Source organism: Psychrobacter immobilis (assembly GCF_904846185.1).
Lineage (GTDB): Bacteria > Pseudomonadota > Gammaproteobacteria > Pseudomonadales > Moraxellaceae > Psychrobacter > Psychrobacter immobilis_B.
Window position 1 is genome coordinate 57,672 of the sequence record NZ_CAJGZQ010000004.1, and the last position, 115,343, is coordinate 173,014.

A 115,343-nucleotide genomic window follows, 5' to 3' on the forward strand; every position below is an offset into this window, starting at 1 on the left:
GGGATCGGTGGCGCGCTTATCTCCCAATTGTCCCATAAGTACGGTGGTTTGAGTACTTGGAAAGGGGATATGAATGTGCTTGGCTTGGCTCAGTGGTTTTGGTTCAGGCAGCTCAGTTGCAGGCTGACCTTTCGGTAATTTGCTAGTGATATCTTCCGCAAGTTTTTTTGCTTGCTCTAAGGTTAGATTCCCAGTGATGGCAACAGAGGCATTTGCTGCGACCAAGTAGCGGTTTTTGAAATCTATTAGCTGTTGCTTTTCGATAGTAGGAACGCTTTCAAGCGTACCCGCTGATGGATGGGCGTAAGGATGCTCGCCATACAATGCTTCGCTAAATGCAATGCTAGCAAGGCTGTTGGGATCTTGTTTTTGCTGCTGTAAACCAACCAATAATCGTGCTTTATTACGTGCTAGGATGCTGTCGTCAAAAGCGGGTTCGCTGAGCATCTGAGTCATTAAATCAACGGCTGGAAGTAGATGCTTATCATCAGATAAGCTACGTAGCGACACAATAAACATGTCTTTATAAGCACTACTATTTAGATTGATGCCCAAGGTTTCAACAGCGCGAGTAAATTCATTTTCGTCTAAGCGTTTAGAGCCTTGTGTCAACATAGTGGCAGTCATATTAGCAATACCAAAGCCTGTATTACTAATACTGCCATCACGGGCGCTACCAGCGTTAAAACGCAAGTCGATATCGACAATCGGTAAGGCTGTTGTTTGTACAAAACGTACGGGAACGCCTACCTTGGTTTTGAACTGCTGAATCGTTGGGATGGTAACGGTTAACGGTTTATCATCGTCAAGGCTGGTTAGCTTTGATAATGCGGCAATCGGTGCGCTCGTATCCACGGCCGCAGAGCCACGATATTCTTCAGCACCTGTTGTGTTTGCTTGTGCTGTCAACGTTGTTAGACCTAGCAAGATGCAAAGACTAAGATGCGACAGCTTTTGCATTATGGGGGTTGCTGATGGTATTGAGCTGCACGCTTTTTTTCTATTTTGCAACAAATCACTATTTTGAGTCATGGTTTTCTTCTTATAAATAAGGTCTTTATGATTGGCGCTTGTATCGAATAAAGAGCTAACACGGCACGATTATTTCTCTGTCGCTGCTTGGTTTTTAGGTGGTATGACATGCATCACTGTTAAATTGTCCTTTACTAAATACTTTTTGCTAGCAGCTTGTATGTCAGCAATCGTCACGTTATCGAGTTTGGTGGGCAATTTGGCAAGCAGCGTATCGTCAATACCGATAGACTGTAATGAGCCAATCATCTGCGCCTGACCTTCCATACTGTCTTGCGCATAGACGAGCCCTGTGACCGTATTGGTTTTGGCACGCTCGATTTCATCAGCAGCGATGGGATCGGTTTTGAGCTTTTCTATTTCAGCCATAATGGCTTGTTGTGCTTGCTCTAAGCTGACACCTTCACGTGGAGTCGCTTGTATCAAAAACAGTCCATCGCCACGATCTAGCAAGTCATATGAAGTGCCCACCGTGGTAAGCAGACCTTGTTCGCGTATCAATCGACTCTCAAGGCGGGCAGAGAGACCACCGTCTAATACATCTTGAGCCAGTGAGAGCGCATAAGCTTGTTTTTCATTAGCTGCACCAGCAGTGACGAGACTGGGTACGTTATAACCCATTAACAATACTGGCACTTGTACGGCTTGCTCAGAGTCGACTTTCTGATAGCCACGGAAGCCTTTTTGACTGACGGCAGGACGTTTAGGTAGATCGCTTGGTGTTAGCTCACCAAAGTAACGTTTGACTTGAGCCAACACTTCTTGCGGTTTAACGTCGCCAACGATGACTAACGTTGCATTGTTTGGTGCGTACCATGTTTTATACCAGTCTTTTAAATCTGTGAGGGTAATGGATTCAAGCTCATCCATCGGACCAATAACGGATTCGCCTTTTGGACTATTCGGAAGCGCCAATAAGCGAAATGACTCATAAGCCTTGGCAAGTGGATTATCATCAGTGCGTTGGCGGCGCTCCTCCATGACCACTTGGTGCTCTTTGGTAAATTCCTGCTCATTAAAAAGTAGGTTTTTCATACGATCCGCTTCTAGCTCTAGTGCCAAAGGAAAACGGTTAGCAGGGAATAGCTCGTAATAGCCCGTATAGTCGTAGCTGGTAAACGCATTATTGACGCCGCCAAATTTAGCAATCAAGCGCTCATAGTCGTCGCTCGAAACGTTAGTAGTGCCTTTAAACATCATATGCTCAAGCAAATGCGAGATGCCTCCTTTATCCAGTGGCTCATCTGCTGACCCAACTCGATACCAGATTTGAGTCATTACCACAGGTGCGCGATGGTCTTCTTTTACCACTACCTTTAGACCGTTTTCTAATTGATATTCGTGTCGACCTGACATATCCATGGTCAATGCTGATGAGGGCTGAATGTCTTGACCTGATTTAGCGGTATTTAGCCCATCTTTACCCAAGGTATTTTCAATGACTGGCTTCTGAGCAGTCGACAATGTGTTGGCGTTGATAGTGCTGGTTTGGCAAGCAGCAAGAGTCGTTGCTATTGCTAAGGCACAGGCAAGACGTAGAGAGGCGGCAGGTAAGTGCGACGGTGATAAAGGCAGTGGCATGGTATATTCTACTTATATAAAATGGCAACTTGTAAATTGATCAGTGGTTAGATCACTCTAAATACTAGCGATAGATAGCAGGTTTTATAAAGATTTATGTGCCCCAACCATCACACTGGCTGTTGGCTTAAATTCTTGGGTGGTATTGCAGCCTGTCGCAGATAGCACCAGTGTTGCTACTAATAAAGCTGCGCTGATGCTGATTGCTTTTTTACCGTACGTTTTGTCAGTATTAGACAGTGATGGCATAGATAATTCCTAAAAATGAGGATTGAGTGAGCGATAGTGAAGTAATTGGTAAGTTTTGGAATAAGGCTTGTTCTACAATAAACTCTGGTAGAGTAGGCGAAGTTTAGCATGTGTAAGGTCAGATTTTTGTTGCCAAACCTTAAGCGAAACTTTCTAAAGGGATGGTGTGACTTGCCAGATTTGCAAAAATTGACGATAGGCTATGATGGTAAGGTCTGAGCACAACTCGAATTATGATAAACTAGGCTAAAAATTGACTGTCGTGGGTCGTGGGTCATGATCCATGACAAAAACATGACGATATACCAACCCATTTAAAATAATCAAATAACTGACCGTGATAACTTTTAGGGCAAGCTTATGAATAACTCCAATAATAGCAGTCGTGTAATCATTAATCTCGATGGCAATCTTGATGACTTAGATGACGATGATATTACCTTACCCAGTCTGCCTTCGCAATCTGTGCCCATTATCGATGAGAAGGAAGATGCAGGCTCTATCCAAGCGCCCAAAGATAAAAGCATCGAAGATCAGCAAAAAGACAGCACGATAAACAAAGATGTCTCAAGTGCTGATGCGGCACAAAACATTGCTTTGGGTGCGCCAATTGTGAGGACAGAAGAGCAAAGCACGTCTAAAAACGCCTCTGAAAGCTTTATAAGCGCTTCCTCAACTGATAACAATAAAAATAATAATAAAAATATTGATACTAAGCTTAGCACTATTTCTACTGCCCCAACCATGCCATTACAAGAGCAACTTGGCGATAGCCCAAATGTCAGTCCTGCGAGTAGTGCGGTACAAGCGACCACTCAAGCAGAAATCGAATCTACAGAGCTGCAAGAAAACAAGAAAAAAGGCAGCTGGTTTAACCGCATGAAAACGGGGCTAAGTAAGTCGCGTAAAAATCTTGCCGAAGGTATGGTCAGCATCCTGATCGGTGGCAAAGAGATTGATGATGAGCTATTGGAAGAAGTTGAAGATCAGTTATTGGTGGCCGATATCGGTGTCAACGCGACCAATCGTATTATCAAAAGTCTGACCGAGCAGACAGACCGTGGTGATTTGATTTATGCGCATTCATTATATAAAGCGTTGCAAACTGAATTGGTTGAGATTTTAACGCCAAAAGTCGCACCACTCATTATTGATACCAGCAAAAAACCTTTTGTGATTTTAGTTGTGGGTGTCAACGGTGTCGGTAAAACCACGACGATTGGTAAACTTGCCAAGCGCCTACAAGGCGAAGGTAAATCCGTTATGCTGGCTGCTGGCGATACCTTCCGTGCCGCTGCTACTGAACAGCTGCAAATTTGGGGTGAGCGTAATAACATTCCAGTCGTCGCTCAAGGTCACGGCTCTGATAGTGCCTCTGTTATCTTTGATGCCATGCAGTCTGCCAAAGCAAAAAATATCGATGTATTAATCGCTGATACTGCTGGGCGTTTGCAAAATAAAACCCACCTAATGGCAGAGCTTGAAAAAGTGGTACGCGTCATGCGTAAAGCTGATCCAAGCGCACCGCACGAAGGTATGATTGTCCTCGATGCTGGCACGGGTCAAAATGCGATTAATCAAGTAGAACTCTTTAACAAGGTCGTACCATTAACGGGTATCACCATTACCAAACTAGATGGTACTGCGAAAGGTGGTGTGGTCTTTAATATTGCCGAAACGACGGATGTTCCTATTCGCTATATTGGTGTCGGTGAGTCGATTGATGATTTACGTGCCTTTAGTCCAAAACAATTTGTCGCCGCCTTATTTGAGACCGATGATAAAGAGTAGCGCTCGATAGGTTGTTTTAGTCGATGAACGATTTTTGAAAATATCATCATTTGAAAGGAAGCATCATGATAGCCACCACAGCCGCTTTTGGCGCACACCAGCTAACGTTAATTGCGAGTGTCAATGAGCATAGTAGCCCTAAACTGGTTGAAGTCAACTGGCTGCTAGCAGGTGACTCTTGGCATAGCTCAAAATCTATTCCTAAACTTAAGAAACACTATGGGCTTGTCGATCAGAGCTTTACGTTTATCAATGAGGACAGCCTAAGCGAAAATGAGCCTGCCCAAGCGCTACTCATAGAGACTATAGCGCAATTAAAATCGTATTTTAAAGGTGATCGTCAGGCATTCGATTTGCCATTAGATATCAGCTTAGGAACCAAGTTTCAGCAACGAGTTTGGCAAGCGTTACAAGATATTGGCTATGGTGAAACAATAAGCTATGCGACACTGGCACAAAATGTCGCTAGTCCCAAAGGGTTTCGCGCGGTTGCTAATGCTAATAGTAAAAACCCTTTTAGCATTATTGTTCCGTGTCATCGTGTCATTGCTAGCGATGGCAAGCTTGGTGGCTATACAGGCGGACTAGATAAGAAAACATACTTGCTAGCGCTTGAAGGTGTCACTTGCAAAACCTAGTAGGAGCGAACCGTTCGTCACATATTGCTAAACAAAAAAAGCCAAACGTTTGAAACGTTTGGCTTTTTGATGTGTGAGACATAAAGGGTTGCGGGATAAAACTATTGCTCAAGTTGGGTCATTACGTCAGCAGAAAAGTTCACATTGCTATAAACCTCTTGCACATCATCGATATCTTCTAACATATCAATCATTTTCATGACTTTTAGTGCATCATCGACATTGTCTATTTCAGCACTGGTAGACGGTGCCATGGTCACTTCGGCATTGTCAGAGACCAAACCTGCAGCATTAAGCGCATCTTTGACGTGACCGAAATTTTCCCATTCAGTGATGACGAGCAAGCTGTCACCATCATTCTCGATATCAAGCGCGCCTGCATCTAATGCCACTAGCATGACTTCATCTTCTAGGCTTGTATCATTAAAGATGATTTCACCGCGCTTATTAAATAGATAAGCGACCGAGCCAGTAGTACCCAGATTGCCTTCATTTTTGGTAAAGGCGTGGCGTACTTCACTGACTGTTCGGTTAAGATTGTCAGTCAAGGTTTCGACAAGTACTGCAACGCCGCCGATGCCATAGCCTTCATAGCTTACTTCGTCCATATTGTCATTGTCATCACCGCCTGTACCACGAGCTACTGCACGGTTGATGGTGTCTCGTGTCATGTTGACAGACAGGGCTTTTTCAATGACAGCACGTAGGCGCGGATTCTTGTTAGGGTCAGGATCACCTTGCTTGGCAGCAGAGACAATTTCACGAATAATTTTAGTGAATACTTTACCTTTTACCGCATCCTGACGGGCTTTACGGTGTTTAATATTTGCCCATTTTGAATGGCCTGCCATATCACATCCTTAAGTTTTGCGTATTATTTATTGTGCTTAAAACAAGTGTTTAATAACAATCTTTCACTATGAGTGTGTCATGAATGAGCGTATTTATACATTTTAAGATTTTTCAATCTGCATGATGACACACCTCAGATTACCTGTTTCTATACATAGCTTGGGCTATTTCTTTGAAGTAACAGAGCTACCGACACGTTAACGATTTGTATTTTGTTGAGAGTGCTTTTTTGCTACACTGTGGCAACTTAGTGATTGTATTCACATGTGACCTGTGAGCAATATTATAAACCAATTTTATCTATTTTGACTAACTTGGCCTTATCCAGCGTATTTTAAATCATTGGTTGCCATCAAGCCATTGATTTTATATCGCTACTGACTCGATACTACTGACTATATGAAGCAACCGACGGCTGAAGCCATTACCCACCTGCGCAACCGCATTCATATTATTATTGAAGGCACAGATACCCGCTTGGGTAAACTTTTTGATATTGTATTATTGATTGCGATTTTGACCAGTGTGGCTGTGGTCATGCTTGATAGTGTGCTATACATGCGCCTGCAATATGGCACTATATTCTTCTATGCTGAATGGTTTTTTACCATTTTATTCACGATAGAGTATGCGCTCAGGTTGTTTTCAGCACCCAACCGCGTGCGTTACGTCTTTAGTTTTTTTGGGGTAGTTGATTTATTATCTGTGCTACCAAGTTACCTGAGCCTTATGTTTGTGGGGGTACAGTATCTATTAGTGATACGGGTTTTGCGTATTTTACGTGTGTTTCGCGTACTCAAGCTCAAAGCTTATATGCAACAAGCGGGATTTTTGGCGTCGGCGCTTAAAACCAGTCAGCAAAAAATCACGGTATTCTTTTTGTCGCTGGTATTATTGGTCACGATTTTCGGCTCGATTATTTACGTGGTAGAAGGCCCTGAAAATGGCTTTACCAGTATTCCGCTGTCTATCTACTGGGCAGTCGTCACCATGACCACGGTCGGTTACGGTGATATGTCACCCAAAACACCGCTAGGTCAAGCGATTGCGAGCATGGTCATGATTACGGGTTATTCGATAATTGCAGTGCCAACAGGGATTTTTACTTCTGAGCTGGCACGTAATATGCGTCCGCAACTCAATCCCGTCACCTGTCCTAATTGTGGCAAGTTCGGTCATGCCATTGCAGCAGAATTCTGTGATCGTTGTGGACACGCTTTGCATATTTAGTAGTGTTTGTGCGTTGTCTGCTTTCGTAAATATTTATATTTTATATCGTTACACATCAATGTATTCACTAACGAGCGGTGATAAGTCAATCTCAACACCGAGGTTGACCAAGTTCCAGTATTGTCCTGACACTGTGCGATCTAGCATCATGGTGGTTGCAGAAGGCTGGAATTGACCAAAGTACTTCAACGACGTCCGCATTTGAGCAATGACTTCGTGATGAACCTGACTTTGACCAAAATCAAAAGCGCCTTGTTGATAAGGTTGAATAGACAGGGGCTTTAGCCCAATGGATAGCCATTTCTCATAAAACTCTCCGGGGATATTTTTATCGTCATCACGGCGAATATCAAGAGCGATGAGGTCCTGCTCAAGGGCAGTCACATCTCCTTTAATGGCATGCTTGGCAAAACGGCGGAACAATTGAACTTCGCTGTCACTATAGCTACGAATGCCGCCAAAATCATAAGCCACCACACTGCCATCTTTGCGAAAGGCAAAGTTGCCGGGATGTGGGTCACAGTGCATACGGTATAAGCCAAATAGTTGTCCTGCGGTAAAGTGGAACAGGCGCTTGGCTATGTGTTGTTTGATGTCATTGTCCCAAGTCGCCGCGACGGTTAGGGTTTCTCCCATCTCTTCTGTTAAGGTTAAAATCCGTTTAGAAGAGTGGCTGCTAATGACTTTAGGAATAATAAGACCTTTGTCTTCTGCATGAAATGCGCCAAACACTCGCAAGTTATGCGCTTCTTTAATATAGTCCAATTCATCATGTAAACTTTGGCGAATCTCGTTGAACAGTTGCTCTTGCAACTGTTTGCTCATATTGAGCACACCCGCGATTTTCAGTGCCATGCGTACTTGTTTGAGATCACTATCACAGTTTTCATCGACATCAGGATATTGAACTTTAACCACCACTTTTTGACCAGATGGCAAAACGGCTTTATGCACTTGACCGATGGAAGCCGCCGCAAACGGTGTTTCTTCAAATTCGCTAAATAATTCTGCAACAGGCGCTTTAAGCTCGCGCTCAATTTGTGCACGTATCTGCGCATAGGGCATGGGCGGCGCATCTTTTTGTAGTTTTTCTAACGCTGTCGCTACTTCTGGTGGGAACACGTCTTTATATTGCGAGGCAATTTGCCCGACTTTCATCACCGCGCCTTTCATTTCACCCAACGTTTCGGCTATCTGAATGCCCACATCTTGCATCAGCTCTGAGCGTGCTTGCAAACGTTTTTCTTCGTCACTTGAGAGGTGCTTAAATGAGTTTTTAGCTGCTTTGCCGGCAATGCTTGCTGTCATGCCAGCCAATTTCATAAAGCGCTTTCCAGACGATTTTGCCATTCATATCACCATGTAGTGGGTTGTTTGCTCAGTCATAATTTTAGTATTTTAGTCAAACAATTGCTGTTTAACTCGTGTGCTATTGATAAAGCATAGTTATACAATTCATGATTTTCGGTAATCAGGATTAAGCATTAATCGCTGATTGTGACAGAGTAGAGGCTATCAAGCCAGTAGGACAATGCCATTTGATAACCCAGATGCCCCAGACCACAAATAACACCGACGGCGATATCGCTTAGATAAGAATGATGGCGAAAAGGTTCGCGCGCGTGCACATTGGATAAGTGTACCTCGATAAACGGTTTTTGTGTGGCCAAGAGCGCATCACGTAACGCAACCGAGGTATGAGTAAAGGCGGCGGGGTTAATGATAATGGCATCGACTTGCAGCGCTGTCTCCACTAAAAGTCCATGATATTGGATGTCATCTATCAGTTTACCTTCATGATTGGATTGTATACATATCAATTCAATACCGTGCTGAGCTGCGCGTGCGATCAGACGTTCCTCGATATCTGCTAGTGTCGTATGACCATAAATCTCAGGTTCGCGCTTACCCAATAAATTCAAATTGACCCCATTAACGAGCAACAACTTATGAGTGAGTGTTTTATCGGCATTTTGCTTCGAAGGCGTAACGGTTGGTATAGACTGAGAAGGAGAGGTCATAATGGTCTCTATAACGATGAAACGAGGTTGAGGATTTATTATTTGTTATAAGGTTTAGATACTGTATAAGCATGAAATGGCATAAGCGTAAAATTGCACAGTTTAATCAAACCTTTCTCTTTATGATAACAGCTTGATGACGAGGTTATAAAAAAATTACATGGAAAATAAAGCTAAAGGTAAAAAATCATGTTAAAAGTCTTTATGTTGCTAAAAACCCGTGCTATGATATTTTTTATGCAATAATTATTGCAAGTTTGTTGCTACTGCCGAAGTAGAGCAATCAGTAAGACAGTCGTTATGTTTGTAAATACTCACTGTGTTGGTACATACCGTTATTTGCTATAGATGCGGTATGTAGGTAATAGTAGTGAGGATAGTACTCTTAAGTTTTTGATTTTATCATCTTAGATCCCGTTTATATGCAATGTTGCAAAGGAATTTGGGGCTAAGCGGACTTTTTTAGGAAGCAATATTATGTCAGCTCGTGAGCAAGGTATCGTTAAGTGGTTTAATGACTCAAAAGGCTTTGGCTTCATTCAACGTGACAGCGGAGAAGATATTTTTGTCCATTTCCGCGCGATTCAAGGTGATGGCTATCGTTCTCTAAAAGATGGCGAAAAGGTCGAATTCAGTGTGGTAGAAGGTGATAAAGGCCTTCAAGCTGAAGAAGTCAGAAAAGTAGAAGAGTAATCTATCCAGTCATTAGAGCGGTTTAGCTATAATGTCTGTAGACACTACTGATATACTACTGAGTCAAGCCCGTTTTATCTTACCCATGTTGAGTCAAAATCAGCATGTTTGGTGGGATTAGGCGTTAGGCTTGGCTTTTTTATGCCCGTATCTCAGTCAGCTATATATAGATTTCATATTGTTGCTGCTTAATTTAGATAGCAATATAACGGGTTATCATGAGCCTATTTATCATGAGTCTACTTATTATTAGTAATGAACAAGTGATTAATTTAAAAGGATATTTTTTTGAGTAATTTTACCACGTTTACTGATTTGCCACTTTCAGCACCGACCTTACGTGCCGTAAGCGATCTAGGTTTTACGGCATTAACGCCCATTCAAGCACAAATATTACCGCATACGTTGGCAAATCAAGATGCTATTGGACAGGCGCAGACGGGTACTGGTAAGACGGCAACCTTTCTATTGACTATTATGGAGGCATTACTCAAGCGTCCTTTTACCAATGATGAAGAGCGTTATTTGGGTGAGCCGCGCGCAGTGGTCATGGCACCCACTCGCGAACTTGCTCAGCAAATATTTGATGATTGTATCGCTTTGACCAAATATACTTCACTGCACAGTGTTTGTATCATGGGTGGCACCAATTATGAGACTCAGCAGCATGAGCTTGAGCGTCAATATGTCGATATTTTAGTAGCGACACCTGGTCGTCTAATTGATCTTGCCAATAAAGGCATGGTCTATTTAGATCGAGTGGAAGTACTGGTGTTAGATGAAGCAGATCGCATGCTAGATATGGGTTTTATCCCTGACATCAAGCGTTTGGTCGGTCGGATGCCAGCCAATACAGACCGTCAAAGCTTACTGTTTTCTGCCACCTTTAACCAAGATGTGATGAATCTAGCCTATCGCTGGTTGCATGAGCCGCAGTTTGTTGAAATCGAGCCAGAACATAAAACCAGTGAGTTAGTCGATCAGCACTTTTACTTACTGACAGAAGATCAAAAATTAGAAGCGTTGCAGCGTATCATCAGTGATACGGCAGTGGATAAAGTGATTGTCTTTGCCAATCGTAAAGACCAAGTCAAGCGTCTCTATCATAAGCTGCGTCAAGCGCATAAAATTGTGATGTTGTCAGGCGATGTCATTCAACAAAAACGCGAAAAATATTTACAGCGTTTTAAAGATGGTCATGCTTCTGTCTTGGTGGCAACTGATGTCGCAGGACGCGGTATCCATGTCGATGATGTTAGCCACGTGGTTAATTATACCTTGCCTGATCAGCCAGATGATTACGTGCATCGTATTGGTCGTACGGGTCGTGCTGGACAAACAGGCATCAGCATTAGTTTTGTGAGTGAAGATGATGCTTTTAATATACCCGCGCTAGAGAAGCATTTAGATACTAAGTTTACCCTTGAGCAGTGGCAAGAATAGTGATTTATAAGCCGTCAGTTCTACTATAGTGTATAGCTGTCGGAATCATAAAAGCCCTCAACGTCATGATTGATGTTGAGGGCTTTTTTATATGGCAGATTTTGATGTTAAATGATTTTATATTTTAACAATATCTATTGTCGATGATTCTATTGGGCTTGTTCCATCATTTCAGAATGTTCATCGTGGTTCATGTTGATCGCGCCGTCACTCATATCATGCATACTATGATCCATAACTTGGGGAGTTGTGCTGTTATCAGTTGGCATCATATTATGGCTGCTGTGATCCATATTTGTATCCACCGGCATATCCATCATTTCTGAATCGCTCATTTGCATATGATCGCCTTGCATATTGGACATATCATGTCCACCATGCATGCTAGACATTGCTATAGGGACAAACACAACGGCTAAGCCAGATAATACCATGACAGCGCCATTAAGCTGTCTCAAGCGAAAACGTCCAATCTTGTCACGTAACCAGCCAACGGTTTCGTGCGTGGCGACTAGCATCGGTACGGTTCCTAAGCCAAACACAAACATGAGTGCTGCACCGCTTAGTGGATTGTGAGCGACTACTGCAATCAATAATGCACCATAAACCAATCCGCAAGGCAAAAATCCCCAAAGCAGTCCAGCCGTTAATGCTCGCGGAAAGGTATTGAGTGGAAATACTTTTTGACGAAGTGGGCTGAGATATTGCCAAAATCGCATACCAAAACGCTCAAGATTTTTTAAAAATGGTGCGCCAAGCATGGTCACGCCGACGAATACTAACACCAAGCCTAGCAAGATACGTGGCGTACTGTTACCTTTCATTAAGGGCTCTAGTACAGTGGTGCCAATCAGTCCTGCCATCAAACCCAAAAATGCGTAACTGGTCAAACGACCTAAATGGTAAGTTGCCACAAGAGCACGGCGTTTGGTAGGGCTGACGTCTTTCATCGATAGCCCAAATGCTGTCACCAGACCGCCACACATGCCTAAGCAATGCGGTGAACCAAAAAATCCCATCAGTAGTGCCGCAACAAGTAAAGCGGTGGTCATGGGGCGATTCTCCTAAAAAATGAAAAGCAAACCTACGCATACAATCGGCGTTTAACCAACACTTAACAGTAGGTTGCGCAGATAGTACAAGCCTTGATAAGTGGTTACGGCATCCATCTCGTTCAATGTACTAAGTCGTACTATTTGCGCTCGGTTGCCATATATTACACTTTAAATAGCTTCTACTATAGATAAGGTGGCTCAATGCTAGATTTTTGGCTGTTTATCAAGGTCAGCATGATCAATTGACTCTATATCAGGATGGCTCACCTTATCATCAGCGACTATATCAGTCACTGTGGTATCGTCATTCTGCGAAATAGGCGCTGAGTAATCATGAGCCTGTATGGTTTGCCGTCGCTCTTGGCGATCATCCAATATGATGCGCTGTGATGCATTGTCCAAATCTTCAAACTGATTTGATTTGACCGCATAGCGTACCGCCCAAATGGCAACCACAAACAGCATGAGACTTAATGGAATTAACAAAAATATACTGAGCATGGTAACTCTCTTAAATAGCATTTTCTTTTATTATTATACACTCATCACAAGTATAGTGGATGACCGGTAGTGATTAGGGTAAGTTCTCAAAAGATATTGAACTGGCTACCTGCTGGTATTGAACTTTATTCGTCAGGTTTTTTTGCTGCGTTACCTCTAGGGGTTAACAGCTGCTGTGAGGTCACGTCGTTGGCATGACGACAATTCATTTGAGGACGTATCACATCGCGTAAATAAGCAGCAACCTCATAAACAGCGCGTCGAGAATGACTTAAGTTTTGCGCTGGTTTCATCCAGTCACGGCTCACTGGTAAAGGGGCGCTAAGTGGTGTGCTATTGATACCGTTTAAGGCAAACTGTCTACGAGCACGTGCCATATGGTAGCTGTCAGTAATGAGATACACATGATGCAGTGGAATACGTTTGGCGGTAAAACGCGCATTTTCGCAGGTATTCATACTGGCATTTTCACTTATCAGCCCATCAATACCATGCTCAATGAGCCATTGACCAAGCCACGGCGCTTCAGCACCGCTTAGTACAATAGGTAGGGGTAAGTCGTGATAAGCGCTGGCAGCGGTACGGGCACGGTTGAGGCTGTAGCTATTAAGAATAATCTGATTGTCATGATCGTTGGTTAGTCCGCCGCCTAACACCACATAAGCGGTAGGCGGTGAACTCAAGGCAGCAGAGGGTAAACTGGGCAATGGCAAAAGCGTAAATAGATAAACAATCGCTTGGGAGAACAGCGGCGTGAATAGGCTGATGAGTACTAAAATAACAGTCGTTGAACCAAGTAAAAAGGTAATATTAATAATGCGAAATAGCTTTATCATACGCTCAGCTGAACGCAGGTAATAACGCCATAGTCGCTTAGATAATAGCCGCTTAGACCACATGCTCATCATACCCAATAGAGCCGTCAGTATTTACCCAAACTGGCTCACGCGCTAACTGAATCGCAAATTTTTCATAAACCGTATCGACGATATGTCGTTGGGCATCTGCTACATCATCTTGAGTGGCGTGATAAGGGGCATGATTGGTCAGCACCAAGGCTTGCTGCTGATGGGTGACAATCGGTGCAATACCCCCACCTTTTAAGCCTGTCTGTTCAATCAACCAGCCTGCCGCAACCTTTACCATGGCATCAGGCATAGCGTAGCCGACGATAGCAGGGTAGGTTGATTGTAAAGCAGTAAAGTGTGATTGAGGAATAATGGGGTTTTGAAAAAAGCTACCACAATTTGGCAGTTGCTTGGGATTAGGGAGTTTTTGTTGACGAATATCGATAATCGCTTGCATGATATCCGCAGGCACTGGCTGCGTACGATCGTCTTGCTCGGAATATCGTTGCGCAACGGTTTGCACATCACCATAGCTGGCTAGGATTTTGGTTGCATCGGTATGTAATCTGAATCCAACACAGCTGATTAGCCAGGTATTAGGCGCACGTTTAAAAATGCTGTCACGATAGCCAAACTCGCAGTCGGCGGCTGTGAGATGATGCCAAGTTTGAGTGGGTAAGTGATAGGCTCGTACATACTGTAAGCAGTCTTCTAGTTGGACACCATAAGCACCGATATTTTGTACGGGTGCTGCGCCAGTTAGTCCCGGGATTAGTGCCAGATTTTCTAGCCCATACCAACCTTGACTGACCGTATATACCACCAAGTCATGCCAGTTTTCACCTGCCATTACTGCGATATCGACGTGGCTATCTGTCTGAGCGGTTAGGCTGATACCGCGCATTTGGGGCTGCAATACGATAGCATTCAGATGCGCTGGCAATAACACATTACTACCGCCAGACAACACAAATAATGGCTTGTTTTGTGCTATGTCTTTTGTATAATTTGCCATAAAATCGTCAAGCTGTGCTTCAGCCGTCAGTGTCACGACAGTATCCGCAACACAGGCTAAGGCCATGGTATTACCATGTGACAAATCGACTAATTCACGGGTCAATAAGCCTGCTAGCAAATCAGTGGTCATGGCAAATTGAGTACTAGAATCCAAGCGTGAAACTGAGGTCATAACATAGCCCATGTGGCAGATAGATAATGAATTACACAGTGTTTATTATAAAGGATGAAAGACACAAAGGTGGCAGAAAATTAGCTTTATCGTTAGCAAGCTTTCCAGCTTTCAATCCACGCTTGTGCGCTTGACTCAATACGCTCAATTACCTCTTCAAAGTCGTCACCATCGCCTTTATAAGGATCTGGCACATCGTCGCCGCCATAAGTAGGATCTTCTTCACTAAATAAAGCCAATTTGGCCAAATTGTCTTCTGTCTCTATCAAGCTGTCTTTGATGGCTTGTAAATCAGCTAAATTCTGTGTATCCATCGCTAGAATTAAATCAAAATTACGAAAGTCATCGGCACTGACTTGGCGGGCGACCAGTTTATTGATTTTATAACCATGCGCTTTTGCATGGCGTTGCGAGCGAGTGTCGGGCGCATGACCAATATGCGAGTCACTCGTTCCTGCTGAATCTACTTTGATTGACAATCCAGCAATCGCTGCTTGCTGACGAAAGACTTCTTCAGCCGTTGGTGATCGGCAAATATTTCCCAAACAAACCAATAATACAGAAGACGGAGTACAGGTTTTCATCAGCATAATATGACCTTGTATAACAAAAAAACATGCTATAAGAGACCGGCATGTTAGTGCGGCTTTTATTAGCATGCAATTAATTAAGTGAATCGGCTGTCAGCGTAACGGTTAATGCCTTGAATGGCAAGAGTAGAAGCTAAACAATACGGTCATCTGTTCACGAATTTTCGATGATATTATTTATAATCTAAGGTCGTGCTTTGACCAGCTTACTCTTGTTTGTGCTTAAAGCGTTGAAGGTCACGGCGCTCTTTTTTGTTGGGTTTATTATCAGGCCGTGCAAGATTGGCAAGTTTGCGCTGCTCAGCATGATAAGCGCGGCGCTCTTCGCTTGCTTCAGTCTCTGAATACAAAATTTCAGCAGCGAGTGCATTACCACGTTGCGCCGTTAGTGCTTCAACGACCACGGTCTTTTCAGTCATAGCAGTGGCTGAGCCTTGACGAATCTGTAGTTCATCACCAACCATAATCTCTTTACTGGTCTTTACGCGGCTACCCGCATAATGTACCCGTCCGCTTTCGATGGCTTCTTTGGCGAGATTACGTGTCCGATAAAATCGTGCTGCCCACAACCACTTATCGAGGCGCATACGCACGACATCAGGTTGGCTATGGTTAGGCTGATTGTGGTTTTTGTTGTGTTTACTCATCAAAACCTCATCGATATCCATAAAGTAAGATAATAATAATGGTGCTTTTTTTGCAAATTGAAAGAGCACTGTGCTATCAAAATATTTAAAAATAGATTTTTATGGTGAAGAGCGAAAGTCTCGTCTTAGCCATTATTCTGATTGGCAACTTTCATCGCCATTTCAGCCGCATCATTTGTCTTTAACTGCGCTAAACCATTAATCACACCTGTGATATTTTCTACGGTTTTATTTTGGCTTAATTTAAATTGGGCTTGTATAGAATCGATGGGCAGCTTAAAGCCAATAATCCCTCGGCACATAGCATCGATATAAGTAGCAGGTGTCTCATCTAATGACCAAGGATGGTCGGATAGCACCTCTTGCTGCGCAGTCATGGTTGCTAATATCCATTTCAGTGTATCGGCGTCTTCAAGCAGTTCAATTTTGGATTGAATATGGACGCTTTGATAGTTCCAAGTGGGCACTTCTTTATGGGTTTTCGCTTTGCTAGGATACCAGTTGGGGCTGATATAATGTCCAGAATCTTGAAAAATAATTAACCACGCAGTATCTGGTAAGGTGTTCTGATAAATAGGGTTTTTACGACCGAAATGACCGTAAAGATAGCCGTGCTGAGCATTAGAGTTAACATCAGAACCAACACCAACACCAACACTAGCATCAGGCATAAAGTTATCGTTATGCCAGAAGAGCGGTATATGGCAGGCTTCGATGCCATCTTTGGTTTGAGCAACCAAGGTCGCTAAGGGGTTGGCTGCGATAAATCCAATGATATTTTCTAGGTTTTCTTCGGCAAAAATAGCAGGAATATGCATGCTGTTCTCAGTTTATATTTGATATAAAATCAGCGACACCACTGCTGCTCACATGGGATACCATCATTATTACCATCCATTTTGGTATTCGGGCAGTGTTGTACAAAGTAAGTGGCTTCTGCGCATGACGTCATCTGAGAGCAATGCTTCCTGCCATCACAGGTAAAGCTTGGTGCTGATGCTGACGACGTGAGTACTGGTTTTACTGCCGAGACTGATGTTGACGTTGCATCTGAATCGACGTACGTTGGCGGTATGTCATCCAGATCAGTTGAGGTAAAAGCAGCGTCAACTGGAGTCTCAGTCGCAACGTCAGCGATAGGGTTACTGGTCGTGTTGTTAGGTTGCAGCATCTTATAACCCAAAAGTGCTAAAACCAGTAATAATACAAAGATCAATATTTTTTGAGTCACGGTTTACCACCTCATCATGGTCGCTATGAATTAATGAAAGCTACCAATGCATAACCACTGTTCATTCATCAATGGCGGCTTTTTGGTGATTAACAAACAGCCATTGATGGATTGATAGTCTATTTTTATTTCAAAAATAATTGATAACCAATATTGTCATTGAGCATGGTGCAGTCATAGCCGATATCGAGTAACGCGTCTTGTAATTGGCGAGAGTTACCTTCAGACGCTTGCAAACCGACCAATACGCGACCTTCGGCGGCACCATGATTGCGATAATGAAACAAAGTGATATTAAAGTCATCACCCAGTTTTTCTAAAAACTTCAGCAATGCTCCTGGACGTTCAGGGAAAACCACACTTAATAATTGCTCGTTTGCAACATGCGCATGACCACCAATCAAATGGCGGATATGTGATTTGGCAATATCATCATCGGTCAAATCATGAGCTGTATAGCCATCAGCTGCCAATTGCGTACGAATGGTTTCGCGCTCTTTGTCGCCTTCTTTTAGCGCGATACCGACAAATATTGATGCAGGTTCCATAGAGTCAGGTGATTTTTTACTATCGGCGCGATAATTAAACTCAGTAATATTGCGTCCATGTAAGCTACGACAGAAATTTAAGAAAGCGCCTGTCTGCTCAGGAATCGTCACACCAAAGATGGCTTCTTTTTTCTCACCAATCTCAGTACGCTCAGCGATATAGCGTAGGCGGTCAAAGTTCATATTGGCACCACAAATAATACCGACGCAGTTTTTACCTTGTAAATTATGGGCTTCGATATATTTTTTCATACCAGCAACGGGTAACGCACCCGCAGGCTCAACGATACTGCGATTCTCTTCAAAGATGTCTTTAACCGCCGCGCATACTTCGTCATTGGTACAAGTCACCACTTCAGGCTCGACTAAAGGACCTGACTTATCACTCTTTTGCATACGGACAATTTCAAATGGCAATTCGCCGATTTGAGCAACTGCCACGCCGTCGACGAACAGTCCAACTTGCTCAAGCTTAACGCGCTCATTGGCTTCAAGCGCCGCTTTAAGAGAGGCTGATTGCTCTGCTTCTACCGCAATCACTTTGACATGCGGCGCAACTTCACCTAAGAATGCCGCGACACCTGAGATGAGACCACCACCGCCAACCGCAACAAACACATAATCCATGTTGCGCCATTGCTGGGTGAGCTCAAGACCAATGGTACCTTGTCCGGCAATGACCAATTCATCATCGTAAGGTGGGATAAAGGTCAGACCTTCTGTTTCAGCGCGATTGATTGCATAACGGTTGGCTTCATCGAAGCTATCACCATACAAATCGACATTGCCGCCAAGCGCCTTTACTGCATCTACTTTAATGTCAGGTGTAGTGGTCGGCATCACGATGATATTGTTTAGGGCAAGTTTACGGGCGGAGTAAGCAACCCCTTGGGCATGATTACCTGCTGAGGCGCAAATGACGCCGCGTACTTTTTGCTCATCACTTAACTGACTAATTCGATTATAGGCACCACGCAATTTAAAGGATTTGACCGGTTGCAAGTCTTCACGTTTAAAACGAATGTCATTAGCAAAACGTTGGGTCAGCTTGGGCGCCGCTTCAAGTGGTGTTTGAATTGCCACGTCATAGACGGTGGCTTGCAAGATGGCTCGTACCCAATGTGACAGCATAATGTTCCCTAATAAAAAGTGTGGATGAATAGAAAAATTAAATAGATTAGCCTATGCTGATTTTAACGGTCTTGCAAGACCCTATTGCAGTTTTTGCAGCGATTTCAATTTTTGATGAAAGATAGGGTGGTTTTATCTCAATATTTTTTAAATAAGATATTGAATTATTTCCATATGTCTGTATTATTGGACATATGGAAATAATAAATGCTATCGCAAGCTTTGCTGCGCTCTCTCAAGATACTCGTCTCAAGGCTTTTAGGTTGCTTGTCAGCCAAGAGCCCGTTGGTCTGCCAGCAGGTGAAATTGCTCGTCAACTGTCTGTACCACATAACACAATGTCAGCTCATCTATCGGTGCTGGCTCGTGCAGGGTGGGTGGTGTCTCAACGGCACAGTCGGCAGATAATTTATCGCGCCTCACTGTCACATATGGAGGAGGTTATTCAGTTTTTACTGCAAGATTGTTGTGCGGGACATCCAGAATTGTGTGCGTCTCTTATGGATAGTCTGAGCGGATGTGAGCGTGCTAAACCTGCTAAACCTGCTGATGCAGACAGTCTTTCAAACCATCAGTAAGCCAATAACGGGTTCAATAAACCTCTTTACTGCTAGGGCGTGTCCTCATTTTTAGCTCATTTAGTCAATTTTTTCAAGATTGAGGGCATACCCTAAGCATATTCATAAATATAGGTAAAATTACTATGACATCACTAATTTTTCACAATCCAAAATGCGGTACGTCTCGCAATACATTGGCCATCATGAAAGCATCAGGCGAAAATCCAGAAGTAATTGAATATCTTAAGACCCCACCAAGCCGTGATTATTTAGTTGAGCTATTGGCAAAAATGCAAATTTCACCAAGAGAGCTGTTACGAAGCAAAGAGCCTGTCAATGATGAGTTAGGATTAGACAATCCTGAATTGTTTGACGATCAAATCATTGATGCGATGATTGCCCATCCCATTTTAATCAATCGCCCTATCGTGGTCACCAATAAAGGCGCAGCATTATGCCGACCGTCTGAGCGCGTATTTGAGTTGTTAGAGAATCCCGTGAGTAGTTTTACTAAAGAAGATGGGGAAGTGATTTATCATGGCAAATAAAACAGCAGATTTAGATGTGATCGATTTGTGTGATTTGCCCAATATTGATGCAGACAGTATACAGCCTATCGATATTGAGTCTTTAATTGGAACAAATGACCCGCGCCATGCGCCAAGAATATTGGTGCTATATGGCTCTCTACGCCAGCGCTCATTCTCTAAACTGGCCAGTGAAGAAGCGAGCCGTCTATTGCGTTGGTATGGTTGTGAGGTTCGAACCTTTGATCCGGCGGGGTTGCCATTGCCTGATGCTGCTGATGCAGATCATCCAAAAGTACAAGAGCTGCGAGAGTTGGCGCAGTGGTCAGAAGGTATGCTGTGGGTGAGCCCAGAACGTCATGGCAGTATGACCAGTATTATGAAAGCACAAATTGACTGGATTCCATTGTCATTAGGTGGTGTACGTCCGACTCAAGGCAAAACTTTGGCAGTGATGCAAGTCAGCGGTGGCAGTCAAAGCTTCAATACGGTCAACCAATTGCGCATTCTTGGGCGTTGGATGCGGATGATTACCATACCCAATCAGTCCTCTATTCCTAAAGCCTTTTTGGAATTTAACGACGATGATCGTATGGATAAGTCTCCTTTATACTTGCGTCTCGTGGATGTTTGTGAGGAGTTGGTGAAATTCACTTGGCTGACTCGTGGACGCTCAGCCTATCTGACTGACCGTTACTCTGAACGGGTAGAAAGCGTAGAGGAGCTGTCGCAGCGCGTCAATCAAAAATCACTCTAATGTATGCTCTCATCATTCATTTTCTAATGCTTGCTCTTACATAATTGTTCTTATAATAATCAAGCCTAAAAAGGTTACTCAATGATCGCATTGATTATATTTATCGTGACTTTGGTTTTAGTGATATGGCAGCCCAAAGGACTGGGTATTGGCTGGAGTGCAATGGGCGGTGCGTTGATTGCCTTGGCTTTTGGCGTGGTAAAGCTCTCCGATATTGGCATTGTGTGGGACATCGTTTGGGATGCGACTTTTACCTTTGTAGCGCTTATCATCATCTCGCTTATCTTAGATAAAGCAGGGTTTTTTGGCTGGGCAGCATTGCATGTGGCTAGGCTAGGCAATGGGCAAGGACGTTTGCTGTTTCCTATGATTGTGATTTTAGGCGCGTTTATCTCGGCGTTTTTTGCCAATGATGGGGCAGCATTGCTATTGACCCCGATTGTCATCGCTATCTTGCTGCGACTTAAATTTTCACCACCATCTGCTTTGGCATTTATCATTGCGACTGGCTTCATTGCTGATACCGCAAGTCTGCCGTTAGTCACTTCTAATCTGGTCAATATTGTTAGTGCCAATTATTTTGACATTGGTTTTGGCCGTTATGCAGCAGTGATGATACCGGTCAATATTGTTTCTGTATTGGCGACGCTCGCCGTATTATGGGTGGTCTATGCGCGGCACATTCCAAAACACTACTCCATTGCTGATTTGAGTGCGCCCGAGTCTGCGATTGAAGATCCGCTGGTCTTTAAAGCGGCCTTTCCGTTGCTCGCGTTGCTACTTATTGCCTACTTTACGACTGAGTCATTGGGCATTGCTATCTCTTTGGTGACAGGAGTGGCGGCGTTAATATTAATGGCAATTGCAGGACGTTGGTGGCAAGGGGGGCGTGATGCCGTTGTTTCTGTATTTGATATCCTGCGTCAAGCGCCTTGGCAAATCGTATTATTTTCCATCGGTATGTACTTGGTGGTTTATGGCTTAGGTAATGCAGGGTTAACAGCCTATGGTGCTCAAGTAATGAATTGGTTGGGGCAGCAGGGTACGGTCATCGCAACAGTAGGAACTGGATTCCTCTCTGCTATTGTAGCCTCTGTCATGAATAATATGCCGTCTACTTTAGTAGGTGCACTGGCTATCGATAGTGCGCAAGTACCTGATGCCACTCGAGAGCTCATGATTTATGCCAATGTGATTGGTAATGATTTGGGGCCGAAATTCACACCTATCGGTAGCCTTGCAACTTTATTGTGGCTCCATGTATTGGCAGAAAAAGACTATAAAATCAGTTGGGGGCAGTATATGAAGATTGGACTGCTCATTACCCCGCCCGTACTATTCGTCACGCTACTGGCTTTGGTTGTTTGGTTGCCTTATCTGTCTTCATTTTAAAATTTGAGTGAATGTCTTGCGATTAGCGTGGCTATTACGCTGACATCCATTAAGCTCATCGGGTATAATGGCGGCGCATTTTACCTTTTTACCCTTTACTTTTTTTAAAGCGATACGTTTATTTTGCCAAGGATTTATGATGAGTGATCAGCAAGCACAAAAGCAAGCCGCAGCCAAAGCGGCTCTAAGTTATATCGAAGATGACATGATACTTGGAGTAGGCACAGGCAGTACGGTCAACTGTTTGATTGAATTATTGCCAACTGTAAAGCTTGCTGGCGCGGTGGCTAGCTCACAGGTCACTGAAGACAAACTTCGTGCCCTTGGTATTGAGATAGTTGATTTGAACTTTGCTGGTACGCTTGATATTTATATCGATGGGGCAGATGAGGTCAATGAGCATTTGCAATTGATAAAAGGCGGCGGCGGCGCGCTCACTCGTGAAAAAATTGTGGCAGCGGCTTCTAATAAATTTATATGTATGGTTGATGAGAGCAAAAGCGTTGAGGTGCTAGGTCGCGAGTTTCCTGTTCCGATTGAGGTACTGCCGCAAGCACGTTCTTATGTCGCACGGCAATTAGCCGGTATGGGCGGTGAGCCAGTTTACCGCGAAGATTTTGTGACTGATTATGGTAATGTTATCTTAGATACTTATGATTTGGATGTGAGTAATCCAATAGAGCTTGAAAAAGAGCTGAATAATATTGTGGGTGTGGTGTGTAATGGTATTTTTGCGGCCAATCAAGCTGATGTATTGCTTAAAGCAGGTAGTAATGGTGTGACGACACTTATTCGTTAAAAAATGCTTACTCGTTAAGAATCAGTTAAGCAGTGGCTTATCGTTCATCATAAAATAAAAAGGCAGATCACACTAAATGTGGTCTGCCTTTTTCGTACTTACTCTTCCATAAATAGATTATGGCTACATTTCTTAAAGTTTTATTTTGTCTTTTAGCAAAAATTCCATCAAGGCTTTTTGCGCATGTAAGCGGTTCTCTGCTTCATCCCATACAACTGAGCGTGGATCGTCAAGCATATCATGAGAGATCTCCTCACCACGATGCGCGGGCAGACAGTGCATAAATACCACTTCAGGATCGGCTTTGTCCAATAGCGATGGCGTTACTTGATAAGCGGCAAAACGGCGCGCACGAGTGTTTTGTTCAGACTCTTGTCCCATGCTTGCCCATACATCGGTGACAATTAAGTTTGAATCTTTCGCTGCCTCTTGCACGTTTTCGACAATACTGACGCAATGCGAGAAGCGTTTCATCAGCTCAGGGTCAGGCTCAAACCCATAAGGCGCAGCGACGCGTAGCTCAAAACCAAATTGATGAGCCGCTTGCATATACGATGCGCACATATTATTGCCATCACCAACCCAAGTGACAATTTTATTTTCGATACTACCGCGATGCTCATAATAGGTTTGCATGTCTGCCAGTAGCTGGCAAGGATGAAATTCGTCAGTTAAAGCATTGATAATAGGCACGCTTGAGTATTCAGCAAAGGTCTCAACTTTTTCGTGACCAAAGGTACGAATCATGATGATATCGACCATGCTTGATATGACACGAGCGGAGTCTTCTAGCGGCTCACCACGCCCAAGCTGGGTATCATTTGGCGACAAAAAGATAGCACTACCACCAAACTGACCCATACCTGTCTCAAATGAGATGCGCGTACGGGTTGAGGATTTTTCAAATATCATGCCAAGCGTACGACCAACAAACGGCTGATATATCTCGCCTGCGTGTTGCATCTTGCGCAATTCGCTGGCGCGTTTTATAAGGTTTTCTAATTCTTGTTTGGTTAAATCAGATAAGGTCAAAAAATGGCGCAAACTCATAGTAATCCTAGCAGTCGATCGCAGTCAGTGAAACGTCATCAGTCTTTAATAGCATCGCGTCAGTGCGTATGCTGGGGTGACAACAAACTTTTAGTATAGCGCAATTAGGCTTAATGTAAATGTCCAATTTGCCGTGATTTATAAGTCTGGCAAACAGACATTACATGAATAGTGATGAGGTCAGTATAATTATACTTGTATGCGATTTGGGCGAATGCTTAGGCGGCATAGTAGCTCATAGCTAATCGTACCTGCATGTGCGGCGACTTCATCGACGTGCGGAGCATAACCCCACAGTATTACTTTGCTGTCTAACGCAATGTCTTCTGGCGCGGTACTGACATCAATGACAATCATATCCATTGCCACGCGTCCAATGACTGCGCATCGGTAGCTTTGATCGTTGGCAGTATCTATAACAGTGACATAGGCTTCATCGCTGATGACACGAGGGTAACCATCACCGTAGCCGACACTCACCAGTGCGGTTCTAGTGTCTTTCTGCGCTGTCCAACGACTGCCATAGCCAATAGCATTGTCTGCCTGAACTGTTTGCAGGGCGATAATTTGTGCGCTGAAATCCATCACTGGCTGTAAGTCTAACTCATGCGCGTTTTTATCAATGACAGGGGTGCTACCATATAAAATAATGCCGGGACGTACCCAATCATAATGATGCTCTGGAAAATTGACGATACCAGCTGAATTGCATAATGAGCCTTTAATATCAGCGCTAATGGTCGCTTGTAAGGTATCTAATACCTCCGAAAAACGCTGAATTTGCATTGAGTTTAATGGATGAGTGCTGTCATCGGCATTAGCAAAATGCGTGGTTAGTATCAGCTGATATCCCGCTTCATGCAGACGCTTAGCCGCTGCCATAACACCTTCAGCGTTGAAGCCTAGACGGTTCATACCAGTATTATATTTAAGCCAAACCACTCTGGTCGCACTATTGGCTGGTGGGATATTGTCGAGTGCCCACTGCAACTGCGGCGCATGGTGAATCACGCAGCTAATATCATGCTCAATGGCTTGCTGCCACTCATTATCGGTAAATGCCCCTTCAATCAAACTAATCGTTTTGTCCCAGCCTAACTGCCGAGCTTCTAGCGCCTCAGTCAAGGTTGCAACACCAATACCGTCTGCTTGGTGCAATGCAGGCAATACCGCTGCCACGCCATGTCCGTAAGCGTTGGACTTGACCATGGCTAGGACTTTAGAGTTTGCTGCCATTTTTTTAACTTGGTTTAAGTTGTGAGTAATGGCTTGTGGTTTGATTGTGATAGTACGCATAATTGGCTTCTTTATAAGTAGAATTATGAAATTATAAAGCCAGTACTGCATCAATTGGGCTAATGCAGCACTGGCTATTTTATTAAAAACTATTTGTTCGCTTATGATGAAGCTTTAGTCTTTATCAGGCTTAGCTTTATCAGGCTTAGCTTTATTAGGCTTAAGTTTTATAAGATTGATCATTCGTCGTTCTCGAAACTGACATTTTGATAGTATTCTGGTGTTAGGTTAATAAAGCGGGTAAATTGCCCTTCAAAGCCCAAACGTATAGTGCCGATAGGGCCGTTACGCTGCTTACCAATAATGATTTCAGCCACGCCTTTGTGGTCTGTATTCTCATTATAAACCTCATCACGATAGATGAACATAATCAAATCGGCATCCTGCTCAATCGCACCCGATTCACGCAAATCTGACATGATAGGGCGCTTGTTAGGGCGGTTTTCTAGACTGCGGTTAAGCTGCGACAAAGCGATAACAGGGCATTCAAGCTCACGTGCTAGCGCCTTGAGACTCCGTGAAATCTCAGAGATTTCCCCAACACGGTTGCCATCTAGGTTTGGTACTTTCATCAACTGCAGGTAATCGACGACGATAGCGCCAAGCTTGCCATCATGGTTTTTGGCGATACGGCGGCAGCGTGAACGCATCTCAGAGGGTGGCAAAGCGGTACTATCATCAATATAGAGATGTTTAGATTGCAAGTGCTGAATGGCGTTCATCATTTTTGCCCATTCATCTTCATTCATTTGCCCAGAACGCAAATGCGTCTGATTAATCGCGCCCCATGAGGATAGCAAACGCATGACGATAGACTCAGCAGGCATCTCCATCGAAAACACCACAACAGGCAGATCTTCGTTAAATAAAATACCTTCTGCCAAGTTCATGGCAAAGGTGGTTTTACCCATAGAAGGACGGGCAGCCACAATGATTAAGTCACCTGCCTGCAAGCCTTGGGTTTTATTATTCAACTCAGCAAACGGTGTCTGCAAACCAATCATGCCATCGGGATTGGATTTTAGCTCTTGAATCTTATCAATAACGTTGGTCAAAACAGCAGTAATGCCCACAGGTCCACGCTGTTCAGCGCGTTTATTGTGCTGCTCATTGATGCTAAATATCTTACCCTCAACACTGTCTAAAATATCACTGACGGTCTGGTCTTTAGGATTATAGGCGAGCGTGAGCATCTCATTGCCAGTCGTAATCAGTTGGCGTAGAGTAGATAGTTCACGAACGCGCTGAGCATAGGCGGTCAGGTTAAACAAGGTCGCAGGGCTTTGGCTCAAAATATCTGCCAAGTAGCTATCGCCGCCTGCACTTTTAAGGAGTTTTTGTGCTTCTAGCCAGTCGTGTACCATGACCGTATCATAGGGTTCGTTGACTGCCGCTAAATGAGCAATAGCATCAAAAATATACTGATGTCGCCCTGCATAAAAATCATCTTTGGTAACGATATCAGCAATCTTGTCGTACGCCTCTTCGATACTCATTAAGGACGCGAGCAATGCCTTTTCAATGTCGATATTGTGCGGCGGTGTCTGATTGAGTAAGTCGTCGGTTTTTTCGTTGTCTGCCATGATTGCCTAATGTGTCAAAAGTCGATATAAAAGAGGGTATAAATCGGTATGTGACATCAGGGTTTTATTGGGTGCTGATACAGCAAATAAAACGCCACATGTCACTATAATTGAAGTACCAAAACCTGATCTCGGTGTTGACTGGTAAATGCTATAATCAAAAGCGAAAGTTTAACACATAATAGGCTTTTTTCGGCACCGATAGACAACTATCTATTCTAGATGACGGTTGTAATAAGTAAAAAATCATCTATACAATATAAGTGTCAGTACTTATTTTTCCCATAAAAAATACAATAAAATTCACGACTCAATATAAATATAAAGGCGTAGTTACGATGCAAGATATACAAAAAAAATTGCCATTATTAATCACAACTGGTGAGCCTGCTGGTATTGGGATGGATATCGTGCTGCTATTAGCGGCTGAGGGTAAATTGCAAGATTTTGAACGCCCAATTTGGGTCACCGCTGATAGCACCGCTATGACAAAGCGCGCAGATGAGTTGGTTGCAGCTGATGTATTGAAAAACCCTCCCATCTGGCAAACTATTGATATCGATGCCGATGACTTTAGTTTTAACGTTGTAGAGCAGATGTCGCAGCCAGATACTGACGTGGATAGTTCTTTTATTCTGCTTAATATATCTTGTGCTGAGCCAGTTGTCTGCGGGAAAATTAACACGCGCAATTCGGTAATGGTCGTTAAGCAGTTAGATATTGCCCATCAGTTGGCAACCAACAAAATAGTGGCCGCTATCGTCACTGGACCATTGCAAAAGTCTGCATTGATAGAGGCTGATATTAAGCTATTAGATGGCACGATGTTTAGCGGTCATACAGAGTTTTTTATGCAGCAAAGTGGCTGTGATAAAGTGGTTATGATGCTCGCCAATCAAGCCATGAAAGTCGCGCTTGTCACCACTCATTTACCGCTAAAAGATATCCCTGCTGCAATCACATCTGACAATGTACGCCAAACGGTACAAATTGTCGTCGATGAGATGAAAGCAAAATTTGGCTTAACGCAGCCACGTATTTTAGTCTGTGGTCTGAATCCACATGCAGGCGAGGGCGGGCATTTAGGCGTCGAGGAGATTGAGATTATCAATCCCGTATTGCATGAGTTTATCAAAGCAGGTGTCGATATATCAGAGGCAATGCCAGCGGATACGTTATTTACACCCAGACATCTAGCCAACTGTGATGCGGTGATTGCTATGTATCATGACCAAGGTTTGCCAGTGCTTAAATCACATGGTTTTGGTGATACCGTCAATCTTACCTTAGGACTGCCGTATATCCGTACCTCAGTTGATCATGGGACTGCGCTTGATTTAGCGGGACGCGGCGGCGCAAGTGCGACTAGCTTATACCAAGCACTACTGATGGCTAATGAGATGGCGGATAAATCGCTTATTAATAGACCTCTTGCATAAGTCGGTGTCTTGGCGAGGTTTTTAACTCAGTATTGGCTAACTTTGGTGTGAATGATGGCCATTTATAAGTCGTCAAACATGACCTGATATAAGTGGTTCCATTATGGCATTCTGTTTTAAGTGGTCTGTTAATGGGTTTAAAAGGTGAATTAACTTGTTCCACTGGTGTATGCATTAATAAATGATTTCGAAAAATTATCCTATTTTTACACTTGGTCCATATTTGTATTGCTCATTCATAGCAATCATTTTCTGTACTACTTCGAAATCATCTATTGTAGAAAAAACATATCTTTCAGATTGTGCGACTTGCAAACTATTTAAATGTTTCAGCTTCTCATCTTGTATAAGATATGAGCTACCATCTTCAAAGCTTTCTGCCATTTCTATGCATGAATTTAGATTTTTTACCGCTTGCAAAAACTCAGTCTCAGTTTGCCCCGCATCATCTAGAACCAACTTCTTTTGAGACGCATCCAATGCGTTGAAAAGATCCACTATTACGTTAGGTTTATTTAATATCTTTGCTGATTCTTGAGTCTTCAACTTGGCAACCGAAGGACAAATTAAACCCAATGTAATAGTGGATGACAGTGGAATATAAATCTCTATCCCTTCAAGGGCAATGCCCAAGTTGCCATATACCCCCATATCAATACTGTTGTATAGTGTGACTGGATTATCAGATATGAAAAATGGGTTTTCTTTTGTTGTCTCAAAAAGTATCCAGGATTTTTCTAAAAAAATTGATATTACTTCTTCTTGACTTACTATTCCATTGAGAAAAATATTTTTACGATCGTTTAACCCTTCCGTTCCAAACCCAGTTTCTACTTTCTCACTCGAAGGATGCATTTGTGTGAGACGTATATCAAGAACGCTAGCCATACGCTCTATTAACTGCAAACGTGTATGTGTCCTTGATTGCTGCACAGCTATGAATTCAGCGATTTTGTACTTATCCTCTTCAGATAACCAAGAAATACTTTTTTCTTCAACTATTTTTTTAATTAACGGAGCTGCTTGATCTTCATATACACCAAGAACGGGCTCCAAACTTATTGACGCAGGATCATCTACAAAGTTATAAAATGAATTCATGGTTGTTGCGTTAAATACAGTTTGTTCAAAAACTTTTTCATTCAATTTATCAAAAGTAAACAACCTATTTCTCTTACCACTTGTCTCAAAACTAAACTTATCCAATAAAAATCGGGGTACGGTATGCTGCTTCTTAACATCAGTAGTCATTTTCAAAGTTTTGTTCCTTAGCATATTAAAGTCAAATAATTATTTAGCGTTCCATATCTTTATTAACAAGTATGCTGCATAAGCAACCGATATCGCAAATCTGAGCTGAAATATTTGATATTAAATTCGAGATGCTGACCTTTTGTACACTCAGAAGCATACTGGTACTACAACAGCCAAAGATTCAAGTCCTTACTAGGGAACCTTATATATAACCAACATTATACCAAATGGTTTTAGAACAAAAAAAACACTGCCTCGGTTGCGCTAATGTATGGGTAGTTTAACAATAAAATATCTCAAAAATACAGTGCAATTATGAGCTGTGTTATAATTCATCATTATAAAACTAGCACATTGCTGGCATTGCCTTATCGACCCTCTCTTTTTTATCTATGAAGACTTTTTTATGTCCAAAACATCGTTTGATGCTCAGTCTATTACCAACAGCCTACGCGCTGCCAAACACCAACCGCGTAAGCGCTTTGGTCAAAACTTCTTGCATGATCGCAGTGTCATCCGTGAGATTGTTGAGAGCATTCGCTTAGAGCGCGATGACAATTTGATTGAGATTGGGCCAGGGATGGGCGCACTGACTGAGCCATTATTGGCAGAAGTAGATGCGATGACTGTGGTCGAGCTGGATCGTGATTTGGCAGATAGCCTGCGTATTCGTATCGGTGCCAACAGCCATCCAAACTTTACGATCATCAAAGACAATGCCATGCATGTCGACTATCGCGAGCTGTATAGCGATGAGCGTGGCAAGCTCCGTGTGGTTGGTAATCTGCCGTATAATATTTCTACGCCTATCTTATTTCATTTGCTCAGTTATGCCGATGTGATTCAAGACATGCACTTTATGCTGCAAAAAGAAGTGGTCGAGCGTATTACGGCGGATGTCGGTAGCAAAACTTATGGTCGCCTATCTGTCATTATGCAGTATCATTGCCATACCGATTATCTACTGACCGTACCACGTGGTGCTTTTAATCCGCCACCAAAAGTAACCAGTGCGGTTTTTCGTTTGACGCCGCATATCATTAAGCCAGTCGTCGCGGAGGACGAAGAGTATTTCGCGCTTGTGGTACGTGAAACCTTTAACCATCGTCGTAAGACGCTACGTGCTATCTTTAAAAAATCAACGTTGCTACCGACATTGAGCGAAGAAGATTTTGCAGCGTGTAGCATCGACCCACAAGCACGTCCTGAAGTCTTAAGTGTGAAGGATTTTGTGAATTTGAGTAATCAAGCGCGTAAAGTAGAGGTTTGAATCGAGTTACTGCTGATTGGTCGTCAAAGACATTTATATGGAAATGACGATATAAAATTTTCACATAAAACTATCACGTAAAAACACTGAGGATCTATGAGATTTCGCCATCAGTATGTCATCGGTGACCTGCAAGGTTGCTATGCGGCGTACCTTCATTTACTTGAAATATTGGATTTTGATCCTGCACAAGACAAGCTATGGTTTGCAGGGGACTTGGTGGCACGTGGTGAAGACTCGTTAAATACCTTGCGTCATGTCAAAGCACTTTGCGAGCAAGGCGCAGCCGCGACAGTACTCGGCAATCATGATATCAATTTGATCGCTGTCTGGCGCGGTGCGGCAAAGATTAAAAAAAAGGATCAGACAGCGCCTATTTTTGCTGCCGATGATTGCGATGAACTGCTTGAATGGCTACGTCATCAGCCAGTATTGGCTTTTCCTGATGAGCAGACGGTATTGGTTCATGCTGGCATTCCACCGCATTGGACGGTTGAGGCGGCCGCAAATCACGCGCAGCAGTTAGAGTCACAATTGCAAAGTAGTTTAAAACAGCTGGATCGTTTATTGCCGAATTTATATAGCAAGACTGCTGATGACTGGCATCCAGATATTAATGGCTTTACCAAAATGCGTGCAATTGCCAATTATTTCACTCGTATGCGGCTGTGCAAACAAGACGGCACGTTAGAATTTAGCTTTTCAGCAGGGTTAGAAGCATGTATGCCAGAGGGGTTTTTGCCTTGGTTTGAATGGCAAGTGCCGCGGACTCGCAAGATACTATTTGGGCATTGGGCAGCGCTGAAAGGTGAGGTAGACTTACCGTATGCGCGCGCACTTGACGGCGGCTGTGTTTGGGGTAATGATCTATTGGCTTATCGCTTGAGTGATGGAAAAATTATCAGGTCAAGTGCGCACTGCTTACAGCCAGAAACATAATATTAGGGCATGGGCTCATTTCTATCTCCGTTTTTAAAATGAGGTCACGCCGCAACTATTTTGCTTATTCAAACGATTTATTAAACCACCAAAACCCTCCCATTAGCTGGGTAGGTTTGGTGGTTTTTTGGGTTTAGGTAGTGATGTTTTAGCATCGCCCGTGGCCTTATTTTCAGGGTTGCTGTTATCGCTTTCAGGATGGGCAGTCATCTCATTACCCTCAGTAAAGGCGTTATGCGCCTTATCATATTGAATATCACTACTATAAGGGACGCTATTGAGCTCCTCATCTATCAGCCCATCATCGAGTTCAATGGTTTTTTTGGTACTGATATGATTGGTGGTGCTGTGTGTTTCCCGACTTTTTAGCGCAGCGTCAGTGTCAGCATTTGAGATGTTATTATCGTAATCTATGTCTGTGATAGCCTGTTCATTTTGCATGCTTTTTTGCTTGGATTTAGGTAGAATTTTTACATCAGACAAACGGCGCACGACATAATTATTGGGAATAGTTTGCCCCCCTTTATGAGCGCTGGTATCGTCAAAAATCATATGTCCTTGGCTGTCGATACGAGCATACTTCATTGGCTTATCACGTGGCCAGAAAAAGTCTGAAGGATGGGTAAGCATATGGCTGAAAAGCTGCTTGGTTAAACGACTCCACTCCATGAATTTGACTTCTTTAGAGCGCAGTGCCACAAATAAGGCGAGCGAGAAGCTGACCATGAGGTTCACCATGCCGATAAGGGCAACGCCTAAAATAGAAATAAACACAATCTGCCAATCCCACTGGCTGGCAGATATATTAAACAGTCCATGCGCCAAATTCGCCGAGGCAAACGCAATGTGGCGAATATCAATCGGTAAGCCAAATAAATAGCCAATTGTTGCAGTACTACCTAAGAACACCCCGAACAAGAAATTGCCCATAATGGCGCCAAGGTTGGCTTCTATAAAGCCGCCCAAACGCTGTAACCAAGTTTTTGGTAGTAGGTATTGAAGTAGTTTGTGGCGCTGAATACGGGCACCGATTTGGTTGTAGACCGCCAAGTTATCGTAGTAACCAGCAATAAGACCAGATAAAAATAAATAGACGCCAGCAATGGCCGCGTGGGGCAATGCCAGTGAGTGAAAGGGGTCAAGATCATGCAGTAAGTGTGCAGCCTTATCGGTATTGATCATCGGCGCACCAGTATATTGTAGCCATGAAAAAGAGATAATCAAGGCGACTGGTATCGCTAGCATAATATTACCCATAATTGCCACAAACTGGGTACGTAAAATATCGACCACCAATTCTGATAGTTTATTTAACTGGTGTGACTTTTTGCCAGAACCGTCCGAGATAGTAGAAGCGATTGCTGCCGCCGTCATAGCAGGCTGTTTGGTAGCAACCGTACCATGAACGATATGGATAAAAACAAAACCCAATCCATAAATCATACTATTTACAAAGGCGCGTCCCATCGGTGCGAGGGCTAGGTTATAGGCTAGTATCTTAAGCGTTGCCATAAAAGCAATAATAAAACCACCGATAGAGGCTTTCTTGAACATTTTTTGGTAGCCCGATTTATCGGTACTAATATAATGTTCACCCACGCGGCTGGCATTTTCAGTGACTTTGCGCGACAGCAGCTTGGTATTATTATCAATTAAGTATCCAATACTATAACGGCGGCTCGCAGTGGTAATCAGCGCTTGAATCAACTCAATGAGCGCCTGATCACGCTTATCATAATTATCTGCTACCAGTTCAGTTAAGATACGCATACGCTGCAAGCTTTGGTCTAAACGCAGCATCATATTGGTCAGGCGAATAGAGATTCCCGTTTTATAAATGCGCTTGCGTATGGTGGCAACGATATCTTCGCATTGTTCAATCATGACCAGTAACGGCGCAGGATCTACCGCTTTTTCGGGCGTGATATCCGTTAAAGTATCAAGCTCATGCGCTTCTCGGTACTGATTGACGTACAAGACCGCCTCTTGATTTTGTGCCACAAATGACGCTGAATAATTCAGCATTTGCGGATAAAATTCCATCAAATCTGGATGCAAGCCAATACCGCTGATACGGTATGACAAAATGATAATCGCGTTCAAAATACTGTTTTTTGCTGTCGCAACTAAGTTTAAATGCTGCTCATCGACTTTGAGTAGCTCAACCAGTTCATCCCATTTGTCTTTTTTAATATTGGCAAGCCAGCGCTCATCAGAGCGTTTATCAAATAAATAACCGACCAATTCTACGACAGAATCTTCTTGTGGCAGTAGCGGTAAAAAACGGTGTCCGATAAGGCGACGTAGACTATTAAAAAAGCCCTGATCCGACATGATGCCGGTATCGGTATATAAAGCAATTTGGCGATATTCAATAATCAGTTTTAAGACGAAACTTGACAGTCCATCTGCATATTCTGGATGTTGACGTAAAATGTCAATCAGCTCTTGAATGTTTTGATTGGCTAATGTGGGCTCTTTATCACTCACTCGTAGCTCATCGATTAAGCGCTTGAGTACCGCAGGATCGGGCACATCACTTAAGGCTGTAATCTGTTGTAAAATGTGTTTTATTTCTGACACATTGCATCCCTTGTGGTGGTTATTTCAGTCATTGTTATTATTGAGTATGAGCAAAGATATAGGTGTTTTGAATGACTATATTAGTTATCAATGTCGCGATATCTACCACTATTGATGGTTAGGTTTCTAATTTACAGCTCACTAATTTGGAAATTATTAGCTTTAAGCGTATTGGTTTAGGCGTTAAAGATATTTGTAGCAATCTTAATGTTGTGACTTTGCGTTATTTTAATCGTAACAATGCCTGAGCGGTTAATTATTTTGTTAGCAGTTATTTTGTGGCGCTCATTATATCGATTGTGGAAACCATCACTGTGATGATATTTTTGGCAAAAAAAGGGACAGTAGCGTGACTGTCCCCTTATCGTAGTGCGGTATGGCTTACTTTATTATAAAAGTAAGAAATTAGCTAGCAGGTACATCAAAGTAGCTAAGATCAAAGTTCATCATTGGATCACTACCAGCTTGAACCATTTGTGCATGAGCATCAATGCGTGGCAAAATACGGCCGACGAAATAATCGGCAAGCTTGGCTTTATTGGTATAAAACTCACCTTCTTTACCGTTAGCGGCTTCTACCATCAACGCAAACATGTACGAGTAAGCGAGGTAACCAAAGGCATGCATGTAGTCAACGGCACAGCCATTGACTTCGTTTTTACGCTCGCCAATGTTGCTAAGCACAGTGTTGGTTAGCGCTTCGATAGTATCTGCAGCATCTAGCGTTGCTTGCTTGATACCATGATCCGCTTGCATGTTATTGACGAAATCACGAATTTCACCTAAGAAATGAGTGACGTATTTGCCGTTATTTTTCGCCACTTTACGGCCTAATAAATCAAGTGCTTGAATACCGTTGGTGCCTTCATAAATCTGCGCAATACGGGTATCACGAACGATTTGCTCCATACCCCATTCGCGGATATAGCCATGACCACCAAATACTTGCTGGCAATCAATGGTGGCTTCTAATGCTTTGTCGGTCAAGAATGCTTTAGCCACTGGCGTCAATAGAGCAACACGTGCGGCAGCAGCTTGAGCGGCCTCTGGATCGGTACTAAACTTCTCTTCGTCAAGATTTTTGGCAACGTACATCGCAAAGCAACGCGACGCTTCGGTGTTGGCTTTGGCGTTCAATAGCATACGGCGTACATCCGCATGATGAATGATCGCATCAGCTGGTTTTTCTGGACTTTGCAGTTGGGTATCACTACGACCTTGACCACGGTCGTTGGCATATAACGCCGCATTCTGATAAGCAAGCTCAGATCCACCAAGGCCTTGTAGACCCATAGTCACACGCTCGTAGTTCATCATAATGAACATTGATGACAGCCCCGTGTTTTCGGCACCAACCATCCAGCCTTTAGCGCTGTCAAAGTTCATGACACAAGTGGCTGAGGCTTTGATGCCCATTTTATGCTCGATAGAGCCGACTGCTAGGGTGTTACGCTCGCCTAAGCTGCCATCTGCATTGACCAAAAATTTTGGTACGACAAATAGCGAAATACCTTTTGAGCCTTCTGGCGCGTTAGGGGTTTTTGCCAATACCAAATGAATGATATTGTCAGTCAGGTCATGCTCACCGCCAGTAATAAAGATTTTGGTACCAGAGATATCATAGCTACCGTCATCATTAGGGATAGCTTTGGTTTTGATGATACCTAAGTCAGTACCAGCATGTGGCTCGGTCAAGCACATGGTGCCCGCCCACTCGCCGTTGTACATTTTTTCTAGGTAGGTTTGCTTTTGTTCTTCAGAAGCCGCTGCGTTTAGGCACAGTGTTGCGCCAACGGTTAGGTTAGGGTAGAGGGCAAACGATTGGTTGGCAGTGAATACCATCTCTTCAGTCAGCATGGTCACCATTTTTGGGAAACCTTGACCACCGTATTCAGCGTTACCGCTTAAGCCAACCCAACCTGATTCAGCATACTGCTTATACGCTTCTTTAAATCCAGTAGGAGTCGTGACGACGCCATTACCTTCAAAGGTTGCGCCTTCTTCATCGCCGCTGCGGTTGATTGGCAAAAGAATGTTTTTTGACAGTTTTGCCATTTCTTCCAAAATCATATCGACTGTTTCCATATCGACATGAGCTAAGTTTTCGTTGTTTTGCCAAAATTTAGGCGCGTTAAATACATCATTTAAGATAAAGCGCATGTCATTCAGAGGGGCATTATAAACAGCCATAAACATTCCTTTGGTTCAAATAAATAATAGTAAAGTTGTTAAAGATATCAATTGTTCTTTTGGTCTAACCTTAGCGGTTAATAATCAAAGTTTAGCAAATAAGCTGGCGCACGGGTGTGTTTCTTCGTGAATTGTGCGTACACCAAAAGTATTGATAAAGGATAGCCTTTATAAAAATAAGAATAGATTTTTAGAAAAGGTTAGATTTCTTGAAAGTGTTGACTCTACTCGTTATTAATTTTAATAGCGCTAAGAAAATCGGCAACACACCTGAGTATGTTGCCGATAAAAATACAGTATTAGCAGTATTTAACGTCTAATTAAAAAGCGAACTGATCAACGTCCATGCTCATGTATGGTTCAACACCAGTGCTGATACGCTGTACGTGAGTGGTGGTACGTGGCAATAGCTTAGCAAAGTAGAACTGCGCGGTTTTTACTTTCGCGTCGTAGAAGGCTTGTTCGCTAGTACCGTTAGCAAGTTCAGTTTGTGCTACTAATGCCATGCGTGCCCATAAGTAGGCTAGCGTCACATAACCGCTGAAATACATATAATCAACCGCAGCGCCGCCAACCGCATCTGGGTTTTCAGTGGCTTGCATGCCGATGCGTGCAGTCAAATCACCCCATTCTTTAAGGTGTTTGGCAAGTGGGCGAATAAACTGACCCATCTCATCGTTTTCTTTGTTTTCTTCACAGAATGTCTGGATGATTTTGACAAAGTTTGCAAGCAGTTTACCTTGTGAACCCAATACTTTACGACCTAATAGATCGAGCGCTTGGATTTCAGTAGTACCTTCGTATAAGCAAGCAATACGCGTATCACGCACGTTTTGCTCCATGCCCCATTCGCTGATAAAGCCATGACCACCATAAACCTGTACGCCATGGTTAGCCGCTTCTAGACCCGTTTCAGTCAAGAACGCTTTAGCAATCGGCGTCAATAGTGACAACATTTGATCAGCAAATTTAAGCGCATCGCCTTCGCCTTTTGCAACAGTATCGGCAAAATGTGAGAGGTAATAGACTAAAGCACGACCACCTTCAGCAAAGGCTTTTTCAGTCAAGAGCATGTTACGAACCGCTGGATGTACAATGATAGGGTCAGCAACTTTTTCAGGCGCTTTAACACCAGATAATGAACGCATTGCTAGACGATCTTTGGCATAAGTCAATGAGCCTTGGAACGCATATTCTGCTGCTGTTAAACCTTGCACTGCGGTACCAATACGCGCCACGTTCATAAAGGTAAACATGCACTGTAGACCACGGTTTTCTGGGCCAATTAGATAACCTGTTGCGCCATCAAAGTTCATCACGCAAGTGGCTGAGGCTTTGATACCCATTTTGTGTTCGATAGAGCCACAAACGACGTTGTTGTTTTCACCTAGGCTACCATCTTCGTTGACCGTTACCTTAGGAACGATAAACAGTGAGATGCCTTTTGTGCCAGCAGGCGCGCCTGGTAGACGAGCCAATACAATGTGAATGATATTGTCCGTTAAGTCATGCTCACCCGCTGAAATGAAGATTTTTTGACCAGTGATGCTATAGCTGCCGTCTTCTTTAGGCTCAGCTTTGGTGCGGATAATACCCAGATCAGAACCTGCATGTGCTTCAGTCAAGCACATGGTGCCAGACCATTCGCCGCTGACCATTTTTTCTAAGTAGGTTTGTTTTTGCTCGTCCGTACCGTGATGCTCGATGGTTTGAATGGCACCATGCGATAAACCAGGGTACATAGAGAATGACCAGTTAGCCGTACCAACCATTTCATTAATGACGGTTGATAATGAGAACGGCATATTTTGACCGCCGAAGTCTTCTTCAGCAGACAACGCTGGGAAGCCAAGCTCACAATACGCTTTGTATGCTTCTTTAAAGCCTTTTGGCGTGGTCACTTGACCATTGTTAAACTGGCAGCCTTCAGCGTCACCACTTTGATTCAATGGTGATAGCTCATTTTCAGCAAAGCTTGCCGCCATTTCAAACAGGCTGTCCATTAGCTCGCGATCCGCTTCTTGGAATGCTGGCAGGGTTTTATAATGGCTTTCGCTGTCGAGTAACTCATGCATCACGAATTGAATGTCACGTAAGGGCGCTTTGTATTGCATAACTTCCTGTCCTTTTGAGAATATAACCAATCATCATCAAGGGTAGGCACATGACTGCACTGTTACTTAGTGCACAAGTCCAGCCCATATTAATCTAACGAGCCCAAATAAATGCTAGGCAATAATGCAGATTGACGATGTTGTCGGCTATATAAAATAGTATTGAAAAGAATGGCGATGGTCAGAGTAAGCTTGAAACTTAATAAGCTCTAACAAATTCACTATAAAAGATAGGCTTTCAGAGGGGATTATACAAGTTTGGTGACAGCACTGATAAGTCATGAACCTATCTTGCATCGGTTATACAATCGACGTTAGGCGTTAAGAGGAAATGCGAATAAGCATATGAAAATACTAATGATACTGGATAAATAAGCATCCGTTAAAGGGGGTTTATTTGGCGGCGTACTGCTGAATCAACATCTCAGTCGCAGCCTCTGCTGGCACTGGTTTGCCAAACCAATAGCCTTGACCCTGTTGACAGCCCATTTTTAGCAAGACATCGCGCTGTTGTTCGGTTTCGATGCCTTCGGCGACTACCTGCATATCAAGTGCCATTGCCAAGTCTAAAATAGCTTTTACAATGGCATGTTGGGTACGATCAGTGTCGATGTTGGATATAAAGCTTTTATCAATTTTAATGAAATCAAACGGATATTCTTGTAAGTAACTCAAAGAGGCATAACCGGTGCCAAAGTCATCCAACGCCAGACAAACTCCCAGCTCTTTGAGCAGAGTAAGCTGTTTTTTGACATTTGCATGACGCTGAATTAACGATGATTCGGTGACTTCAATATGTAGCTGATGGGCAGAAATATGGTGTTGCACCAGTAAACTGCTCACCATCTCAGAAAACTCAGGGTGGCTAAATTCGGCGGCATCTGCATTGATACAGATATGCTGACAAAACCCTTGCTGTTGCCAAGTCGATAACTGCTTAGCAATTTGAACCGCCATGTGCGAGAACAACTCAAAGGACAGTTTATGAGTGATAATGGCATTGATAAAATGTATCGGCTTTAGCAGTCCGCGAGTCGGGTGTTGCCAACGTACCAGCGCTTCAAAACCAATAATGATGCCCGTAGCCAGCTCAAACTTTGGTTGATAATAAGGAACAAACTGATTTTCAGTGGTAGCGGCTCTAAGTTCCGCCTCTAACTGCAAGCTACCTGCAGTGGCTTCGTCAATGGCCGTATCATACCAGCAAATGTCATCACCGCCTTGCTGCTTGACATAATGCAGGGCTTTTTCAGCCTTGGTCAACAATCCTGTCATTTCGTCGTCGTTAGTGGGAAAGTAACTGACCCCGACGGAAATATGACAATAAATCTTGGCGTCTGTCGCAGTGTTTTCATCTAAGGAGAAGGGGCGTTCACACATTTGCATCAAGCTGTCTAGCTGATGACGTACCATATTAGCGTCATTGGATTCGAATAATAACGCAAAATCATCGCCGCCAAAATGGGAAAAACACTGTAAATTATCGAGCTTAAGTTTCTTCAGGCGTGTGACAAAGTTCTTTACCAAGGTGTTGATGCCGTCAGGGCCAAGCAAGCTTGCTAGATTGCGATAACGGTCAATATTAAAGCGTACAATTACGACTTCCTGATAGCTGTCCAACAATAGGTCGCTGGTCTGACTCAAGAAAACCTTACGGTTTGGTAACCCAGTCAATTGATCATAATTGAGCAAATGCGCCACTTGCTTTTGATCTTTGACGACCGCGGACATATCACGCACCATACCGATATAGTAAGTTCTATGATTGACACAGATTTTGCGATAAGTCATGTGACAGTCAAGTATTTGTCCATAACGGTTCAGCATCGAAAAGTCGTTTTCATAAAAACCATTGCAGTCTAGATGGTCAGTGATGTCTGCTAAAACGGCCCTTTCTTCATCTGATAAAAACTCTGCCGCATAAACACCAAGTGGTCTGCCAAGCAAAAATGACTCACTGTAGCCAATGATAATCTCATAACTGGCATTGACCGATAGATAGCGTAAATGGGCATCCAAGATGAATATGGCATCATCAAGCTGCTCACATAACTCGGCCAGCAGTTGCTGCTTGTCTGCGATTGAAATAGGGGCGAAAGCAGTCATAGTTGGACTCATCATATCGAAATAGAGCAGCAGTTAGGATTACGCATAGGGTATTTACCCATAATAGCTTAAAGCATGCAGAGTCGCCAACGCCACCACGGGTGCAGTCTCGGTGCGTAAGATTCTTGAGCCAATTTGCCAAGGTTCAAAACCAGCTTTGGCTGCTTGCTGGCATTCATCAACGCTCAGACCACCTTCAGGGCCGATTAGCAGCTCAATATAAGGAGACTGTTGCGTTAAGACTGTTGGTAACGACTTAGGCATTGCTGGTTGTCCTGCAGCTGGTACGCTCAGTTGCAGACGCAAATCTGCTGGTTGTTGTAATATTTGATAATAAGGGGCTTGGCTAAGGGTTGTGACAATAGTACTGGTAGTAGGAGGGCGAACGTCCATTTGCGCATCGGCAGAGTGGGTCGCTGACTTTTGTAACCAGTCATTTATGGACACAGGCGCAATAATAAGCGGTGGACGATTAAGACCGCATTGTTCACACGCGGCAATGGCAACTTGCTGCCAATGTGCCAGTTTTTTTTCTACTTGGGCAGGCTTTAGATTGACCTCGCCATGATGGCTACTTAGCAATTGAATGGCAGTGACACCAAGCTCGGTGGATTTTTGAATCGCATAGTCCATGCGTTCACCGCGGCTCATCACTAGACCGATTTTAGTGAAGACAGCGGCACTTCGGTCAATATCTACATGTGCTAATAATGTCACAGTGGCGTGTTTTTTGCTGATGGCTTGTAGCTGCACCTGATACTCGCCGCCAAAGCCATCGAATAATATGCCTTGATCGCCAATATTGGCACGCAATACACGGCACCAATGATGAACGATACTCTCTGTTAATTCGGCACTATCTCCAATAGCCAAGGTGCTAAGTTGAGGATGGAGTGAGCTTCTTTCATTACTGATGTCATTGCTGGTGTCATAAAAAAAACGTCGCACAGTTGCTTAGTCCTATTGTTTGAATAATATTTTCAAATATCTTAGCAGAATATCGTTTGAGAGGGTAAAGGGATTATCTTTAGTAGAATTTGCATAAGTGCAATTCTTATACCAAAAAGACTGGCGCTCCTAGGAACGCCAGTCTTTAAAAAATACATTTAATAAATACATTTAATAAATACGATGAGCAATTAAGCTAAGCCGAGTGCTTCAACCAAGCGCTTGTTTGGCTCAACCTTATTCATGCTATAAAAATGCATGGCAGGTACGCCCTCAGCAATTAAGCGCTCGCATAAACGATAGACGACATCAAAACCAAATTCACGAATGGCTTTGCGGTCATCGCCAAAGTCAGACAACTGCTTACGTACATAACGCGGAATATCAGCGCCACAGCTATCGGCAAAGCGTACCAAATTACTTGAGTTAGTAATCGGCATGATACCAGCGATTAAAGGCTGAGCAACCGTATCGATACCGCGTTTTTCTAAGGTGTCACGCAAATATAAGTAACTATCAGCGTTATAGAAAAACTGGGTGATTGAAGCATTGGCACCTGCTTGGTATTTATTGACCAAGTTGTCAACATCAAACGCAAAGCTACGCGCTTGTGGATGCATCTCAGGATACGCTGCGACCTCGATATGGAAATGATCGCCTGAATATTCACGGATAAACTTCACCAAGTCTAACGCAAACGGCAGCTCGCCCATACCGACTTGACCTGATGGTAAATCACCACGCAGGGCAACTAAGCGCTTGATGCCCAAACCTTTATACAGATCGAGCAATTCAGCGATTTCCGCCTTATCATCACCGATACAAGATATATGCGGCGCAATGTCAGTCTCACCGCGTGCGCATAGTGCTTGGACGATATCTAAAGTGCGATTTCGGGTTGAACCACCAGCACCGTAGGTCACTGAAAAATACGCAGGTGATAGCTTATTCAGCTCATCATAAGTACTGAGTAGTTTTTCATGACCTAGCTCGGTTTTGGCAGGGAAAAACTCAAAGGAAAAAGCAGGCTTAGTCACAGTCTGGCTCCTTTTAGTATTTGTAAGCGTCAGGCTTAAATGGACCTTCGACGGGCACACCCAAATACTCTGCTTGTTTATCCGTCAGCTTAGTCAATGTACCGTTAAAACCAGCAACCATCGCCGCAGCGACTTCTTCGTCGAGCTTCTTAGGCAGTACTTTTACATATAAGCTGTCAGTACGTGCGTCGGCTGGTAAGTCAGCGAATTTTTCTTCGAACAGATACATTTGTGCCAATACTTGGTTGGCAAATGAGCCATCCATCACGCGTGATGGGTGACCAGTGGCATTACCCAAGTTTACCAAACGACCTTCAGCAAGCAAAATCAAATAATCGTTTTCATCGTCTGAGCGGAAAATTTGATGGACTTGTGGCTTAATCTCAACCCAGCGCCAGTTATCACGCATAAATTGCGTATCGATTTCAGTATCAAAGTGACCGATGTTACAAACAACCGCACCAGATTTCAGGGCTGCTAGCATATGTCTGTCACAAACATGGTAGTTACCAGTAGTAGTAACGATCATGTCAGTGTCTTCAAGCAGACGGGTGTTGATGTTTTCTGCGCCACCAGTGTTATCACCATTGATGTAAGGTGACAATACTTCAAAACCGTCCATACATGCCTGCATCGCACAGATAGGATCGACTTCTGAGACACGGACAATCATGCCTTCTTGACGTAAGCTTTGCGTAGAGCCTTTACCCACATCGCCATAGCCGATAACTAAGGCGCGACGACCAGCAAGGAACATGTCAGTAGCGCGTTTAATCGCATCGTTTAAGCTATGACGGCAGCCGTATTTGTTGTCGTTTTTAGATTTGGTAACTGCATCGTTGACGTTGATAGCAGGTACTTTTAATGTGCCTTTATTTAGCATTTCAACTAAGCGATGGACGCCAGTGGTAGTCTCTTCTGAAATACCATGGATGTTATCAAGAAGCTCGGCATAATCATTATGAATCAATGCGGTCAAATCACCGCCGTCATCTAAGATTAAATTAGCATCCCAAAGCTGACCTGACTCTTCGCCGCCAACGTGGATTTGCTGACGTAAGCACCATTCGTACTCTTCTTCTGTTTCGCCTTTCCAAGCATAAACAGAGATGCCAGCAGCAGCAATCGCAGCAGCAGCATGGTCTTGAGTTGAGAAGATGTTACATGAGGTCCAACGTACTTCAGCACCTAGCGCGACGAGTGTCTCGATAAGAACGGCAGTCTGGATGGTCATGTGGATACAGCCAGCGATTTTTGCGCCTTTAAGCGGTTGATCGGCTTCGTAGCGACGACGCAAACCCATTAGGGCAGGCATTTCAGCTTCGGCAAGGGTGATTTCACGGCGACCGTAGTCAGCAAGGCTGATGTCAGCGACTTTATAGTCAGTAAAAGAGGGATCGATCGTATGGGCAGATGGGGTGTTAGACACTGCGTCCATAATATGCTCCTATCAGTGGTTAAGGTATGATAAAAAGAATAAAAACGCAGGTGCCGTTATTTGCGCTGTCAACAATCAATGAGATGATTGTTTAACAGTTACCGAGCCTAACATAAGGACTGATTAGCAGGGCTTTAAAGCCTAAATGCACTATCAGATATTATGGCGCAACACCTCTCGGAGGTCGTTATTGTAATTGATGAGTCATGAATTGTCACCTCTTGGATAACATAAATAGCTGACGGTATAGGCACGTAAGATGGGAAGCGGTAATATGTAGCAATAAAAAAGGCCATCGATGGATGACCTTTTTTATTCTCATTTCAGACAGTCCAAATAGTACTAAGAGAAAATTAGTACCAGTTATAGGTTAGAGATGTGAAGAAGTTGGTGCCGTCTTGATTGTAACGCGAAGCATATTGACCAAAACTCTCATTAGTTGAGTAATCTACGTTAGTCAAATTGTTAATACGACTTGTCCATGTCAGATTTGGACTCAAGTAATAATTACCACTGATATTGAATAACGTATAGTCCTCTATAAAAGTGCTATTATCTGCAACATTATAGGTTTTACCCACATATTCTGCTTCAGTACGAATATCGAACTCTGCAGCTTGGTAACCTATATATACCAGGCCAGTATTTTCAGGGCGATACACTAATTGTTTGCCTTTGTTAGCTCCTGAGTCCTCTTCAGCATTGGTGCGAGTGTATTGACCACCAAATAAAATATTACTGAGCTGCCAGTCTGAGGTAAAGCTATAACCTGACAAGCTTGCTTCATCAATGTTCAGTGCTTGATATTTGTCAATACTATCATCGTATCTGTTATCAATAAGATTGTCGACATCACTATTAAAACCAGTCAAACGAGTAGTTTGTATCGTATTGGTAGATTCAATAAACACTTCTAGGTTTTTACTCTTCTCGACTTTTAAATCTTCATTTGGAACATAGTAAGCACTCTCGATGTATAAGTCATTGAGAGTAGGCGCTCTATAACCAGTAGCGAAGCTAGTACCTAGGCGTAGGCTAGGCGCTAGCTTTACAGCATAACCAAGACCAAATGTAGTTTCGTGACCAAATTGTGAGTTATCGTCGAAACGAACATTGGCTTGAAAATCGTAAGCATCCTCATTTACTTGATAACCAGCAAAGCCACTCTTAATATCACGGTCATTTATTTTATAGCTGTCTTTACCACCAGCGCTAGGAGTATTGTCCGTAAGCTCTACTTCCTGCTGCAACCATTCGGCACCCGCTTGAAATTGTCCTATAGGTAATTTATAAGTGCTTATCAAATTCGCCTGTTTCTGCTTGGTTTCAAAGGCATCGCCCACTTTGTTATCAATCTTATCCAAGCTCTGACCCGCTGATAGTCGTACTGTCAGCTTATCGTTTTCGTATTGTGAAAATGCTGATACGGCACCATTCTTTTGATCAATCTCTGCATTGGGACCTGGTCCAAAACTAAAGTTATCAAACTCTGTCGTTGACTTAGAGAAAAGTCCAGTTGCGCCAACGCTTATATTTTGAGTAATAGGCATACTAGCATTTAAGGCAAAGTTATTGCTCTCAAAGCCATCGTCATCTTTATCATTGCCTGTTCGGTTGTCAAGCGCGCTGATACCTTTGGTTTGATTCCGACTAGCGGAAAGACTCAGTTTTGCGCCTTGAGCATTTGTAAACTGCGCTGTTGCACCATAAACATAGTGGTCATGTGAGCCAACACCTGCGGTCACAGAAAAATTAGTTTGATCGACGTCACTGCCTTTAGTAAATATTTGAATGACGCCGCCCATAGCATCTGAACCATAAATGCTAGAGCCTGAAGCACCGTATAAAATTTCAATACGATCAATTTGATCGGTCGGTAATAAGGCTAAAGCGGGCTGACCTGTTGACATTGAGCCATAACGAACACCATCTATTAGCACTAATACACGCTTACTATCATAGCCGCGAAGATAGAAATTACTGCTTTGACCCATACCACCATCTTGTTTAATGCTAAATCCTGGCTGCCGTCTAAGTACTTCTAAAACCGTCTGACCTTGAAAGCGTTTTAAATCTTCTTTATCTACAACCCGAGTTTGTGCAATCACATTGCTGGTTTTAGTGGGGGTACGGGTTGCTGTTACGATGATTTCATCAAGCTCAACTTGTGGTAGCCCGCTATCGTTAATAGTAGCAACGTCAGGTGTCACTGCCATTGCTGTGTTAACCGCAAGTAAACCTAATGCGCTTAAGATACTCAAACGAAGGTAGGTACGTGAAGATGAACGTGATAAAGACATAGTCAATTCCAAAATAATCATATTAAAAAATGCAGGAAAAAAAGTAACCATACTGACGTTAATATGGCTAAAAATTACAAAAAACAGTAGACAAGCAAAACTGCGTTCATTATCTACAAAACAGACCGCTTTATAAACCACTTTAACCTAATGTTTATTCACGGTAAGCTGAGTAGTTTTCATGATAGATTGCGGTTTATTCATTTAATGATTGTCACTCTCATTCATAGTAGACATTGAGAAGGAGTGTCGTGAAAGGTAAGAAAAAATTAGCAGTCATAAGCAAAGGTGAGAGCAGATAACTCACATAGATGACCATAAAAACGTGTAATCAAAAGCACTGCTGTTATAAATAATTGCTATTATAGGGAAGTGCTCATTTGTTCTTCGTTGTACCATTCATAATGCTAAGAGGTTTGTTTTGTCTATTAAGTATCGCCTGATTCCTATGATTCCCAGTCCCGAGTTGTCTTCACCATACTCAATCATCAAAATGCCACTAATGGCAATTTTATTTTTGCTTGTGATGCTGTTGAGTGCGTTGTTACCCAATAATGCATTTGCTGCTGAAGCTAGCGCACTGGGAATGGGTGGCAGTACCAGTGAGGAGTCGGCGAGTACGCCGATACCAGATTCATTCGGACGCGATACACCGCGCCATACCGTACAGGGCTTCATCAGTGCGTTAGGTGAAAATGACTATCTGCTGGCGAGTAATTATTTAAACTTATCAAAGTCTGACAATCCAACCACAATCGTTCGTCAGTTTAAGCAAGCGCTGGATGCAGGTGGGCGTTTTCAGCCTGATTTGCAGATTAATAATACGCCTGAGGGCAACCTAACTGATCAGCTACCGCCAAGCCAAGAAAACGTCGGTGCGATTAATGTGGGTGAAAAAAGTGTGCCACTGATACTTGAAAGAGTGGTATCTAAGCAAGGAGAGCAGTACTGGCAGTTTTCTACAGATACGCTCAGCTCAATACCAGAAGTCATAGAAAATACCGAACCAACGTTAGTGTCTCGCTATACTTTTGATTCATTAGAAGGCAAAAAGCTGTTTGGCTATCAAGTGGCGGATTTAGCCGCAGCGTTAATGATGACTGTCGGCAGCTTTGTGTTTACTTATATCATGGTATGGCTGCTGTACCATCTATTACGAATCGTCTATCCTCGTGTGCGCGGCGTACCATTGCCATTACCTGATAAGGTCGTATTGCCACTGGCAGTGGTCATTATGGCGCTGATACTGTCAGAAGTGATGGTATATGCAGGCGTGTCGGTGACGCTACGTGAACCGATCAATCGTTTTACTGAGATTGCATCTTGGCTTGCATTGACTTGGTTGCTGTTACGAGTCATCGATGCCATATTCACTCGTGCGGTAAATTTAAGTTATAAGAAAAATTATACTGAACGTGTCTCTATCTTGGGGCTGCTACGCAAAGTGGTCAAAGCGTTGCTGCTGATCTTTGCCGTGATTGTTATCTTCGGTAATTTGGGTTTTGATTTGACCACGGGTATTGCCGCCTTGGGTGTGGGTGGTTTGGCATTAGCACTGGGTGCGCAAAAAACCATCGAAAACCTTGTTGGTAGTGTCGTGGTCGTGGCGGATTCGCCCGTACGTATTGGTGATTATTGTAAGTTTGGCACTTATGAAGGCACAGTCATTGATATTGGTATTCGCTCATCACGTGTGCGCACCTTGACGCGCACTGTTGTGACTGTACCAAACGGTGATTTTTCATCAATGCAAATTGAAAACTTTACATCCCGCGATATGTTTCGCTTCTTCCATCAGTTATATATCAAACGCACTGCTGATATTGATGTGGTCTTTAAGATGGTCAAGGACTTGGATGAGTTTATAGATGAGCATTATTTGACCAACCAAGAATGGAATCAGGTCAATATTTTAGAGCTACGTCAAGACTGCTATATCATTCAATTACAAGCGTATGTTAATGCTAATGGCGTGACTGAGTTCTATGACAAACAGAACGTTTTGTTTGTTGATTTATTGAACCAAGTGGCGAAATATGATGTCGAGCATGCCTTGCCAACGCAGCAGCTTATTGTCAATCAAACTGAGCTTGAACATCACATAGAAAATGAAATGGAAAATAAGAATAAGGAAGACAACGTCGCCGAAACGACAAAAGACATGTCAAACGATGACCATGCTGATGATGATGCTAGCGACAATAAGGATAACAGCAACGATGATAAGCATGCCGTGGACTTGAGTAAAGATAAAGATAACGTCAAGACAGATGAAAAAGGCAGCCAGCGAACCTCTAAATCAGTCAAGAGCAAAAAAGACAATGCGTTAAAGACATTGAGAAATAAAAGCCGTATGATAAAGAAAATCAAGTTCAAGTACGCAAAAAGAAAATCTGGCTTTTCTATATGGAATCAGCCATAAAATTATGGATTAAAAACGGTATAAGATAAGCACTTGAGGTAAGTATCAAGCGTTCATCTTATACCATTCACAAAAATTAGAGCAGCAAAGAAAACAAATACTAAATTCTAGACTAAGCGAGTTTGATAAGGTGAATCATCACTTGGGTATTTGGCATTATAAAGGGACAGCGGTTTGATTACGTAATAAGCCGTAGTATGACCATAGCAACAGACTGGCAGCGCTGCGATGTGGTGACCAATCTTGAGTTAGATTCTTTAACTGTTTCGGCGTTGGGCGTTCCGTTAAGTCTAATAACGCCATCGCCGCTACTTTAATCGCTAGATCATCGACCGCAAGTACGTCTGCACGTTTCAGAGAGAATAATAAATACATCTCAGCCGTCCAGCGACCAATACCAATAACGGCCGTCAGCACTTCTATTGCTTCTTCATCAGGCATAATTTTTAACGCAGCAAAGTCTATATCATGATCGACTAATGAGCGAATGTAACGGGTTTTTTGTTTAGATAACCCTTGCGCTCTTAAGTCTTCATCTGTTGCTTTGATAATTGCCTGTGGATTCGTTAAGGCGGCATCAACTAGTCTTTGCCAAATACTGGCTGCTGCTGCCACAGACAGCTGTTGACCAACCATTGCTCGCATCAACTGCTCAAACCCACCGACATTATGCCGTAGACTGGGCATACCAACTTGTTCATAGATAGACAAAAATCTTGGCTCGATAACAATCAAAGCCATGATATGTTCATGTAGCTGTTGCGTGTTCTGAATGGTCTGTATGCTCATAAATACTTATCCTGATTTATGTAAATACCGCTATCGCTAGATGTTAAATATAGTGTCTGTAGTAGATAAGAATTAAATAGTGATTTTAAAATGAGCATAACAAAAAGGACTGCCAATAAGCAGTCCTTTTGATTCTTCATACTAACTCTAACACTAAAAATTATTCACCATCAGCTTTAGATTTTTTGAGCAGTACCAATACAGCACCGTTACCACCATCTTTTGGCGGTGCAGAGCAAAATGCCAATACTTCTGGTAGTTGACGCAGCCAACCATTGACGCAGGTTTTTAAAATGGCTTCACTGCCTTTACCATGGACGATTTTTACCATGGTCTCGTTTTTCTGTTTTGCTTGGCTTAAGAGTTGAGTCATTGCCACGCGCGCCTCTTCGATGGTACAACCATGAATATCTACGGCGTCATACCAACGTAGCTTGCCTTTTTTAAGCTGATCAAAGATTTTATTCTGCAAAGTCGGCTGTTTGTAAGATAAATAGGCCTCAGCAGCGACAGGGTTGAGTAGTGCTTGCATATCTGACAAGCCAGCTCCCAAATCACTCGCTTCACTACCTTGCGCAGCAGCACGTTTAGACAAGGTGGTCGCATCAGGTTTGCCCGCTTTGCTAGCATTGGCAGGTGAGCGTACGTTTTTGTCTTCAAGCTGATTGACGCCATGCATTGCTTGCATAAACAGCACTTTGTCATCGTCAATATGCTCGCTAGCCATTTGCTTGACAGTCTTGTTTACTTGCTTTTGCGTGGGCAATGATACAGGCTCAGTAGGCTTTTGGTTTTCATCTTCAGGCGAATTGGTATCGCGACCTTTGCTAAGTTGGCCTTTTAGCTCTTTGAGCTGGTCTTGCATTTCTTTTGAAAATAGAGAGTTTGACATAGAAGTTAACGTATCGTTGGTTGATGAATGATTGATTGATTGATTTAAACTGTTCAATAGACTTAAGCCACTTTACCCGTCTGCTGCGACGCCCGCAAGTAAGGATTGTAACGCTTGTCCAGGATGGTCAGTCTTCATGAACTGTTCACCGATTAAAAAGTGCTGAATGTCATTATCTAACATCAAACGAATATCAGCGCTATTATGAATGCCACTTTCGGTGACGATAAGCGGTTTAAGCGTGCTATCCACATTAGCTGCCAGTGCGTCGATTAAAATATTTTTTAGATCCAGCGTGGTTTGTAAGTCGACATCGAAAGTATTCAAATCACGATTATTAATACCGTAAATATTATGCGCTGAGCGCGGTAGCTGTAGCGCACGTTCAAGTTCGAATTGGGTATGGACTTCTATCAATACATCCATACCCAATTCGATACTTAGCGCATGCAGCTCTTTTACTTGGATGTCGTCAAGGCAGGCCATAATGAGTAAAACACAGTCAGCGCCCATCAGATAAGATTGATAGATCTGGTACACATCTATCATAAAATCTTTACGCAGTATGGGTAAGCTTACCGCATTAGCTGCTTGAATAAGATAGCTATCATCACCTTGGAAATAATCGCGATCAGTCAATACAGACAGACAGCTGGCACCTGCTTGCTCGTATTGCTTGGCAAATAGAGCTGGCGCGAAGTTGTGATTGATAACGCCTTTAGAAGGAGAGGCTTTTTTAATCTCAGCGATGATACCAATACCATGCTCTTTAGTGCTAGCCGCTCGTAGCGCCGCCGCGAAGCCACGACGTGGTTTGTTATCCGCCGCTACTTGTGCTTGTAAATCTTCAAGAGATAATACCTCGCGTGCGGCATTTACTTCTTCCACTTTAGTGGCGACAATGCGTTGCAGTACGGAAGGAATATCTGTCTTAATTTCTGTATGAGTCATGCGGGTATCCGAATATCGTTGAATGTAAATAGACAAAATAGCTAGAGTGCACAGTAATGGTGCTTAGCCGTTAAGCATGAGTCACCAGTTGCTGCGTGTATGTGGCGAGAGACTCGAGCTTGAGTAGGGCATCACCATTCTGAATGACTTTTTGTGCCCGACTCACACCATTAGCATAGTTGCTGGCAAGCCCTGCGGTATATATGGCTGCACCTGCATTTAGTGCAATCATATCACGTGCTTTAAGTACAGCACGGTCTTGAGAGTTTTCTCCTGATAGAGCCGCGCGAATCAGCTCAAGACTTTGCGCTGGAGAATCTACATCGAGACCGATAAGGGTTTGTGACTCAATACCTGCATCTTCTGGCATCATCTCATAAACAGATATCTCACCGTCTTTTAATTCAGCGACAGTGGTTGAGGTAGCGAGACTGATTTCATCCAAACCGTCTTTTGCGCCCACAACCATGACATGACGTGCGCCTAAGTTCTTCATGACTTTAGCGATAGGCTCGCACAGCTGAGCGGTAAAGACACCGATTACCAGATTGGGTGTGCCAGCAGGGTTGGTTAATGGTCCTAAAATATTAAAGATGGTACGCGCTTTGAGCTCGCGGCGTACTGGATTGGCATAACGCATGGCACTGTGATGATTGGGCGCAAACAAAAAGCCGATACCTTGGTTTTCGATACATTCTTTAGATTGCTCAGGGGTAAGCGCCAGACTGATACCTGCTTGCTCAAGCAAATCTGAGCTACCAGAGTTGGTAGAGACGCCGCGGTTACCATGTTTGGCCACTTGCGCACCAGCAGCGGCAGCAACCAAGGCTGATGCAGTAGAAACGTTGAATAAATTGGCACCATCACCGCCAGTTCCGACGATATCGACTAAGTAATCACAGCCCCGTGGTTCGATATTGGCTGCTAACGCACGCATTGCACTGGCAGAGGCAGTAATCTCATCGATGGACTCACCTTTCATACGTAGACCAGTCAAAATAGCACCCATCATGGCGTCGCTGCATCTGCCTTGCATGATAATCAGCATCACCTGATACATCTCATCAAAGGTTAAATCAATGTGCTGAAAAATTCGCCCCAAAGCTGTCGTCAGTAGCGTATGTGTCTCTTCATCAGACAGTTGAGCAATGTTAGTTGGGGTAGGGCTTTCATTTGTTTTTATTGTACTCATTATGATCTCTCTTAATATTTTTATCCGTTAATCTTAAATTATCAATAGAATAGTTTTGATTTTAATTTTGTTATTAACGCCGTTTTTAGAACATACTTTAATAAACTGTTAGCCGACTTGTGGTAGTTCATCTGAGGTTAGGACTGACAAATGATGCGTTTGCAAAAAATTGTTGAGCAGCTGATAACCTGCTTCGCTTAAGATAGACTCAGGATGGAATTGTACCCCTTCTATCGCAAACGTTTTATGACGGATACCCATGATTTCTTCAATACTGCCATCACTGTTTTGTGTCCATGCGGTCAGCTCAAGACAGTCGGGCAGGCTGGCTTTATCAATGACAAGCGAATGATAGCGCGTGACTTGTACGGGATTAGGCAAGCCTTCAAAGACACCTTGGTCAGTATGATAGACGGCGGATAAGCGACCGTGCATGACTTCGCCAGCCTTGACCACTTGTCCACCAAATGCTTGTCCAATTGCCTGATGTCCTAGGCAAATACCTAGTATCGGTATCACGCCCTGAAAAGTCTTGATAGCTTCTAGAGAGATACCAGCCTGATCAGGATCGCAGGGACCGGGACCAATGACGATCGCATCTGGCGCAAGGGTTCTAATATTTTCAATAGTGGTTTGATCGTTACGCCAGACGGTGATGTCCTGCTGTAATTCACCGAAGTACTGTACAATATTGTATGTAAAGCTGTCGTAATTATCGATCATTAGAATCATTAGCGTTCTACTTATTGGGTTCTACTTATGGAGATGGTTATATAACGCCGTTATCTTACCACTATTTTGTAGACTATCAAATGTAGGGTGCAGGCGACCCAAATAAGCGGTGAATAACAATAAATTTTGCTTGTTAGATGACATTCGTTAACATCTCAAACGCACTAAAAAAGTACATAATTTTTATTTATGCACTAAATATGCATTAATTTAGTGCAGTCATGCGTTAGTAATGCCTCTGGGTAAATAATTTGCATGACACTTCTGATGATAAATATACGGCTGTAATATTGTCAAAGGTATTATAAGTTGCTGTAATTATTGTTAATAGCTGTCCTTTTATCATCTATATTTTCAGCATTATAAAAAACTGGCATAGCCTTTGCATTATTACTGTTATGATTATCTTTGGTGATAAAGTGGTTCAATACTTATTATCAGCAAGTGCCTGAAGAGTTCAGCATAATGAGTGATATGTTGTTAGAATAATATCGAACCAAAACACTGGCGGGTCTTATTAAGCGCATAACTCAGATGACTATCTTGATTAATAATATTGACAGTGCTGAGAATAAGCATAATATTAAACAGGATATTTAGCGCTAAACGCAGCACTGACTGTTATTAAACCAGAGATTTTTAACCAACAGATTGTACCTATAATTTTAAATCGCAATAATCTAATCAACACAACGGAGACTATTTATGTCGAACAAACTACTAGATCTTATCCAATCCTCTAATGCTAAATGGGTTGATTTTCGCTTCACTGATACACGTGGTAAAGAGCAACATATCAGCTTTCCAGCGCATAGCGTTGACGAAGAAGTGATGGAAGATGGCAAGATGTTTGATGGCTCATCTATTGCTGGTTGGAAAGGTATCGAAGCGTCAGATATGATCTTGCGTCCTGATCCAGAGACGGCTTTTCTTGACCCGTTCTTTGATTCACTTACCGTAGTTGTTACTTGCGATATTATCGAGCCATCAACGCTACAAGGTTATGATCGTGACCCACGTTCTATTGCGCGCCGCGCCGAAGAGTACTTGAAGTCAACAGGCATTGGCGATACTGCTTATTTTGGTCCTGAGCCTGAGTTTTTTATATTTGATGATGTGAAATGGTCAATTGACATGTCTGGCGTTAGCCACAAGATCACGGCTGAAGAAGCGGCATGGTCGACTAATAATGACTATGAGTGGGGCAACATGGGACATCGTCCACGTGTTAAAGGCGCTTACTTTCCAGTACCGCCAATCGATAGCTCGCAAGACATGCGCTCTGTTATGTGTGAGCGTTTAGAAGAAATCATCGGTGAAGGCTGTGTCGAAGTTCATCATCATGAAGTTGCGCCTTGCCAGTCAGAAATTGGTGTCGCTTTCAATACGTTAGTCAAAAAAGCCGATGAAGTACAGCAGCTAAAGTATGTTGTGCATAATGTTGCGCATCAGTTTGGCAAAACGGCTACCTTTATGCCAAAACCAATCGTTGGTGACAATGGTTCAGGCATGCACGTGCATATGTCAATCTCCAAAGATGGTGTCAATACTTTCTCAGGTGATGAATACGCTGGTTTGTCTGAATCTGCACTGTATTTCATCGGTGGTATTATTAAGCATGCGCGTGCGTTGAATGCGATTACCAACCCATCGACTAATAGCTATAAGCGCCTAGTACCGCATTATGAAGCGCCTATCAAACTTGCGTACTCAGCGTCTAACCGCTCAGCGTCTATCCGTATTCCACATGTTAGCAGCCCAAAAGCGGTACGTGTTGAAGCACGTTTCCCTGATCCAGCGGCCAACCCATACTTAACATTTGCAGCGTTACTAATGGCAGGTCTTGATGGTATTCAAAATAAAATACATCCAGGTGAAGCGGCTGACAAAAACTTGTATGACTTACCACCAGAAGAAGAAGCACTCATCCCAACCGTTGCGGAGAGCTTAGAAGTTGCATTACAAGCCTTGCGTGATGATCATGAGTTTTTGTTAAAAGGTGATGTATTCACTGAAGATATGTTAGAGGCGTTCATCGCTTTGAAAGAAGAAGAAGTGCAACGTGTCAATGTAACCGTGCATCCCGTTGAGTTTGACTTATACTACAGCTGCTAATTTATAGCTAAAACACTCAGTTATTTTGAGTCATAAAAACCAGCTAAGTTATTCTTAGCTGGTTTTTTTACGTCTCAATAATAATTTGCTAAATCAACGGATCTGTCCTCTTTGAAATTATTACTGATTTAACACCCAAAGTATCGCATAATAGATATTCATAATATTAGGTACTCATTAGGTTGACTGACTATGACTTCATTATCAAAACCGGTTTTTTCAAACAGTAAGTTAGGGTTGGCACTGATTGCTGCTACGATGGTTAGTATGGCAACTCTCTATGCCCCTTTGGCAAATGCCGCGCCTATCTATAAAGTTATTGACGAAAAAACAGGTCAAGTCACCTTTACCGATCGCCCGCAAAATTATGAGCAGCAGGCAGGTAAAAAAATCAGCCAAACGGGTGTCACGACGAAAGAAAGTCGCGTCAGCTCAAGTAACAGTGACAACACGAGTAGTCCGCCTTCTTCTAGTAATGTTAATACGACTACGCAAAATACGGCTGCTAAAAATAGCCCTGTCGCCAAACCAGCCGTCAATTATCAGCTTGCTATTACTGAACCAAGCGCAGAACGTGCATATCGTCGCCCAGCCCAAAGCATTGATGTCAATGTGCAAGTGAAGCCGAACTTACAAGCAGGTGATAGCGTTAGTATTTATTTGGATGGTAATGAAGTCGCGCAAGGTCTCAGCGCATCGATTGCAACGGTAGATGTTTTACCAGGATCGCACAAGATAAAAGCCGTGTTAAAAAATGAGAAAGGTCAAACACTCAAACAAGTAGAGCGTACGGTTTATGTGATTCAAAACAATACAACATTGCAAAATAATAAGAAAATCGCGCAACAGCTTTTAGCTTATCAGAATCTACCTTGGTATCAAAAAGTACTGTTAAAAATGCGTCAAGAGGGCAAACAACCGAATATGCAATCATTTACTAAGCCTATAGTGGATAAACCTATGACGCTTGAGCAACCGGTGATAAATTAACTTGTAGTCAATGTGTCAATTATGGATAAGCATAAGAACTCATACAAAGTAGAGTAACTTTATAAGTTAATTTCTTCTATATAAATATAAAGGCAAGCGCTGATGGCAGCACTTGCCTTTATATTTATCAGGATATTTATCAATTCTATGTATTTATAACTTATTTAGTCAATTCAATCGTACCATTAGCAGTCACTGAGATAGTACTATTACCAGATTCAAAACTTTGGCTAGGTACTGATTCGTCTGCTGCGCCTGCTTTCATGCTCATAGCACTATACATCGGACGTGGGTAGTTGCTACCTGTATTTAGATTCACATTGACGACACGATAGCTACGAGCATCCCAAGCGCGTGTTAGGTTTTTCGCTTGTTGCTGAAAAGCACGAGACGCATTGGTCATCAGCTTTTGCTCAAGCGCATCCTTTTTGGTATCTGAGACACCAAAGTTCAGATTGTCCATCACCAGCGTTTCTTGTAGGTCAGCGATAAGTTGGCTGGTTGCTGCAAAGTCGGTGCTCTTTAAATCGATGTTTGCTTGTCCTGTCCAGCCAATGATTTTGTCATTTTTATCATAGCGAGGGTAGGTGCGCTGTTGTCCGGTACTCACGGTGACCGTTGGATAGCGCTTAGCAATTTTCATGGCATTATTAATTGAGGTGTTGAGCGTTGTCGCTAGAGTTTTAGAATCCGTTGCCTGCGCTTTTTTATATAAGCTGGCTCGTACTTCATCATTCTGGATTTCTTCTTTTACTTCTGTCTGAAAAGTAAGCTGATCGTAGCCTGTTGGTTCTGCATGCGCGCTACCCATCATGGCTGTGAGTAAAAATGCAGTACCAGTCGTTAGAGCGGCTTTATTAAGTAAAGTGGTTTTCACAATGATCTCCTGAGTGAGTTATATCAATAGTATTTAGGTGAGCCATACCATAGGTAAGACTCGCCTTATTATGAGAAGCTGTCCATTTTAGTTATTAGTTGATACCGAGTATGCTCAGCTTCCTCAACTAAAATAGCAAAATTTAACAGGCTTGCTGTGAGAATTTTGTCACCTAAGTTACAGGGCGTTTTGAGGTAATAGAAAGAGTTTTACGATAGGGGTTGTAATATTTAAAAATTCTTGTATAATTTGCAACTGGTGGCTCCATTGGTAGCCTCGCAACATTGTTCTATGAACCCCGCCAGGACCGGAAGGTAGCAACGGTAATAGTCACAGTGTGTGCCGAGGATTTGCTTTTGGAGTCGCTTTTTTTTGCCTAAAATTTGATACCTGTTTTGATATTTAATCAAAAATGCTCGTTTGATCTATTAAGCCCTTCATTGTAAAGGGCTTTTTTTCGACCTTTTTTTGTCCGATTTTGACCTTTGATTGATTAATATGGGTTAAAATACAATGTATTAACTTTTATTAACATTCTGGACACTTTAGGGTTTTCTTATGAAGATGTTTGTTTGGTTGTTCATTGCCTTTGTGCTACTAGTGATTGTGTTTGGCGTATCTATATTTAATAAATTGGTACGCGCTCGCAATCAAGCGAAAAATGGTTTTGCTCAAATAGATGTACAACTGAAGCGCCGTCATGATTTGATTCCAAATTTGGTTGAAACTGCTAAACGCTATCTGACGCATGAAGAAGAGACGCTGACCCGTGTGATTAGTGCACGTAATCATGCCCAGAGCTTGCAAGACTCCAATACACATCAGCCAGACTCGCTTGAGCATATGGCGCTATTTGCCAAAGCTGAGAGTATGCTGTCTAAAGCGTTAGGGCAGTTTTCAGCGGTTGTGGAAGCTTACCCTGAGCTAAAGGCGGACAGCATGATTAAAGAGTTGATGGATGAGCTGACCAATACTGAGAACCGCATTGGCTTCGCCCGTCAGCACTATAATGACAGCGTGATGTTCTACAACAATGACCGCGAGGTATTTCCCAACAATCTTATTAGTACGACTTTTGGCTTTCGCCCGTTAAGCCCGCTAGTTTTTGAAGACAGAAAGGTGATCGCTCAAGCACCTGTCGTCAATATGGGCTGATATTGAATTATATTCATATGTTCAGATGCGTTTAGCTATTTTTAAGTCAGGCATATAGATGGATTTTTTTGGTGAACAACGCACCCGTACCCAGCGAAGTCTGTTGCTCTATGGGCTATTTTTTCTTATTGTCTTTGCCCATCTGGCAGTAGCGCTGGGTATCATGGCGCTGCTGCTAACGATATTTACTGGTGGCATTTATCATTGGGTGTTGATACTGGTTGCTATCTGGACAATCGGTAGCTTTGTGATCGGTAGTTTTTTAGAGTACAGACGTTTAGAAGCGGGCGGTCGCGCTATTGCTCAGCGTGTGGGCGGGGTTCGGCTGTTTATCGACCACAGCCAAGATGCGTGGGAGCATAGTCAAGGGGTTGCCCATCAGCATGAGCCTATACCAAAGGTTCGTTTCAGCGCCCACCATATCGCCGTGCGTAATGAGCGAGATTTTCCGCCTGTCTACCGTCGTTATTACGAGATTGCCCAGCAGCTAGCCATTGCTTCAGGTGTACGTATGCCGATTCTCTATATACTGCCTGATGAGCAAGGTATTAACGGCTTCGTTGCTGGTCGTCATAGTCAAGATATGGTGTTGGTCGTCACTCAAGGCGCGATTGATAAGCTGTCCGATGAGGGGCTGTATGGGCTGATAGGGCATGAATATGGTCATATCTTGCATGGTGATGCGACATTTAATTTGCAACTGATGGTGGTGCTGGCAGGCTTGCAATTACTCTATGACTGGAGTGATTCTATTAATAATTTTGGCGCTGGTAATCAACGCAGTCATCAGAATAGCCATCACAATTATTTTGATGATGCGGTCAATCGACGCAATCTCTTGTCACAAAGAGTCGTCGATAGCCATGCGCGTAGCACTGAAGCCCAAACCGCCAACTTTACCACCCATAGTGAATGGGTAAGCTATTGGCAAAGTCAATCACAAAGCCAGCAGTCGTCAGCTAAGAGCCAGTCACGATGGCTACAAAATAATAATAAGTTCGATAGTCAAGCACCGCGCAATATTTGGACGTTGTTAATACATGGATTGAGTTTTTCGAGTATGGCCAGTGCGCAACTGATTAAACACAGCTTTAATCGCCAGCGTGAATTGCTTGCCGATGCGACCAGCGTGCAGCTGACACGCTCGCCGGCTATTATGGAAACCTTACAAACCATTCATCAAGATTCGCTTGGTTCGCGCTTAACCAGTATCGCCGATATCAATGGTCTTAGTCACTTCTTCTTTGCCAGTAGTGGTGCTGATTTGGGTGACGTCTCTTGGTTTGCCACCCATCCGAGCTTGGCTGAGCGAATGAGTGCCATTAATGCCAACGCTTATCATGATTTTGCGGTACAAGTGGCTAAAGAAAAGCGCATAAATCAACAGAAAATAAAAGAGATATATGAGCAGCGGCGATTAGGGGATTGGGGCGTCATAAAAGCAAATAGCCTAAGCAAAAATAAACAAGAAAAAAATAGCCAATCATCAATATTTGAAACTCAATCAGCGTTAAATAACAATAAAAGCCTTACTAATAACAGCAATGATGTTATAGACAAAAAAATTACTGCTTTTCCTGCAAATGAAATAAAGAATGAGTTGGACGAAGATAAGGGGCTAGAGTTTGTTATCGAGAAAGATGTCATTGTTGAAGGACGTTTACAGATTCAAGCGCAAAATACCGGTATTCATCAGTTGCTCAAGCCATGGCAAGCAAAACATGATAGCGATTTGCCATCGGATAGATTGATTGGTATCGACGATAGACAAAAAGTTTCACTGCCGCAGTATATACTCAATCACAGTTATCACCCGCTCGGGGCGCAAGCTTTGATTGAAGCTGTTATGTTATGCCATCAAGGTCGCATATTATCAACGACTGAGAGTTATGACTTGAGTGATATCTGGCTTGAACTTGCTAACGATAAAACGTCTGCTGCTGAAATCGATAATAACGCTAGCGCTAATATTAGCAGCCACCCCCAATTTTTAGCGCATACGATAGATCATAGATTATTAGCGGCAGTGGCACATCTTGATAGGCGTTTAGACAACGCATTGATTGCATTGGCAATAAAGCAATTGAGTCAGCATAACCTGTCAGAAACTGCTATCAATGAATCACGCTTAAGATATGAAGCGAGTCATAGCAATCAAGATCATCAACATTATGTGCAGCAAAAAAAGTGTCGTACAATGCTGATGCGCTATCAACAGGGTATCATTGAGCTATTTGAACACTACCTAACGGCGGATTTAAGTCAACATTTCGCTGATAACATAGCCAGTGAAGATGGTGCTATGGATAAAATTAAGCCAGTATCAACGCACTCAGGAAAAATCGACTCTCGGTTGCCACCGATTTTATCATTATGGCAAGCGCTACAGTTGCAGCAATTATTACCTATATTGTCTACTGTATTGAACGAGGAACACGTGCATGCTCAGCCTCAGCTATTATGGTTATGGCAGCAAACATTGCAAGCGGGTAGAGATGATATTTATGACCAGCTTGACCCTTCAGGACAGGTATTTGATGGTCTCGATGTTGCCGCGAAAGCAATGCTTACTTTATTGGCTTATCGCCTATCAAAAGATGTCAAGGGTCAGGTCGTATCAGCACTAGATAGCTCAGTACACATTTCAGCACCTACTTCAGTACTCGGCTATAATAATGACAGTGTTGCTCACTATCTTGTGGATTTGCGGCGTCATGCACGTTTGATTGATATTGACTTAGCCGCTGTTAGTGACGCAAATTTGCAATGGCTACTATTGACTGTGCAAAATATAAATAGTGTCCAATTATTGGCAGTGATAGAAGTGGTGTCTATTTTTATAGCGCCTGCCAGTCAGTCGCCTGCATCAGAAGCCAAACGTAATGATAATTATAGACAGAGGCAACAGGGCGGCGATCAAATAGATTATAATGCTCATAGACAAGACGGAAATGCAGATAGTGTAGATAAGGCGGGCAATGATAGTCTGCGCCATTCTTATGCTTATCATACTTACCGGCAATGGCTGAGTACATTGCATACGGTGATGTTACACGATACGATAGTCAGTCAAGATGAATATGATTGCTTGTCCATATTAGCCAATCATTGGTTAGGCGTTCGGCAGCTTTTTTGAACAATATCATTGACGGCATTTAAGTATTCTTTTTTAAATTGAATGGACTATATTTTTAATCCTTTTTTTTAACATCGTTCTCTAATATTGTTCCTTGCCATTAAAAGTCAGTAAATCCATTTTAGATAAGTAGGATAGTAAATAAGCATGAGTGATATCCAAGAGCCGCTAGTTGTATTACAGCATCGTATGCAGCAGCGCCAGATTTTAGCGATGATGGGTATCACTCAGTGGGTGCAGCCGAGCTCTGAAACTATGAATATCGCAGATATTTCTGCGCCTACTCTGGCTGATCCGGCTACCACTAACTCGACTATCGTTAATACCAGCACGACCTATATTCCTGCTGCTGCGACCACTGAACAGCCAAGTGTTAAGTATCCCAATGGTGATGATATAAGCGTTGGGATGTCGCATTCAGCATCTGCTGATTCGCTATCAGGTATAGTGGATGATGAGTCTGCTAATCACTATTATGATGCTAATAAGATAGGTTTAAACCATTCTGACCAGCAAAGCCCTGTTACTTATAATTTTGACTCGACTACTCCTGACATCTCTAAGCCCGCCGTGACTTCCCTTGTAAATACTGTCGTTCAGCAAACTGCGATTGGTAATGTAAATAATACTGCAAGCTTTGAAGATGGCAGTTTTAAAGAAGAGGGCTTTCAAGAGGAAAGCTTTAAAAAGGTAGCACCCTTTGATTTACAAGGTGGTCGCTATGGCGATTGGGTGATTTTGGTGGATATCCAAGCCCTTAATCATGACAGCCAAAAACTGTGGCAAAATATTACGCAAGCGTTATCCATCAGTTGTGAGACGACCTCATTTCCTATTTGTGAAGGTATGGATACGGCTGAGCTTGCCAATGCCAGCCTTGCTGGATACGTCTTTAAAATTGGCCGTAGCGAAGAGATACAGGTAGTGACATTGACCGCACTTCCTGAAGGTTTGGAACATCCTAACCTGACGACTGCACCCACGTTGGATGAAATGCTTACTGATAGTAATCTCAAACGTCAGCTTTGGGAGCAGTTATCGAGTCAGAGTTAAAGGCTTGCCACTTACTATGACAGAGATTAAAAAATAACGATAAAACTCACCTTCAACATTTAACCTTTAATAACCACGATGACTTCATCATATTTAGGATATTGATTATGACCACTAAAGCCGCTCCTAACCGCGTACCCAATTTTTCAGCGGGACCTGCTACTATACCGACGGCCGTATTATCACGCGCTCAAGAAGAGTTGCTTGATTGGCAGGGACGTGGCATGTCGGTCATGGAAGTGAGTCACCGTAGTAAAGAATACATCGCGATTACCGAAAAAGCCGAAGCCAAATTGCGCTCGTTGATGGAGATTCCAGATAACTATAAAGTGCTGTTTTTACAAGGTGGCGCTAGCTTACAGTTTTCAGCGATTCCATTAAACTTGCTAAATAGTGGGCGCGCAGACTATCTAACGACGGGTGCATGGTCTGGTAAAGCGGTCAAAGAAGCCCAGCGCTATGCCAAACTAGGTCTTGGTGAAGTTAACGAAGTTGCAACAGGCAAAGGTAGCAGCTTTACTGATGTACCAGCCGAGAGCGAGTGGAATATTAGCAAAGATGCCGCCTATTTTCATTACTGTGCCAACGAAACCATTCATGGTTTGCAAATATTTGAGCCGCCACAAGTCGATGCGCCGATTGTCGTTGATATGTCTTCTTGCATTTTGTCACAGCCTATTGATGTCTCTAAATTTGGCATGATTTACGCGGGCGCGCAAAAAAATATCGGGCCAGCAGGTCTGATTATCGTGATTATCCGTGAAGATTTATTGGGCAAAGCGAGTGAATGGTGCCCACTGCTGATGAACTATGAGCACCAAGCTGAAAAAGAATCCATGTCAAACACACCAGCGACGTATTCTTGGTATTTAGCAGGGCTGGTGTTTGATTGGCTAGAGGAGCAGGGCGGCGTCGCTGCTATCGGCAAAATCAACCAACAAAAAGCCGATTTACTCTATAAAACGATTGATGATAGCAGCTTCTATAGCAATCCAGTTGACCCCAAATATCGCTCTATCATGAATGTGCCTTTTACCTTAGCCGACAGCAGCCTTGATAAAGTATTCTTAGAAGAGTCGGAAGCGGCAGGCTTGATGAATCTAAAAGGTCACCGCGATGTGGGCGGTATGCGTGCCAGCATTTACAATGCAGTGTCATTAGATTGGGTGCAGCAGTTGGTTGACTTTATGATTGCGTTTGAGAAAAAACACGCATAAATTATGTATAGACTTTAAAATAAAAGACGCAGCTTTTACAAGCTGCGTCTTTTTTTATACGCGTTAGTATTCTTTTAAGATAAATGATGCATCATGTAGCAACTCTAACGCTGCAAACCATTAGGTTAAAAAACCTAAGTTTGTTATGATAAAATTCTGCAGCACTCACTCTTTTCAATTATATGGTAGCACTTAAGTAAAATTTCATCATATTCATTGGGCTAGTACAAGGGTTTGTTATAACTTTATTATGATAAAAAACACCATACTAAAAGCCGTCTTGCTTGCCATTACTATTAGCTGGATACCAGTTAGTATGGCGGTGCCAATCACTACTACTGCGCTTGGTCATAATAGTACCACTGAGTATATTGACGTGCCATATATGCCCTATGCCAATCCAAAGGCGCCCAAAGGTGGTACATTATCACTGGATGCACGCGGTACCTTTAATGCGGCCAACAAGTGGATGACCACAGGTGTGGCGATGGTTGGCACCGATTATCTCTATGACACCTTGATGACTGGCTCATTAAATGAAGCCTTTACCATGTATCCGCAGCTGGCAACCAAAGTAACTTATGATCCCGACGATACTAGTTGGATTATTTACCATATTAATCCTGCTGCGCGCTTTTGGGATGGCACGCCGGTCACCAGCAGTGACGTCAAAGCGACTTATGATGCACTGTTAAATAAAGGTCCGATGTATATTCGCAGCTATTTGGGTGATATTAAAAATATTGAAATTATTAATAAGCAACAAGTAAAATTCATCTTTAACTCTGATGACAATAAAGAGATTTTATTAACCGTCGGACAGTTTCCTATTTTTGCTAAGTCCTCTATCGATACGGATTTTGAAAAAATAACGTTGACGCCATTGATGGGCAGTGGACCTTATAAGTTAGGACGTGTCGATGCAGGGCGCTCGGTCAGCTATGTACGTGATCCCAATTATTGGGGTCGTGATTTGATGGTCAATCGCGGTCGTTATAACTTTGATATGATTAAGTTTGTTTATTATCAAAGCGATGAGATTGCCTTTGAAGGTTTTAAGTCTGGTCAATATCGTTTTCGCCCTGAGAATAAAGCGTCGAACTGGGCAACGGGTTATAACTTCCCTGCAGTCAAGGCAGGTCTTATCAATAAAGAAACCATAAGCAGCGAAAACCCAGTACCAATGCAAGGTCTGGTCATGAATATGCGACGTCCCATCTTTCAAGATATTCGCGTTCGCCAAGCACTGAGCAAGGCTTACGACTTTGAGTGGATGAATAAGACCTTGTTTCATGGGCAGTATGAACGCTTACAGAGTTTCTTTCATGGCTCTGAGCTTGCCGCAACAGGGATGCCGTCTGCTGAAGAGATGCAGGTGCTTACGCCTTTATTACCCAAGCTTGAACCGCTGCAACGTCAAGCCGTATTAATGGAGTGGCAATTGCCGACCAGTGACGGTAGTGGCTTTAACCGTAAAGAGTTACTAGAAGCACGGCAGCTGTTGCTAGATGCTGGATTTTATTATAACGATATGAAGCTATATCAGCCCAATGGACAACTTGCTCAGATTGAGGTTTTAATGATGGGCGATACTATGGGTCGGGTGCTGCTGCCATATATTCGAAATCTAAAGCGCTTGGGATTTGATGCCACGTTACGTCAAGTCGACGGACCACAATATTATGAGCGGGTACGCCGTTTTGACTACGACATGATAGTTGATAAATTTGCTCAGAGTTTATCCCCTGGTGCAGAACAAGTTGGCTTTTGGGGTAGCTCAGCGGCTGACCAAGTGGGTAATAGAAATACTATCGGCATCAAAAACCCAGAGATTGACGCGGTGATAGAGCAGCTTGGTAATGCTAAAACTCGCGACGATACTATATTATATACTCAGGTGCTCGATCGCCTACTACGTGCTGGTCATTATTTAGTGCCTTTATACGGCAAATCAGCGACCAATGTCGCCTATTGGGATCAATATCGTCATACTGAAAAACTGCCCTCTAATGCCATCGGTATTGACTACTGGTGGACGGACAAAGAAGCAGAAGCACGTGTTAACCAATACTTGAAGCAATGATTTAGAACAATGAATGAAATAACGCTGCATCTTAAAATTTTATTTCGTTTAAAAAATCAATAAAAGACATCAGCAATAAAGATAACTACTGGTAAGGATTTAATATGACTATCCGCATTCACCCAATCAAAGCGTTCAATGATAATTATATTTGGACATTGATTAATGAAAATAATAAACAGGCGATCGTTATTGATCCTGGTCAAGCTGAGCCTGTCATGAGTTATTTGGAAGAAAATAAATTAGAGCTGACGTCTATCTGGACGACTCATCATCATCATGACCATATCGGCGGTGTCGCAGAACTGCAAGAGTCTTATCCGATGACGCATCTGGTTGCGCATACTGAGCATAATGTCGATGAAGATCAGACCATCAAAGATGGTAGTACCGTCAGTGCTTGGGGCTGTGCAGCACAAGTATGGGATGTGTCCGGTCATACTGCTAGCCACGTGGCTTATATTTTGGATATTGACGGGCTTAAACATTGCTTTTGTGGCGATACCTTATTTAGTGCTGGATGCGGACGGGTATTTACGGGGACGATTGAGCAATTACACAACAGCTTTAAGCGTTTAAATGGTTTGCCAGCTGAGACGCTGCTATATCCTGCGCATGAATACACTGCCAGTAATCTGCGCTTTGGACTATCTATTGAACCTACTAATGAAGCAATGCAGCAAACTCTGGTTCAAGCAGAAGAAAAAACCGCCCAAGGTATTCCGACGTTGCCAGTCACTCTAGAACATGAGCGCGCAGTCAATGTGTTTTTACGGACGCAAGAGCCGAGTGTGATAGCAGGGGTGAAGTCTAAAGCAACTATCGATGATGATAAATCTTTGGCTGTATTTGCTGCGTTACGTGAGCTTAAAAATAGCTTTTAAACCATAACGGGCGCTTCGACTGACGTTTTGATAGTTATTAGCTGCGTATTCTTTCTGTCGTCATATTTATTATCTTAGGAAGCCACCGTTATGGGTCGTTATATCTTAAAAAGGTTACTGCTGATATTACCGACGCTTTTTTTGATATTGCTCGCAAACTTTGTGATTGTACAAGCAGCGCCTGGTGGTCCTATCGAGCAGCAACTGGCGCTTATTGAGCAAGGTGAAAAAGACAATGCGCTTGGCGGTAATATTGGCGCGGGTAGTGCGGGAAATAACAGTACCTATCAAGGTACGCGTGGCTTATCTGAGGAAATGGTTGCAGCGATTAATGCCCAATACGGCTTTGATAAATCGGCACCTGAGCGCTTTTGGCTCATGTTAAAGAATTACGCTCAGCTAGATTTTGGCGAGTCTTTTTTTAAAGGACAGTCGGTAACAGATTTAATTATCGAGAAATTACCCGTTTCTATCTCGCTTGGACTCTGGAGCACGCTGCTGATTTATATGATAGCGATTCCACTAGGTATCTATAAAGCCATGCATCATGGCTCGGGGATTGATAAAGTTACTGCTATGCTACTGGCTATCGGGCATGCAATACCCGTTTTCGTATTTGCCGTTATATTACTGGTGTTTTTTGCCGGTGGTAGCTACTGGAATATCTTTCCACTGCAAGGCTTGACCTCTGAGAACTTCGATCAATTAAGCGCGCTGGGTAAAATCAAAGATTACTTTTGGCATTTAGCGCTGCCGCTGCTGGCAAGTACGATTGGCGGTTTTGCTGGCTTGACCTACCTGACCAAGTTTAGCTTTTTAGAAGAGCTGGGTAAGCAATATGTGCTCACCGCCCGTGCCAAAGGCTTGGGTGAGCGTCAAGTGTTATACGGGCATGTTTTCCGTAATGCCATGCTGATTATTATCGCGGGTATTCCAGCGGCTATCGTTGGCATTTTCTTTGCCGGAAACTTCTTAATCGAGATTATTTTTAAACTTGATGGTTTGGGGTTGTTAGGTTTTGAAGCCATTCAGCAGCGCGATTATCCGGTGATATTTGGTACATTGTTTATTTTTACCTTGGTCGGACTGTTATTACAGTTAATCAGTGATTTGAGTTATCACTTAATTGATCCTCGTATTGATTTTGAGGGGCGCTAATGTCAAGTTATCCATTACCTTCAACGCCTTCATCTGCATCTCCTGTCTCTATGCCAAAAAAACGTCGCCTAAATCCTATCTGGCAGGCACGCCTAAACCGTTTTCGCCAAAATCGTCTTGGCGTCGTATCATTATTCATTTTTGCGCTGATATTCGTCATTTGTATGGCAGCCAATGTGATTGCCAATGACAAGCCGCTACTGGTGCAGTATCAAGGCGATTATTACTTTCCTGTCCTAAAAGCTTATCCTGAAACGGCTTTTGGTGGGGTGTTTGAGACTGAAGCCAATTATAAAGACCCTGCGGTACAGACGCTGATTGATGAGCAGGGTTTTTACATTATGCCGCCGATTCCATTTGCCGATCAGACACCAAACGTTGAGCTGGGTATTCCATATCCAGCAGCGCCCAATAGCCAGAACTGGCTTGGTACTGATGACTTAGGCCGCGATGTGCTGGCACGGATACTTTATGGCATGCGCGTGTCGTTACTTTTTGGTTTAGCATTGACACTTGCTGGGGCAGTGATTGGTATTATCGTCGGTGCAATACAAGGCTATTACGGTGGTTGGATAGATTTGGCAGGGCAGCGCTTCATGGAAGTATGGGGCGGTATGCCGCAGCTGTTTATGATTATTATTTTGGTCAGCTTATTCAGCCCTAGTATCTTTATGCTATTTGCAATGATGCTGTTATTTGGTTGGATGGGACTGGTTGGTTTGGTACGGGCAGAGTTTTTGCGCGCGCGTAACTTTGACTATGTACGTGCTGCGCGTAATCTTGGGGTATCCGACAGTCAAATCATGCTAAGGCATATCTTGCCCAATGCCCTAGCGTCAAGTTTGTCACAGCTGCCATTTATATTGACAGCTAATATTATCGCTTTAACGGCACTAGATTTCTTGGGTTATGGCTTGCCACCTGGTTCACCATCGCTTGGTGAGCTTATGGTACAAGGTAAAAACAATCTCGATGCGCCTTGGCTTGCACTATCTGGATTTTTTAGTTTGACCTTTATTTTATCATTGCTGATTTTCGTTGGCGAAGCGCTGCGTGATGCGTTTGATCCGAGGCGTTCTTAAGATGACTATGATTGATACGCAAACTGACAGCCTAAACGTAAATCGTAGCAATACACAGCAAAAGCTAATATTGAGTGTCGATAAGCTCAGTATTCTTACCAATACCGGCGTAACGTTAGTTGATAATCTGTCTTATACGCTTAGGCAAGGACGAACCCTTGCTATCGTAGGTGAATCAGGCTCTGGCAAATCCATTGCAAGTCTCGCGCTATTAGGCTTATTGCCAGACAGTTTGACCGTTAGCGGTGAGGTGAAGCTAGCAGGGTCAGCAGGGTTGACTGTGCTACCGATAGCCAATGCCAATGCCAATGCCAATGTTAGTGTTAGTGCTAAGGCACGTAACGCTGCGCTGCGCTCTATTCGCGGACAGCGCATCGGCATGGTGTTTCAAGAGCCGATGACGGCGCTCAATCCACTACATACAGTTGCCAAACAAATTGCAGAATCACTACGTCTAGTTGGTGTGCCCAAGAAACAATGGCAAAGTCAAACAATCGATTTACTAAATGATGTCAATATTACCAATCCGATTGATAAGCTGAACCGCTATCCGCATGAGCTATCAGGTGGTCAACGTCAACGGGTCATGATTGCCATGGCATTGGCACAGCAGCCTGATATTTTAATCGCTGATGAGCCGACCACCGCGCTTGATGTGACTCTCCAACATGAGATTCTCACCCTATTAGATGATCTTAAGCGTCAGCATAATATGGCGATGGTGCTTATTAGCCATGACCTCAATCTGGTCAGGCGCTACAGTGATGAAGTAATTGTCATGCGCCAAGGGCAAACGATTGAGCAGGGGCAAACCGCAGCGGTGTTTAACCAGCCCAAAGCCGAATATACCCGCTCGTTAATCAAACAAGACTTTGGCCAAGCACTGAACTTCTCTAATGATGATCAAAGTCATCCACCAACCGTATTGCAAGTCAGCAATTTACAAGTACAGTTTCCCATTGAAAAAAGTCTGTTTGGTGGTACTAAGCGCTGGTTTGATGCGGTGAAAAGCGTTGATATGACGCTACAGAAAGGCTGGGCGTTAGGCATTGTAGGTGAGTCAGGCTCTGGAAAAACCACGATAGCGCTTGCGTTAAGTCAATTACTTAGCAATCAAGCGCGTGTGGGTGGCGAAATAATGGTCAATGGACAAGATATTTCAGTATTGTCCAAGGGTGAGCTACGTCAGTTCCGCTCGCAAATTCAAATGGTATTTCAAGACCCCTTTGCCAGTATTAATTCACGTATGACGGTGATGCAAATCATTGAAGAAGGATTGCTCGTACAAGGCGTTGATAAGGCAGCACGGCGGCAGGCAGTGATGGATAGCCTTACTACCGTGCATCTGCCAGCTGAGTTTGCGCATCGCTATCCACATGAGTTGTCAGGTGGTCAGCGTCAACGGGTAGCACTTGCGCGCGCCCTTATTATGCAGCCGAGTCTATTGATATTGGATGAGCCGACGTCCGCGCTTGATAGTACCACGCAGGTGACCGTCGTTAATTTACTACGTGAAATTCAACAGAAATTGCAAATAAGTTATGTGTTTATTAGCCATGACTTAAAAGTGGTGCGCGCCTTATGTCAGCAAATTATGGTGCTTAAAGATGGCATATGTATTGAGTCTGGACGTACTGAAGATGTTTTTAATAGCCCACAGCATCCCTATGCGCAGCAGTTGCTGCAGGCGAGTATGATTTAGCTTAGCCAAAAAGAGTTAAGCAGATAGAGCCAAATAAGCAGAACATGGCAGTTCATACTAATTGCGATATCCTAAAAATAGCAGTGATACAATAAGTTAAACAGACGTTTACTTTAGTTAGAGGCTTAACTTTGTTTAATTTTTAGTTAAAGAGTAGTTTAAATCGCTGCTTTAAAGGATTGTCATCGCTATTATTACCCTCATTAAAAAGGATTTTTACTCATGAAAAAACAAAACAGTATTGCTAAATTAGTAAATAATAAGTTAGTAAATACCAATGGATTGCAGAATGTCGGTTATTTAGCCGTTGCTAAAACACGCGCTAAAGTCTTAAAAGCGTTCGCTTATGTTGTTCCAATTAGAAGACCAATGCTATTTGTCGGTGAGACCTCTTGTGAAGAGCTATGTGATATGGCCATCAACGAAGGCAGCACCAATGTATTTATCGTCACTGATACCGTGCTTAATAAGCTTGGAATTCCAGCCAAAGTGACTGATTATCTAGATAGCAAAAATATCAGCTATACCGTTTATGACGGCATTACCCCAGACCCTACTTTTAAAGTTGTCGAAGAGGGACTGCGCAAATCTATCGATGCTAAGTGCGATTCGATTATTGCCATCGGTGGTGGTTCGGTCATTGATGCAGCTAAGATGATTGCGATGTCACAAGGTAATGGCTGCAAGCCGCAACAGCTTATCGGCATTCTTAAAGCCAGAAAGCCTTCGGTTCCACTTTATTGTATTCCGACCACTGCTGGTACGGGTTCAGAAGCAACCCTTGGTGCAGTAGTATCAGACGATAAAACGCATCAAAAAGCGCTGTCTATTGACCCAAGAATGGTGCCATTAGCAGCGGCTATTGACCCTGTTATTATGAAAGGCATGCCTGCTCATATCACAGCAGATACGGGTATTGATGTATTGACTCATGCGTTAGAAGCTTGGATGAGTGCTAATGCGAGCGTCGAGACCGATTATTATGCAGCTTCTGCGGTCAAATCTGTGATGCAAAACCTACCGCTGGTTTATAAAGACGGCGGCAATCTTAAAGCCAGAGAAGCAATGGGTATTGCAGCCCATTACGGCGGTATCGCCTTTAATAAAGCGGGTCTCGGTTACGTCCATGCTATCGCCCACCAGTTGGGGGCGTATTATAGTATTCCTCACGGTCGTGCCAATGCCATCGTGCTGCCGTATGTGCTTGATGTCAATCGTCAAGGAAGTAAAAAAAGACTGGCAGAGTTGGCTCGCAAGACTGGTATGGTAAAATCAGGACAAGCTAGTAAGAGTGATGCTGAGATTGCCGACCACCTCATCGCGCAAGTACGCGAACTGATTGCCGCCTTGAATATCGATCCAACGGTGAAAGGCATGCAAAGCAGTGATTTTGATAAAATTGCCAAAGCAGCAGCAAAAGAAGTCAGTGATACTTATGCAGTACCGACTTATCTATCAGCGTCTGAAATCAAGGCTATTTTAACCAAGATTCAGCAAGCCAGTGATGAGCGTTCTGCTGCAAAATAAAAAAGTAACTATGCTACACAAGCTGCCTAAGATATATTGATGTAATATAAAAGAGCACACTACGCTGTCCGTAATGTGCTCTTTTTTTAATTATCATACTTTGTATCAAGCTTATCTTATTAAGAAATTGTGTATAATTCAGGATTATACTGTTTAGTTATATTAAATAATATCTAATAACTATTAAATTTTTATAACAATATAGGTATAGTTTAGTGAGGTCAAAGAGTTATCATGGTTATATTATATTACTTTTAGGAGGTATCGATGAATCATAAATTAAAGACGGGTGCTATTACGATGGCTGTAGCAGCCATCAGTATGGTTTTCGTTGGCTGTGCTGCCACCGAAAATACGCCCGCTGTAAAAAATACTGCCATCGATAATCCTTATGCGCCAACGGATCCAAATCTCGCAGTTGCTACGGTCGCTGGCGGTTGTTTTTGGTGCGTGGAAGCGGGTTATGAAAAAATACCTGGCGTTGTAGAAGTGGTCTCTGGCTATACCGGCGGTCAATCGACCAATCCAACTTATAGCACTGTATCAGCAGGCGGCACAGGGCATACTGAAGCGGCTCAAGTCTATTATGACCGGACGAAAATCACCTATAATGGTCTCGTTCAAGCGTTATGGCGTATCGCCGATCCAACCGATGCTGACGGCCAGTATGTAGATCGTGGAACCCAGTATCGTCCTGCTATTTTTTATAATAATGCACAAGAAAAGCAGATAGCAGAAGCTGCTAAGCAATCACTGCAAGACTCTGGTGTCTATAGTAAACCAGTTGTGATTGAAATTGTTGCTGCTAGCAAGTTTTACCCTGCTGAAGAGTATCACCAAGATTATTATAAGAAAAACCCAATCCGCTATAAAGCTTATACCTTTAATTCTGGGCGCTATCAGTTTATCGAAGGTGTCTATGGTAAAGACTACGAGCTGGATTTTAGCCAGTTTAAACCTACGGCGGCAGATAGCGTACAGGCAACATCAAACAATGCGTCAGCTACTAAAGCTAGCACAGGATTCAATCCAGATACCTTTGTGAAGCCTGCACAGGATGAGCTAAAGCAGTCGCTCAGTGACATTCAATATAAAGTCACTCAAAAAGACGGCACCGAACGCGCTTTTGATAATGAATATTGGGATAATAAAGCGCCTGGGCTGTATGTCGATGTGATATCGGGGGAGCCACTATATTCCTCTCGTGATCAATACAAATCTGGCACTGGCTGGCCAAGCTTTACCCGTCCATTGAGCACAGCTATGGTCGTTGAGAAGGAAGACCGAGGGATATTCGGAAGCCGTACCGAAATTCGTAGCCGCTATGCAGACTCACACGTCGGTCATGTATTTGACGATGGTCCAGCACCGACAGGCAAGCGCTACTGTATGAATTCAGCGGCAATGCGTTTTATTCCACTGGCGCAAATGGAAGCAGAAGGTTATGGCAATTGGATTGCTGAAGTAAGCTAGGTTAGTTAAGCCTCGTTATATTGTAATCAAGGATTGATTGCTAATTATTAATGATAGCTATATTGAAAGGTACGCATTAAAAAAGGATACTTAAGTATCCTTTTTTATTATCTATGGTTATTTGAAGCGTTAGAATGCAGGCTGCCGTCTAGGGATCGCACTCAAAAACTCATTGCGCGCTTGGTTATCATGGACAAATTCACCCAACATCGATGTTGTACGTGTGGTGGAGTGCTGCTTATTTACGCCGCGCATCATCATACACATATGTGCTGCATCCATCACTACTGCTACGCCGCGACAGCCAGTGACATCCATGATAGTTTGTGCCACTTGTTCGCTTAAATTTTCTTGAACTTGCAAGCGACGGGCGAACATGTCGACGATACGGGCAAATTTTGATAAGCCCAGTACTTGACCATTGGGTAAATAGCCTATATGAGCGATACCATGAAAAGGCAGCATATGATGTTCGCACAATGAATAAAATTCAATATTTTGTACCAATACCAGCTCGCGATTGCTCGATGGAAACAGGGCGTCGTTGACGACTTCATCCAAGCTTTGATGATAACCTTGGGTTAAATGTGCAAAAGCTTTTGCGGCACGCATCGGCGTCTCTTCAAGACCGGGACGCTGTAAGTCCTCGCCAGTTGAGAGAATAAGTTGACGATAAGACTCAACGCTTTCTTGGTAATTTGATGCTATTGTTGGGGTGTTACTCATAAGTTTGGCAGCCATCCAAAATGTGGGTGTAGCTTAACGCTAAATCCCTAATTACGAACAGTTACAAATAACTGTTGTAAAGGATTTTTATAAAAATTGTGCAAGCTGGGAAGGGCTGTGATTATACTTGAAATCTCCTTAACTTCATACTGCTGTGGCGAGCAGTTGGGCGTTTAATCGATATTAGACGACATTATAAGGGAATACAGTTTACGACTGTTTACTTAAATTAATTCGTGTATAATGACTTATTTTATAATTTGTACTTTTTACGCTGTGATATTCATCGTATCTAATCACTCTAAATAACCTAATATGATTAAATAATTTTGATCGACCCAAAAGGAAATATTATGCTACTACAAGGACAACGATTTGTCGTGACAGGCATTGCGAGCAAACTGTCTATCGCTTGGGCTATCGCGGAGGCACTGCACCGTGAAGGTGCCTCATTAATTCTCACTTATCCTAATGATAAGATCAAAAAGCGTGTCGATATGGCAGCGGAGAAATTCGAAGCAGATTTGGTACTTGAGTGTGATGTGGCTTCTGATGAGTCTATCGCTGCCTGCTTTGAGCAAGTCACTGCCCATTGGGGTGATGGAATCGATGGTGTGGTACATGCGATTGGCTTTGCGCCGATGGATCAGCTTGATGGCGATTTTGTTAAGGCGACGACCCGTGAAGGCAGTCAAATTGCCCATGATATCTCAAGCTATAGTTTTGTGGCATTAGCCAAAGAAGCTCGTGCTTTATTGGCCATGCGTCATGGTTCGATGCTGACATTGACATATGAAGGTAGTATCTCGGTATTGCCAAACTACAACGTCATGGGTATGGCAAAGGCCAGCCTTGAAGCCAGTGTTCGCTATTTGGCTACTTCGATGGGCGGTGAAGGCATTCGTGTCAATGCGATCTCAGCAGGTCCTATTCGCACGCTTGCTGCCAGTGGCATCAAATCATTCCGTAAAATGCTCGATATCAGCGAAAAAATCGCGCCGTTACAACGTAATATCACACAGACCGAAGTCGGTAATGCGGCGCTTTTCTTGCTATCACCTTGGGCATCTGGTATTACCGGTGAGATTATGTTTGTTGACGCAGGTTTTAATACTGTGGCTATCAGTGAGCAGTTAATGATGCTTGATGAGCCGAAATAATCCACTTCAATAGTCGGTTATAGGGTTTTATAGATCAGGAAGGCAGCCAATAGGTTGCCTTTTTTGGTTATAATAGATGCTTTTTGGTGATAAGCCATTAGGCGGCGAATATGATAACCAAATTACCAAAGTGGATATTGTGGGGCGGGGGAGTACTGGCATTCAGTGCTGGCTGTGTTAACACTGCTGCGTTAATGGGGTTTACCAATCTATCGGTTTCTCATGTCACTGGCAATGTAAGCTTATTTGCAGCGGCTATTGCTTACTTGGATGTGCGTAGTATCTTGTATATCGGTGCGCTGCTATTGTCTTTTTTGGCAGGTGCGATACTGAGCGGTTATGTGATTGGGCAGACATCATTAAAGTTAGGTAGGCGCTATGGTAGTGCGCTATATATCGAGGCGGCACTGCTAATGGCCAGCTACTGGTTGTATCAGCAGCATGATTATTTAGGACAGTTGGCAGCGGCAATGGCATGCGGATTACAGAATGCCATGGTAGCGACTTATAGCGGTGCGGTTATTCGTACCACCCATTTGACAGGTTTGACATCAGATATGGGCGCTGCTATTGGCAACTGGTTGGCGGGCCGATCGATTAGCAAACCGACATTAGGGTTTCAAGCCATTATTTGGTATTGCTTTTGCGGTGGCAGCGCCGTTGGAGCATTTTTATTCGCCAAGGTTGGCTACGAAGCGCTATTTGTACCCATTGCTATCGTCTTGACGGCAGCATTTATATATAACTATGTCTCAGATCGCCTGCCAGAAAAAAGAGAGCCAAAAAATAAAAGGCACTCATCATAACGATCAGTACCTTTTATTTTTTGCTTTGAGGTAATAATAAAGCTGTGATTTAGTTTTTACCTTCTTCCTTATGGTCTTCATGTTCATGCAACCCTTGCATCATATCGAGTGCAGAGTCGTCGGTACGCTGCTGATCTTTTTTAGCCAAACCGTCTTGATTGATATCTCTTGGTGACATTTTAGTGGTTGAGTCTGTTTTATTTGCATCTGTCATAAAGTGCTCCTATTTATTGTTATTCATTTTCCGATATAAATACTAATAAAAAATAGTTGTTAAGCTATTACTGGTATTAGAAATTTATTTTGACTTATTTAGTATGAGATAGCACCATACGCTTGTACATACTAAGTGTACGCTTGTTTAGTGACGATGTGTAACCGCACATCACAAGGCTTGCGACTTGATGAAAAGCGATTACTTAGCTATAGGTTGCTCACTCTGTGTTCGATTTAACAATAATAAGCTGTTGAGTCAAGTTTTTAATTAAAATGTGAACGGGTTTATGAGAAAGATTTATCTCTGTAAAGTACTGTTTTAAGGTGCATTTCGTAAAATGCATCAAAGTAATTTTTTACCTTTGAAATGACAATATTTATTGCAAATCTTATAAGGGCTTTGTTGCATCAGATTTTTGTTATATATCTGTTATTATGACAACGTATTTTTTACGGTTGCTGGTTGAATCAGTGTCAATCGCTAACATACGTTTTTATTTTAGCGTCTTTTTACACTGTCTTTGGGAAAATAAGGACATTTTATGTCAGAGCAAAAATTAGATAGCCATCTTCCTGATGATGGCAACGAGTATTTATTTACCGATACCTTTCCAAAGGGTACCGGTAAAGGGTTGATAGTGGTCGCTATTGCGGCGGTTATTAGTATAATTATCTTTAATGTATTGCCATTCGATATCAATGCCAATAAGGGTCTTGCCTTATTGTTCTTCATCGGCGTATTGTGGCTAACGGAAGCGTTGCATGTCACCATTACGGCACTATTGGTAGTCGTGGTTGGTGCCTTAGTTGGTATACCGGAATTCGATGCCGAAATAGGCTTACAAAGCTTTGCCAATCCAACGATTTATTTGTTTTTTGGTGGTTTTGCTTTAGCTGCAGCCTTGCATGTGCAGCAATTGGATAAAAAAATCGCTTTAAAGATACTGTCTATGTCAGGCGGAAAACTAAGCACGGCGGTATTTTTGATATTTGGCGTGACCGCATTTTTGTCGATGTGGATATCGAATACTGCAACGGCGGCGATGATGTTGCCATTAGCACTGGGTATTTTAACGCAAGTTGACCGTGAAAAAGACCGAGGTACTTTTGTATTTGTACTATTAGGTATCGCTTATTCAGCAAGCCTTGGTGGTTTAGGTACGATCGTTGGTTCGCCACCAAATGCTATCGCTGCAAAAGCGCTCAATATTGCTTTTGTGGACTGGATGAAGTTTGGTGTGCCGATGATGCTGGTATTATTGCCGCTATTGTTAGGCGCGATGTATGTGTTTTTGAAGCCCAACCTGAATCGTAAAATTGTATTGGTTGAAGATGAGCCTATTGTATGGAATAAACCTCGTGTAGTGACGATTATCGTCTTTATTGTCACCGCATTGAGCTGGATTTTTTCCAAAAAGATCGGTGCTGCGCTTGATATTACGGATACTGACGCGGTTATTGCCTTATCAGCTGCTGCCGCTGTGGTCAGCTTAGGCTTGGTATCGTGGAAGCAGGTGTCTGATAATACCGATTGGGGTGTACTCATGCTGTTCGGTGGTGGTATTGCCCTGTCGACGATTCTGAAAGTGTCAGGTGCGTCCTTGGTATTGGGGGAGACGGTCGCTAATGCGTTGTCTTCTGCACCGCTTATTGTGGTGATGATTGCGGTATCAGCATTTATTATTTTCTTAACGGAGTTTGCTTCTAATACCGCCTCTGCCGCACTGCTGGTTCCCGTATTTGCTGCCATTGCAGAGCAGATGGGTTTACCGCACGAAGTGTTGGTATTGGTCATCGGTATTGGTGCATCTTGTGCCTTTATGCTACCCGTTGCGACACCGCCAAATGCGATTGTCTTTGGTACGGGGTTGATTAAACAGAGCGAAATGATCCGTACAGGTGTCATTCTTAATATCATTGCTACCTTTGTCGTCGGATTGTGGGCTTATTTCTTCTTAATATAGTTTATCAATTACATTAATCATAATTTATGAAACCCAATGTCTCAATAATCACGAGCCATTGGGTTTTTTTGTTTCTCTTTTCTGTTCCTTTTTACGGTTAGTCGATGTATAACATAGTGATTTGTTAGGAAAATAAATAAGATGGCGCACTCCAACTCTAATAACAAGCAATTAAATACTATCGCAGCTATTTCCGACATTCATAGTAATGTCTTCGCGCTTGAAGCCGTGCTGACTGATATTAAACAGCGCGATATTGATCAAATTGTTAATCTGGGCGATATTTTATACGGACCGATTGCCCCTAAAGATACCTATGCGCTCTTAATGGCACAGCAGAACGATATCATTACTATTCGAGGTAATCAGGATAGACAGATTTATGAAGCGACAACGGCGGAGATTGGCAACAACGCAACCATGGCTTTTATCATAGAGGACTTGCCTAAAGCAGCGGTTAAGTGGCTGCAGAATTTGCCGTTTGATTGTCATTTGAGTGAGAATATTTATCTGTGCCATGGGTCACCAACCGATGACATGGTATATTTGTTAGAAAATATCGAGACGGGTCAGCCGACCTTACGTGATAATCTAGACATTTTGGCACAGCTTAACGGTATTGGCAGTTCAGTGATCGTATGTGGTCATACTCATATTCCTCGTACAGTCACGCTATCGACAGGGCAGATGGTCGTCAATACAGGTAGCGTTGGTTACCCTGCTTATAAAGATGATTTGCCTATTTTGCATAAGATGCAAACCTATTCGCCCCATGCCAGTTATGCGCTTATCAAATGTGCTGACACTGAACAAGGTAAATGCTGGCAAGTTGAGCATATCAATGTGCCTTATGATTATGAAGCTGCGGCTAAATTGGCTTCAATGAACGGTCGTAAAGACTGGGCGTTTGCACTGAGAACAGGGCGAGTATTGCCTTGATGAGCAATTAAATATATAAGTATCAGGATTTTGCCTATTTTTAGCATGATTTATTAAGTTGCAAGCTATGATATGCATCAATATCTCTATGACCACACCAAACCTCTTTCAATGCGGGTAGCGCTTGAATATCTATTTGCCTAAAAAAACCGTCTACATTAAGCTGTCGATAATTCGCTCCTCGCTCCATTAGTTGATTAGAAAATAAAGAAAAGCTTGCAACTGGCGTCTCAGAATGGCTATAGATATGAATACTAATAACATTAGCTCCCTCTTTGCCGCCTAGACCTTTACGCCAAAAACCATGGCTTTGGCTGTTTATCTCATCGACTATGGCTTGCATTTTTTCAGGCTGATGCTTTGCGTCGTAAGATAGTAGAATAGGGTTTGAATAAGGGTTTTCAATTTCAACTTTGCTGATGTCATGATAAGTAGCTCTTGATGTTGAGCTTGATTCTTTATTTGTACAGGAAGTTAAACACAACACTATCGGTAAAAATATAGTCGCTATAAATGTCAGCTTAATAGCTATCAAAATGCCCATATTGATCCTTTTTATATGATTCATCTAACATCACACATTTTACTCAGAAGTTATTAACGTACAAGGTAATTCTTTATGCCAACACTCTTTATGTTACAGCTTGGTGGTCGCCCCAAAGGTCGTTTGATTGAGCAGCATGATATTTTCTTTGGTGTGGCCAATCAGGTGAGCGAGCTGGTAGACGATATCAATCACCACTGGCCTGAAGTCAAAAACAAATGGCATATTGATTCATACAGAGCGATTACCAAAGTGGGAAACCATACTGTTAAATTGATCGAGTCAAACAATCAAACAGCGAATGATAACGGTTTAAAACTGTTCTTTATTAATTTAGGCGGCTATCAGCAGGGGAGTTTTGAAGAGTTTCATCATAAACTGCTTATCGTCGCTGCTACTCAAGCAGATGCTATTAAACAAGCCAAACAAAGTACATTTTATAAAGAATTTACTTTTAAAGATAAAGACTCACCTTTTAATGCCGCATCGCACATTGATGATAAATTTCAGGTAGATATCGATGATATATACAACGTCAATGACCTTGTCTCAAACATACAGATTTTAATTGAGCCTACGATTCATAATAGTCACGAACTTGCAAATGCTGATGAAGATAAAGAGTATGTTGGTTATCTAAGTATCAAGAATTTAAGGAAGTTACTTTAGGCTTGTTCTCAATTGACGAGACTAGAGTTTAATGGACTAAAAGCTGTTATATCTCCATCATGCTTTGCAAGTTTTTAGATAATATATTTACATTTTCTGCGAAACCTCCTTTGACTGACAAGAATTTATTTCATTTTTAGTCTCATGATTTAATTAAGGACACACCCTAATATGGCTTTAAATATGTACTATAAAAATGGCATGATTCGCAAATCGCGTTGCCAAATCTCAGATGAGCTATTACCCACCCTTTATCAGATTCATGATAATGCTAAGTTTCCACAACTCACTTGGTTGATTGATAATGTGTATGAAAATCCGCAGATTCAACCTGATGTCGCACAAGCATTAGCTGATGAAATGGTAGCGTTTGAGAGGTTAATACTTTCGCTGCATCTGCCTTTTCCTAGGCTGCCATTGCAAAAGTTGCAGAATTTCTTTACGGGGGCTGCTATTCGTCAACAGATTATTTATACAAGTAGCGTTTGAGCTTACAAATAATTTATTCATAAAAATAAAATAGGACTGGCAGGTTTGAAAAATTTTATAAAATGTCACTACTGAACCACGAATTTACGAATCTTTTATGATCTATCAATGCATCACAGAAAAGGGTGATCATTTACGTTTGGATGTGATTAATAGCGATATTGGTTATATGCTCAAGTATTATTTTGCCACCCAAGGTAATCCTTTAAGATTAGAGGTGTAGCAAGCTACTGAGGATACCTATTATACGACTCTTTCTAGTGGTACTAATCTCGTTATGCGGGATCCGAATAATTATTATGAGCTGACACAGTTTGAAGATAGCGATACCTCTTTTTATATTATTAATGCCATTACTGGTCAGGAGATGAATCATTTTTCTTGTGAGGATAACTCAACTGAAAATGATCAGTATGCTTTGATTGCTCAAATGGAGCCAGAGCATTTTAAATTTAAGCCTATGACTAATGATCTTAGAAATATTTTGACTGAGCGTTTTGAAAATAGGTAATAGCCTGCATAGTTGCCAACCAAACACTATAACCACCTTGAATCACGCCCAAATTACCCTCATAATCTAACCACTTCCAAACAATAAATAGCCTAAGTAAATATGCCGACTGAAAACAATACCGATGAGCTTAGATTCGATGAATTAAGTAAATTAGCAAACACAAGTGACGATAATTCAAATATGACAGAAAACAGTAATAAAGCGTCTTCACAACCTGATATGGTTGTTGATTTACCAGTACTCGCTAAAGACAGTTATTATTTAAGCCGTCTAGAACGTGAGCTGGCGCGAGCTGCTGTGGCTAACAATAAAAAAAATTCTGACGATAAAGCCGATGATGGGCTAACTAAAAAACGTGCGCAGTATGAAAAAATCAAGACCCGCTCACAGCAAGCGGTGCAGGCACGTATGGATAGTATTCCAGACAAACTAACAGAAAAACTGAATCTTGATTTGCCCGTCAGTCAACGTGCAGAAGATTTAGTACAGGCAATTATTGATCACCAAGTCATTATTGTTGCAGGGGAGACAGGTTCTGGTAAGACGACGCAATTGCCCAAGCTGGCAATGCTGGCAGGTCGCGGTATCACTGGGCAGATAGGGCATACCCAGCCTCGACGATTGGCCGCGCGCAGTGTGGCAAACCGTATCGCTGAAGAATTAGGCGAGCAGCTCGGTAATACTGTCAGCTTCAAGATTCGCTTTAATGAGCAGGGTACGGCGCAATCTGTTGTTAAGCTGATGACCGATGGTATCTTGCTGGCAGAATTGGGTCACGATAAATTCTTAAGTAAATACGATACCATCATTATTGATGAGGCGCATGAGCGTAGCTTAAACATTGATTTCATTATGGGTTATCTGAAAAAACTGCTGCCCAAACGCCCTGATTTAAAAGTGATTATTACCTCAGCAACACTTGATACCAAACGCTTTAGTGAATATTTTAGCCGCTATGATAATAAGCTAAAACGCAACGTACCTGCGCCTATTTTCAATGTCGAAGGTCGTAGTTTTCCTGTTGAAGTTCGTTACCGTCCGCTGACCGATGAGCCAGTGAACAGCTCGGATGATGACAGCTATGATGACTTTGAAGAAAATCTGCCACGTGCGGTCGTTGCCGCCGTCGAAGAATGCTTTAGCGATGCACAAAATAAAGGTCATGCTGACCAAGCAGACATCTTGATATTTGCCGCCACAGAAGCTGAGATTCGTGAGCTGCAAGAGGTGCTTGAGCGTCATGGACCCAAGCACACCGAAGTGCTGCCACTATTTGCACGGCAGACTTATGAAGAGCAGCAGCGCATCTTTCAACCGTCAGGTCGTGGTCGGCGTATCGTTATTGCGACCAACGTTGCCGAGACCGCGCTGACCGTACCGGGTATCCGCTATGTGATTGACTTGGGTTTTGCGCGGATATCACGCTATTCGTATCGCTCGCGCGTACAGCGTTTACCGATTGAGGCGATCTCGCAAGCGGCTGCCAATCAGCGTAAAGGTCGCTGCGGTCGTGTTGCGCCAGGTGTTTGTATCCGTCTTTATAGTGAAGAGGACTTTACCGGTCGTCCAGAATTTACCGAACCTGAGATTTTACGGACCAATCTTGCATCCGTTATTTTACAGATGGCCAATCTGCGCTTAGGTAGTGTTGATGATTTTGCCTTTATCGAGCCACCCGATAGCCGCTTGGTTACTGATGGGCATAAATTGCTTGATGAGTTAGGCGCGATTACCTCGAAAAGCGAAGCAACTGCTGCTCATCAAACCAATAAGCCAAAACCAAAAAAAGGTCTCGATCATTTAAGCCTGACGCCCACTGGACAAAAAATGGCGCGTATGCCAATCGATCCAAGGCTAGCACGTATGTTGGTTGCCGGCAGTGATTTTGATTGTATCCGTGAGATGCTGATTGTAGTAGCGGCTCTTGCTGTACAGGATCCACGCGAGCGTCCTGCCAATAAACGCCAGCAAGCCGACCAAAAGCATGCGGAATTTCGTCAAGATGATTCTGACTTTTTATTCTATCTGAGTCTGTGGAAAGCGCTATTTGAAAAAGATGAAGATGGCAATAAGCTGTCTGGCAATCAGCGTAAGAATTTTACCAAGAAAAACTATCTGAGCTTCCCGCGTGTACGTGAGTGGAATCAAACCCATCGTCAGTTAGTACAAATGGTCACAGACCTCAAGCTGACGGATGTTAAAGAGGCAAAAGCTTCCGATAAAGGAACTGATAAAAATGCTTCGTTAGAAAACATGACCAGCGACCCTACCGCGATAGAAGATGAAGAACTCAAAGCGGTTAAATATGCCAATTTACACCGCGCATTATTGACAGGTCTATTGTCTACGATTGCGCATAAAACTGAGAATCGTGGTGAATACTTAGCGGCTCGCCAGCAAAAAGCCAAAATCTTCCCAGCCAGTACGGTATTTAAACAAGTACCACCTTGGGTCATGGCTTTTGAAGTGGTCGAAACCTCGCAAGTCTTCATGCGCACTGTTGCCAAAATTGAACCAGAGTGGGTTATCTCAGCGGCAGGTGACTTATTAAAGTATCACTACTTTGAGCCGCATTGGTCGAAGAAGACTGGACGAGTGAAAGCTTACGCGCAGATTAGCTTATTTGGGCTGATTATTATTAGTAAGCAGCTGACCAACTATGAACAAGTCAATCTCAGTGAGTCGCGAGAAATCTTTATCCGCGATGGTTTAGTGACTGGTAGTTTGGGGCGTCAAGCGCCATTTTTACAGCATAATATGGATAAAATCGCTGATATTGAGCGCATTGAAGATAAATTACGTCGTCGTGATTTGTTGGTTGACGAAGAAGCACTGTATCAGTTTTATGATAAAAAAATACCTGAGCATATTGCCAGTCGCAAAGCCTTTGAAGATTGGCGTGCCGAGGTTGAAAAAACTGATACCAAATATCTATTTTTTACCGATGATGACGTGCTCAATAGCCAAGCACCGACCACAGGCGATTTTCCAGAAGTGTGGAAATTGGGTGATCTAAAACTACCGCTACGTTATGTCTTTGATCCGTCCAGTGAGGATGATGGCGTGACCATTCGTGTGCCACTTGCCGCGCTACCGCAGCTTGATGCGATTGAACTATTATGGGGCGTACCCGGTTGGCGTTATGAGCTAGTATTGCAATTGCTTAAGTCACTACCAAAGGATATTCGCCGTCAAATTGTACCGATTCCTGATACAGCCGATAGCTTGTTTGATGAACTGCAACCCGCTAGTGGACAAGGATTGCTTAAACAGCTTTGCCAAGCGCTCAACCGTCGCGGCGTTATGTCAGTGACGCCTGATAGCTTTAATCCCTCTAGCATTGATCGCTATTTGCAGCCGCAAATCTGTGTGGTCGATGACAAAAATCGTATTATCGAAAAGGGTCGCGACCTGCAAACCCTACAGGTTCGCCATGCTCAAGAGACCCGCCAAGCGGTGAATGAGCAGCAAGGTACGCATACTGAATTCCCTGAGCATTTTGCCTTTAGCAAAAATCATCATAGTGCAGGGGTGGTGATGAAGCAGTTTGCTGCTTTGGTTGCAGATGCGTCAGGTGAAGCGGTATCTATCCATCAATATACCGATGTCAATGCCGCGTTACAGGCGCACCGTATCGGCGTTTTGACCCTGATAAAAGGTAAGCTTGGTGCGAAGAAAAAACAGCTGACCAGCCAAATTGATAAGATATTCAAATTGGCATTCGCGCCACTTGGTGATATGGAGAAGCTAAAAACTATCGTCATCGATGCGGCATTGGACGCGTCGCTTGAAGAGCATTATGTGTTATTCGATCACAGTGCTGATTTGCCTGAAAGCGCTGATGATACTGCCGTAGCGCTTGCTGAAGAATTGCCCTTTACGCCAAAGGAGTATGAAAAAACCTTGGAAGTGGTGTCGGGTAACTTTCTATTGACGGGACAAAACGTCATAAAAATTCTTAAAAATGTCTATACCCGCTGGCAACGTATTCGTCAAAGCTTACTCATGCTCGATCGAGAGGTATTTGGTGAGTCTATCGAAGATATCGAAGACCAGTTAGAAGATTTGCACTTAGCTGATTTTGTTTATCGTATGGATTATAACCATTGGCAGCAGTATCCGCGCTATCTAGAGGCGCTTGAAATTCGTATCGAACGGCTTGAGCACAATCTCGAATCTGATCTCGAAGGGGTATACGCGCTTGATGTGCATATGGAGCGGTTGGCAAATCGCGCCAATGATAAAGCCATTAGTGAGTATCGCTGGATGGTCGAGGAGTATCGTATTCAGCTATTCGCGCAACCGATGAAAACCCGCATGGCAGTGTCACCGAAGCGCCTAAGCAAGATGTGGGATAAAATGAGTTAGGATAGCGTTAGATTTTTAAAACTTGCTAATTGACAGCATATGACAATTGTCTTGTATAGCTCTTTGATTTAGTCGATAATATTTGATTAAATGAAAGAGCTATTATTTTTTATACCAACGTTTTTTGGATGTTACCTAATATATTGATGTAAGTTTTTGAGCAGGATAAAGGATAATGATTAAAGGTAAATTGATAATATTAGGATTTGCATCAACTATATTTATGAGTACGGGCTGTGATGAAACACAAGCCAGTAATAATAAAAATGTGAAGGTATTTGCGCCAACAAGCGTAGAAAAAGAAGTGCAGTTACGCGGCAGTTTTAAAAGAAGCTTTGAGATTCATGAGCTCGTTTCTTATAACATTATTTACTATGTGTCAGACCCAAAGCAATTATTAATTAAAGATTCAAAAAGTCTCAATCAAAAAGGCTATTACAAATATTTCGAAACTTGCGTCATTGGTAACATTAGCCCCATCGGTCAATATGGGCCTCTAGGCAAATATCAAAATCAAATAACTATTCGTGAGATTTGCGCGTAGCTTTGATAGCGTAGGTTATCGAATGGATACCCTACTGATTTTAAGTAACCAACCCTCACTCACTATCGATAAAAAGGCTGGGTTAGCAATTGCTAACCCAGCCTTTTTTTTTGAGTGTCACTATTTTTCTGCGATGGATAAATCTTTTATGAAACAAAAAAGCAAAGGTGGCGTCATATGACCTTTGCTCTAAAATTTAGCACCTGAGTAAAATTAGTGGCTGATCTTTTCTGTCAGCACACCCATACTATAAAGCAAGAATGCTATAACGGTCAGTGCTACAATAAATGGCGTGAGTATCCAAATCACCACGTTGATCAATAATGAGGGCAATAATCCATTAAATAATACCGTGTTTGGTGTAAAAAAATCCGTCATGACATCGACTGCACGCTTAGCTACGGGGAATAGCAAGGTGCTTAGTGCCAGCATATAAATATACTTGCTAAAACCAGGGTCGCTCATGACCACCATAAAATAAAACACCAAGAAATAAGTGACACCCAATGCCCAGCATTTGAGAGTATAGCTTAAACGAATCATGTTAGTGCCTCCCGAAATATTCTGACGATCACACGTAGAAAAATTATTATAATAGTTGCTAAATTATGAATATATATTATATGTTATAATATGAATATATAGACCAAGTCAACTGTTTTTTTCTTGGGTAAGATATTTCGTCGTTTGTTTGGCTGGAAAGAGGGAGGGTGTAGGAATCTGTTAAACAGATAATTACATTGTGTACGCAGTTGCTTATGAAGCTGTCAAGACGCAGAGAGATTGCCTTAGTCAGAAAGCATTATAGTAGGGGCATTATGGTGGGGGCCTCATTCTAGATATTTAACTCACTGCTTGGGCTTACTCCAAATAGCCGTTTATATTCACGGCTAAATTGGCTGGGACTTTCATAGCCTACTTGCATGGCGATTTGCGATACTTGTGCCTCGCCGAGTTGAATAAGCTGCCGTGCTTTCATCAATCGTAGGCTTTTTTGATATTGAAGCGGGCTTAGTTGAGTGATTTCTTTAAAATGTTGATGAAATCCCGACACACTCATACCGCATCGACTGGCCAAATCTTCTATGATGACGGGCTCTTCTAAATGCGCTTTTAGCCAATCGGTAGCTTGGGCAATACGGTGGGTGTGACTGCCGTTAACCATCAGTTGCCGAAGCTTATGACCTTGCTGTGCTGAGAGCAGACGATAATAAATCTCTTGCTGAATTAAATATGATAAAAACCCTATATCATTTGGATAATTAAGCAAGTCTATCAGCCGCTCGAATGCAGTTAATATGATGTCTTCTAACGGCCATTTTATACCTTGATGCTCATAATCGGCATTTTTCTGAGGTGGTATTTGTGCCATGACCTCACGAATGAGCGCCAGATTTAATTTCATAGACAATACGATGACAGGCTTCTCTACAGTGGCGTGTTTGATATGCATGCTTATAGGAATATTGACAGGGCAGAACATCAGGTTGCTGTCATCAAATTTCTGGCAATCTGTACCTAAGTAAATTTCACGCGTGCCTTGTAAGACGATACATATACTAGGTTCTTGGATATAGCTGACAGTCTTTCTTGGTCTGTCGGCACAATAAAAAAACAAGCCTGAAATGCCTGATTCGATGGTTTGGTTTTTGGGTAATATACTAAGTAGCTGCTCTACCGTTTTTGTTTTCATGATTTATGCTTACTTTATAATTCGCCTAATGATATAAATATTTATAGTATTAGGCAAGAATTCTGGAGTAATGCTCTACCAGATTAGCGTGCTCACTTCTATAATGATGGCATCAAAACGCAGTAAGATTGATTTGCAGCGTATTGCCCAATACCAATAACATGCCAATCCATAAGGAGTATATGATGAAGATTTTCTATAAAACGCGAGCAACGGCAACTGGTGGTCGTTCTGGTCATACAGGTCTTGACGATGGTTCGCTAGGTTTTGATCTGGTCTCTTTTCAAGAAACAGACAAGGAAGGTGTCAATCCAGAGCAGCTTTTTGCAATGGGTTATGCGGCTTGTTTTGATAGTGCTTTAAATCTGACCGCCCAGCAAATGAAACTGCCAATCACTGCCTCAAAAACCTCGACCCAAGTGGGTATTGGTATGAAAGCCGATGGTAGCTATAACCTAGATATAGATTTGTATGTTGAAGTGTCGGGTATTGATGAGGCTCAAGCGCAAACACTGATAGAAACAGCTCACCAAGTTTGCCCATACTCTAATGCTACTCGCGGTAATGTCGATGCACGTTTGCATGTAACCGTGGTTTAACGGTCCGCCGTAGTTAATACCTAACGACTGATTCAACAGCTGTTCTAATAACTATAAACAAATATAAAAACGACATGACTTTCAACTGCTTGGGTACATAAAGTATTCAGGCAGTTTTTTATTGAATAATTCAATGTTGATCATTAAGATCAAATTATCAGGCATGAAAAGTTAAGCACAAAAAAGAGCCAGTAGTTTGATTACTGGCTCTTTCGTTTTCAATAGATGTGAGTACAAACATGGATTTTATTCAAATAACCACCACGTATTATTTACGCTTGTTTCTAAGATTATTATAGTTGGCAGTTCACTTGGTATTGTTGACCATTGTCTGATTTGATGGTCATGATGCCGTAATCCGCTTTGGTGTGCCAATCGTAAGTGGTTTTAGGGTTAACATTATTGACATAACGAGCGCCAGAACCTGATACTGCTTGCTCCATGGTGATTTTTGCGTTGGTTAAGCCAACTTTAGGCAAGGTCACGTTTAGGTTAGCAGTTTGACCATTGGCAGTGTAAGCAGCAGTGAGTTGACCGTTGTCTTCACAAGTGAATGATTGGACTACTGGCTGAGTATTGGTCTCTGGGGTCGTAGTGGTTGGTGCATTAGTGGCGCAGGCAGACAATAATAGAGCAAAAGGTGCTACGGCTAATAATTTTTTCATAATATGCCTCAAAAGTATCGGTAAAAGTAGGTTGTTACTTCAAGCAACATGATACCGTAGAGAATGTAACTTCATGTTGTGTTTGAGGGCTATGGTAGTAATCTTATCTGTCTTTTTTATCACTAAGCCTCTCAGTCTTTATTGGCTTATTTATTTTAAATAACGAATGAGGATATTTCACGTAGGGGCTTTTTCTCTATTTAAAATAAATACCAATACTGCACCCAAGATAACCGAGCTTGCTATAACGAATGGCAATGTCAATTGCTCAGATAAAAATACCACGCCTAATATCGCAGCCAGTATAGGGACACACAGTTGTACAACTGCTGCTTGGGTGTTTTTTAACAAAGGCATGGCCATATACCAGATGCTGTAGCCCATACCAGATGCCATCGCTCCTGATGCACAGGCCAAAAGTACGCCCTTAATAGTGATGTCACCTAAATTGATGTTTTCCAAGCCTATATTGTCTAGGTAAGTCATGCTTATCACTAACAGTATGGGCACTGCTATCAGACTCCGAATGAAATTAAAACCTGTGGCTCGCAGCGGTGACACGCATGATTTGCCGCGTATGCTATATATGCCCCAAGCGGCACCACTGATTGCCATAAGCACCGCCGCTAGTAACGAAGGCACCGCTGCTGACGGTAGCATCAAATAGACAAACCCTGCTACCGCTACGATAAATGCCAGCCATTGTAAGCCGCTCAATTGCTCTTTCTTATAGATGCCCCAACCAATCATCGTCAGCTGAACCGCTGAAAATAGAATCAGCGCTCCTGTACCAGTATCCAACTCTACATAAGCAATCGAAAAGCATAGCGCATAAATCACTAAGCTCAGACTACTTAACCAGCTACCTTTGTCGTTTAAAATAGCAGCGTGAGCAATACTGTCAGGCTCTCGCACGTGCTGTCGTAACCGATAAGCATGAATGGTCATGATAATACCTAGGCAGACAGCAGCGCTCAGCAGGCGCAAAATGGTAAAGCTCCAAGCATCTATATGACCCTCTGCTAACGCCATACGGCAAAAGAGAGAGTTTGCAGCAAAGGCGATTAATGCAATAACGGTGTACAAGGTGGCTTTCAAAAATAATTCCTACAATAAAGAAGTTGGTTTTTAAATAAAATAGGCAAATTCGACTTTTAGGGATGTTGTTGTAACCGATTTTTTACCAGCAGAAATACTGGCTGAAGTGCGAAAACCCCGTTGCTAGTTGTCAATTGGGAGATTTCTCACAACAGATCATATTTTATTGCACTCGCAGGCAAAAGTATTTTTTAAATTGGACTGATGATAGTTGAATTAACAATAAAGGCTGACTACAAAAGTGATGTGATGTGGGTCAAGCGCATACTCAGAACGATTGCTTAAATGAATTGTCGTAAATTAAATAAAAACAATAGATAGGAAAAAGTAATATGGATTGGGCAAGTATCTTTATTCATGACACCACTTGGGCATTTGCGCTTGAGATATTGGTGCGTGTCAGCGTCATGTTTGTACTGATTATTTCGTTTTTGCGTTTGACGGGCAAACGCGGCGTCCGTCAGCTGTCAATCTTTGAGTTGACCATTATTTTATCATTGGGTTCTATCGCAGGTGACCCTATGTTTAACGAGGATTTGCCGATTATTCAGGCGGTGCTGGTCATGAGCGCCGTTATCCTGCTGTATCGACTGTGCACGTGGATCATGATGGAATTCCAACCTTTTGAAGATCTGTTAGAAGGGAAGTCGCTCTATATTGTAGAGGACGGAATGCTGGTACTCGATAAGATTAAAAAGGGTAAAATGTCTCATGATGAGTTTTTTACTGAGATGCGCCAACAAGGGGTTGAGCATTTGGGTCAAGTGCGTACAGGCTTGTTAGAGACGGACGGTAATTTCAGTATATTGTTATATCCACCTGAAAACACTGGCTATGGTATGCCGCTTTTCCCTAAGCAGTATCAACCCGTCGAAGAGATAGAGTCAGAAACGTATTATGCATGTATGCACTGCGGCTATGTCGATTATATATCTGACCCAAATCAGCTCTGTGAACGCTGTGAGAATGGATGTCGAGACTGGGCGAAGGCCTTGAATAGCGAGATCATTAGATGATAATAAATGAGATGATAGCTATATTGAATTATCTATGAGTAGATCGAGCGGTCTTATGTTGACAGGCTTAATAATAGCCAATTATACCAACGTAAGACAGCCCTAGACTAAACGCTTTTAACATGCCCTATCTGAGTTAGGCAATTTTATACCAATCAATTTTACGGGTCATGACCATCACGCAAGCGAGTAGCACAAAACAGAAGACAGCACCAAGCAATAAATTCATATCTTCGGTGGTTAATATGCCGAAAAACGCCGCATACAATCCTGCCAGTGTGACAGTGAAAATCGCCGCTCGCTTGACGCCGCCCAGTACATAATAAGCATACCAACCAATGAGTCCAACACAGGCGCTGGCAGCAATGGCATACGCCTTCCAAAAGACAATTTGCTCAGCAAGTGGTAATAGTAAGACATAAAACACAAACAGCGCACAACCGACCAACAGATATTGAATAGGGTGAATACGACTGGATTTGATCACTTCAAATAAGAAGAAAGTGCCGAATGATACTAAGATTAATAATAAGGCATATTTCATCGTTCTTTCAGTTTGTAAATATACATCATTAGGCTCAGCAAAACTTACACCAAAGCTGTTCAGGCGCACGTTTCGATAGCTATCAGGTATGGCAGTAGCTTCTGCTGTAACAGCGCCTTCCATTGCCATAAGCGCATCACCAGAAGCCATTGACTGGCTATTATTATCGAGAGTGGCTTGACTGGTGACGACACATCGGTTGTTAGCGCTGCTGATACACTGCGACAAATCTTGATTGTTGGCTATTGTTAAATACTGATTTTGCCAACTGGCTTCAAAACCTTTAGCGGTAAGTTTTTTGGCATTGGGGAGCGCCTTACCAATAAAGTTTGGTGCATGCCAATTACTGCGCATCGTTAAGTTAAAGTTTTGTCCAGTCGGCACAGTGTTTACATTGCTAATACCAGCTAACGGTAAATCAGTGACGATTTCTGTACTGGTTAATGACTCGCTAGCACCGTTCGTAGCAAGGGCGTTATTGCTATTCTGTTGGCTCGTTATATTTTTTACTGAATGCTGTAATATATTTTGCGGAATAGCTACTTCTACATAGGTTAGATTTTTCAGCAGCGCTGTCTGAGGGTAGGTCGCTTTTATCGGTTTTTTATCAATGGTCACCGTTGGTAGCGTCGCCACGCCGCGCAGATCTGATACTGGAATAATCAATTTTGCTGCGTTCCAGTGGATGATGGCTTTTTCGGGCTGGGTGTTGTTTTTATTGGTAGGTGTGTTGATGGAGACTTGTGCGTCACTAGTTTTGCTCGTAGTTTCATATAAGCTGCTGATGGCTTGATCAAAGGTATAGCGCTGGTCAAATGTCAACGTACCATCATAACTGGTCGCATGATAGATGCCACGTTTGTAGGTATCAGTGCTGACTTCAAGGTCTTGTATGGCTTGGGTCTGACTGGCAAAGACAATTTCATTTTTTGAATAGGATGGTGCACACTTACTGGTTGTTTCAGGTGCTGCAACCTGACATTCAGGCGTAATTGTGGTAGGTATGATGATAAATGGGGTGATGACTTCTTGCGGATTGACGTGCTGCTGGGCAATTTCTTTGACCACCGACGCGGCATAATTTTGTCGTTCGTAGATCACTGAGCCAATCATACCGAGACCGATGGCAAAAATAATACAAAGTCCGGCGATGATGGACAATTTAGTCAATAGTGTTTTTTGCATGAAAGCTCCTCATATGAATCTTTAGTCCAAAACTGTGCATATAACAGTCAGTAGGTTCAAAGAAGAGCATAGAGGAGAGGTGAAGAAAAAATATGTAAGAACGATGGAGAGTGTGTGGAAAAATAAGCCTTAGTGTTTTCTGATACTAGTATCTTCTGGCATCAGTGTTTTTTAGTATCACCAACCACTTTATCCATAATAGCAAACAATAAGCCAGACAACACAAAAGTCATATGAATGATGACTTTCCACATGAGTTTGTCCGCTTCACCCTCACTCAATTCATTAGGAATATCCATAAATGATTTTAATAGATCAATCGCAGAAATAGCGACGATGGCACCGATGACTTTTAGTTTTAGACCAGAAAAATCTACTTTTCCCATCCAACTAGGTCGATCAACGTGATCACCAGTGTCAATTTTTGAGACAAATATTTCATAGCCACTAAATATAATAATTAATAATAAACTGGCTACTAAGGAGAGGTCGACCAACACTAATATATTAACAATGACATCTGATACAGAAGCGCTAAATACAGTATTGAACATCATGACTGTTTTTTGAATGAATTTTATAAATAATAAAATAATCCCTAAGACCAGCCCTAAATAAAAAGGCGCTAATATCCAGCGGCTGTTAAAGATGGTTTTTTCTAGGTATCGTTCAATGTTTTTTAGCATGGACATCTCTTAATGCTCTTAAAGGTAAGGTTGTAGGTCATTTACTGATAACGTGGTATAGGATGGGTTTAAGAAAGCCATTCGAGCACTTGTTGTACCCGCTCATCTCTATCACCACCTATGCGATGAAATGGCTTTTGGTGACGGGTCAACTGACTTTCAAAATAAGCACTGATTTCATCACGTTGATGTGGGCTATCTCTTAGGTCATCGGCGACCCACGGGATATCAACTTCGGTTAATAAAATCAAGTCGTAATGATGCGTTAACGCCGCATTGGTGAGCGCTTTAGGGCAATCGCCATAATACCAGTTGGCATAAACCATTAACTCAAACAGACTGGTATCACAAAACAAGTAGCTGCTATCAGAATTTTGCGCGGCTTGTTCAGCGAGTTTATTTTCTAACTCAATTTGACCTTGTGCAATAGGGAGTAAATCCTCCCAAGTGCAAGTGAGGTGTTCCTTATCCCATTTCGCTTGTAGATAGGTGCGCATGTATTCTGGCACCCAAGGGCAGCCAAAATGCGCTGCCAAGTCGCGACATAGCGTGGTCTTACCAGTGCTCTCTGCCCCTAGGATAGCGACATTGATGACCGATTTAGGCGTATGCTGCTTTAGGTTGCAAGCGGTAACGTCGTTGCCATTCATAGTAAGCCCAAATTGCGATAAGAGTGAAGACTACGTATTGTAGCGCAGTAAAAGTGAGACCTTTATAAAAGTATAGCGGGACTGAAATAGCATCGGCGATTATCCAGAGTATCCAATGCTCAATTTTGCGCCGCGCCATCAGCCACATCGCCATCAAAAACAGCGCGGTGGTCAGCATATCGGTGTAATCGACCCACGTAAATAAATGCAAGCCTAATACCGCGCCATCAAAACTAAAGTTATTATTGATGACTGGTCTGAAGTAATACACCAACGCGACAAAGGCAATAGTCGCCGAGGCTAGTAAGGCGAGTATTGGCACATCTTTTTTATCGAGATGTTCTACTTGAATAGCATTCTGGACGTTAGTCGCTAACGACTCATTTTGCTGCTGACCAGTAGGGTTGATATAATCTTGCTGTTTTTTTATGGCTGTGTTTTTCTTACTTTGTGTCCAATTGATCCAGCCATATAGACTCATCACCGTATAGTAGGCATTGATAAACATATCGCCAAATAATTGCCATTTCCATAGTAGATAGACAAATATAGCGGTGCTGACGAGGCCTATCGGAAATACCAAAATATTGGTTCTGCTGGCGAGTAAGACACTTGCTACCCCAAATATGACGGCAATCAATTCCAGAGCAATAAAGACAGTGGGATAGTCAGCGTATTGTCCAAATAACCAGTTAAAAATTTCTACCATGAGTATTCCCAAATATGAGCGGGTTTTATGTCTCGCAGTTTTATGCGCTCGAACTGTGAATGTGTCGCTAGCAAAGTGCGCCAATTATAACGTAGCTGCTCCAAAATGAAGTCAGGACTTTGCTTATTTTTCGCAACAAACAGATTATTTGTAACAAAGTATTAGAAAAATAATTATATTCAGGCATAATAAAGGCTCTGATTTTAAGTTTACAGTTATTCACTGAAATCAAACGACTGTTATTTTTCCACTTTTATGCTTATCCCAAGCCCTATAGTAGTAGACAAGGAAGCTTATCATGACGACTTGTATCACAGGCACCGGCCTGTATATTCCGCCTTATAGCATCAGTAATGAAGAGCTAGTAGATTCATTTAATAAGTATGTTGAGAATTATAATGCAAAGCATGCTGACGAGATAGCAGCAGGAACTTTGACTGCCCTAGAGCCTTCTTCAGCGGCCTTTATCGAAAAAGTATCTGGTATCAAATCACGTTATGTGATGGAAAAGGATGGTATTTTAGATCCTGAAATCATGGCACCAGTGATTCCTTATCGTCATTTAGGTGAAGAGCTGTCTATCATGGCAGAAATGGGTACTGCGGCTTTGAAAGACGCGCTAGCAGATGCAGGTCTTGAGGCGAATGACCTAGATGGTATCATTCTTGCCTGTTCAAACTTTCAGCGTACTTATCCTGCGGTCGCTATCGAGATTCAAAATGCAATCGGTATGATTGGTGGTTTTGCTTATGATATGAACGTCGCTTGTAGTGCCGCGACTTTTGGTCTATCGCAAGCACACGGCTCTATCGTTTCTGGTCTGGCTAAGCGCATCGCTGTGGTCAACGTTGAGATTACCTCAGCGCATCTAAACTGGCGTAACCGTGACAGCCACTTTATCTTTGGCGATGTTGCAACAGCATCTATCATCGAAGAGCTAGACACGCCAAAAGGTTATGAGATTCTTAACTCTAAGCTATTTACCCAGTTTTCGACCAATATCAAAAACGAATACGGCTTTATGGATCGCTCAGAGTTCTTAGCGGCACAGACTGAGATGTATCCAGATATTAAAGAGCCAGTCACCGACAAGCTATTCTTACAAAATGGTCGAAAAGTGTTCCGTGAAGTCTGTCCAAAGGTTTCAGAGGTCATCACTGAGCATTTGCAAGAAAATGATATCGCAACGTCTGACGTTAAAATGATGTGGCTGCACCAAGCCAACGCCAATATGTTGGATTTAATCCTACGTACTGTGATTGGTAAAGAAGCAGATAAAGCGATTGTGCCAAGTGTCATTGCTGAATTTGCTAACACCAGTTCAGCCAGTCCGATGATTGTTTTCCATCGCTATAAAGATGAGCTGGCATCAGGTGATTTGGGTGTTATCTGTTCATTTGGTGCTGGTTACTCTATCGGTTCAGTGTTGGTGCGTAAGGTTTAATTTTTAAAGTAAAATCTGTTACTAGGTCGTGTCCTCAATTCAATCGATTATTGTCTAAATGGGCTAAAAATGGCTAAATTTTGCCAAACGTCGTCAAATAACTAGGTAATATCTTGATATTATCTGCGCTATTTTCCTTGTTTGACTGCAACTTATCTCACTTTTATCACCATTTTTAAACTGAAGACACGCCCTAATAAAAAATAGCTAAGAGCAATCTTAGCTATTTTTTTTGTCTGTTATTTTTGTTATGAGCATTTAATTACATTATTTAAGCAATATATTATTCAGGAATGAGGCGCTATTTGAGAATATAACGGGAAGAATGCTTAGAATATCGACAAGAATGCTTAGAGGTTTTAATTTACCCTGAAAAATTTGCTATAATCACGGTCTTATTCCTCTCATCCAATTAAAAGTCCATTTATGAAAGAATCCTTACGCCTGCGTTTAGACCAGATGGTAGACCGTTATGAAGAGGTCACCGCCTTATTATCAGATCCTAGTATCATCAGCGATAATAATAAATTCCGTGAATTGTCTGTCGAGCACAGCGACTTGATGGATATCACCACTTTATGGCAGAACTATGTGCGTGCAGAAACGGATCAGGCTGATGCAGAGGCTATGCTGGCTGATGCTTCAGATCCTGACATGAAAGAGATGATGATCGATGAGATTGATAACGCCCGCGAGACCATCGTAGAGATGGAAGAGGCGCTCAATGTCATGATGCTACCAAAAGATCCAAATGATAAAGTGCCTGCTTTCTTGGAAATTCGAGCGGGTACAGGTGGTGATGAAGCCGCGATTTTCTCTGGTGACTTGTTTCGAATGTACCAAAAATACGCGCAGACACAAGGCTGGACAGTGGAAGTGCTGTCTGCAAGTGAAGGCGAGCATGGCGGTTATAAAGAAATCATCACTCGCGTATCAGGCAACAGCGTGTATGGGCGCTTAAAGTTTGAATCAGGCGTACACCGTGTGCAGCGTGTGCCTGAAACCGAAAGCCAAGGTCGTGTGCATACCTCAGCTTGTACCGTGGCGGTGATGCCTGAGGTTGAGATTGATGATACAGTAGATCTAAATCCAGCCGATATCCGCTTTGATACCTTCCGTTCAAGTGGTGCGGGTGGTCAGCACGTTAACACCACTGACTCAGCCGTACGTTTGACCCACATTCCAACGGGTACCGTGGTAGAGTGTCAGCAAGAGCGTAGCCAGCACAAAAACCGTGCGCAAGCGATGAAAATGCTGATTTCAAAGATCCAGCAAGTCAAAGTACAGGCGCAAGTTGATGCAGCAGATACCATACGCCGTGATTTGGTGGGTAGTGGCGATCGCTCAGAACGCATTCGCACTTATAATTTCCCACAAGGTCGCATGACCGATCACCGTATCAACCTGACGTTATACAAGCTTGATGCCATTATGGAAGGCGACTTGGATGAGATTCTTGATGCACTGTTGCGTGAGCATCAGGCTGATTTGATGGCCAGTATCGGCGGTGGTGATTAGTAACCATCAGGATATTAATGACTAGAGGCTCAATAGCTGGTCGTGAATCCATTAATTCATAAAAGCGTGACACTGTCTAGATGACAGTGTCTGTTTGTTTATAGCTGTTTTTTTATGGCTATCGACTATGATAATAAGTATAGATTTAATTTTGCAGTTTTCGTTTATTCCATTTAATTATCTAATATATATTGAGAGTGTTATGTCAAAGCACAACAATCAGAACCAAGACCAAACCCCAGTTGTAGAAGACGCTAACGAGCTAATTGCTCAGCTGCAAGCCAAGCTAGACGATATCACTGCTTCAGGCAAACAGCCGTATCCAAATACGTTTAAACGTACTGATTATGCGCAAGATTTGCAAACCGCTTTTGACGGCGTCTCAAAACAAGAAATTGAAGAAAAAGCGGCGAATGGCGAAAAAACACAGGTCAACGTGGCAGGTCGCGTCATGCTGAACCGTGGTGCCTTTATTGTTATTCAAGACATGACGGGTCGCATTCAGTTATATGTTGCACGCAAAGAGTTGGACCCAGAGACGTTAGCGACCATTAAATCACTAGATTTGGGTGATATTGTTGGCGTATCAGGCTATATCGGTCGCTCAGGCAAAGGCGATTTATATGTGCATATCGAAGAGTTTCAGTTATTGACTAAAGCGCTACGTCCGATGCCAAACAAGTTCCATGGTTTAGCTGATGTCGAAGCTCGCTATCGTAATCGTCATCTTGATTTGATGACCAATGAGACGACTCGTGATACCTTTATGATTCGCAGTCAAGTCATTAGCGGCATTCGCAAGTTTATGTTAAATGAGCGCTTCATGGAAGTTGAGACGCCGATGATGCATCCTATCCCAGGTGGTGCGGTGGCACGTCCATTTGTGACGCATCATAACGCTCTAGATATGCCTTTATATCTGCGTATCGCACCTGAGCTTTACTTGAAGCGCTTAGTCGTTGGTGGTTTTGAAAGAGTGTTCGAGATTAACCGCAGCTTCCGTAACGAAGGTGTATCAACTCGCCATAATCCTGAATTTACCATGATTGAGTTTTATCAAGCGTATGCTGATTATCATGACTTGATGGATTTGACCGAACGCTTATTTAATGAATTGGCGATGGATATTTTGGGCACGACTGAGATTACTTATCAAGAAGAAGCCATCAGTCTAAAAGCGCCATTTATACGTTTGTCTATGTCTGATGCAATTGCAAAATATGCCGAAAACTTCGATATGGCACGTATCAATGACCGTGAATATCTGGCAGAGTACGCCTCGACCACCCTTAAACAGCAAGTGAAAGAGGTGTTTGGTGTGGGCAAACTACAGACCATTATCTTTGAAGAAACCGCTGAACACCAATTGCGTCAGCCAACGTTCATCACTGAATATCCAGCGGAAACGTCACCACTGGCACGCCGTAGTGATGACAATCCTGAAATCACCGATCGTTTTGAGCTATTCATCGGGGGTCGTGAACTGGCAAACGGCTTTAGCGAGCTTAATGATCCTGCTGATCAGGCAGAACGCTTCCGTGGACAAGTCGCTGAAAAAGACGCTGGCGATGATGAAGCGATGCATTTTGATGAAGAATACATCGAAGCGCTGTCTTATGGCTTACCACCAACTGCAGGCGAAGGTATCGGCATTGACCGTTTAGTGATGTTGTTTACCGATTCTGCCAGTATTCGTGATGTGATTTTGTTCCCGCATATGCGCCGCAAATTAGAAAGCTAGAACTGGTTTACTTGCCATAAATCCATGCTGGGACTAAACTGAACATAAGAAAGCTCTTTTGCTTTCAATGGAATGGTCCCAGATTCTTTATGAGACCTCATTTATAGGGATATCATGGATACTCAGCACGAGTCACCCTCACTTTGGCAACAAATGATTCAACAAAGTTTCTTATCTTTGTATGAGTTACCAGCAGATAAAACAACCAATCCTAAGCAGTTTCAAGGTTATGATTTCGTTTTTGAGTTTTCTGGCGCTATCATTTATTTGATCGTCAATGATGTGGTGATGCAAGCGAGTAGGCAAAAAGTAGACAGCGCTCAAGTTCGTGAGTGGAGAAAAGAAGTCGTCAACCAACTAATTAAGCGTCACGCTCAGCTTTATCTAAAAAACGATAAGTCGATGGCAGAAAGTAATACCTCGACAGCTGGTAAGGATGTTTATTTCATTGGTTTGACGTCATTGTCTGTTACCCATCAAGATGACAAACTACAAGCATCCTCGCATACGGTTGATTATGAATATGGTAGTCAGTTTTTTGCTGAAGACTGTGTTTTAGATCTGGATGATGAGCAGAGTGTCTTACAGGTATTTAGCCATCAAAACTTTGTCGATATCATCAGCCAATTGGTTACGCCAAGCGATTTGTCCGCATTTTTAGACTTTCATCGCAGCCAGCTGACAGGGTTTGAGTCATTCCAAGACGAGTCGACATTACTTATCCAGTTTTTACAGTCGCCTGACTTTCATCAAAGAGCGATTAGGGTGCAAGAGCAATTGATTGACAATCAGTTGATCGATCAGATTGAGCAACGCTTGCTCAAAGCTACAGAACCAGATCAGGCAGTCTTTGCCAAAGCACTCATGGCTGAGATTCAGAAAAATACTCGGATGTGGTACAAGCTGTTTAATAGTTTGATCAAACATTATTATGAGGCAGGTCAACCCCTACCAAAAAAGCCGGTTGATATTTTGGTCGATGAATCAATGTATACTTACGCTTGTTTGGTTGAAAAAATCTTAGCCTACAAAACGATGGATCAAGACTCTCGCTGGAATGGTTATGTTTGTCATGAGCACTCTTATCACGTGTTTGGACGCCATTATCTGATGGTTTTCTATGCGCAAGATGATAATAGTTCGCTGAGTGCTGATAAGGTGCGCACGTCTCAACAAGACTTGTTGTTGGAGCTCAATGCTCAAATGCAGGATCCAGTGATGGATGATTTGTTTTTGATTGGCGTGGAGTTTAGACCTTGCGATGATAGCGTCAATACAGAGGTGCATTTGGATGCCTTTTATCAAAAAGGCTCAGTGATTGACGCTAATACTCAGCGCTTATACGAACGTTTAGCACAACTTCAAGCGCAGTTATAATCTAAACCTAATATAGCCTACTGGTTTGACACTCCATCTATATCTGTATTATTTACATTGGCATTCATTATGACGCAGCAATATCAAGTTTTAGCGCGCAAATACCGTCCCAAAAACTTTCACGAGTTAATTGGGCAAACGCATGTTTCTCAAGCATTGATTAATGCGATTGATTATAATCGCCTGCATCATGCTTACCTCTTTACGGGCACACGCGGTGTGGGTAAGACCACGATTGCGCGTATCTTATCTAAATGTTTGAACTGCGATATGGGCATCACCAGTACGCCTTGCGGTGTGTGTGATAACTGCGTGGCCATCGATCAAGGGCGATTTATCGATCTTATCGAGATTGATGCGGCATCCCGTACCAAAGTAGAAGACACACGTGAATTGCTGGATAATGTACCGTATGCGCCAAGTCAGGGGCGTTATAAAGTATACCTGATTGATGAAGTACATATGTTGTCCACACACAGTTTTAATGCGCTTCTTAAAACTTTGGAAGAACCCCCTGAGCATGTAAAATTCTTACTTGCCACGACTGATCCGCAAAAATTGCCGATTACCATTATTTCGCGTTGTTTGCAGTTTGTACTACGTCCGCTACCGCAAACTTTACTTAGCGAGCATTTGGCAAATGTTCTTACCCAAGAGCAGGTAGGCTATACGCAACCTGCGCTCTGGCAATTGGCGAGCGCCGCCAAAGGCTCGGTACGTGATGCGTTGTCATTGACCGATCAGGCCATTGCTTTTGGTCAAGGCGCGCTCGATGATGTCACTGTAAACGCTATGCTTGGCTTAATTGATGCGGCTGATCTGGTCAGTTTAATTACTGATATCTATAACCATGACAAATCTGCTGTCGCGGCTCATATAGAACAAATGCGTGCGCAAATGGTTGATGCGACGAGTATGTTTGATGGTCTTACTGAATTACTGCATCAATTAGCGTTGACTCAGCTGTTGCCTGAAGTGGCATTAAATGTAAATGAGTCACAGGCGCAAGATATTAACACGCTTGCGCAGCATATGAGTCCAGATGTTCTGCAACTGTATTATGAGATTGTCGTGCAAGCACGTGAAGGTGTTAAGCTTGCGAGCACACCAATGCAAGCGCTGGAAATGTGCATTTTACGCCTGCTGGCATTTCGTCCGTTGCCAGTCGATGAGATATTAAATCATACTTATGCTGGCTCTGTAGCACATGAAGTACCAGCTATAGAAGATGGGACATTTACACGTTCTACACAGTCATCGAATAGCCAATCGGCTTCTGCACCGCCATTACAGTCTTATGGCGTTGATTATCAAGCACGAGATAATGATGATTTACAAGTCAAAACCTATAACAATTTTGAGCCAAGTTTGGCTCAAAATGATGAGCAAAATCATGATGTATTAGTTACTAGCCCTGAACCAGTTGTTGAGCCTGAACCCGTTATTGAGCCTGAACCCGTTATTGAGCCTGAACCCGTTATTGAGCCTGAACCCGTTATTGAGCCTGAACCAGTTGTTGAGCCTGAACCCGTTATTGAGCCTGAACCCGTTATTGAGCCTGAACCCGTTATTGAGCCTGAACCCGTTATTGAGCCTGAACCCGTTATTGAGCCTGAACCCGTTATTGAGCCTGAACCCGTTATTGAGCCTGATGCAAATAATTCTCAGTTAACAACGCAACTTGATGATCCTCGTACTTTGCTGCGTTGCTTACCGCAAGAACTACTAGGTGAGTGGACACCAGAAAAATGGGATTATTGGCTACAAACGGCTCGTGAAGCGGAGATATTGGCTCAAGACGAATTGGCACTTGCGCGTCAAGGCATGATGATGGGCTTATGTAATGGCAAGGCAATATTTATAACAAGTGTAGATAGTCGGCATTTACAAACCACTTTTCAGCAATTGGCGGCTAAACTGCAACAGCAGTTCACCCAAGCAGAAATTGACTTACAAATCGATGGTAGTGTCATGCAAGCAGAGGATAAGACGCCTGAGCGTCGCCAACAAAAGCGCTTGGTGCAAGCCAAAACGGTTGCAGAAGCAAGACTGCTTGCTACGCCTGTGATGCAGTATTTGAATAAACGCGGTGAAGGAAAAATGGGTAAGGTTCAGTTGTATTAAACAGTCAGAAAAACTGTTGTTAAAATTATTTAAAAGTCTATATAGTTATTAAAGACAACTTTCATATAAAATATCAAGGCGATGTTGTACTATCGCCTTGATATTTTTGTTTTTATTGCAGATTAAATGGGCTTTTTTAAACAAGAGAGAAATATTTAGTAACGATAAGATAAATTAAGATTCGTTATAATGGTTAAGTTATATTAAAAACTGAAATGAAGTTTAGGTGAGAATATGTTGGATAATTTACGCGGTATGGCTGTGTTCGCCAGTGTGGTTGGACATGGCTCTTTTAGTGGCTCTGCTCGTGAGCTTGGCATTACAACCAGTGCAGTCAGTCAGCAAATCCGCTCATTAGAAAATGAGCTGGGCGTCGTGCTATTACACCGCTCAACTCGTAAGCTGAGCTTAACAGAAGCTGGCGAAAGCTTTTATGAAGCCGCAAAGGATGTGGTAAGTGCTGCTGAACAAGGGCGGATTAAGGTCAATCAGTTGCGTGATGAGTTGGCAGGCAGCTTACGAGTGGCGACAACACCAGAGCTTGGTGTTAATCACATCTTGCCAGCACTCTCTACGTGGATGGCGGCACATGATGATCTTAGCATTACCTATCTGGCAGACAACCACTATATTGACATGATTGAGGAGCGGATCGATATTGCGATTCGTATGAGTCCATCGATTAATGACTCGAGCCTCAGCAGTCATCCATTGACCGATGTGCGCCAAATGTTGGTTGCGTCACCGCAGTACCTACGCCAACATACCAAACTGCAGACGCCTAAAGATTTGGCTGACCATCAGCTGATTTGTATTGAAATCATGAAAGATGCCAATCAAATTGATCTCATTCAGACAGAAACGGGTAAAAAAACGCGCACGAAAATGAATTCACGCATTTATACCAATAATGTTTTTATGGCGACCACCTTGGCGAAAGAAGGTCATGGCTTGGTTAGAATGATGGAAATGGACATCAAAAAAGAGCTTGAAAATGGTGATTTGGTCGAAGTGTTGACCGGTTATCAATTACCAAGTTTTGTACTATATGCTGTCACCTTAAACCGTGATCAACAGCCAGCCAAAATCACTCGCTGTTTAGAGGTGTTAAAAAAGTACTTCCATGCCAATTAGGTGACGTTTGAATAACGCACCGTAGAGAGGAGTTTAAAGCCTCCAAAAGCAAAAAGCCTATAGACATATTATCTATAGGCTTTTTTAGTGTTAGCGTTTAGTGTGACCAATCATTTAAAATGATGGTTTTAGCAAGTCAATCAAACGCTCAGCCACTTGTGTGCTCTCATCGCGGCTCATATTAAGCGGCGGTAGCAAGCGCACAACATGCCCACCAGTGACATTGATGATTAGCTTTTGTTCATCACGCGCACGATCAACCAACTGACTACAGTCCATGTCTTCAGGCAAAGCGATACCAATCATCATACCTGCACCACGACTGCTGACGCCATATTGTCCTAGTGTATCGACCAGCGTCTCACGAATAAACAGCCCTTCGGTTACGGCATTGGTCATGATATCACTGTTAGCCAATACGTCATATACGCTATGTACTATACGACTGGCTAGCGGCGTTCCGCCATAAGTAGAGCCATGACTACCAGCACCAAACAGGCCATTAGCGCGGCCACGTACCATACACGCGCCTACTGGAAAACCGTTACCCAAGCCCTTAGCTGTCGTCAATACATCAGGACGCGCATTACTATGTTGATAAGCGAAGTATTTACCCGTACGGCCATTACCTGTTTGCACTTCATCCAGCATAAATAACCAGTTATGGGCTTCACACTCTGCTTGTAGTTCTTCAAGATACGTAAATCCGTTAGCAGCAGTATTTAAACCCCCTTCACCTTGAATAGGCTCTACAAAGATGGCGCAAATTTCATCATGATCTTGCGCGGCTTGCTTAATCGCGGCAATATCGCCAAAGGGTACACGGATAAAGTCATCATCTAATGTGTAAAACCCTTCACGGGCTTTTGGGTTGGCGGTGGCTGACAATGATAATAAGGTACGACCATGGAATGACTGCTCCATAACGATGACTTTTGGGCGTTTAAAACCTTGCTGATAGGCATATAGACGCGCCAATTTGAGCGCCGCCTCGTTTGCTTCAGCACCACTATTGGCAAAGAACACACTGTCCATTTGGGCGGCTGTACATAGCACTTCACCCGCACGCTCTTGCCAGTCGATACCGAATAAGTTACTGGTATGTACTAAAGTCGCTGCTTGCTGCTGAATGGCGTCAGTCACTTGCGGGTGGCAATGCCCTAGACCGCATACGGCAATACCAGTCAGCGCATCTAAATAAGGCGTGTCATCTTTGGTATATAGCCAGCTGCCTGAACCGCGTGTAAAGCTGATTGGCTGACGGTTATAAGTGGGCATCAGATAAGTAGCAGACATATAAAACATCCTTAAGATGATAAATTAGTTAAAAGAGAAGGTGTTGATTATAGCTCGTCAGAAAAAGGCGTGGTTTCTGCAGGCAAGGTATAGTCTTCATTTGCCCATGCACCTAAGTCGATAAGTTTGCATTGACTGCTACAAAACGGCTTGTATTTATTATCTTGCCATGCTGTTTTAGTGCCACAACGTGGGCAAGGATAGGTTTTAGGAGAGGTGTGGGGGGTAGATTCAGTCATGATAAGGGTGGGAGTATCCTCAATTTATTTGTATGATGAACGTCATTAGCGAGCGGCAGTCGGTAATTGTATGTATTTTCATCTCGTATGCGCTTGATAGACTACGATAGCGCGTTACTCGCTGTCGCTATATTACTATTGAAGTGGATTGGCTATATAATAGCATGCGCCCGAATAATGGCAAAAGACAAATACTTTAAGGATAGTAGATGAGCGATAATATTGAGCTTACACATCAGCAACAGCGAGCATTTCAACCAGAAAAGCTTTCAGCACCACGTGATTTTATTATGCCAAATATCATTCATGACAATAAAAGCGCTGTTCCTTTAATATTAGAAATTGGTGCAGGGAAGGGTAAGCATGCGCTTGGTTTCGCCGCAAAAAATACCGATAAGCATCTGATTGCAATTGAACGTACGCGCAATAAGTTTGACGCTTTTGCCAAACTGGCAGTGCTACAAGATTCACCGAATTTAACTGCCATTCATGCTGATGCGATCGCATGGATTGTGCATGCCATTAAACCCAATAGTGTCAGTAAAATCTTCATACTGTACCCCAATCCTGAACAGCATAATCCCAACCAGCAATGGCTAAACATGCCTTTCTTCGAGTTTCTATTGTCACGCTTGCAAGTAGGTGGAGAGGTGGTACTAGTAACCAACATCGAAGCCTATATCAATAATGCAGAGCAGCAAGCAACGGAGATATGGTCGTTGCCTAATAAGCGCTATCAAGTCGCTGATGACAGTCAGCGCACGCATTTTGAAATAAAATATTTAGCCCGTGGAGAGGTATGCTGGGAGCTTAATATGCGTAAGCCGGAGGGTTATAAAACTAGGTTTGATGAGTGGCAGGCTGATACTGTGAATCAGGTTAAATAACCTAAGTAATAAATCGAAATAAATCTTGCCGATAATAAGTGCTAATTTATAATATATAAAATAGCCTAAGCAAATAAAATGCTAAAAAATAAAACCGCCACAAAAAGGCTGTTCAAAAATTACTTGCTATTCAAAAAAAAATTTCTTCAATCAAAACTATAAATAAGGTTTTACTAAAGTATCCGAGTCAGTATAAGCGTCAAGCACCGTCAAAAAGGTATAAGCACCAATAAATTTTCGACTAATAAACATAAATTCTTTTGGTGGCAAGTTAAACTCAAAAGACTGCATCGCTTTTGTGGCTTGTGTTGAGAGACGAGAGTGGAGTTTGCTGTTCGCCCAAATATAACGGTCGTCCTTATCTAGACAATCGCTAGGAATATCAGGATTGGTCGCTGGATCACTAAACGGTTCGGTTGCCAATAAAAATAGTGACGCCATGTCAGAGCGTACTTTATCACTCATACTATCAAAGAAGTCATAACCCGTCATCGCAAGCATCATTGCCTGATGGTCATGGCGGTAACCAGCTTTTAGTAAGCCATGCGCAATGGTCAAAAGGTTGTTATCAAATTGACGAATAGCACCAAAATCTAATAATACTAATTTATCGATATCGCCTTCATTTTCACTGACACGAACCAAATAATTACCAAAGTTGGGGTCTGTCTGCATTTCACCCCACACAAAAATCTCTTGCATCATGATTTCGATGGCTGCCTGACCAATAGCGTTACGACGCTCATGAGGTAATAATTGTAATGCCTCAGAAACTACGGTAATACCTGGCTCATAAGACATGCAGAGTAGGCGCTTTTTGGAATAAGTACGATTAATCTTGGGAATTATGTAACGCGGATCATTACTCAGACGGTCATAAAACCGTTCTGTCGTCGCGGCTTCAGCTTCGTAGTCCACTTCATGATGGAGTAGGTCACGTATCTCTTCGAACCAAGCATCGAGCGAACGGGTCTGCGGAACGATATTACTTACTCTTAATAGTTGCTTAAATAAAGCAAGATCTGAGTTGATTGCATCAGCAACACCTGGATACTGAATTTTTAATACAACTTGCTCACCAGTTGCAATCACGGTGGCTCGATGAACTTGCGCGAGCGACGCAGTACCTATAGGAACCGTATCGACATCTAATTCATGTAGTTTTTCGCCCAATAATTGCTGCAGGGTTTGTTGCATGGTTGGCCATGATAACGTAGCGGTATCGTCATTGAGCGTTTGCAAGGCACGGGTGATTTCTGGTGGTAAAATATGTTCGCCATAAATCGCTAGCATTTGACCAATTTTGACGACCGAACCTTTTAGCTTACCTAGCTCTTCTGCGAGGTAGTTCGCTTGGGCTTCCATAAATACTTGGTTACGTGCTGTACGAGCTTCTTTATTTAAGAACATGCCAGACACACTATTACCCGCCCAGCGGCGACCAATATTTAAGGAAGTTTTGGCAATCGACATTCGTCTATCAAACCCTGAGGTTTTTAAGTTATCGATGGATTGCTTGGTGCTAGAAGGTTTAGACGTATCATTTGCCATAAATATAATCATTCATCCAGTTGGTATTGATTTGTGGGTTCAAAACCTACAATACAAGGGAGATGCGATGTACGGGTACAAAATTGTATCATATAAAGCACATTTGGTTGATGAGCCTAAGCTTGCCAATAGCAGTTACTTTGTAAGCCGCAGTATATATTTGCAGATTATAACTTCGTAAAAAATAATATCAAAAAATAAGACCTAGCATGATGCTAGGTCGAATCATAAAAGCTAAGAGTAATTTGGTGTATCAGACTAAAACTGCGAACAGTTCTCGCCTGAGTAATATTGATTTTTAACTGTTTTCACGAGCAATGGCATGATGACCAATATCACGGCGATACTGTGCACCATCAAAACTAATCGCACCTGTTACCGCAAGTGCGGCTTGCTGAGCATCTGAAATACTATCTGCAAGAGCAGTCACGCATAATACACGTCCGCCATTCGTCACCACTTCTTTTTCACGGTCTATGGCATCACTGTCAGAAAAAGCAGTGCCCGCATGGAAGACTTTGACAGCGTTGTCATTATTGTCATCTAGTTCTGGCAAGCCAGCAATCACATCACCTTTTGATGATGTTTCAGGATAGCCTTTTGAAGCAATGACGATACCGAGGGCAGGGCGGCTATCCCATTGAGCATCACTAGGCAACTGTCCTGCTAGACCTTGTGCCACCAAATCTACCATTGATGATTGTAAACGCATTAAGATAGGCTGAGTTTCTGGATCACCAAAACGGCAGTTAAATTCGATAACATAAGGGTCACCTGCTTCATCAATCATGAGACCTGCATATAAAAATCCCGTATAAGGGTGACCCGCATTATTCATTGCATCAACCACTGGTTGAATGACTTGGGTCATGACTTTTTCATGGACATCTTGAGTGACCACTGGCGCAGGAGAGTATGCTCCCATACCGCCTGTGTTCGGCCCTGTATCGCCTTCAAAAGCCCGTTTATGGTCTTGGCTTGTTGCCATCGGTAAGATGTTTTTACCATCAATCATACAAATAAAACTGGCTTCTTCGCCTTGCAAAAACTGCTCGATCACCACGCGGCTGCCTGCATCACCGAATTTATTGTCGGCAAGCATATCATCGATGGCCTCATGTGCTTGTTCGATAGTTTCCGCAACGATGACTCCTTTACCAGCGGCAAGGCCATCGGCTTTGATAACGATTGGTGCGCCATGTTCATCGATATAAGCTTTGGCAGCCACAGCTTCAGTAAAACCTTTATAGGCTGCTGTAGGGATATTGTTTTGCTCCATAAATTCTTTGGCGAAGGTTTTGGAGCCTTCTAACTGCGCACAGTATGCTGTTGGTCCCCACGCTTTAATACCAGCATCACGGCAGGCATCAACGATACCAGTGACCAAAGGCGCTTCTGGCCCGACGATGACCATATCAATGGCATTGTCTTGGCAAAACGCGATGATTGCACTATGTTCACTAGCATTCTCGTCTGCAGATTCTAAGACGACGTTTTGGCATTTAGGTTCAAGCGCTGTACCAGCATTACCAGGCGCGACGTAGACATTATTGACTTTATCGTCTTTTGCACACTGCCATGCTAGCGCGTGTTCGCGACCACCTGAACCAATCACCAAAATATTCATCATACGTCTTGCCCTTAGCATTAAAGTTAATTATGAGTTAGCCACACACTCTCAAATATACTGGCATATTCTAACAAAAAAGTCATACCGATTGCCATGAGTATCCACTCGCCAGCAATTAATCGTCAAGAAAGAGTAAAACCTGTCTCATGAGTAAATGTTATCGACATGTTGCTGATTCATGAAATGATGTTGTACGCTTTAGCTGGCGCGCTATGTACGTTACACTTCACTAAATTAATGGTATTAAATCCCAATTGCGACATATTCCTAAAAATAAGGATGAAAAAAGGAGAGAAACTTAAAATATCAAGAAAAAACAGAATAAATTGCGTAAATGGATATACTGCTCCGCAGCACCAATAATGTTTCACATATTTATGCGCTGCCATTAGTTAGTACGAATTAATAAACTTAAATAAATGATAAATTAAATCTATAAAAAAGGATGAAGGACATGCCAAACTCCCTCAGTATCGCAAAAGAGCGCATCAGCCAGATAAGCGATATTGCTACCAGTTATGTACAAAAAGACAAATCATTATTTGATCATTTTATTCATAGCTATTATCAGCCATTGCACGCAGAGGCAGCTGAGACTATCAGTAATGCTGACCTAGCGGGCATGGCATTACATCATTTTACGTTGCTCCAAGCCTATGATGGCAGCAAGCCACAACTGAAGGTGCTGAACCCCAAAGCAGAAGAGCAGCATTTTCATAGCTCACATACGGTTATTCAAATTGTTGCCTATGACAGACCGTTTTTAGTCGATACGATTTTGATGAGTCTTGAGTCTGAAGGTATCGATGTTCATCGTACTTATAACATCATTGTCAGTGTTGCACGTGATGATAATGGTCATATTACTCATGTCGAAGGCGCACATGAAAGCGCGACCTCTCATTTGTCTTTGATTCATTGTGAAATTGCCTATCAAGATGATGAAGATCTGGCTGCATTACAGCAAATGTTATTGGCAAAAATTGATACGCTAGATACAGTCGTTGGCGATTGGAAGCAGATGCGTGCGCAGTTGACGGATATTAAAGCTGAGCTATCAAATAAACCACTGCCAGAAGTTTTTTACTCGCAGCAAGAGATACAAGCGTTTTTAGATTGGATATTAGACGATCATTTTATATTCTTGGGTTATCGTGAATATCGTTTGGAAGGCGGGCAGGCTGTCGAAGTGAATGCTGAACCTGCTGATTTAGATTTATTCGCCATTGGTAATAGCGGTCTTGGTCTATTACGCGGTGCTGAAGAAGATAAACTGTCCGAAAGTTTTAGCCAATTGCCAAAAGTATTAAAGCAACTATTGACTGAACCGCGAGTATTGATGTTGTCCAAATCAAGCCGTGTATCGCCTGTGCATCGTCCCGTATATATGGACTTTTTGGGTATTCATAAGTTTGATGACAATGGTAAGCTGGTTGGTGAATATCGATTTATTGGTCTATTGACCTCACAAGCGTATCAACTAACGGTACAGCAAATTCCGCTATTACGTGACAAAGCCAATAAGATTATGGCGATGGCAGAACTGCCTCGTGACGGTCATGCACACCATAAAATGATGCATGTGATTAACACCTTGCCGCGTGATGACCTCTTTCAAGCCAGCGTCGAAGAGCTATATCCTATCGTTTCTGGTATCAGCCAGTTGCAAGATAAAAAGAGCCTGCGCCTATTCAGCCGTGTGGATCATTATCAGCGTTTTGTCTCATGTTTGGTCTATATCCCGCGCGACAAGTTCAACACCGAGCTACGTATCAAAGTACAGAACGTCCTAAAAGAAGCCTACGGTGGCACATCATCAGGGTTTACCACCGAATTCAATGAATCAGCTCACGCACGTGTGCATGTCCACGTGCGTACGGTGCCAGGTCAAGTGAAAGACGTCGATACTGCTGCACTTGAAGCAAAACTATCTGCTTTAATGCAATCATGGAGCGACAGCTATCAAAAGATGCTACTGGATAATGTCGGTGAGCAACAAGCCAATGCTTTAAACCGTCGCTTTTTGAATTATATCCCTGCGGCTTATCAAGAGCGTTTTGATGCCCGTACTGCGGTTGAAGACACCAAGCGTTTGGCTGTATTGACAGCAGAACAGCCGATGATTTGGCATTTATACCAATCAACCGGCGACGCAAGCAATCAATTACACCTAAAACTGTATGGCCGTGAACAGCCTGTTATTTTATCCAAAGTCCTGCCAATCCTTGAAAACTTTGGTGTGTCTGTCATTTCAGCACAAACCTATGAGTTTGATTTGCCAGAGCAGCCGATTTGGATGCAAGAGTATGAACTAACACTGGAGCATGTTGATACTGTCAACATGCAAGTGGTGCGTGGTCAGTTTGAAGACAGTCTCAAACAGATTTGGGCGGGACATGTTGAGAGTGACTCCTTTAACGAGTTGGTATTGACGACCAATTTAGACACTTATGATGTGGTGGTACTACGAGCATTGTCACGTTATATGATGCAAGCGAAAGCACCATTCTCTAGTACGTATATTCAGCAAACGGTAGTAAAAAATAGCGACATTAGTGTGGCGCTAGGTAGTCTGTTTGATGCCCGTATGAACCCTAAATACAGTGAAGATGAACGCACAGAAAGAACCGCGCAGATTCAACAGCAAATCACGGCGGCATTGGCAGGTGTGGATAGCTTGGATGAAGACCGTATCTTACGCTGGTACTTAGATTTAATTAACGCCATGGTACGCACGAATTTCTATCAAACCGATAGCGATGGTCAGCGTAAAGATCGTTTATCGTTTAAGTTTTTGGCAGCAGATATTCCTAATCTACCAAAACCAAAGCCGATGTTTGAGATATTCGTGTATTCGCCGCGTGTTGAAGCGGTGCATTTGCGCGGTGGTAAAGTGGCCCGTGGTGGTCTGCGTTGGTCGGATCGTATGGAAGATTTCCGCACCGAAGTGCTTGGTTTGGTCAAAGCACAAATGGTCAAAAACGCCGTAATCGTTCCTGTTGGTTCAAAAGGCGGTTTTATCGTCAAAACCAAAACCATGGCAGATGGTCGCGACGCATTCCAAGCCGAAGGCATTGCTTGTTATCAAGCATTCCTACGCGGTATGCTCGATGTGACTGATAATATCGTTGATGGAAAAATTGTCCCGCCAGCCAACACCGTGCGTCATGATGAAGATGATCCGTACTTAGTGGTCGCGGCTGATAAAGGAACCGCCAGCTTCTCTGATATTGCCAATGCCTTGTCTGCTGAATACGACTTCTGGCTCGACGATGCCTTTGCTTCAGGCGGCTCGGTTGGTTACGATCACAAAGCCATGGGTATCACTGCACGCGGTGGTTGGGAGTCGGTCAAACGCCACTTCCGTATGCGCGGCATGGACATTCAGAACCGTGATAACTTTACCGTGGTTGGTATTGGCGATATGAGCGGTGACGTATTCGGCAATGGCATGCTGCTCTCAACCCATACCCAGCTGGTCGCCGCATTTAACCATCTACATATCTTTATTGATCCGAATCCAGATGCTGCTGCTTCACATGCAGAACGTGCCCGCTTATTTGACATGCCGCGTTCGACGTGGGATGACTATGAAAAGTCACTTATTAGCCAAGGAGGTGGCGTTTTCTCCCGCCAAGATAAGAGCATCACGCTCAGTGCTGAGATGAAACAGCGTTTTGATATCGCCGAAGATAGAATGGCACCCAATGAGTTAATCAGTGCGTTGTTAAAATCGCCTGTTGACCTTATTTGGAATGGCGGTATCGGTACTTATGTGAAAAGCGCGAATGAGAGCCATGCTGATGTCGGCGACCGTGCCAATGACGCCGTACGGGTCAACGGCAATGAGCTACGTACGGCTATCGTTGGTGAAGGTGGTAACTTAGGCTTTACCCAGCAAGGGCGTATCGAGTATGCACAAACGGGCGGTCGCATTTATACCGACGCTATCGATAACTCAGGCGGCGTTAATTGCTCAGATCATGAAGTCAATATCAAAATTCTACTTGGTAAAGTGGTCGAGCAAGGCGACATGACCTTAAAGCAGCGTAATGAGTTGCTTGAGAGCATGACTGATAGCGTGGCAGAACTGGTATTGCGTCAAAACTACCTTCAGCCACAAGCGATCGAGCTTAGCCACATCCGTGCGGCGGCTAACTTAAGCGATCATCAGCGTTTTATTCAAATGTTAGAAGGTGAAGGGCGTCTTGATCGGGCGATTGAATATCTGCCATCAGATGAAGAAATTGCCAAACGTCAAAAAGCAGATACTGGCTTGACCAACCCTGAGCTGGCAGTTGTCATGGCTTATGGCAAAATGTGGGTGTATGACAAC

At 42.8% G+C, this 115,343-nt stretch carries 93 protein-coding genes, 1 other RNA gene and 1 pseudogene (2 of these 95 cut by a window edge); 47 read left to right on the forward strand and 48 right to left on the reverse strand.

The window, feature by feature from the left end:
- From JMW94_RS03080 to JMW94_RS03090, 3 genes are all read right to left on the reverse strand, one after another.
- Positions 1-1,032: the 5' portion of a M16 family metallopeptidase gene (locus JMW94_RS03080; RefSeq protein ID WP_201601009.1), read on the reverse strand. The gene continues 516 nt to the left of window position 1, outside the view; 1,032 of the gene's 1,548 nt are visible here — the first part of the coding sequence; its start codon is at positions 1,030-1,032; its stop codon lies beyond the left edge, outside the window.
- 69 nt (positions 1,033-1,101) lie between these two features.
- A complete protein-coding gene (locus JMW94_RS03085) occupies positions 1,102-2,613 on the reverse strand; it encodes a M16 family metallopeptidase (protein WP_201601011.1) in 1,512 nt (503 codons plus the stop codon).
- A gap of 84 nt (positions 2,614-2,697) precedes the next feature.
- The gene (locus JMW94_RS03090; protein ID WP_157908393.1) at positions 2,698-2,862 is read right to left on the reverse strand and encodes a hypothetical protein; all 165 of its coding nucleotides are present in this window, start codon (positions 2,860-2,862) and stop codon (positions 2,698-2,700) included.
- A gap of 879 nt (positions 2,863-3,741) precedes the next feature.
- Between JMW94_RS03090 and ftsY the strand changes: the two genes are divergently transcribed.
- Both ftsY and JMW94_RS03100 read left to right on the forward strand, forming a co-directional pair.
- The gene (gene ftsY, locus JMW94_RS14960; protein WP_238033979.1) at positions 3,742-4,653 is read left to right on the forward strand and encodes a signal recognition particle-docking protein FtsY; all 912 of its coding nucleotides are present in this window, start codon (positions 3,742-3,744) and stop codon (positions 4,651-4,653) included.
- Between the two features lie 65 nt (positions 4,654-4,718).
- Entirely contained in the window at positions 4,719-5,291 is a 573-nt protein-coding gene (locus JMW94_RS03100) for a methylated-DNA--[protein]-cysteine S-methyltransferase (protein WP_201601014.1), read from the forward strand.
- A 101-nt stretch (positions 5,292-5,392) separates the two neighbouring features.
- On the opposite strand, the gene JMW94_RS03105 is transcribed toward JMW94_RS03100, so the two are convergent.
- Positions 5,393-6,142, reverse strand: a complete 750-nt coding sequence (locus tag JMW94_RS03105) for a YebC/PmpR family DNA-binding transcriptional regulator (RefSeq protein ID WP_060491175.1) — start codon at positions 6,140-6,142, stop codon at positions 5,393-5,395.
- Positions 6,143-6,542: 400 nt separating this feature from the next.
- Between JMW94_RS03105 and JMW94_RS03110 the strand changes: the two genes are divergently transcribed.
- The gene (locus JMW94_RS03110) at positions 6,543-7,373 is read left to right on the forward strand and encodes an ion transporter (RefSeq protein WP_045446426.1); all 831 of its coding nucleotides are present in this window, start codon (positions 6,543-6,545) and stop codon (positions 7,371-7,373) included.
- A 48-nt stretch (positions 7,374-7,421) separates the two neighbouring features.
- Here the strand turns inward: JMW94_RS03110 and JMW94_RS03115 are convergent, their stop codons facing one another.
- Together JMW94_RS03115 and aroQ are read right to left on the reverse strand one after the other, a co-directional pair.
- Positions 7,422-8,723, reverse strand: coding sequence for an ABC1 kinase family protein (locus tag JMW94_RS03115; protein ID WP_201601017.1), 1,302 nt, complete (start codon positions 8,721-8,723; stop codon positions 7,422-7,424).
- Positions 8,724-8,857: 134 nt separating this feature from the next.
- Positions 8,858-9,394: a type II 3-dehydroquinate dehydratase gene (gene aroQ, locus JMW94_RS03120; protein ID WP_201601020.1), complete on the reverse strand. Its 537-nt coding sequence runs from the start codon at positions 9,392-9,394 to the stop codon at positions 8,858-8,860.
- Between the two features lie 477 nt (positions 9,395-9,871).
- On the opposite strand from aroQ, the gene JMW94_RS03125 reads away from it, so the two are divergent.
- Both JMW94_RS03125 and JMW94_RS03130 read left to right on the forward strand, forming a co-directional pair.
- Positions 9,872-10,087 carry a cold-shock protein gene (locus tag JMW94_RS03125; protein ID WP_011513806.1) on the forward strand — a complete coding sequence of 72 codons (216 nt, stop codon included), beginning with the start codon at positions 9,872-9,874 and terminating at the stop codon, positions 10,085-10,087.
- A gap of 288 nt (positions 10,088-10,375) precedes the next feature.
- Positions 10,376-11,530, forward strand: coding sequence for a DEAD/DEAH box helicase (locus tag JMW94_RS03130; RefSeq protein WP_045446437.1), 1,155 nt, complete (start codon positions 10,376-10,378; stop codon positions 11,528-11,530).
- 149 nt (positions 11,531-11,679) lie between these two features.
- On the opposite strand, the gene JMW94_RS03135 is transcribed toward JMW94_RS03130, so the two are convergent.
- The 9 genes and pseudogenes from JMW94_RS03135 to ilvA all read right to left on the reverse strand — a co-directional run bounded on the left by JMW94_RS03135 (position 11,680) and on the right by ilvA (position 19,270).
- Positions 11,680-12,582, reverse strand: a complete 903-nt coding sequence (locus tag JMW94_RS03135; protein ID WP_201601023.1) for a sulfite exporter TauE/SafE family protein — start codon at positions 12,580-12,582, stop codon at positions 11,680-11,682.
- Between the two features lie 207 nt (positions 12,583-12,789).
- Positions 12,790-13,086 (reverse strand): cbb3-type cytochrome oxidase assembly protein CcoS, encoded by a 297-nt coding sequence (gene ccoS, locus JMW94_RS03140; protein ID WP_087815953.1) that lies wholly within the window; start codon positions 13,084-13,086, stop codon positions 12,790-12,792.
- Between the two features lie 125 nt (positions 13,087-13,211).
- Positions 13,212-13,922, reverse strand: a complete 711-nt coding sequence (locus JMW94_RS03145) for a YdcF family protein (RefSeq protein WP_227685397.1) — start codon at positions 13,920-13,922, stop codon at positions 13,212-13,214.
- Positions 13,923-13,974: 52 nt separating this feature from the next.
- A complete protein-coding gene (gene murB / locus JMW94_RS03150) occupies positions 13,975-15,081 on the reverse strand; it encodes a UDP-N-acetylmuramate dehydrogenase (protein WP_201601359.1) in 1,107 nt (368 codons plus the stop codon).
- A 134-nt stretch (positions 15,082-15,215) separates the two neighbouring features.
- Complete coding sequence (locus tag JMW94_RS03155) at positions 15,216-15,713, reverse strand: low molecular weight protein-tyrosine-phosphatase (protein WP_055124912.1); 498 nt, start codon at positions 15,711-15,713, stop codon at positions 15,216-15,218.
- Between the two features lie 206 nt (positions 15,714-15,919).
- On the reverse strand, positions 15,920-16,360 hold the full coding sequence (locus JMW94_RS03160; RefSeq protein WP_201601027.1) for an RNA-binding S4 domain-containing protein: 441 nt from the start codon (positions 16,358-16,360) through the stop codon (positions 15,920-15,922).
- 125 nt (positions 16,361-16,485) lie between these two features.
- Entirely contained in the window at positions 16,486-17,178 is a 693-nt protein-coding gene (locus JMW94_RS03165; protein ID WP_201601030.1) for an FMN-binding negative transcriptional regulator, read from the reverse strand.
- A gap of 29 nt (positions 17,179-17,207) precedes the next feature.
- Positions 17,208-17,354 (reverse strand): annotated as a pseudogene (locus JMW94_RS14965) (excalibur calcium-binding domain-containing protein); the annotation flags it as partial.
- Positions 17,355-17,716: 362 nt separating this feature from the next.
- Positions 17,717-19,270: a threonine ammonia-lyase, biosynthetic gene (ilvA, locus tag JMW94_RS03175; RefSeq protein ID WP_055124909.1), complete on the reverse strand. Its 1,554-nt coding sequence runs from the start codon at positions 19,268-19,270 to the stop codon at positions 17,717-17,719.
- Positions 19,271-19,464: 194 nt separating this feature from the next.
- Between ilvA and JMW94_RS03180 the strand changes: the two genes are divergently transcribed.
- The 5 genes from JMW94_RS03180 (at position 19,465) to rpiA (ending at position 23,305) form a co-directional block, all read left to right on the forward strand.
- Entirely contained in the window at positions 19,465-19,848 is a 384-nt protein-coding gene (locus JMW94_RS03180) for an ArsR/SmtB family transcription factor (RefSeq protein WP_201601033.1), read from the forward strand.
- A gap of 125 nt (positions 19,849-19,973) precedes the next feature.
- Positions 19,974-20,378: an arsenate reductase (glutaredoxin) gene (arsC, locus tag JMW94_RS03185; RefSeq protein ID WP_201601036.1), complete on the forward strand. Its 405-nt coding sequence runs from the start codon at positions 19,974-19,976 to the stop codon at positions 20,376-20,378.
- The gene (gene arsH / locus JMW94_RS03190; protein ID WP_201601051.1) at positions 20,368-21,114 is read left to right on the forward strand and encodes an arsenical resistance protein ArsH; all 747 of its coding nucleotides are present in this window, start codon (positions 20,368-20,370) and stop codon (positions 21,112-21,114) included. The genes arsC and arsH overlap by 11 nt, the downstream gene beginning before the upstream one ends.
- 81 nt (positions 21,115-21,195) lie before the next feature.
- Positions 21,196-22,506, forward strand: a complete 1,311-nt coding sequence (locus JMW94_RS03195; RefSeq protein ID WP_201601053.1) for an arsenic transporter — start codon at positions 21,196-21,198, stop codon at positions 22,504-22,506.
- A 139-nt stretch (positions 22,507-22,645) separates the two neighbouring features.
- Complete coding sequence (gene rpiA / locus JMW94_RS03200) at positions 22,646-23,305, forward strand: ribose-5-phosphate isomerase RpiA (protein ID WP_201601056.1); 660 nt, start codon at positions 22,646-22,648, stop codon at positions 23,303-23,305.
- A gap of 132 nt (positions 23,306-23,437) precedes the next feature.
- Here the strand turns inward: rpiA and argF are convergent, their stop codons facing one another.
- The 3 genes from argF to dnaB all read right to left on the reverse strand — a co-directional run bounded on the left by argF (position 23,438) and on the right by dnaB (position 27,234).
- The gene (gene argF, locus JMW94_RS03205; protein WP_055124903.1) at positions 23,438-24,355 is read right to left on the reverse strand and encodes an ornithine carbamoyltransferase; all 918 of its coding nucleotides are present in this window, start codon (positions 24,353-24,355) and stop codon (positions 23,438-23,440) included.
- Between the two features lie 189 nt (positions 24,356-24,544).
- Positions 24,545-25,651, reverse strand: coding sequence for an alanine racemase (gene alr, locus JMW94_RS03210; protein ID WP_201601059.1), 1,107 nt, complete (start codon positions 25,649-25,651; stop codon positions 24,545-24,547).
- A 179-nt stretch (positions 25,652-25,830) separates the two neighbouring features.
- Complete coding sequence (gene dnaB / locus JMW94_RS03215; RefSeq protein WP_055124901.1) at positions 25,831-27,234, reverse strand: replicative DNA helicase; 1,404 nt, start codon at positions 27,232-27,234, stop codon at positions 25,831-25,833.
- Positions 27,235-27,581: 347 nt separating this feature from the next.
- Between dnaB and pdxA the strand changes: the two genes are divergently transcribed.
- Positions 27,582-28,673 carry a 4-hydroxythreonine-4-phosphate dehydrogenase PdxA gene (gene pdxA, locus JMW94_RS03220; protein ID WP_201601365.1) on the forward strand — a complete coding sequence of 364 codons (1,092 nt, stop codon included), beginning with the start codon at positions 27,582-27,584 and terminating at the stop codon, positions 28,671-28,673.
- A 195-nt stretch (positions 28,674-28,868) separates the two neighbouring features.
- Here the strand turns inward: pdxA and JMW94_RS03225 are convergent, their stop codons facing one another.
- The gene (locus JMW94_RS03225) at positions 28,869-29,924 is read right to left on the reverse strand and encodes a DUF4238 domain-containing protein (protein ID WP_227685403.1); all 1,056 of its coding nucleotides are present in this window, start codon (positions 29,922-29,924) and stop codon (positions 28,869-28,871) included.
- A 409-nt stretch (positions 29,925-30,333) separates the two neighbouring features.
- On the opposite strand from JMW94_RS03225, the gene rsmA reads away from it, so the two are divergent.
- Both rsmA and JMW94_RS03235 read left to right on the forward strand, forming a co-directional pair.
- Positions 30,334-31,197 (forward strand): 16S rRNA (adenine(1518)-N(6)/adenine(1519)-N(6))-dimethyltransferase RsmA, encoded by an 864-nt coding sequence (gene rsmA, locus JMW94_RS03230; protein ID WP_201601065.1) that lies wholly within the window; start codon positions 30,334-30,336, stop codon positions 31,195-31,197.
- A gap of 96 nt (positions 31,198-31,293) precedes the next feature.
- Positions 31,294-32,136 carry a symmetrical bis(5'-nucleosyl)-tetraphosphatase gene (locus JMW94_RS03235; RefSeq protein WP_201601068.1) on the forward strand — a complete coding sequence of 281 codons (843 nt, stop codon included), beginning with the start codon at positions 31,294-31,296 and terminating at the stop codon, positions 32,134-32,136.
- A gap of 102 nt (positions 32,137-32,238) precedes the next feature.
- Here JMW94_RS03235 and JMW94_RS03240 read toward each other — a convergent pair whose 3' ends face one another.
- The 8 genes from JMW94_RS03240 to JMW94_RS03275 form a co-directional block, all read right to left on the reverse strand.
- On the reverse strand, positions 32,239-34,719 hold the full coding sequence (locus JMW94_RS03240) for a site-specific recombinase (protein ID WP_201601071.1): 2,481 nt from the start codon (positions 34,717-34,719) through the stop codon (positions 32,239-32,241).
- A gap of 405 nt (positions 34,720-35,124) precedes the next feature.
- Entirely contained in the window at positions 35,125-36,909 is a 1,785-nt protein-coding gene (locus JMW94_RS03245; RefSeq protein WP_201601074.1) for an acyl-CoA dehydrogenase C-terminal domain-containing protein, read from the reverse strand.
- 320 nt (positions 36,910-37,229) lie between these two features.
- Positions 37,230-39,023 (reverse strand): acyl-CoA dehydrogenase C-terminal domain-containing protein, encoded by a 1,794-nt coding sequence (locus JMW94_RS03250; RefSeq protein ID WP_201553794.1) that lies wholly within the window; start codon positions 39,021-39,023, stop codon positions 37,230-37,232.
- A 393-nt stretch (positions 39,024-39,416) separates the two neighbouring features.
- Positions 39,417-41,129, reverse strand: a complete 1,713-nt coding sequence (locus JMW94_RS03255) for a putative bifunctional diguanylate cyclase/phosphodiesterase (protein WP_201601077.1) — start codon at positions 41,127-41,129, stop codon at positions 39,417-39,419.
- 54 nt (positions 41,130-41,183) lie between these two features.
- Complete coding sequence (locus JMW94_RS03260) at positions 41,184-42,077, reverse strand: 16S rRNA (uracil(1498)-N(3))-methyltransferase (RefSeq protein WP_201601080.1); 894 nt, start codon at positions 42,075-42,077, stop codon at positions 41,184-41,186.
- A 191-nt stretch (positions 42,078-42,268) separates the two neighbouring features.
- Positions 42,269-43,114 (reverse strand): methylenetetrahydrofolate reductase, encoded by an 846-nt coding sequence (locus JMW94_RS03265; protein ID WP_201539660.1) that lies wholly within the window; start codon positions 43,112-43,114, stop codon positions 42,269-42,271.
- 13 nt (positions 43,115-43,127) lie between these two features.
- Entirely contained in the window at positions 43,128-44,552 is a 1,425-nt protein-coding gene (gene ahcY / locus JMW94_RS03270) for an adenosylhomocysteinase (RefSeq protein ID WP_201601083.1), read from the reverse strand.
- Between the two features lie 353 nt (positions 44,553-44,905).
- The gene (locus tag JMW94_RS03275; protein ID WP_201601087.1) at positions 44,906-46,852 is read right to left on the reverse strand and encodes a TonB-dependent receptor domain-containing protein; all 1,947 of its coding nucleotides are present in this window, start codon (positions 46,850-46,852) and stop codon (positions 44,906-44,908) included.
- Positions 46,853-47,300: 448 nt separating this feature from the next.
- On the opposite strand from JMW94_RS03275, the gene JMW94_RS03280 reads away from it, so the two are divergent.
- A complete protein-coding gene (locus JMW94_RS03280; RefSeq protein WP_201601367.1) occupies positions 47,301-49,274 on the forward strand; it encodes a mechanosensitive ion channel domain-containing protein in 1,974 nt (657 codons plus the stop codon).
- A 156-nt stretch (positions 49,275-49,430) separates the two neighbouring features.
- Here the strand turns inward: JMW94_RS03280 and JMW94_RS03285 are convergent, their stop codons facing one another.
- The 5 genes from JMW94_RS03285 to JMW94_RS03305 all read right to left on the reverse strand — a co-directional run bounded on the left by JMW94_RS03285 (position 49,431) and on the right by JMW94_RS03305 (position 53,830).
- Positions 49,431-50,063, reverse strand: a complete 633-nt coding sequence (locus JMW94_RS03285) for a DNA-3-methyladenine glycosylase family protein (RefSeq protein WP_201601090.1) — start codon at positions 50,061-50,063, stop codon at positions 49,431-49,433.
- Positions 50,064-50,223: 160 nt separating this feature from the next.
- Positions 50,224-50,955, reverse strand: a complete 732-nt coding sequence (locus tag JMW94_RS03290) for a Smr/MutS family protein (RefSeq protein ID WP_055124887.1) — start codon at positions 50,953-50,955, stop codon at positions 50,224-50,226.
- Positions 50,956-51,027: 72 nt separating this feature from the next.
- Positions 51,028-51,906: an indole-3-glycerol phosphate synthase TrpC gene (trpC, locus tag JMW94_RS03295; RefSeq protein WP_201601093.1), complete on the reverse strand. Its 879-nt coding sequence runs from the start codon at positions 51,904-51,906 to the stop codon at positions 51,028-51,030.
- A gap of 70 nt (positions 51,907-51,976) precedes the next feature.
- A complete protein-coding gene (trpD, locus tag JMW94_RS03300; RefSeq protein WP_201601108.1) occupies positions 51,977-53,098 on the reverse strand; it encodes an anthranilate phosphoribosyltransferase in 1,122 nt (373 codons plus the stop codon).
- Between the two features lie 108 nt (positions 53,099-53,206).
- Entirely contained in the window at positions 53,207-53,830 is a 624-nt protein-coding gene (locus JMW94_RS03305; protein WP_201601111.1) for an anthranilate synthase component II, read from the reverse strand.
- 705 nt (positions 53,831-54,535) lie between these two features.
- Here JMW94_RS03305 and glnA point away from each other — a divergent pair.
- Positions 54,536-55,945 carry a type I glutamate--ammonia ligase gene (gene glnA / locus JMW94_RS03310; protein ID WP_055124883.1) on the forward strand — a complete coding sequence of 470 codons (1,410 nt, stop codon included), beginning with the start codon at positions 54,536-54,538 and terminating at the stop codon, positions 55,943-55,945.
- Positions 55,946-56,137: 192 nt separating this feature from the next.
- Positions 56,138-56,935, forward strand: a complete 798-nt coding sequence (locus JMW94_RS03315) for a DUF4124 domain-containing protein (RefSeq protein WP_201601114.1) — start codon at positions 56,138-56,140, stop codon at positions 56,933-56,935.
- 160 nt (positions 56,936-57,095) lie between these two features.
- On the opposite strand, the gene JMW94_RS03320 is transcribed toward JMW94_RS03315, so the two are convergent.
- Complete coding sequence (locus JMW94_RS03320; protein ID WP_413786180.1) at positions 57,096-57,749, reverse strand: SIMPL domain-containing protein; 654 nt, start codon at positions 57,747-57,749, stop codon at positions 57,096-57,098.
- Positions 57,750-58,077: 328 nt separating this feature from the next.
- On the opposite strand from JMW94_RS03320, the gene ffs reads away from it, so the two are divergent.
- The 12 genes from ffs (at position 58,078) to msrB (ending at position 74,282) form a co-directional block, all read left to right on the forward strand.
- Positions 58,078-58,174, forward strand: an RNA gene (gene ffs, locus JMW94_RS03325) — signal recognition particle sRNA small type.
- 196 nt (positions 58,175-58,370) lie between these two features.
- Positions 58,371-58,967 carry a LemA family protein gene (locus JMW94_RS03330; RefSeq protein WP_083475715.1) on the forward strand — a complete coding sequence of 199 codons (597 nt, stop codon included), beginning with the start codon at positions 58,371-58,373 and terminating at the stop codon, positions 58,965-58,967.
- Positions 58,968-59,025: 58 nt separating this feature from the next.
- Positions 59,026-62,103 (forward strand): M48 family metalloprotease, encoded by a 3,078-nt coding sequence (locus JMW94_RS03335; protein ID WP_201601129.1) that lies wholly within the window; start codon positions 59,026-59,028, stop codon positions 62,101-62,103.
- A 147-nt stretch (positions 62,104-62,250) separates the two neighbouring features.
- Positions 62,251-63,156 (forward strand): hypothetical protein, encoded by a 906-nt coding sequence (locus JMW94_RS03340; protein WP_201601132.1) that lies wholly within the window; start codon positions 62,251-62,253, stop codon positions 63,154-63,156.
- Positions 63,157-63,263: 107 nt separating this feature from the next.
- Positions 63,264-64,373, forward strand: a complete 1,110-nt coding sequence (gene serC, locus JMW94_RS03345; protein WP_201601135.1) for a 3-phosphoserine/phosphohydroxythreonine transaminase — start codon at positions 63,264-63,266, stop codon at positions 64,371-64,373.
- 250 nt (positions 64,374-64,623) lie between these two features.
- Positions 64,624-66,456, forward strand: coding sequence for an extracellular solute-binding protein (locus JMW94_RS03350; protein ID WP_201601137.1), 1,833 nt, complete (start codon positions 64,624-64,626; stop codon positions 66,454-66,456).
- A gap of 104 nt (positions 66,457-66,560) precedes the next feature.
- Positions 66,561-67,340 carry a hydroxyacylglutathione hydrolase gene (gloB, locus tag JMW94_RS03355; RefSeq protein ID WP_201601140.1) on the forward strand — a complete coding sequence of 260 codons (780 nt, stop codon included), beginning with the start codon at positions 66,561-66,563 and terminating at the stop codon, positions 67,338-67,340.
- A gap of 90 nt (positions 67,341-67,430) precedes the next feature.
- Entirely contained in the window at positions 67,431-68,498 is a 1,068-nt protein-coding gene (locus JMW94_RS03360) for a microcin C ABC transporter permease YejB (protein WP_201601143.1), read from the forward strand.
- Between the two features lie 50 nt (positions 68,499-68,548).
- Positions 68,549-69,580, forward strand: coding sequence for an ABC transporter permease (locus tag JMW94_RS03365; protein WP_201601370.1), 1,032 nt, complete (start codon positions 68,549-68,551; stop codon positions 69,578-69,580).
- A 7-nt stretch (positions 69,581-69,587) separates the two neighbouring features.
- On the forward strand, positions 69,588-71,282 hold the full coding sequence (locus JMW94_RS03370; RefSeq protein ID WP_201601372.1) for an ABC transporter ATP-binding protein: 1,695 nt from the start codon (positions 69,588-69,590) through the stop codon (positions 71,280-71,282).
- A 222-nt stretch (positions 71,283-71,504) separates the two neighbouring features.
- Entirely contained in the window at positions 71,505-72,809 is a 1,305-nt protein-coding gene (locus JMW94_RS03375; RefSeq protein ID WP_201601146.1) for an iron-containing alcohol dehydrogenase, read from the forward strand.
- Positions 72,810-73,076: 267 nt separating this feature from the next.
- Positions 73,077-74,282 carry a peptide-methionine (R)-S-oxide reductase MsrB gene (msrB, locus tag JMW94_RS03380; protein ID WP_201601163.1) on the forward strand — a complete coding sequence of 402 codons (1,206 nt, stop codon included), beginning with the start codon at positions 73,077-73,079 and terminating at the stop codon, positions 74,280-74,282.
- Positions 74,283-74,411: 129 nt separating this feature from the next.
- Here msrB and folE read toward each other — a convergent pair whose 3' ends face one another.
- Positions 74,412-75,008, reverse strand: a complete 597-nt coding sequence (gene folE, locus JMW94_RS03385) for a GTP cyclohydrolase I FolE (protein ID WP_201601166.1) — start codon at positions 75,006-75,008, stop codon at positions 74,412-74,414.
- Between the two features lie 353 nt (positions 75,009-75,361).
- Between folE and JMW94_RS03390 the strand changes: the two genes are divergently transcribed.
- Entirely contained in the window at positions 75,362-76,168 is an 807-nt protein-coding gene (locus JMW94_RS03390) for an enoyl-ACP reductase (protein WP_060491067.1), read from the forward strand.
- 110 nt (positions 76,169-76,278) lie between these two features.
- Positions 76,279-76,974: a YoaK family protein gene (locus JMW94_RS03395; protein WP_201601169.1), complete on the forward strand. Its 696-nt coding sequence runs from the start codon at positions 76,279-76,281 to the stop codon at positions 76,972-76,974.
- A gap of 49 nt (positions 76,975-77,023) precedes the next feature.
- Here the strand turns inward: JMW94_RS03395 and JMW94_RS03400 are convergent, their stop codons facing one another.
- Positions 77,024-77,188, reverse strand: coding sequence for a hypothetical protein (locus JMW94_RS03400; protein WP_198329880.1), 165 nt, complete (start codon positions 77,186-77,188; stop codon positions 77,024-77,026).
- Between the two features lie 544 nt (positions 77,189-77,732).
- Here JMW94_RS03400 and JMW94_RS03405 point away from each other — a divergent pair.
- On the forward strand, positions 77,733-79,154 hold the full coding sequence (locus JMW94_RS03405) for an SLC13 family permease (protein ID WP_201601194.1): 1,422 nt from the start codon (positions 77,733-77,735) through the stop codon (positions 79,152-79,154).
- A 141-nt stretch (positions 79,155-79,295) separates the two neighbouring features.
- Positions 79,296-80,093 carry a metallophosphoesterase family protein gene (locus JMW94_RS03410; protein WP_201601197.1) on the forward strand — a complete coding sequence of 266 codons (798 nt, stop codon included), beginning with the start codon at positions 79,296-79,298 and terminating at the stop codon, positions 80,091-80,093.
- A 40-nt stretch (positions 80,094-80,133) separates the two neighbouring features.
- On the opposite strand, the gene JMW94_RS03415 is transcribed toward JMW94_RS03410, so the two are convergent.
- Entirely contained in the window at positions 80,134-80,637 is a 504-nt protein-coding gene (locus JMW94_RS03415; protein ID WP_201601200.1) for a hypothetical protein, read from the reverse strand.
- Between the two features lie 75 nt (positions 80,638-80,712).
- On the opposite strand from JMW94_RS03415, the gene JMW94_RS03420 reads away from it, so the two are divergent.
- The 5 genes from JMW94_RS03420 (at position 80,713) to JMW94_RS03440 (ending at position 87,221) form a co-directional block, all read left to right on the forward strand.
- A complete protein-coding gene (locus JMW94_RS03420; protein WP_201601204.1) occupies positions 80,713-81,306 on the forward strand; it encodes a DUF1543 domain-containing protein in 594 nt (197 codons plus the stop codon).
- Between the two features lie 171 nt (positions 81,307-81,477).
- Complete coding sequence (locus JMW94_RS03425) at positions 81,478-81,795, forward strand: hypothetical protein (RefSeq protein ID WP_201553814.1); 318 nt, start codon at positions 81,478-81,480, stop codon at positions 81,793-81,795.
- A 277-nt stretch (positions 81,796-82,072) separates the two neighbouring features.
- On the forward strand, positions 82,073-82,306 hold the full coding sequence (locus JMW94_RS03430) for a hypothetical protein (RefSeq protein ID WP_201601208.1): 234 nt from the start codon (positions 82,073-82,075) through the stop codon (positions 82,304-82,306).
- A 183-nt stretch (positions 82,307-82,489) separates the two neighbouring features.
- Positions 82,490-86,677: an ATP-dependent RNA helicase HrpA gene (gene hrpA, locus JMW94_RS03435; protein WP_201601388.1), complete on the forward strand. Its 4,188-nt coding sequence runs from the start codon at positions 82,490-82,492 to the stop codon at positions 86,675-86,677.
- Positions 86,678-86,852: 175 nt separating this feature from the next.
- Positions 86,853-87,221 carry a hypothetical protein gene (locus JMW94_RS03440; RefSeq protein ID WP_201601211.1) on the forward strand — a complete coding sequence of 123 codons (369 nt, stop codon included), beginning with the start codon at positions 86,853-86,855 and terminating at the stop codon, positions 87,219-87,221.
- A 213-nt stretch (positions 87,222-87,434) separates the two neighbouring features.
- On the opposite strand, the gene JMW94_RS03445 is transcribed toward JMW94_RS03440, so the two are convergent.
- Both JMW94_RS03445 and JMW94_RS03450 read right to left on the reverse strand, forming a co-directional pair.
- Positions 87,435-87,764: a hypothetical protein gene (locus JMW94_RS03445; RefSeq protein ID WP_087814267.1), complete on the reverse strand. Its 330-nt coding sequence runs from the start codon at positions 87,762-87,764 to the stop codon at positions 87,435-87,437.
- Between the two features lie 292 nt (positions 87,765-88,056).
- The gene (locus tag JMW94_RS03450; RefSeq protein WP_201601214.1) at positions 88,057-88,914 is read right to left on the reverse strand and encodes an AraC family transcriptional regulator; all 858 of its coding nucleotides are present in this window, start codon (positions 88,912-88,914) and stop codon (positions 88,057-88,059) included.
- Positions 88,915-89,099: 185 nt separating this feature from the next.
- On the opposite strand from JMW94_RS03450, the gene JMW94_RS03455 reads away from it, so the two are divergent.
- Entirely contained in the window at positions 89,100-89,513 is a 414-nt protein-coding gene (locus JMW94_RS03455) for an organic hydroperoxide resistance protein (protein ID WP_201601391.1), read from the forward strand.
- A 293-nt stretch (positions 89,514-89,806) separates the two neighbouring features.
- Here the strand turns inward: JMW94_RS03455 and JMW94_RS03460 are convergent, their stop codons facing one another.
- Together JMW94_RS03460 and JMW94_RS03465 are read right to left on the reverse strand one after the other, a co-directional pair.
- Positions 89,807-90,178, reverse strand: a complete 372-nt coding sequence (locus JMW94_RS03460; RefSeq protein ID WP_045447422.1) for an MliC family protein — start codon at positions 90,176-90,178, stop codon at positions 89,807-89,809.
- A 177-nt stretch (positions 90,179-90,355) separates the two neighbouring features.
- Positions 90,356-91,276 (reverse strand): DMT family transporter, encoded by a 921-nt coding sequence (locus JMW94_RS03465; protein WP_201601217.1) that lies wholly within the window; start codon positions 91,274-91,276, stop codon positions 90,356-90,358.
- 332 nt (positions 91,277-91,608) lie between these two features.
- On the opposite strand from JMW94_RS03465, the gene JMW94_RS03470 reads away from it, so the two are divergent.
- Positions 91,609-92,292, forward strand: a complete 684-nt coding sequence (locus JMW94_RS03470) for a DUF421 domain-containing protein (RefSeq protein WP_201601220.1) — start codon at positions 91,609-91,611, stop codon at positions 92,290-92,292.
- A gap of 136 nt (positions 92,293-92,428) precedes the next feature.
- Here the strand turns inward: JMW94_RS03470 and creD are convergent, their stop codons facing one another.
- The 4 genes from creD to pnuC form a co-directional block, all read right to left on the reverse strand.
- Positions 92,429-94,021 (reverse strand): cell envelope integrity protein CreD, encoded by a 1,593-nt coding sequence (gene creD, locus JMW94_RS03475; RefSeq protein ID WP_201601223.1) that lies wholly within the window; start codon positions 94,019-94,021, stop codon positions 92,429-92,431.
- Between the two features lie 161 nt (positions 94,022-94,182).
- Positions 94,183-94,707: a TIGR00645 family protein gene (locus tag JMW94_RS03480; RefSeq protein WP_045447433.1), complete on the reverse strand. Its 525-nt coding sequence runs from the start codon at positions 94,705-94,707 to the stop codon at positions 94,183-94,185.
- A 68-nt stretch (positions 94,708-94,775) separates the two neighbouring features.
- Positions 94,776-95,357 carry an AAA family ATPase gene (locus JMW94_RS03485; RefSeq protein WP_055125437.1) on the reverse strand — a complete coding sequence of 194 codons (582 nt, stop codon included), beginning with the start codon at positions 95,355-95,357 and terminating at the stop codon, positions 94,776-94,778.
- Positions 95,308-96,066 carry a nicotinamide riboside transporter PnuC gene (gene pnuC, locus JMW94_RS03490; protein ID WP_201601226.1) on the reverse strand — a complete coding sequence of 253 codons (759 nt, stop codon included), beginning with the start codon at positions 96,064-96,066 and terminating at the stop codon, positions 95,308-95,310. Before pnuC ends, JMW94_RS03485 begins: the two co-directional genes overlap by 50 nt.
- Before the next feature lie 298 nt (positions 96,067-96,364).
- Here pnuC and JMW94_RS03495 point away from each other — a divergent pair, with 298 nt between their 5' ends.
- The 6 genes from JMW94_RS03495 to JMW94_RS03520 all read left to right on the forward strand — a co-directional run bounded on the left by JMW94_RS03495 (position 96,365) and on the right by JMW94_RS03520 (position 105,404).
- Entirely contained in the window at positions 96,365-97,510 is a 1,146-nt protein-coding gene (locus JMW94_RS03495) for a beta-ketoacyl-ACP synthase III (protein WP_045447442.1), read from the forward strand.
- Between the two features lie 426 nt (positions 97,511-97,936).
- Positions 97,937-99,028, forward strand: a complete 1,092-nt coding sequence (gene prfA, locus JMW94_RS03500; protein WP_060491084.1) for a peptide chain release factor 1 — start codon at positions 97,937-97,939, stop codon at positions 99,026-99,028.
- Positions 99,029-99,230: 202 nt separating this feature from the next.
- The gene (lysS, locus tag JMW94_RS03505) at positions 99,231-100,769 is read left to right on the forward strand and encodes a lysine--tRNA ligase (protein WP_201601229.1); all 1,539 of its coding nucleotides are present in this window, start codon (positions 99,231-99,233) and stop codon (positions 100,767-100,769) included.
- A 114-nt stretch (positions 100,770-100,883) separates the two neighbouring features.
- Positions 100,884-102,146 carry a hypothetical protein gene (locus JMW94_RS03510; protein ID WP_201601232.1) on the forward strand — a complete coding sequence of 421 codons (1,263 nt, stop codon included), beginning with the start codon at positions 100,884-100,886 and terminating at the stop codon, positions 102,144-102,146.
- Between the two features lie 69 nt (positions 102,147-102,215).
- Positions 102,216-104,270 (forward strand): DNA polymerase III subunit gamma/tau, encoded by a 2,055-nt coding sequence (gene dnaX, locus JMW94_RS03515; protein WP_201601235.1) that lies wholly within the window; start codon positions 102,216-102,218, stop codon positions 104,268-104,270.
- A 234-nt stretch (positions 104,271-104,504) separates the two neighbouring features.
- Positions 104,505-105,404: a LysR family transcriptional regulator gene (locus tag JMW94_RS03520; protein ID WP_201601238.1), complete on the forward strand. Its 900-nt coding sequence runs from the start codon at positions 104,505-104,507 to the stop codon at positions 105,402-105,404.
- Positions 105,405-105,518: 114 nt separating this feature from the next.
- On the opposite strand, the gene JMW94_RS03525 is transcribed toward JMW94_RS03520, so the two are convergent.
- Positions 105,519-106,700: an aspartate aminotransferase family protein gene (locus JMW94_RS03525; RefSeq protein ID WP_201601241.1), complete on the reverse strand. Its 1,182-nt coding sequence runs from the start codon at positions 106,698-106,700 to the stop codon at positions 105,519-105,521.
- Positions 106,701-106,747: 47 nt separating this feature from the next.
- Positions 106,748-106,939, reverse strand: coding sequence for a DNA gyrase inhibitor YacG (locus JMW94_RS03530; protein WP_045453002.1), 192 nt, complete (start codon positions 106,937-106,939; stop codon positions 106,748-106,750).
- Between the two features lie 209 nt (positions 106,940-107,148).
- Between JMW94_RS03530 and JMW94_RS03535 the strand changes: the two genes are divergently transcribed.
- Positions 107,149-107,826: an SAM-dependent methyltransferase gene (locus tag JMW94_RS03535; protein WP_201601244.1), complete on the forward strand. Its 678-nt coding sequence runs from the start codon at positions 107,149-107,151 to the stop codon at positions 107,824-107,826.
- Positions 107,827-107,982: 156 nt separating this feature from the next.
- Here the strand turns inward: JMW94_RS03535 and JMW94_RS03540 are convergent, their stop codons facing one another.
- Positions 107,983-109,377: an ABC1 kinase family protein gene (locus JMW94_RS03540; protein ID WP_201601247.1), complete on the reverse strand. Its 1,395-nt coding sequence runs from the start codon at positions 109,375-109,377 to the stop codon at positions 107,983-107,985.
- 298 nt (positions 109,378-109,675) lie between these two features.
- Positions 109,676-111,004: a phosphoribosylamine--glycine ligase gene (gene purD, locus JMW94_RS03545; RefSeq protein ID WP_201601394.1), complete on the reverse strand. Its 1,329-nt coding sequence runs from the start codon at positions 111,002-111,004 to the stop codon at positions 109,676-109,678.
- A 457-nt stretch (positions 111,005-111,461) separates the two neighbouring features.
- Here purD and JMW94_RS03550 point away from each other — a divergent pair, with 457 nt between their 5' ends.
- On the forward strand, positions 111,462-115,343 hold the 5' portion of the coding sequence (locus JMW94_RS03550; protein ID WP_201601250.1) for an NAD-glutamate dehydrogenase. The gene runs 966 nt beyond the window's last position; 3,882 of the gene's 4,848 nt are visible here — the first part of the coding sequence; it begins with the start codon at positions 111,462-111,464; its stop codon lies beyond the right edge, outside the window.

Coding starts and splice junctions, on each gene's coding strand:
- JMW94_RS03395 (WP_201601169.1), top strand. CDS start 76,279: ATGATAACCAAATTACCAAAGTGGATATTGTGGGGCGGGGGAGTACTG.
- ilvA (WP_055124909.1), bottom strand. CDS start 19,270: ATGCTGTCACATTGGGTACGAGCCATCTTGCAAGCCACCGTCTATGAC.
- JMW94_RS03335 (WP_201601129.1), top strand. CDS start 59,026: ATGGATTTTTTTGGTGAACAACGCACCCGTACCCAGCGAAGTCTGTTG.
- JMW94_RS03090 (WP_157908393.1), bottom strand. CDS start 2,862: ATGCCATCACTGTCTAATACTGACAAAACGTACGGTAAAAAAGCAATC.
- lysS (WP_201601229.1), top strand. CDS start 99,231: ATGTCAAAGCACAACAATCAGAACCAAGACCAAACCCCAGTTGTAGAA.
- creD (WP_201601223.1), bottom strand. CDS start 94,021: ATGCAAAAAACACTATTGACTAAATTGTCCATCATCGCCGGACTTTGT.
- JMW94_RS03315 (WP_201601114.1), top strand. CDS start 56,138: ATGACTTCATTATCAAAACCGGTTTTTTCAAACAGTAAGTTAGGGTTG.
- JMW94_RS03445 (WP_087814267.1), bottom strand. CDS start 87,764: ATGATTCGTTTAAGCTATACTCTCAAATGCTGGGCATTGGGTGTCACT.
- JMW94_RS03110 (WP_045446426.1), top strand. CDS start 6,543: ATGAAGCAACCGACGGCTGAAGCCATTACCCACCTGCGCAACCGCATT.
- JMW94_RS03365 (WP_201601370.1), top strand. CDS start 68,549: ATGCCAAAAAAACGTCGCCTAAATCCTATCTGGCAGGCACGCCTAAAC.
- JMW94_RS03540 (WP_201601247.1), bottom strand. CDS start 109,377: ATGGCAAATGATACGTCTAAACCTTCTAGCACCAAGCAATCCATCGAT.
- rpiA (WP_201601056.1), top strand. CDS start 22,646: ATGAGTGATCAGCAAGCACAAAAGCAAGCCGCAGCCAAAGCGGCTCTA.
- JMW94_RS03350 (WP_201601137.1), top strand. CDS start 64,624: ATGATAAAAAACACCATACTAAAAGCCGTCTTGCTTGCCATTACTATT.
- JMW94_RS03320 (WP_413786180.1), bottom strand. CDS start 57,749: ATGATGGGTAGCGCGCATGCAGAACCAACAGGCTACGATCAGCTTACT.
- JMW94_RS03155 (WP_055124912.1), bottom strand. CDS start 15,713: ATGCTGATGAAAACCTGTACTCCGTCTTCTGTATTATTGGTTTGTTTG.
- JMW94_RS03195 (WP_201601053.1), top strand. CDS start 21,196: ATGATCGCATTGATTATATTTATCGTGACTTTGGTTTTAGTGATATGG.
- JMW94_RS03460 (WP_045447422.1), bottom strand. CDS start 90,178: ATGAAAAAATTATTAGCCGTAGCACCTTTTGCTCTATTATTGTCTGCC.
- rsmA (WP_201601065.1), top strand. CDS start 30,334: ATGTCCAAAACATCGTTTGATGCTCAGTCTATTACCAACAGCCTACGC.
- JMW94_RS03280 (WP_201601367.1), top strand. CDS start 47,301: ATGATTCCCAGTCCCGAGTTGTCTTCACCATACTCAATCATCAAAATG.
- JMW94_RS03100 (WP_201601014.1), top strand. CDS start 4,719: ATGATAGCCACCACAGCCGCTTTTGGCGCACACCAGCTAACGTTAATT.
- JMW94_RS03165 (WP_201601030.1), bottom strand. CDS start 17,178: ATGCATATTCCTGCTATTTTTGCCGAAGAAAACCTAGAAAATATCATT.
- JMW94_RS03530 (WP_045453002.1), bottom strand. CDS start 106,939: ATGACTGAATCTACCCCCCACACCTCTCCTAAAACCTATCCTTGCCCA.
- JMW94_RS03410 (WP_201601197.1), top strand. CDS start 79,296: ATGGCGCACTCCAACTCTAATAACAAGCAATTAAATACTATCGCAGCT.
- JMW94_RS03340 (WP_201601132.1), top strand. CDS start 62,251: ATGAGTGATATCCAAGAGCCGCTAGTTGTATTACAGCATCGTATGCAG.
- JMW94_RS03330 (WP_083475715.1), top strand. CDS start 58,371: ATGAAGATGTTTGTTTGGTTGTTCATTGCCTTTGTGCTACTAGTGATT.
- JMW94_RS03160 (WP_201601027.1), bottom strand. CDS start 16,360: ATGAGTAAACACAACAAAAACCACAATCAGCCTAACCATAGCCAACCT.
- ahcY (WP_201601083.1), bottom strand. CDS start 44,552: ATGGACGCAGTGTCTAACACCCCATCTGCCCATACGATCGATCCCTCT.
- JMW94_RS03290 (WP_055124887.1), bottom strand. CDS start 50,955: ATGTCAAACTCTCTATTTTCAAAAGAAATGCAAGACCAGCTCAAAGAG.
- JMW94_RS03360 (WP_201601143.1), top strand. CDS start 67,431: ATGGGTCGTTATATCTTAAAAAGGTTACTGCTGATATTACCGACGCTT.
- purD (WP_201601394.1), bottom strand. CDS start 111,004: ATGAATATTTTGGTGATTGGTTCAGGTGGTCGCGAACACGCGCTAGCA.
- JMW94_RS03235 (WP_201601068.1), top strand. CDS start 31,294: ATGAGATTTCGCCATCAGTATGTCATCGGTGACCTGCAAGGTTGCTAT.
- JMW94_RS03285 (WP_201601090.1), bottom strand. CDS start 50,063: ATGAGCATACAGACCATTCAGAACACGCAACAGCTACATGAACATATC.
- JMW94_RS03450 (WP_201601214.1), bottom strand. CDS start 88,914: ATGAAAACAAAAACGGTAGAGCAGCTACTTAGTATATTACCCAAAAAC.
- JMW94_RS03255 (WP_201601077.1), bottom strand. CDS start 41,129: ATGACTGCTTTCGCCCCTATTTCAATCGCAGACAAGCAGCAACTGCTG.
- arsH (WP_201601051.1), top strand. CDS start 20,368: ATGGCAAATAAAACAGCAGATTTAGATGTGATCGATTTGTGTGATTTG.
- JMW94_RS03525 (WP_201601241.1), bottom strand. CDS start 106,700: ATGTCTGCTACTTATCTGATGCCCACTTATAACCGTCAGCCAATCAGC.
- JMW94_RS03400 (WP_198329880.1), bottom strand. CDS start 77,188: ATGACAGATGCAAATAAAACAGACTCAACCACTAAAATGTCACCAAGA.
- argF (WP_055124903.1), bottom strand. CDS start 24,355: ATGAGTTTGCGCCATTTTTTGACCTTATCTGATTTAACCAAACAAGAA.
- JMW94_RS03245 (WP_201601074.1), bottom strand. CDS start 36,909: ATGGCTGTTTATAATGCCCCTCTGAATGACATGCGCTTTATCTTAAAT.
- folE (WP_201601166.1), bottom strand. CDS start 75,008: ATGAGTAACACCCCAACAATAGCATCAAATTACCAAGAAAGCGTTGAG.
- ccoS (WP_087815953.1), bottom strand. CDS start 13,086: ATGCTCAGTATATTTTTGTTAATTCCATTAAGTCTCATGCTGTTTGTG.
- JMW94_RS03225 (WP_227685403.1), bottom strand. CDS start 29,924: ATGACTACTGATGTTAAGAAGCAGCATACCGTACCCCGATTTTTATTG.
- JMW94_RS03440 (WP_201601211.1), top strand. CDS start 86,853: ATGATTAAAGGTAAATTGATAATATTAGGATTTGCATCAACTATATTT.
- dnaX (WP_201601235.1), top strand. CDS start 102,216: ATGACGCAGCAATATCAAGTTTTAGCGCGCAAATACCGTCCCAAAAAC.
- JMW94_RS03415 (WP_201601200.1), bottom strand. CDS start 80,637: ATGGGCATTTTGATAGCTATTAAGCTGACATTTATAGCGACTATATTT.
- JMW94_RS03370 (WP_201601372.1), top strand. CDS start 69,588: ATGATTGATACGCAAACTGACAGCCTAAACGTAAATCGTAGCAATACA.
- ftsY (WP_238033979.1), top strand. CDS start 3,742: ATGAAAACGGGGCTAAGTAAGTCGCGTAAAAATCTTGCCGAAGGTATG.
- JMW94_RS03420 (WP_201601204.1), top strand. CDS start 80,713: ATGCCAACACTCTTTATGTTACAGCTTGGTGGTCGCCCCAAAGGTCGT.
- JMW94_RS03535 (WP_201601244.1), top strand. CDS start 107,149: ATGAGCGATAATATTGAGCTTACACATCAGCAACAGCGAGCATTTCAA.
- JMW94_RS03390 (WP_060491067.1), top strand. CDS start 75,362: ATGCTACTACAAGGACAACGATTTGTCGTGACAGGCATTGCGAGCAAA.
- serC (WP_201601135.1), top strand. CDS start 63,264: ATGACCACTAAAGCCGCTCCTAACCGCGTACCCAATTTTTCAGCGGGA.
- JMW94_RS03275 (WP_201601087.1), bottom strand. CDS start 46,852: ATGTCTTTATCACGTTCATCTTCACGTACCTACCTTCGTTTGAGTATC.
- prfA (WP_060491084.1), top strand. CDS start 97,937: ATGAAAGAATCCTTACGCCTGCGTTTAGACCAGATGGTAGACCGTTAT.
- JMW94_RS03455 (WP_201601391.1), top strand. CDS start 89,100: ATGAAGATTTTCTATAAAACGCGAGCAACGGCAACTGGTGGTCGTTCT.
- JMW94_RS03250 (WP_201553794.1), bottom strand. CDS start 39,023: ATGCAATACAAAGCGCCCTTACGTGACATTCAATTCGTGATGCATGAG.
- JMW94_RS03145 (WP_227685397.1), bottom strand. CDS start 13,922: ATGATAAAGCTATTTCGCATTATTAATATTACCTTTTTACTTGGTTCA.
- trpD (WP_201601108.1), bottom strand. CDS start 53,098: ATGAGTACAATAAAAACAAATGAAAGCCCTACCCCAACTAACATTGCT.
- JMW94_RS03520 (WP_201601238.1), top strand. CDS start 104,505: ATGTTGGATAATTTACGCGGTATGGCTGTGTTCGCCAGTGTGGTTGGA.
- JMW94_RS03470 (WP_201601220.1), top strand. CDS start 91,609: ATGGATTGGGCAAGTATCTTTATTCATGACACCACTTGGGCATTTGCG.
- JMW94_RS03105 (WP_060491175.1), bottom strand. CDS start 6,142: ATGGCAGGCCATTCAAAATGGGCAAATATTAAACACCGTAAAGCCCGT.
- trpC (WP_201601093.1), bottom strand. CDS start 51,906: ATGACTCATACAGAAATTAAGACAGATATTCCTTCCGTACTGCAACGC.
- alr (WP_201601059.1), bottom strand. CDS start 25,651: ATGCGTACTATCACAATCAAACCACAAGCCATTACTCACAACTTAAAC.
- pnuC (WP_201601226.1), bottom strand. CDS start 96,066: ATGGTAGAAATTTTTAACTGGTTATTTGGACAATACGCTGACTATCCC.
- JMW94_RS03430 (WP_201601208.1), top strand. CDS start 82,073: ATGCGGGATCCGAATAATTATTATGAGCTGACACAGTTTGAAGATAGC.
- gloB (WP_201601140.1), top strand. CDS start 66,561: ATGACTATCCGCATTCACCCAATCAAAGCGTTCAATGATAATTATATT.
- JMW94_RS03485 (WP_055125437.1), bottom strand. CDS start 95,357: ATGAATGGCAACGACGTTACCGCTTGCAACCTAAAGCAGCATACGCCT.
- glnA (WP_055124883.1), top strand. CDS start 54,536: ATGTCGAACAAACTACTAGATCTTATCCAATCCTCTAATGCTAAATGG.
- JMW94_RS03135 (WP_201601023.1), bottom strand. CDS start 12,582: ATGACCACCGCTTTACTTGTTGCGGCACTACTGATGGGATTTTTTGGT.
- JMW94_RS03510 (WP_201601232.1), top strand. CDS start 100,884: ATGGATACTCAGCACGAGTCACCCTCACTTTGGCAACAAATGATTCAA.
- JMW94_RS03480 (WP_045447433.1), bottom strand. CDS start 94,707: ATGCTAAAAAACATTGAACGATACCTAGAAAAAACCATCTTTAACAGC.
- JMW94_RS03305 (WP_201601111.1), bottom strand. CDS start 53,830: ATGATTCTAATGATCGATAATTACGACAGCTTTACATACAATATTGTA.
- msrB (WP_201601163.1), top strand. CDS start 73,077: ATGAATCATAAATTAAAGACGGGTGCTATTACGATGGCTGTAGCAGCC.
- JMW94_RS03085 (WP_201601011.1), bottom strand. CDS start 2,613: ATGCCACTGCCTTTATCACCGTCGCACTTACCTGCCGCCTCTCTACGT.
- JMW94_RS03180 (WP_201601033.1), top strand. CDS start 19,465: ATGGAAATAATAAATGCTATCGCAAGCTTTGCTGCGCTCTCTCAAGAT.
- JMW94_RS03375 (WP_201601146.1), top strand. CDS start 71,505: ATGAAAAAACAAAACAGTATTGCTAAATTAGTAAATAATAAGTTAGTA.
- murB (WP_201601359.1), bottom strand. CDS start 15,081: ATGACCACTGATTTGCTAGCAGGCTTATTGACCCGTGAATTAGTCGAT.
- JMW94_RS03495 (WP_045447442.1), top strand. CDS start 96,365: ATGACGACTTGTATCACAGGCACCGGCCTGTATATTCCGCCTTATAGC.
- aroQ (WP_201601020.1), bottom strand. CDS start 9,394: ATGACCTCTCCTTCTCAGTCTATACCAACCGTTACGCCTTCGAAGCAA.
- JMW94_RS03125 (WP_011513806.1), top strand. CDS start 9,872: ATGTCAGCTCGTGAGCAAGGTATCGTTAAGTGGTTTAATGACTCAAAA.
- JMW94_RS03405 (WP_201601194.1), top strand. CDS start 77,733: ATGTCAGAGCAAAAATTAGATAGCCATCTTCCTGATGATGGCAACGAG.
- JMW94_RS03425 (WP_201553814.1), top strand. CDS start 81,478: ATGGCTTTAAATATGTACTATAAAAATGGCATGATTCGCAAATCGCGT.
- hrpA (WP_201601388.1), top strand. CDS start 82,490: ATGACAGAAAACAGTAATAAAGCGTCTTCACAACCTGATATGGTTGTT.
- arsC (WP_201601036.1), top strand. CDS start 19,974: ATGACATCACTAATTTTTCACAATCCAAAATGCGGTACGTCTCGCAAT.
- JMW94_RS03115 (WP_201601017.1), bottom strand. CDS start 8,723: ATGGCAAAATCGTCTGGAAAGCGCTTTATGAAATTGGCTGGCATGACA.
- dnaB (WP_055124901.1), bottom strand. CDS start 27,234: ATGGCAGACAACGAAAAAACCGACGACTTACTCAATCAGACACCGCCG.